The following is a 115,343-nucleotide window of genomic DNA, read 5'->3' on the forward strand; positions in this document are numbered from 1 at the left end:
CGGTAAAATCTTCTAGAAGTCCAATACTAGTCGGTGTTAGTGGATCCAACTTTAATGACCATACCTGATATGCATACCCATCTGGAGGTTCTGGGAGTCCTTGTGCATCAATAATGACATTTTCTTCTTCTTTGTTCCAATACGCTTTGGCATAAGACCTTGGGGATACGGTTTGCCCTCCTAAATCTATTACAGTAACATTTTTGTCGCGTAATGCTTGAAGTAGGGTTTCTTGACTTGTTACTTTGTTACGTACTCCAGATAGAATTTCTTCCAGACTTTGCTTTTCTTGATTGGTGATCTCTATTTCCGATTTTAGAGTATTGTTTTCCAGATAAACCCATATTAATCCTGCAGCAAACAACAGGGAAGCAGCCCAGCCTAAATAGCTGTTCCATGGAGTTTTCTTTTCGGAAGCGGTAGGCAAAAATGGAATTAGATCATCCAGTTCAGGTTTTAGTTTATTAAAACCATCTTCTGGAATTCCGGGAGAGACCGTTTTGGTCAGTTGCAACATTGCGGCTTCAATGGCCTCAATTTCTTTTTGAATTTTGGGATATTGTATGGCATAGTGCTGCACCTCCAAATTTTCTTCAGGGCTAAGTGATCCAGCAATGTAGAGTTCTAAAACTCCGGACGCTATGTATTTTTCAATATCCATTTATAACTGTGTGTTTTTCCGTAATTCGGAAATACAACTTCGCAAACGTGTTTTTATCGTGCCAATAGGCGTTTTTAGTTCTTTAGATACTTCTTTTTGTGTATACCCTTTAAAATAAAGCAAATCTATCAAAAGAATACATTTGTCTTTTAGCCCTTTTAATAAGGACTGCAAACCAATGGCATCAATTTTTCCCTCTAAATCCTCGCCATTTTCATAAGTATCTACGAAAGAATCCATGGAGAGGTTTTTCTTTTGGTTTTTATGGGATTTTGACCGCAGTTCATCGATGGCAGTATTGCGGGCTATGTTCAAAATCCAAGTAAAGAAACGTCCTTTTGAAGCGTCATAATTATCCGATTTATCCCATATTTTGATGAATACATCTTGACAAAGTTCTTGGGAGCGCTCCACATCTTTAATGATGGTATTGATGACCCCACAGATGTTTTCTGCATACATATTGTATAATTTCTCAAAAGCGGTTTTATCCTTTTTCTGAAATTGAAGTATGAGGTCGTCTAAATTCATAGCTGGTCCACCAAAGATATAAAAAGCTATGGTTCAAATTCGACTAAATGCTAGACATGTTGATCAATTAAGATAGCATTGCCATCTGGGTCCATAACGATAAAACTTGCAGGTCCGGTTGTAGTCTCATCGGCTTCAGAAGTAAGTGTTACACCACTTTTTTTAAGCTTTTTTTGAATATCCCGGACATCGTCAAAGGATTGCAATGGTTGTGCATTTTCATCCCACCCCGGATTAAAGGTTAGAATATTATTCTCGAACATTCCTTGAAAAAGGCCAACAAGGGCGTTGCCATTTTTCATGATAAGATAGTTCCGTTCCATTTCACCCGCAAAAACGGTAAACCCCATTTTTTCATAAAAGGTTTTGGAAACTTGCAGATCTTTCACTGCTAGACTAATAGAAAATGCACCTAATTTCATACAATTCTGTTTTAGATTATATAATGGAAATATTGCTCTTTATTGTATTTTCCCATCATGAAAACCGGCTCTTTTCCAAGCCTCTTCTTCATAAACCCAAATATTGGTCACCCTGTATTCACTTTCACTATGCTCCCCATTTTTGGTTGCAGCTGCGGCAACTCTAGCTGTGACAATTGCTGCAGCGTTATGAAATTCGATATTGAGCTGATCCATATCATAACTGTTGATGGTTAAAATACCAGTTTCAATTTCTTGATTTCTCTTTTTCAGATAGTTCAACCATTGTTTTTTACCAATTACTTTGGAAGTTCCATTAGTATGCTTGTAATTATCAGTAATCATAGATTCCAATACAGACAATTTGCCATCAGCAAAAGCAGTGTTGAATGTATCTATTGCCAAAATCAATTCATTTTTTTGTGCCTCGGTAAGTTGTCGGGATTGATTATCGCATGCTACCAAAAACGATAAGAAAATGAAAATATAGAGAAATGATAATTTGTAAGAGTTCATTTTATAATAGCTATCAATACATGATAAACTTAAGAAATTAAATCCGTGTAAGACATTCTGAATTTTGAAGGATTTTATTGGGGATTATTCGCCTTTAAACTTCCGAGGACCAGAAACATTAAAAAAGCCAGGCCTAAATATCCCACCAAACTATACGAATTAAAAGTTGAGAAGCAAAGGCTAAAAATGGACGGTGCAAGAGCGCTTGCCAAAATTAGAAAACTCATTATTTTACCTGTGATGGCACCTAAATGATCCCTTCCAAAGAAGCGGGGCCAGGCTAGAGCATTCAAAACTGCAAAAAAACCGCCCATAATGCCAAAACCAACTATTAAAAATGGTTTCCCTATTGGAGTGGTCAAAAATAGAAAGCCTATGGAAGCCAAAATGCCTCCAAGTAACATTAAATAAAGGTAAAGTTTTAATGGTAAGCGATTGCTCAACCAATTAAATACAGTAGATACTGTAACCGCTACCACCGAACCGGGCAGAAAAATAGAAATGGCGTCTGATTTGGGGAATCCTTCACTTGCAAAAATGGATACCACATGAAATGTAAGTCCAGTAATGAAAAAACTATTAAATGCTAGCATAAGGCCATACATCCAGAAAGAACGGGTGTTCATTGCTTCTTTTAGGGTGAATTGTTTATGGGCTAACACCTTGTTTTCTTCTTTGGGATTTGTCCTGTTACTATCCCCATCTGGTAGGAGTCCATGTTCTTCAGGCTTATTTTTATAGAATAGAAAAACGAGAACACTAAAAATCAATAATCCTATTGCAAAGTAACGCCAGGTAATCTCCCAGCCATTATTGTCTATGAGTGTATTTATCCAAATGGGAGACGAGGAAAAACCAAATGATAGTGCCACGCTACTAAACATATTTACCTTGCCACGATTTTTATCGAACCAAATCATGATCATATTCCTAGAGGCCATTGTTAATACCCCTTGTCCTGCAAATCGCAATAAAAAGAAAAGGCATGTCATCAGTGAAAAAGGAATCCACCAAGTATGATTGTTCAATGTATTTTTGATGAATTCGCTCATTTGTACTGACCATGAGCAAAGAAAAAGTGTAGTCACCAAAGTAAGTGTCGCAAAAAAGGCAACATATCGTGCACCATATCTATCGAACCAGACACCCGCACGCCCAATAACCAAAGAACTTATGATGGTTCCAATCATATAGGCATTGCTAAACTGGTTGCGACTAAGACCCAAAGCATCCTTTACTGGGTCTGTAAAAACAGATACGCCTATGGTTTGCCCGGGTATACTACAATAGACCCCAATGGCACCAATGACCAGAATAATGTAACCGTAAAAAAAAGGACTTTTTGTAGGGTTAATAAAATGGTTTTTTTTGGATTGGGCCATGATTGGTTTTCGGCCACTAAAGTAGTTGTTTGCCCTTAAGAATAAATCAAAAGAAAAAGAAAATACGGGATCAAGCTATATTGATTCCCTTTAACACCAAGGTTTTCCACTCAGGGTGTCTTTTAATATACATAGCAACAAAGGGGCACAAAGGAATTAGTGTTAAATCACGGACCTTGATATATTCCAGTGCTTGTTTAATAAGTTCGGAGCCAATACCCTTGCCCTCATAATCTCTAGGCACTTCTGTATGGGTGAGGTAAATTTTTTCTTTGGCCTTTATATACTCTATCTTAGCAATGGATTCTCCTATACTAAATTGAAATTCCTTTGCTTCAGCATTGTCAATAAGTAGGTAATCAGAGTCCATTTTTTAAGTATTAGGGTGACGGTAACTTAAAGCACCTGAGGGGCATTTGGCAATTTGATTCTTCAACTCATCTGTAGTCGCATTTTCGGCCTTTATCCACGGCTTTTCTTTAGGATTATAGACATTAGGCAACATTTTCACACAGATTCCTGCATGTTCACATAATTTTGGTTTCCAGACCACAAAGATCTCCCCATTAGAATATTCTTTTGTTATGTCCATTTTGAGACAGGGATTAAGTTATTATCGTTTGCTTTAAATTATATTAAAAAGAGCTGCTTTTAAGCAGCTCTTTTACCATTTATTATTGAATAATTCCCGTACAGGCAACACGAGCACCAGCGGCACCGCTGGGCTGGGAAGTGAAATCATCCACTCCTTGGTGAACAATGACCGCTTTGCCAACTATATTCTTGGTTTCGTCATCACAGCCTATGCACCATTCACTGGTGGCAAAATCAACGGTAGCATTGCCTTCTGCGTCAGCTACAAAATTACCGATATCGCCTTTGTGATACCCATCTGCAGCACCCCACTTGGCATGTGGTTGAAAGGTAGGATTCCAATGTCCACCAGTAGATTTTCCATCGGCAGAGGAGCAGTCCGCCTTCTCATGGATGTGGATTGCATGCTCGCCTTCGGTAAGGCCAGACAATGTAGCTTTCATGATTACAGTTCCGTTTTCCTCTGTAAAAGTAACTTCTCCACTAACACCGCTATCACTCTTTGGTTCCATGGAAAATTTGATTGACTTCACTTCTACTACCTCTTCTATAATTTCTTCGACAACATCTTCGGAAGTTGCTTCTGCCTCTTTTTTAGCTTGTTTACAGCTGAACGCTGTGATTAATACTAGTGCCAAGGGAAGCGCAATTATTTTTTTCATCGTAAGTATTTTTAGGTTTTGTCTAAGGTACAGATTATTTAAGGAGGTGTCAATAGTTTTGTTTGTTCGTCATTAGCACTCTTTTTTTATTGGATTTAAATAGAAAATGAAAGTGCTTAAAATCATTGAACCCATTAAATTAAAATACTAATTTTTTCTTTCAACCGTTAACAACATATAGCTTGAAGCTATTAAACAGGCTTTAAAAAAGATAGATATGTTGGTTCATCAACCTTCAAATTATATTAATTTCCTTAAGTATTGCAAAAAGAGAAAGTCTTTTTGCAAAGGGTATCATCATTTAAAAGAAGCTTGGTTCAATGGGCATATTGACTATAGTGACTATGTGAGGTCTCTTTCTAAAATCCAAAAGTCTGCAATAGAGTTGGAACTGCATTATTTTGATATTCTACATATGCGCCTTTAGTCAGTCAACACTTCCTTATTGACTACGAAACAAGATTGGTAATAATCTGCGTCTCACTGTGTAGTGTTTTGTGCACCGGACATTTATCAGCAATTTGCATTATTCTTGCCCTTTGTTTATCATCCAGATTCCCATTTAGTTTTATTTCACGGTGAAATGTATCAATCTTCGCTTGATCATTCTCACAATTCTCACAATCTTCCGCATGTGATTTACTGTAAGATGTGTGCACTTCAACATTATCCACTGGCCACCCTTTTCTTCTGGCATACATTTGAATGGTCATCACTGTACATGCAGAAAGGCCTGCAGAAACGAGTTCATATGGCGAAGGCCCAAAATCATTGCCCCCATAAGAAGTAGGCTCATCCGCAATCATATAATGATTGCCCACTTTCATTTGTGTTGTAAAACCATCTTCACCGTCTAAACTTGCTGCAACTTGATGTTTTGTTCTTAATCTGGAATCTACTTTTTCTGAAACATCCAAATAACGCTTGGCCCAACCAGAAATTACTTCTCCTACATAAATGGAATCTTCTTTTCTTGATAGCAAGTGGTCCGCGCCATCCAAGGAAACAAAGCTTTTGGGGTGATGGGCAGAAATGTAGATTTCCTCAGCATTCTTAATCCCAACAGTGTCATCTTGAGGAGAATGTAAAATCAAAAGCGGTTTACGAAGTGCTTTTGCAGTTTCTGGTAGCGATTTGGTTTCCAAATCGTCCAAAAATTGCTTTTTGATTGTAAAATCCCTTCCACTTAAATTGATTACCGCCTTTCCTGTGGATTGAATCTCTTCAACTCCACTTTTTAATAAATGTTTTACATGCACTGGGTTTGAAGGTGCACCAACAGTGGCAACAGCTTTTATGGATGGAATTTCACTAGCGGCGAAGATTGAAGCAGCTCCACCGAGGGAATGTCCGATAATCAGGGTAGGAGCTTCGTAGTTTTCTTCAAGATATTTTGCTGCCGCTACCAAATCCTCAACATTGCCTGAAAAATTAGTGTCCGCAAAATCACCTTCGCTTTCTCCAAGACCAGTAAAATCAAAACGTAAAACACCAAATCCATTAGAAGTTAACGCCTTGCCTATGTTCTTCACGGCCAGCAAGTTTTTATTGCACGTAAAACAATGCGCAAACACAGCATAGTTATGTGGATGTCTATCAACAGGAAGTTCTAAGCGCCCTACCAGCGTTTGCCCTTCCGCATTTTTGAATGTTACTTTTTGAAGCCCCATATGGTTATCCTAATTAGAGATGTTTTTTTTCTTTTTAAATACACCTCTTAAGTCGGGATTATAGAAGAATCCTATCTGCAAGCGGTCAAAAACAGCATTGCTGAACTGGTTTCGTAAATATCCAAATTGAACACTGCTGTTTTCTGTAATATGAATTCCTAAAGCTCCATAAAGACGATTTTGCCCAAAAAGGTCATCTTGTAAATTGATGAACAACTCATCATAAAAATTCAGAAAAAATGTATCCGTCAAGGGCAATGTTACCTGAATACGATAACGGGCTCTATGTTGGGTTTCAGTTCTAGTACCAAAGTCTAAAAAGCGTTGTTCCAATCGGTAACGGTGTTCAAAAAGCAATTCCCAAACCTTATTTTTAAGAATGAATTGCTCAAAGATTCGATGCTCTTTGCTGTTCCGTTCTCCTGGAAATTCTAAAAAAGTACCATCGGTAGATATATAACCGTAACCTGCAGTTGCTATGGCGCTCGGATTGATGTGATAATTCAAGCCCGTGCGAAGCAATAACTGATTAAAATTTCTTGTGGTTTCATAGAATCGAAACTGCGCCTCAGTATGAATGCTAAAGCGTTCTGCAATCTTATTGGTGCCAAAATACATATACCATGCACCCAGCTCGTTTTCACCAGCTTGTTGGGCGTTCATCTGAATTATTGCGGTCAACAAGACCAATAAACTAAATACCTTTCTCATTAATCTATGCTAAAAGTTTGTGTTTTTTTAAAAGGAGATAAATCCAACCCTTCAACTGCATCGCGGTAAGGTTTCCATTTTTCATCAAAGAAACTGTTGGTTTTTTCCAAAGCAGATTTTAACTCATCTTCTGCAAATTTGACAAGGTTTTTCTCTGTTTCGGTAACTCCCGACTTTCTGGTTTGTGTATAAAAGTCAGCAGTATTCAAACGTTGCATCACATTAATTTCTGGATTGCGGGTAATTCCTTGTCTCTTATCTTCCTTGCCTAAATACAAGGCCACTATAGAATCAATTTGCTTAACAATGTTTGTGGATTCCTTTATTTGGTCTTTGTATTTTTCCTTATCCAATGCTTTCATTTCTTTCTGAAATTTATTGGCCAAGTCTTTACTTTTTACTAATTGCTTTACAGCATCAGCAGCTGTTTGGGTGTAGTCCTGTAATTTTTTGCCCATTTCATACACCTCATTTATTGAAGCTAATGATGTTTGAAGCCTTGGGTCCGTTTTTACAGTAACCGAAGTAGAATCTGAAAGCTCACCATAATGCACTTTTACTTTATACGAACCGGGTTTTACATTAATTCCACCTTCTTCTGCCTTGCTTTTACTGATTTTTCTTGCTGGTCTATCCGGACCTTTCTCATCAAGTTCCCAATAGATTCTGTGGAAACCAGCCTTTTTGGGAGTCTTGTATTTAAGAGTACGAATTAATCGTTCCCCATCATAAAACTTGAAGAAAATAGAATCTTTTGTTTTTTCTTTCTTCGTATCATCTTTTTCTTCAGGTGCTTCCTCTTCATCATCCTTTTTTTCTTTGTCATCTTTTGCCTTGTTACCTTCTTTCAGATAATAGGTAATCATGGCTCCGGATTTTCTATTTTCTCCATTATAAAGGGCATCCCCGCCAAAACGACTTCCCGTGGCTTGTTGGTAAGCAGCATGATAGGCATCTGGACTTTGGAAAAGGCTTATTTCTTTCTGAAGCACTGAGGGATTGCTTGCTAATGTCCTCAACGGACGAATATCATCAAGAACCCAAGCAGCACGTCCAAATGTACCAATTACCAAATCATGTTCCCTTGGTTGAATAGCCAAATCTTTGGTAGATACCGTTGGGAAACCTTCAGTCCATTTTTGCCATGAACTTCCAGCATTAAAGGATATATACAGACCATCATCAGTTCCTAAAAATAGCAGATTCGGATTTTCGATATCCTCAACAATGGAAAGAGTGTAGCTTTCCACATCGTTTCCATCTACGATTCGAGTCCATGTTTTTCCATAATCTTTAGTACGATATGCATAAGGGATGTAATTGAATCTTCTATAATCGTTTGCAATGAGCAAGGCTTCCCCTTTGTTCTTTTTTGAAGCTTTTATTTGGGGAATCCAACTGCCTGAAGGAAGTCCTTTAATATTGGATGTCACTTCTGTCCAACTTGCTCCTCCATTTTGTGTGTAGTGCACGCGACCGTCATCTGTACCTACCCACAGCATATCTTTTTCTACAGCAGATGGCTCGATGACCAAAATGGTACAGTGGTTTTCAGCTCCGGTAGCATCCATGGTAAGGCCACCACTTTCACTTTGCTTCTGTTTTTCCTTGTCGTTGGTGGTCAAATCTGGCGAAATTACTTCCCATGTCAACCCTTTATTGGATGATTTGTGTACAAACTGACTTCCAAAATAAACCGTACTATTATCAAAAGGGTCTTGCCCAATTCCCGCATTCCAGTTAAACCTAAGCTTGGTTGTTGCGTCAGGTGGGGTAGGGCGTACAATATAATTGTTCCCGGTTTTCCAATCATAACGCGAAACAAAACCTTGTTGACTCATGGCGTAACCATATTGGTTATCATCCAAATCTGGAACTACATCAAAACCATCGCCAAAGGCGATTTCCTGCCAGTAACTGTTTCGAATACCTTGTGCTCTCCAGACATAAGCGGGTCCTCTCCAAGAACCATTGTCTTGCATGCCGCCATAAACATTATAGGGATATTCGTTGTCAACACTGATGTGATAGAATTGCGCAACGGGCAAATTGCCAATAAAACGCCATGTTTTCCCACCATCTTTGGTTATGTTCATACCGCCATCATTACCATCAATCATAAATTGTCCATTCTCTGGATGAATCCACCAGGCATGGTGATCAGGGTGTACACCATTGTCTACCTGGTAGGCAGGCATCAACTGTTTGAAATTTTTACCTCCGTCTTCTGAAACATTTACATAGGTAAACACAGAATACACCCTATTTTCATTTTCGGGGTCAACAAAAATATCGGAGTAGTAAAAAGGTCTGTTGCCAATATCATTTTTGTCATTTACTTTTTCCCATTTAAATCCGCCATCAACAGATTTATAAAGCGCATTTTTTTTTGCCTCTACGAGAGCGTAGATGATGTTGGGCTTGTTTTTGGCAATAGTAATTCCTATTCTGCCCAATTCGCCTTTAGGAAAACCTTCTTCTTCAGTTACTTTTTTCCAAGTTGACCCTCCGTCATGGGTAATGTACAATCCACTTCCTTCGCCCCCAGATTTGAAAAACCAAGGGTCACGTTTATGATCCCACATGGCTGCAATCAATTTATTTGGATTGGATGGGTCCATGACCAAATCGGCTGCTCCAGTTTTGTTGTTGACAAATAGAATTTTATTCCATGTTTTTCCACCATCCGTGGTTTTGTAAACACCTCGCTCAGGATGAATTCCCCAAGGAGAACCTATGGCGCCAACATAGACCACATCTGGATTGTTAGGGTCAATGATTACTCTATGAATATGCCTGGTTTTTTCAAGGCCCATGGATTTCCATGTTTTTCCACCATCAAGGGATTTGTAGATGCCATAACCACCGTTAAGGCTATTTCGTGGGTTCCCTTCTCCGGTTCCCACCCAAATTACGGATGGATTGGATTGTTGAATGGAAACTGCTCCAATGGATGCGGTAACTTCTTTGTCAAAAATAGGTGCCCATTTAATACCGCCAGAAGTAGATTTCCATAAACCACCTGAAGCCGTTCCAACGTACATGACATCTGGGTTGGAATGAACGACATCTATGGAGGTTACTCTTCCGCTCATACCAGCGGGACCAATGTTACGGGGTTTCATGTCCTGGACCAAGTCCATGGAAAATTCTTGTGCAAAAAAAGGGATGGATGCCAAGAGCATCAATAGCGTGTAAAGGTGTTTCATTTTAGGAATTAATTAGTCGCCTAAAGATACCAAAAACACCTAGTGGATTTCTTAAGGAGTTGTTAAGGCTACCTTTTTTAGAATCCATGCAATTTTGTAAACCTCTGATTTTCAGTTTTTTTTGTATTTTTATTTTATTGTGAAACTTTAGGTGTCACATTGAATACTGTTCCCTCTATTTTTTTAACCTTAATAAGATTATGAAAATGAAAACTTTGATTTTTACAATCTCATTGTTTTGTTGTTTCAGTATTTGTGGTCAAGACAATGGAAGCACGTTCCTACGAGTTTTTGATTTGGAAGGAAAAAAAATTGCCAAGGGAAAAGTACATTCAATTTCTGATACAGTGCTTACATTGAAGCTAAGACAAATATTCAGAGAGGTAGAGGTGAAAAACATAGGAACAATCAAAACCAAAAGATCTGTTGGGAATAGTGTTGGGGTTGGTGCAATTGGCGGGGCATCATTGGGGATACTTATTGGTGCAGTTGCTAGTGACGAATACGACTTTTTATCTTCAACTGCCCAAACAGCTGGTCTAGGTATTTTTGGAACCATTTTAGGAGCTGTTGGTGGAGGAGTAACGGGGTTATCAAAAAAATCAATAACCTATCCAATTAATGGAGATATTTTGAAATGGCAGGAATTTACAAAGGCAATTGGGAATTAATCCAATTTCTATAAATCTTTAATCTTTATATACTACCCCATCTTTCATTACGAAAGTAACCCCACGCATTTTTTTAATGTCTTTTACTGGATTGCCTTCCACAGCAATGATATCAGCAAGAAAATTCTCTTGAATTCGTCCCAGTTCATTTAAATGAAAGATACGGGCATTGACAGAAGTAGCAGACCGCAATACATTTAAAGGTTGCATACCATATTCAACCATAAGTTCCAGTTCCCTGTAATTTTCTCCATGGGAATACACCCCCACATCACCACCAAAAACAATATCTACTCCAGATTCCAATGCCATTTTAAATGACTTTTTCTTCTTAACAATTCGGTCAGTATCTGGTTCTTTTCCCTTTTTCCAGCCTTTATAACGCTCAATAGCATCGCCAGCGGCAAGGGTAGGGCATAGGCCAACTCCTTTTTCCTTCATCATTTTAAAGATTTCCATTGTGCCCCCATCACCATGTTCTATGGTTTCTACTCCGCCTAAAATGGCACGGCGCATCCCTTCTGGTGTACCGGCATGGGCTACAACATAGCGTCCTGCACTTGTGGCGGTGGCTACCATTGCATCTATTTCTTCCTGTAAAAAGGTAGGTTGAGAGGGCTCATCTTTTCCCCAACGATAATCTGCATATATTTTTATGAAGTTTGCACCATGTCCCAACTGTGTCCGAACTTCTTTAATAGCTTCCGCTTTGCCACTTACTGGTTCTGCTCCCAATGGAACGGTTATCCCATCATGAAATCCTTTTGGTCCATAAGCTCCTGTGGCTACAATAGCAGGACCAGCGACTAACAAACGCGGCCCGGGAATTATACCATCTTCAATGGTCTTTTTTAAATAAACATCTGTATAACCTGCACCCTCAGCACCTAAATCTCGCATGGTAGTAATACCAGCCATCAATGACTTTTTTGCATGGACCACTCCTCTTACGGCTCTTTCTACTGGCGATTCCTTCAAAACTTGGTCGTTCCATTCGGTTTCGTTATAAGGATGTAATAATAAATGGGAATGTCCTTCAATGATTCCGGGCATTAGGGTCATTCCCTTAAATTCCTTTTTTTTGTATGAACCGGAATTTTTTAAATCGGCTGCTGGGCCAGCAAAGGTGATACGATTCTCGGTTACCAGTACTACCCAATTTGAATGTAGTGTCTCTCCATCAAAAACTTGATCAGGAACTAATAACATTTGGGATTTGGCAGATGCCAATACAAGGAAAAAAAGAATAAGAAAGGTAGTTCTCATAGAATTTAATTTTTAGCTGCATTCTCAGCTATTTCTTTTAGTCGTTCTTCAATATCTGTTTTAGACAACCATGTTCCGCGAACCATGACCCCAGAAATATCTGTATAGTTTTTAAGGGCATCCATTGGATTTTTGGAGAGAAGCACCAGATCAGCATCAACCCCCTCTTTTATTTCTCCAAAAGTGCTTTCCATGTCGAAAAAAGTAGCTGGATTGATGGTCGCTGACTGTAGAATTTCCAAAGGTTTCATACCAGCTGCTACCATTCCTTGCATTTCATGTTGTATGGAAAATCCAGGTACGTTAAAGAGTTGAGGTGCATCGGAACCCATGAGAATCCCATGACCATTGTCTTGAAGTTTTTTAATAAGATTTTTTCGGATGGCATCAAATTGTTCCCATTGCGCGGTTTTGAAATCCGAGTTTTCCAAAGACTGTATTTTAACCCGCTTCCAATTTTCCAAAGTAGACTTGGGCATATATTTCATTTCTGGTTCTGCCAATAGGGAATCTACGTCTACTGGTGAAAACCATCGTTCAAACAAACTTTGCGTAGGAACTATCCACACCTTATTGTCTTTTGATAGTTGTACCAATTCGTCAATTTTTGAGATGTCTGCCAAGGGAGTAAAGTTGTAGCCAAAAAAGCCATTGGCGGTTGGATCCACATTTTCGGATTCTGGCACAAGCCCTTCCAAAAAACCATCAACATGATCAATAGTTGCATATTTGCTCTTCAGCGCATGACGGATACCAACATCCACTGGAACATGCCCTGCAAATGGAATTCCTACTTCATTCGCTGTTTTTACAACTTGATCAAATACGTTGCGTTGAATACCAGGATGTATTTTTAGAAAATCATAGCCTTCCTTTTTGTAAGCCGTTATTTTTTCAGTGGCTTCTTCTACCGTTTTCACCGAATTTCCATTGAGGGAAGGGCTCGATGTAAAGATTCGCGGCCCTAAAACCTCTCCACGCTGTACTTGCTCCCTAAGAACCAAATGGTCTGGGTGCCCAAGCATTCCTCGTATTGTAGTGACACCATTGGCCAAATACAAGAACAGTACATCTTCCAAGCGTTCTTTGGAGGTAGGCGGTTGGGGAATGTGTGCATGCATTTCTGTCATCCCCGGAATGATATATTTACCTTCTGCATTGATGACCGTTTTGTATTTTGATATGTCTTCTATTTCTGTTGTATTGATTTGCTTTATCCTTCCTGAGTCTATAAAGATGTTTTGACCAGTTTTGACTTCACCAGTTCTAACATCAACAATATTCGCTTTAGAAATAAGAATACGGGTAGGGCTTATCTCTTCCAGTTTTTGTTTTTCTTGGCATGAACTGACTAGTGTACATACAACTAAGAAAAGAGTGATTTTTTTAAACATAGTTCTGATTTTTAATTGATTTCTGATGTATTCAAAAGCGCTGTAAGCTGATCTTTGGTGAAAAGCATATTTCCTTTAAGCACGGCAGATATTTCTTTGGTGTTTTTAATTTCTTCCAATGGATTAGCATCTAAAATAACAAGATCAGCCACTTTGCCTTCGGCGATGCTTCCAGAATTGGCACTCTTTCCTAAGAATTTTGCTCCATTTGGGGCAGATGTTCGCAGTGCTTCCAAGGGTGAAATTCCATTATCAACCATCACTTGAAGTTCTCCATGCAATGAAATTCCGGGATAAGTATACGAATTGTAGGCTCCACTATCTGACCCAGCCAAAAGGCTTACTCCTGCATCATTTAAAGATTTAGACAGTTGCCCAAAAAAGATGTCCAACTTTTTTCGGTCCGCTCTTGTTTTTTCTGATGCATTTAATGCCCGGTCTATTCGTTCTTTATAGGTTTTGATGATTCCTTCCCCCATATATTTTAAATAGACATCATTACTATGATCAACTTCATCCAAATAGCTTAAAGTCTTGCCAATGTGAAGTGTAGGTACCACAAAGACATTTTGTTCTTTAAGTTTTTGAAACGTGTTTTGAGCTGTACTATCGGCATAATTGTCCATAAGAGCAGGCATTGCTTGCCAAAACCCAATTTCTTTATTTTTTAGTTTCTGGGTAATTTCCACTTCATTACTAGCACATCCTTTCATGATATAGTACAGATGTTCTATGGCATCTATTCCTGCATCTACAGTTTCATCGAGTGTCACGGTAAAAGGCATATGTCCAGATGTAATCAATTTTCTAACTTCAGCTTCTTTTATGGTTTGTAAATAGTCTTCTCCTGAAATTCTACTGTCATACAACTTCACAAAATCCACATTTAGTTTTTCTAAGGAATCCAAGGCTGTAACAATATCACTTTCATTTTCTACTTTCAAAGAACCGGCCCAAGTGGCACTGGGCCCATCTATTTTTGGCCCAGAAGTAAATATTGTAGGACCAACGAGATTTCCATCAGCGATTTCTTGTTTCCACTCCATGACAGAAGAGGTAAGGTCACCTCCCGCATCCCTAATGGTAGTAATGCCATTGGCAATAAAAAGGTTTAAAAAGTTCTTGTTATTTGCAATAAGAGAATCCCCGCCACGTAAATGGGTGTGATTATCCCAAAAACCGGGCAACACATATTTTCCAGTGGCATCCACAGTGGTTTCTACATTATAATTTGTTTCAGAACCAGCGGTTGCAAGTGCGCTTATTCGTCCGTCGTTAACGTAAATATCTTGAATTTCTATTTTGCCTGTTTCCAGATGTATTACGTTGGCATTGACAATGGCCATATCTACCAGTTGCTTTGGTTTTTGGTTTTGACACGCAGTCAATAACAGCAGGGTGAGTAGGGTGTAGGTGCCTATTTTTATGCTATTTCTCATCTGCTTCCGGGGTTTCTGGTTTTAATGTTATTGTTGCAAAGCGTTACAATTTCCGTTATTCTTTTTTGTCTCGTTTCTTCTCTTTTTGCTTGATTCAACCAGTATAGATAGCTTTTTCGCTGTCCACGCGTAAAATTTTGGAAGTTTTCAAAGGCTGTCGGATTTTTATCAAAAGAAGCTTTTAAATCCTCAGGAACTATTTCGTTTTCCACATCATCCAAAGCGCTCCAAGAACCATTTTTTTTGGCTATTTCGATAACTTTAAGTCCACTTTCATGCATTAAATCAGAAGCTATTAATTCTTCCAAATGATTTTTGTTTACCCTACTCCAGACACTTTTGGGTTTTCTTGGACAGAAATACTGTCTGCGCTTACCATCACCTAAACTTTTCACCGTGCTGTCTATCCAGCCGTAACAGAGGGCTACTCTTACCGCTTCTTCCCAACGCATACTTGGCATCTCATGTTCAATCTTGTACATGATTACATGTATACCGCTTGAGGCTTGATGGTTTTCATGTAACCAAACCCGCCATTCTTTATCGTTTTTAAAGTATATCTCTATGGCTTCCTTCATGCCCTAGTTAAAGGAATTGATAATAGTCATTCCTTTGTTTGTAAACTGATTCATCTCGGTTAAAACCTTAGCTGCTTGTGCTAAAGGGATTGTTTGCTCTACTAACTTTTGAGGTTTTAATTTCCCTTCTTTGATCAGTGCCATCATTTCTGGGTATTTGTGCGCTTGCATTCCATGGCTTCCAATAATTTCAAGTTCATTGGCAAGTACTTTATCCATAGGTATTTTTGGATATTGGTGGTGGCCGGTCATTAATCCCACCTGAATGTGTTTTCCTCGTTTTCTAAGACTACCTATTGAATTTTGACAGGTGATTCCGCTACCTAAGGCATCTAAAGATACGTTAACCCCGCCATTTGTTAGTGAAAGTATTTCTTCAATAACGTTAGATGATATAGAAGCATTTATGGTTTTTAAAGCACCTAATTTTCTAGCTAGTTTTAAAGTATCTTCATTGATATCTATAGCAATGGCCTTTGCACCAAAGGCTTTGGCTATCATAATGGCAGAAAGTCCTACGCCGCCACAGCCATGAATTGCGATGGATTGCCCTTCAGTTATTTTCCCTTGGGCCACTACAGCTCTATATGCTGTAATAAAACGACACCCCAGTGAAGCAGCAGTTATGTCATCAATTTCTTCTGGAAGCCTAACTAAATTAGTGTCCGCTTGATCTATACGAACATACTCTGCAAAAGAACCCCAATGTGTAAAACCTGGTTGTGATTGGCGATCACAGACTTGATGGTTACCTGAATTGCACTGTTCACATGAACCACAACCACAAACAAAGGGAACTGTTACTCTATCCCCAATGTTGAAGTTTTTTACATCTTTACCAAGAGCGGCAATGATACCTGAAAGTTCATGGCCAGGAACATGCGGCAAAATAATATCAGGGTCGTGTCCCATCCATCCATGCCAATCGCTACGGCAAATCCCCGTTGCGGCTGTTTTTAGTATAACACTATGATTTAAAGGAGTAGGGTCTTCAACATTTTTAAGTCCCAAATTCCCTTGAAAAGTTTCATAAACCAATGCCTTCATGACTATTCCTTTCCTTTTTCTGTTATCATTTCTGGTTGTCCAGTTACGTTTAGATTAAAAATGTCATTTCTTGCATAGTGTCCAATAACATCAAAATCTAATTTACTCACTGTTATGTCTTTAAGATTTAACTCTGCCACCAGTGCACCTGCTTTACCAAAGAGAGGTCCAGCAATAATTTTTCCTAAAGGGGACACGATAATACTTCCTCCAGGGCATATATCCTCTTTTTCATTTTCTACTAAATGTTGGTATTCAGTAGGATACATAGATTTGGTGTAGAATTGATTGCATCCCAATACAAAACACCTACCTTCTAAAGCAATGTGTTGCATGGTTGATATCCATTCCTCTCTTGAGTCAGCCGTTGGGGCAATATAGATTTCCACTCCTTTTTGGTACATGGCCATTCTTGCCATGGGCATATAGTTTTCCCAACAAATTAGGCCTCCCATTTTTCCAATCTTAGTATCAAAACTCACTAAAGATTCTCCTGAAGCTTCTGCCCAAACAATTCGTTCCGTACCTGTAGGTTTAATTTTTCGATGTACACCCAATAATCCGGTAGAAGGTGAAATGTATGCCATGGAACAATATAGACTTCCACTGACTTTTAGTCTTTCGGTTATTCCAACTACCAGATATACATTTTGTGACTTAGAAAGTTCTTCTAAAAATTCAAGATCATCCCCATCCAAACAAACACTGTTTTCATAATACTTGGCGTACAATTGTTTTCCCTCCATAGAACGACTTCCTACGGTTGCTCCAAAAGTGAAGCCTCTTGGATACCCTGGGACAAAAGATTCTGGAAAGACAATTAAATTACAGCCTTGCGTCGCATGTGTTTTAGTTAAATCAGCTAGTTTTTCAAAGGTTTTCTGTTTATCAAAGAAAACAGGACTTTCCTGTATGAGCGCTACTTTTACCTTCATAAGTATTTGTATTAAGGTATTAAAAGTTCTATTATCTTATTTTTTGATTATTCTTTTTCAATGGCCTTTAGAAAAGGTTCCATTTTTATAAGGTCGATATCATCTCTTTTTCTCAACTCCCGTATAAACCAACTCTTGTGTCCGGCACCATAGGTGATTAAAAAGCGTTTACCAGAATAGCGATGTTTTTCCAATGCTTTTTCAATATTCCAGTAATGCGCAATATTGATGTTGTCCCAGCCGCCAAGACCCAATTCTACATTAAAAAGCTTATTGTAGACCTGCAGCGAAATATCTTGAATACTATCATAAGTGTCCGTATGTATGAAATGGGGGTCGTTTACTTTTCCGGTCGCTTTATAGACAGAATCTGAACGGTTATTGGCTTCGGTATAGGCATCCCAATCTGATGTTCTTGTGGAATCTTGACTAATGGCAAGCAGTTTTGCACTTCTTTCATCGGCCATGGGCTTTGTCCAACCAGCAGTTGGGATAATCTCAAAATCCATTTCCTTTGTCAATGGAAAAATGACATCCACATATTCTGGAAAACGCATCACTCTTGGTTCTGAAATACTATCATCCCTTTTAAAGCCTTCAACAGCAGCTTGAAACCTATCTGGCGGAATTTCAGCTAAAATAAAATCGGGATTAATTTCTTTAATTAACTTCCTTAAGTACGGAAGATTATAAACGCTATCGGTCAAATGTCCACTATGAATGGTACCAAGTATTAATACCTCATTTTTTAACGGTTTCTGGGCTTGTTCTTCACAACTTAGCAAAAGAAGCAATGCGATGCTGAAAGTTATAAATGTCTTCATTTCATCAATAAGTTTATGATTTTTTCAATGGGACGTAATTCTTCAAGGTTTGCAGTGATAGATTCCAAAACACTTGTTCCAACCACATTAAAATTTCTTTTTAATTCTGAAATGCATTCTTCTGCATCTTTTATCATTAGACCATTAGGAACTTGATAATAGGTCTTATCATAATCTGTGGGTTCCAAGCAATCAAAATCAAAATGCAAATAGAGATTCTCAATGTTTTTGGATTGCAAGGTCGAAATTAGCTCCGGAATATTCAGTTTTTTTGGGTGATAGATACTTCCACTATCCAATCTTATTTTTTCCGCATCATCAATGTCCCGCAACCCAACATAATGAATTTGGGAGCTATTTATGGTACTAAACATTAAATTGTCCATATTGGATTCTCCTTCCCCCAAAAGTGTTCTCAATGGCATACCATGAAAATTGCAACTTGCCGAATCACATGGTTTATTGATATCTGCATGGGCATCAAACCATATAACACCCAGATTAGGGTATTGCTCATTTAAGTAGGATATGGGTACAATTTCAAGACCGCAATCTCCACCAATAGTAGCAGTGGTTCTGGGTTTTTTTGTCTCTAGAAACTGTTTGAATCGCTGCAACTGTTCATGGATGGCATCGTAATTATTTATTTGGAACTTTTGTACTCCATTTTCTCCTGCCGAAATGTGGGATAGGGGTATTTGAATAAAATCTAGATCTTTCAAATATTCCCACACAGCGAAAGCACCTGATTCTATGTTCTTACCTAATCCAGCGCCTTGCCATTGTGGAAAGTAGATTTTCATACTAGCATTGAAATTAAATTTTCTGATGCAGGATGTAAAAATTATTGTCAAAAACCAGTTCACTGCTTTGCAATGTCTCAGTTTTCCATTCTTTACTGGGAAACAGCCACTGTTCCTTACCATCCGTAAAAACCCTGATGGGCATGTCAAAATCTTCTACGGTGTCCACATAGCGGTGTGTAATGGACTTTCCTTCCAGTTTGTATTCCAATTTTGGAATCATGGTTGTTCTCAAATACTGATTGAAGAAGGCGGACAAGTCTTTTTTTGTTTTTTCGCTGATATAGTTTTCAATCTGCTCGGTGGTTACTGTTTGGTGATAGAATTCAGCATTTAACCCCCTTAGAATTTCCCGCCACAATGTATCGTCTTCAATGAGTTGCCGTAAAGTGTGCAACATATTCGCTCCTTTGTAATACATATCGCCAGAGCCTTTTTTGTTGACATTGTAAGTGCCTATGATAGGGATGTCATTTTGAATGTTGGCTCTTGTTCCTATAACGTATTCGGATGCCGCTTTGGTCCCGTAATGATAATCTAAATACAGATTTTCAGAATAGGCAGTAAACCCTTCATGAATCCACATATCCGCAACATCTTTGTATGTTATATTGTTGGCAAACCACTCATGACCTCCTTCATGGATAATGATGAAATCAAACTTTAATCCCCAACCCGTGTTGGACAAATCCCTACCTAAATATCCATTTTGATATTGGTTTCCATACGTGACAGAACTTTGGTGTTCCATTCCTAAATATGGAACTTCTACCAATTTAAAACTGTCTTCATAAAAGGGGTAGGGGCCAAACCAATGCTCAAAGGCCTTTAGCATCATTGGGGTTTGTTTAAATTGCTCTTTGGCCTTATCCAAATTATCACGTAAAACATAATAATCTACATCCAATGTGCCTTTTTCCCCTTCATACTTCTCACCAAAGTGAACGTAGTCCCCAATGTTCACATTTACGCCGTAATTATTTATCGGATTGGATACAAACCAATCGTACAGCTTGTAACCACCAAAGTCATAAAGATATTCTTCCCTTAACCTTCCGTTAGCCACTGCTACTAAATCCTTAGGAACATCAATGGCTATGCGCATACTATCCACTTCATCGTACATATGATCCTTGTTGGGCCACCATGCACTTGCTCCCAAACCTTGACAAGATGTAGCCACAAAAGGATTTCCGTTGTTGTCCTTTTCCCACGAGAAGCCTCCGTCCCATGGTGCTCTTTTTGCCTTTCTTGGGTTTCCTGAGTATTGCACATACAATTCGTTGAACTCTCCCGGGACTTGTTTTTTCTTTAAATGGATAAAATGTGCCGGACCATAAGAAGTATAATTTAGGTCTTCATTGTCTTGCGATACGGCATCTATTTTCAGAGGTTTTTGTAAATCGATTTGAATGACATCTGACTCTTCCAAAACTTTATACCTAATGATGTTGTAACCCGCGATGGATTCATTTTCTGGTTGAACTTTGATGTTCAAATTGTAATAGTTTAGGTCCCACCAGGCGCGTTCTGGGGTAATGCTCCCCCTTAACGTATCTTGTTTAGTAAAGTTTTGGCCATTTATGTTGAAAGACAAACCTAAAGCAAGCAGAATAAGTAGCGTGTTTTGTTTCATGAATATAGAGATATGATTTATCTAAAAACCTTATTAGGAAATACTACCAAACTTTCATGACCATCCTTTCCAACAGCTGCAACACCAAAAAAGAAATTATCGATAACAATACCTTCCAGGGTGTGTTCGGTAACATCACCAACATATTTATAACTATCCCAAGTGGGTGAGGTGGTATCTCTCCAATAAATTTTATACCCTACAGCTCCATTAACCTTATTCCATTTTAGTTTGGCTGAGGGTTCTACAATGCCACCAATTTCAACTGTAGTTGGAGCAGGGGGAGCCCAAGCAATTGAAGCTAAGTTAATGGCATTAACAGCAGTCAATTTTTTAGCATATCCAAAATTTACGTGCTCCAACACATCGCCATAAGCAATTCCATTTTCCACCCTAATATCTTGATGCTGCTGAGTATAGTTTTCATGGGCTTCCATAATTCTAACCCCTGCAAAACCAGCATCGTTAAAAGGTCTATGATGACCTCCTCTTCCAAAGCGATCTAGACGGTAGATCATCATCGGATTCATTTCTGGCATATAAGTCTTGGTAGTTTTATGGATATACCTAGCCAACTGACGAGAGATTCCATCCACTTCACCACCATAAAATCGGCGTGCCCTTCTTTGATCTTCAGTTTCTGTTGGCGGTACGGGTTCCGAAAAAATTCTAAAATCCCTATTGCTGACAACACCGTCAACTCCAGTTATGTTGCCAATCATATCATTATTGATGATTCCAACAATATCCCAACCTTGCTCTTTGGCATAGGCGGCCAATCCTTTTCCTCCAAATAGGCCTTGTTCTTCTCCAGATAGCCCTACATAAATGATGCTACTTTCAAATTGATATTTGGATAACACCCTAGCAGCTTCAATGGTTCCAGCCATGCCGCTGGCATTATCATTGGCCCCAGGAGATTTTGAAGTAAAATTATTTGGATCACTCACCCTAGAATCAATATCCCCGCTCATAATAATAAAGCGGTTTGGATATTTTGTTCCCTTTTGAACGGCAACTACATTTACTACCCAGACATCTTTTACAATACGCTGGCCGTCTCCTTTTTTTACCAAATCTTTTTGATAAAAGACATCTAGACATCCATTACAATCAGTTGAAGTTTTTTCGAATTCGGATTTTATCCAGCGTCTGGCCGCTCCAATACCTGCTGTTTGGGAAATGGTATCGCTCAGGGTATGTCTAGTACCAAAATTGACCAATGTGGTTACATCTTCTTCAATGCGTTCAGCTGAAACGGCATTGACAATATCATACAAGCGAGTGTCCGTTTGGGCAAGAAGAGCTGAAATGCTAAACAGTGCTACTAGAAATGCGTAAAGTTTCCTCATTTTTAAAATTTATACTTTAATTAATCCCATGAAAGTAAGAAAAACAACCAACAAGAATTCTTAAAAATTAGAAAAGAAATTGCACGAAAATTTAAATGGAGAATCATTGTAAAAAAGTAACCTTAATTATCCTGCCATTTTCCACTTCATAGATGGCGACAGCGCTAAAGTTTGCTCCGTTGGCAGTAATGAGCTCTTCATCTATTACCTTGTTACCCATTATTATTCTGTTTTTTACTTCGCAATGAAGGTCTGGGGTACTTTCAAAATAAGTGTTATAGCTTTCCTTCATTTTTTCTTGCCCTTCCATGAATAGTTCGTTAGGGTAGTCAAAAAGCTTAACATCTTTTGAATATGTATCCATGAAGGCCTCAATATCCCGAGCATTGTAGGCCTCAAGTTGTCTTTGAACTACATGTGCAGGAGATTCTTCGGCAACAAAAGCTAGGCGGTTACCTGATTTGTTTATAGCAATTCGGGTAATATTATTTATCTCTTCTTGTCCAAAAAGCATCACTGGTTCCCATTCTATTCCAGATTTGGTATCGAACTTGATAAGGGATTTTCCAACTCCGGCGATAATTATAGTATCATTTAACCAACAGATGTCTTCAGATTTTCTAAACGTATTGGTGATTTTTTTGGTAGCCCCAGAAATTGGGTTCAGCGATTTAATCTCCCACTTTTTGTTCTCTTTGCTGATATAGCTTATCAAATCCGAATTGGGAATTTTGGAAAGGCTTCGACCTACATTTTTCTGTAGCGTACGATTTGATTTATCATTGAGGTTGCTCACTACGAGATCCATTCTATCACCTACCAAAACGGTTGTAACCAAAATATGATCGTTATACCAAACATGATAACCAACTTTTAAATCTTTGAGAATTAGCTCCGATGTTCCTGTATTAACATCATATGCATACAAGCGTTGCAATCCATCCAAATCTAACCGAATAGCAGAAATAGCCTCTTTACCAGGAATTTTCAATGGAGAGTATTCGCTGCCTGCAGGAGTATTGGAAATCCAAGATGTTGTGCTTCCTTGCAAGATATTAAAACGCAAAATATCGGTTTGATCTGCCCTATTTGAGGAAAACAGTACCGTGTTGTCATTTAAAAATGAAGGTTGATTATCATACCCTTCGTTATTTGAGATATTCTTTGGGTTTGACAAAACCGGATTACCATTTGTTACCTGTAAATCAAAAAGATACACATCTGTATTTACCTGACCATTTAAGGACATACAGATAAGCAGCAAGCTTATGATTAATAATCTATTCATTGTTATTTTATAAATCTTTTGAGCAGTTCCCTTACTCGTTTGGTGTTTTCCACATAATATTTGGCTTGTGTTTTTTTAAGCCCAACTTTTACCGTCACAGCTGAATCCGGAAGTTCTTGAAACATAAACTCGTCTGTCCAGTCATCACCAATGGCAAAAACAAAATCATAGTCATCTTCACCCAAAATTCTAACCGAAGCCCGTCCTTTGTTCACATTACTGCTTTTTACCTCCATGACTTTATTCCCGTTCAACACACTAATATCATCGTTACCGATAAGACTTGTTAGCACAGTATTCAATTCCGTAGCTCTTTTTTGACCAAAATCGGGATCCGTATTTCTATAATGCCAAGCCATGGAATAGTTCTTTTCTTCAATAAACGAGCCAGGTGTACGATCAACAAAGGATTCTAAAACGGGTTTGATTTTACCCATCCATTCGTCTTTCACCTTTTCCAAGAGTTTAAATTCCTCGCCATCGCGTGATATCCACACACCATGCTCCACAATCATATTATATTTTTTTGGCAAAAACCACTTAGTGAAGGTTTGTTTATCTCTTCCACTAATTAAGAATAATGTGGTGTTTTCTTGATGATGTAATTTATCTAAAAGGGTGTATAACTCTTCATCTGGGGATGCTTTTTGAGGGTCTTTGTGGAACCCCGCAAGTGTTCCATCATAATCCAAAAACAACAGACGTTTTTTAGCTTTGGAATAGTCAGTGCTTAGTTGATTAAGAATGACGTCCGAAACTTTTTGGGAAACAAAGGGCTCGCTACCTTCTTTTTTTCGATTTAAGGCACCCATAAATTCATTGGCCCAGACCTCTACATTATAACGCTCCAATCTATTTTGCAGGAACATGTTTCGGGCAATTTGCTCTTCCCGCGGCATTGTTATAGCATTCTTTAGCGTATCTGCCTGCTGTTCAAAATTATTGGGATTGATTAAGAGGGCCTCATTCATTTCATAGGCTGAACCTGCCATTTCACTTAAAATTAAAACCCCAGTTTTATCTGTACGGGTAGCGATGTATTCTTTTGCAACCAAATTCATACCATCTCGTAACGGGGTCAACCATGCAATATCGCTGGAAGTATACAGATCAATCAGGTTTTCAAAAGGTAAAGAGCGATAAAAATACCAGATAGGCGTCCAGTTGACCGTGGAAAGCTCTCCATTTATTCTCCCCACCAACTCATCAATCTCTTTTTTAAGCAATTGATATTGTGGAACGTTGGAACGTGAAGGGACCGCCAAAATGATCAGCCTGACCTTTTCCTTATATTCTGGATACTTATTTAAAAAATACTCAAAGGCATTGAGCCGCTTGGCAATGCCCTTGCTATAATCCAATCTATCTATCGATAAAATGAGTTTGGTATCTGGAGCAGATGCTTTGTGGTCATCCAATTTTATTTGAAAATCGCTGCGTTTTTCTTTTGTACTTTGTTGATGGGCAATAGCGGCATCCTTAAACTTTTTATAGTCGATTCCCATAGGGAACGAATCTACCTTGATTACCCGATGATCTAAATAAATATCATTGAAACTAACATCCAATCCCAACAATCTTCTTACAGAACTTAAGAAATGACGCTCATAATCATAGGTATGAAAACCAATGAGGTCCGAACCTAAAAGGCCTTCCAAAATTTCTTCCCGCCAAGGAAGGGTTCTAAAAATTTCATAGGAGGGAAAGGGAATGTGTAAAAAGAAACCGATTGAAGTGTTTGGGCGTTTTTCCCGGACCATTTGAGGCACTAACATTAACTGATAATCATGAACCCATATGGTATCACCTTCATCAGATTGTGCTATAATGGCGTCTGCAAATTTTTGGTTGACGGCTTTATAGGTATTCCAAAAATCCAATTCAAACTCCGAATATTCCAAAAAATAATGGAATAATGGCCAAACTGTTCTATTGCTAAAGCCAAAATAAAACCCTTCAATATCCTTTTCAGTGAGTTTTACCTTAGCACATCCATGTTTTTTTAAAGCATTATCTATTTCAGTCTCCAAGGCTTCTGGCGTTTCCTCATCTGTCAATCCAGACCAACCAATCCAGAGGCTTTCTCCACCGCTATGAACAGATTTCATACCTGTTGCCAATCCACCCACACTGGGAATTGCGGTAAGGCCACCATCACTTATTTGTAATTGTACTGGCAGTCTATTGGAAATAATTATAGTTTTACTCATGAAAAGTGATTTTAGGACGAAAATGTAATAAAATTCCTATTTTTTCGATTTATACTTAAGTAAAAACCTACAATAACCAACAGAAATACAAATCCTTATTATGGATAACCTAAATTACGGAATAATTGGAAACTGCAGAAGCGCTGCATTAATTTCTGATACTGGCTCTTTGGATTGGTGCTGTTTACCTCAATTTGATTCCACCTCAGTATTTGCAAAGCTATTGGATGATAAAAATGGTGGAAGCTTTGAAATCAATGCCAGATATAACTATGAAATCAGTCAAGAATATCATAGAAATACGGCAATATTGGTTACGAGGTACTCTGATGGAGAGAATACTTTTGAAGTGCATGATTTTATGCCTCGATATCATAAATTAACAGGAAAATACAACGCACCTCCCGAAATTGTGCGTTATGTGAAGCATATTTCCGGAACCCCAAAATTTAGCGTTCATTATGATCCTAAATTGGAATATGCCCAAGGACAGACTACCAATCATGCAAAGACAAATTTTATAGTCAGTCTTACAAGCAAGAAAAAATTTGACACCCTCTTTTTGTACACATCTTTTAATAAAGAGGAGGTTTTGGATGGAAGTGAGATAACCTTGAAGGAAGATGGATACTTCTTGATTTGTTACAATGAGAAAATATTAAAACCCACTACGGAGAAAATGTCTTTGGAGTTGGAACGGACCAAAATTTATTGGTTGGATTGGGTGGACAGAACTCCAACGTATAAAAAATTCTACAAGCAAATCATACGAAGTGCAATTACGCTTAAGATGTTGACCTATGATAAAACGGGAGCAGTTCTAGCTGCGGCTACAACTTCATTGCCAGAGACAATTGGCGAGGTTCGTAATTGGGATTATCGTTTTTGCTGGATACGTGATGCATCAATGGTTATTAAGGTTGTTTCAGAACTTGGACATCAAAAATCAGCCAAAAGATACTTACAGTTTATTATTGATTTGATGCCAGATAAGGACGAGAAACTCCAAATTATGTATGGCATTAATAAGGAAAAGAACCTAACGGAGAAAACCCTTGAACATTTGGAGGGATATCGGGGTTCTAAACCTGTACGAATTGGAAATGCTGCCTACAAACAGAAACAGAACGACATCTATGGTATTTTAATGGATGTGATTTATGAGCAATTGGTGAAGTTTAGCAACGACATTGAAAATGGTGAAGAGCTATGGAGCATTACCAAAGGTATTGTCTGGATTGTGAGCAAGCACTGGAGAGAACCCGACAAAGGAATTTGGGAGTTTAGGGGAGAAGATAGGCATTTTACATTCTCAAAAGTATTATGTTGGGTGGCAATGGACAGGGCAATAAAAGTTGCTAAGATTTTTGGAAAGGACCGCAAAATTGAAAAATGGACGGCCTTGGAACAAGAAATGAAGGAAGACATTCACGAGCATGCCTGGAACAGTGATGTAAATGCTTTTGTTCAATCCTACGGATCTAACCATTTAGATGCCTCTGTATTATTAATGGAGTCTTATGGATTTATTCATGCGAAAGACCCAAAGTTTGTAAGTACGGTAAAAGCTATTGAGCAGGACTTAAGTAATGATGGACTATTGTATCGTTATAAAAATGAAGATGATTTTGGATTGCCGTCCTCCTCATTTACCATCTGTACATTCTGGTTTATAAACAGCCTTTTTAAGATAGGCGAAGAGGAAAAAGCTTTAGCTCATTTTGAACGTTTGCTCAGTTATAGCAATCATTTAGGGCTGTTTAGTGAGGATATTGATTTTAAAACAAAACGACTGCTGGGCAATTTCCCTCAAGCGTATTCCCATTTGGCGCTAATTGAATGTGCCATTAATTTTTCACGCAAAAAGAGCGAAGAAAAGATTTTAGAGTCTATTAGTTAGATTTTCTTATAAGTAGCTTTTCTGCCTTGCTTTTAATGTTTGTTAAAAGCAGTTTTAAATGCTCTAGTGTAGTAAAAGGATTCATTAAGGTAGTCCGCAAGTAGTGTTTTCCATTCAATTTGGTCTGCACCACATAAAATTCCCCTTCTTCAAGTAATTGTTGCCTTATCGATTGATTAAGCATATTCAGTTCTTGTAAAGTGAGCTTATCGTCTATATATCTAAAACACAGAATATTCGACATTGGTTCAGTGGCTAACTCAAAATTGGGTTCATGGGATATGGTTTCTGCAAAATCTTTTGCCAAATCATATTGGCGGGTGATAAATTCATCAAACACCTCTTCTCCATATAACTTTAATACAATGTACCAATGAATGGCCATCATGTTTTTGGTGCACTCAAAGGTTTTTTTGCCGCTGTTAAACCATTCATCCTCCTCCGGAGCATCCATTAGATAGTCCGCTCTAAGACTAAAAGTATGCCTAGAATTATTATTTTCTTTAAATAGTAGCGCAGTTGTAATGGCCGGCATAAACAACATTTTGTGCCCATCAATGACTACTGAATCGGCATCTTCAATACCTTTCAACAATCTTTTATATTTTTTAGAAAATATAGCAGCGCCTCCATGAGCGCCATCAACATGGAACCACAGGTTGTTTTTGTGAGCGAATTTTTGAATATCTTCCAAATTATCATGAGCACCAGTAGCTGTAGAGGGAGCACTCCCAACAATAGCAAAAATGTTGATTCCCTGTGATTGGGCCTTTTTGTAACAAGCTTCCATTTTGTCCGTGTCCATTGCAAAATTTTCATCGGAAGGGACTTTGATAATGCCTTTTTCGCCCAAGCCCATAATTTTAGCGGCTCTATCTACACAGTAATGAGCTTCTTCACAAACCATTATACCCAAAGATTCAGTAGAGCCTTCATTCCATACATCATGCTCAACTTTTGCTTTTCTAGCTGATAGTAGGGCAGTAAGGTTAGCCAAGGTTCCACCAGAGGTTAAAAAACCACTTGCGTGCTGGTCATAACCTATTTTCTCGCATAGTTTTTCGGTAACAATACGTTCTATGGCATTGGAAGACATGCCCATTTCGTAAACGGCCATACCGTTGTTAAGTATTGAGCTTAGCATTCCGGTTAAAGCCGTTAGGGGTGCTGTGGGAGCCACCTGATGTCCCATATATTTTGGATGATGAATATGGGTGGTTCTATTTAGAATTTCTTTAAAAAAGTCTTTTTCATCCCCATTTTCAAGAAAGTTTTTCCAGAAATTCAGTTCTTTTTCCGGCTCGTTCCAGCGAATGGTACTCTCATTTTTACCTGTGGTTGTGTTTTGAATATGGTCAGACAACAAATCAATTAGTTTGTATCCGGTATCTTTAAAATCTTCAGCCGAGTATAATGAATTAAGTAAGCTTTTATTCATTGAATAAAGGTATGTCGAAAGCCTAAATCGTCAAAATTAAGCAAGAAAAAACCGCTCCAAAAGGAGCGGTTCCAAATCAGCTTTGTTTCAGCATCATTTGAATTAGTCAAAGGTATACCCATTATCCGCAGCTACTTTGTCCGCAATTTGCGTACGGAGTGCCACGACATTGGGTTGATTTGTATATTTCGTAAAACGTTTTAGTCCCATAAGCATCATTCGTTGTTCATCTCCTTCTACGAAAGAAACAATGGCTTCTTTACCTTTTTGGTTGATGATATCAACAGCTCTAAACAAATAAAGTTTAGACATTGCAATTTGCGTACTTTGAGATTCTTCTCCAAATCTTTTTGCATTTTTCTCAGTCCGTAAGATAGCGGATTCTGACAAATAAATCTGAATTAAAATATCTGAGGCAGACATTAGCAACATTTGATGTTCCTCTAAACTTGGTCCAAACTTTTGAACTGCACTTCCGGCAACCATCAAGAACACCTTTTTCAACCTAGCAACCAAATCTTTTTCCTCTGCGAAAAGCTCAGAAAAGTCTGGAGTGTCAAAAGAAGGGATTCCCATCAATTCCTCTCCAACCGCTGTTGCTGGCCCTAGTAAATCTACATGACCCTTCATGGCCTTCTTTACCAACATCCCTACTGCCAACATTCTGTTTATTTCATTGGTTCCTTCATAAATTCTGGATATACGGGCATCTCTCCATGCCGATTCCATGGGAGTATCTGCGCTAAAGCCCATTCCACCAAAAATTTGAATGCCTTCATCCGTAGTGTGTTGAACATGCTCCGAGACTGCCACTTTTAGAATAGAACATTCAATGGCATATTCTTCTACACCCTTAAGTTCAGCATCCTGATGTGAATTTCCTTCAGCCTCCCTGATTGCAATTCTATCTTCAATATTTTTAGCAGCACGGTAACAAGCAGCTTCGTCTACATATGCGTTGGTTGCCATATCTGCAATTTTTGCTTTTATGGCACCAAAATTTATTATGGGCGTTTTAAACTGGATGCGTTCGTTGGCATATTTCGTTGCTTCATTAATTACGCGTCTTTGTGCTTCCAAACATGCGGCAGCCAACTTGATTCTACCTACATTTAATGCATTCATGGCTATTTTAAACCCATTTCCTCTTTCAGACAACATGTTTTCCACAGGAACTTTGGTTTCGCTAAAAAACACTTGACGGGTAGAGGAGGAGTGGATACCCAATTTTTTTTCTTCATCCCCCAATGTAATTCCATTGTCTGGGTCATTTTCTACAATGAAGCCAGTAATATTTTTATCATCTTCAATTCGTGCAAAAACGATAAAGAGATTACAGAACCCTGCGTTTGAAATCCACATTTTTTGCCCAGAAATGCTATAATGTTTTCCATCTTTAGAGAGCACTGCCTTGGTTTTGCCTGAATTTGCATCAGAACCTGCTCCAGGTTCGGTTAGACAATAGGCTCCAAACCATTCTCCCGAAGCTAGCTTGGGTACATATTTCTGTTTTTGTTCTTCTGTTCCATATAGCGTGATAGGCATAGTGCCAATACCGGTATGAGCTCCAAAAGCAGTACTGAAAGAACCAGTGGCACCGGAAATATAGTCGCATACCAACATGGTAGAAACAAAACCCATTCCCATACCACCATAAGATTCGGGGACGGCCACACTTAGCAGGCCTAATTCCCCAGCTTTACGCATGGTTTCTTCGGTATAGGCGTAATCTTTTTTCTCAAAACGTTCCCAATGCGCCCAAAGTTCTCTGTCTACAAATTCTTTGGTGCTTTCACGCATCATTTTTTGTTCTTCGCTCAGGTCTTCAAGGGTAAAAATGTCTTCACAGCTGGTTTCTTTTACCAGAAACTGGCCTCCTCGTAGGATGTCTTTATTTAGGGTGTCAGTACTCATAGCATTACTATTTATTCATTCTAATTCAAAAATTCATAGATACCCGCTGCGCCCTGTCCTGTACCAACGCACATGGTTACCATTCCATATTTTCCTTGCATATCTCGCTTCCGCATCTCATCGAACAGTTGCACCGAGAGTTTTGCTCCGGTGCAGCCCAGTGGGTGGCCCAATGCGATGGCTCCTCCATTAACATTTACAAGCTCTTGGTTTAAATCCAATTCGCGAATGACCGCCAAAGATTGCGATGCAAATGCTTCATTCAGTTCTATTAACTCAATGTCGCTTTGTTTCATTCCTGCCTGTTTCAAAGCTTTTGGAATAGCTTTTACAGGGCCTATACCCATAATTCTTGGTTCAACTCCTGCTGCAGCATAGTTTACTAAGCGTGCGATGGGTTCAAGGTTCAATTCTTTTACCATTTCTTCACTCATCACCATTACAAAGGCCGCACCATCACTCATTTGAGATGAATTTCCTGCGGTTACACTTCCACCTGCTGCAAAAACTGGACGAAGCTTGTTGAGTGTAGGGATGTTAGTGCCTTTTCTTGGGCCTTCATCCTTCTTTACAGTATATGTTTTGGTTTCTTTTTTTCCTGCTGCGTTCACAAAAGTGTGTTCTACCTCTATGGGAACAATTTGGTCTTGAAACCGATTTTCTTCTTGGGCCTTTAGTGCTTTCATATGAGAGCTATAGGCAAATACATCTTGATCCTCACGAGAAACTTTGAATTGTTTTGCTACGGCTTCCGCAGTTAAGCCCATTCCCCAGTAATAATCTTCATGACCATCTTTGGCAGTGGCATAATCTGGAGTTGGCTTATATCCCCCCATTGGAATATAGCTCATACTTTCCGCACCACCTGCAATGATGCAATCTGCCATACCTGATTGAATCTTAGCTGTGGCGATGCCGATGGTTTCTAATCCAGAGGCACAGTATCTATTGACGGTAACGCCTGGAACATCATCAATATTTAGACCCATTAAGGAAATTAAACGGGCCATATTAAGACCTTGCTCAGCTTCTGGCATTGCATTTCCTACAATGACATCGTCAATTCTTTTTTTATCGAGCTGAGGCAGCTCCTTCATCATGTGCTCAATAGTTTCAGCAGCCAATTCATCAGGTCTTTTGAATCTGAACAATCCTTTTGGTGCTTTACCTACTGCGGTTCTATATGCTTTTACGATATATGCTGTTTTCATTCTAATTTCTTAAAGGTTTACCTGTTTTCAACATATGCTGAATCCTTTCCAATGTTTTTCTCTCGGTACAAAGAGAAAGGAATGCCTCGCGTTCTATATCTAAAAGATATTGTTCGGAAACATAACTGGCTTCGGATAAATCACCACCAGCCATCACATAAGCTAATTTATCGGCTATTTTCTTATCATGCTCTGAAATGTAGTGTCCAGCTTCCATCGAATCTGTTCCAACCAAGAACATACCTAAAGCTTGTTTTCCTAGTACTTTTACATCTTTTCTTTTAGGTGGTTGGGTATACCCAGCTTCTGCCATTAGCTTGGCATGAGCCTTAGCTGTTGCAATTTGTCGGTCTTTGTTTACAACCACTACATCTTTTCCTTTTTGAAGAATTCCTAAATCGAAAGCTTCATATGCTGATGTGGACACTTTTGCCATACCAATGGTCAAGAAATATTCTTGAAGGACATTTAACTCCACATCATTTTTTCTAAAAGTGTCGGATGCTCTAAGTGCCATTTCCTTGGAACCACCACCGCCTGGGATAACCCCAACACCGAACTCTACTAACCCTATATAGGTCTCTGCTGCCGCAACTACTTTGTCAGCATGCATAGAAAGCTCACAACCACCGCCTAAACACATGCCATGTGGTGCGGAAATGGTAGGAATGGAGGAATATCGCATTCGCATCATGCTATCTTGGAACATTTTTATGGCCATATTCAGCTCATCGTATTCTTGTTCCACTGCCATCATGAAAATCATACCAATATTTGCGCCTACAGAAAAATTAGCAGCTTGATTACCAACAACCAAGCCTTGAAAATCTTTTTCGGCGATATCAATAGCTTTATTTAATCCAGCCAAAACATCACCTCCTATGGTGTTCATTTTAGACTGAAATTCCAGATTCAGTATTCCATCACCTAAATCTTCCACTACTACACCGCTATTTTTATAGACTTCGTTGGATTTTCTTATGTTATCAAGTATGATAAACGAATCTTGTCCTGGAATTTTCTCAACAGCCTTTTTAGGAATATCATAAAAATAAGTAGCACCATCCTTAACGGAATAGAAGGTGTCAATGCCAGACTCTTTCATTTCAGTAACCCAAGAAGCTGCCTCTAAACCTTCCGCCTTAATAAATTCCAGTCCTTTCTCCAATCCTACGGCATCCCAAATTTGGAAAGGTCCATGTTCCCATCCAAATCCAGCTTTCATCGCATCGTCTATCTTGTATAGCTCATCTGTTATTTCTGGAATTCTATGTGATACATATGCAAACAGTGCTCCAAAACTTTTTCTGTAAAATTCTCCGGCCTTATCTTTTCCTGAGGTTAATACTGGAAAACGGTCAACAACTTTGTCTATGGTTTTTGTAAGTTCCAAAGTGGCAAACTTTGCACTTTTTTTGGAACGATAATCCATAGTGTCCAAATCCAAAGTGAGAATTTCACTTTTGCCGTTGTCACCTTTCACTTTTTTGTAAAAACCTTGACCTGATTTGCTACCTAGCCATTTGTTCTTCATCAAGGTATTGACGAAACCTGGTAATTTGAACAGTTCAATGCGCTCGTCATTCTTGCAATTCTCGTGAATTCCATTTGCTACGTGCACCAAAGTGTCCAAGCCTACAACATCCACAGTACGGAACGTAGCAGATTTTGGTCTTCCAATCACCGGGCCGGTAAGTTTGTCCACTTCTTCCACCGTCATCCCTAAATCCTTGACCGCATGGAACAAGCTTTGAATACTGAAGATACCAATCCTATTTCCTATGAAGGCAGGTGTGTCCTTGGCAATAACAGATGTTTTTCCTAAGTATTGTTCCCCATAACTATTCAAAAAGTCTAATACTTCTAGAGACGTCTCAGGGCCAGGAATAATTTCAAAAAGTTTTAGATATCTGGCAGGATTGAAGAAATGTGTTCCACAGAAGTGTTCTTTAAAATCGTCACTTCTTCCTTCATTCATAAATTTTATGGGAATACCTGAAGTATTCGATGTAATCAACGTGCCGGGCTTGCGATATTTCTCCAAGTTCTCAAAAACCTGTTTTTTAATATCTAACCGTTCTACAACCACTTCAATGATCCAATCTACCTCTCCGACTTTTGAAATATCATCTTCAAGATTACCTATAGTAATTCTATTTGCAAATTTTTGATGATAGATAGGGGATGGTTTTGATTTTAAGGCTGCTGTCAAAGAATCATTGACCAAACGGTTTCTAACAACCTTATCATTCAAGGTCAGTTTTTTAGCCTTTTCTTTCTCGTTAAGTTCTCTTGGAACGATATCGAGCAATAAAACCTCAACTCCAATATTGGCAAAATGACAGGCTATGCCACTGCCCATAATACCAGAACCGATAACGGCAACTTTATTGATATGCCTTTTCATTTATATACTTAAATTAATTAGCAGTTGTTTTTATATATATTTTTTTGTCGGAAATAAGTTTGTTTATTATCTCCGTGGTCTTGAAGAATCCTACAAGGTCTTCATCGGTAACATGTTCCCTTACTACTTCATTAAACCGCAGTACTACATCTTTGGAGTCTTTTCGTTTCTCCAACCCTAAGGCAGTTAAATGGATCAACACGCCCCTTCCATCTTTTGGGTTTGGCTTCCGTTGAATGTAACCTTTCTCTTCAATACTCTTTAAAATTCTTGACAAACTTGTGGCCTCCATACCCATCTTAGGCCCTAAAGCAGTGCTTGGAGTGCCCTTTTTAGGATCAATACTAAGTAGCGTAAAACCGATAGCCATTGTAAGGCCATAATTTTTTGCTTCTTCGTTATACATTTTTATAACAGCCTGCCACGTGGCCCTCAATGCATAATCAATGGTCAAATCTTTCATAGAAGAGGTTTGGTGTGATCAAATATATGAAAATTTATTATGCATGCATAATAAATTTGAGAAATAAATAGGTTTAAAAAAAGAAAAGCCTACGGTTCTGTAGGCTTGGGTTTATAGCTTGGATTATTCTTTCTCTAATATTCGTAAATACTATTATAAAGACTTAAGTATTTTTCCTTAATTATTTTTCTGCGTAGCTTCATCGTGGGGGTCAAATGACCATCATCTACACTCCAGACATCCGGAGTTAATCTAAACTGTTTTACTTTTTCCCATTTAGCAAATTCTTCATTTGCCGAATCCACTTCTTCTTGTATTCGAGAGATGACTTTATCGTTTAGGATGATGTCTGAATTTTCACCGAAAGTAATCTTATGTCGTTCTGCCCATTCATATAAAAACTCAAAATTTGGTTGAATAAGTGCTGCAGGCATTTTTTCCCCTTCACCTACTACCATGATCTGTTCAATAAAACGAGATTGTTTAAATCGATTTTCAAGTAATTGTGGTGCGACATATTTACCACCAGAGGTTTTGAACATTTCCTTTTTACGATCTGTAATCTTTAGAAACCCATCTGCATCCACCTCGCCAATATCACCCGTGTGAAAATAACCGTCAATAATTACTTCGGCTGTTTTTTCTGGATCTTTGTAATAACCCATCATCACCTGGGGGCCTTTGATACAGATTTCACCATCTTCAGCAATTTTTACCTCGGTTCTGTCTATGGGGATTCCTACTGTACCAATTCTAAAACCATTAGCTCGCATATCATTTACAGAAATAACTGGTGAGGTTTCAGTTAAGCCGTAACCTTCCATAACACCCATTTCCGCTGCATTAAAAATACGGGCCAATCTTGGTTGCAAGGCTGCACTCCCTGACGCAATTAGAGCTAGATTTCCTCCTAGACCAGCTTTCCACTTGCTAAAAATAAGTTTTCGGGCCAAGGCCAATTTCCGCTCGTACCACCAACCATTTTTACCGTATGGTTCGTATTTTAGACCTACTTCTACTGCCCAAAAGAAAAGCTGCTTTTTTATACCACTAAGTTCCGTGCCCTTGGTAATTATTTTATCATAAACCTTTTCCAATAATCGGGGAACCGCAGTCATCACATGGGGTTCTGTTTCTTTCAGATTGTCACTTATTTTTTCAAGGGATTCTGCATAGTAGATAGTAACACCCCTAAATTGATATAAATAGATCAGCATGCGTTCGTAAACATGGCAAAGTGGAAGGAAACTTAGCGATTTGGTCTCTCCATCCACTATGGGGAATCGTTTTGAACTTTCTATGGCATTGCTCACCAAATTATCATGGGAAAGCATAACTCCCTTTGGTCTTCCTGTAGTACCTGAGGTATAGATTAAAGTAGCCAAATCTTCAGGTTGAACAGCAGCTTTTAACTTTTCTACTTCGTCTTGGCTGGAATTGTCCGCTCCGAGGTTCAAAACTTCTTTCCAGTTTTTACAATTTGCAAGTCCATCAAAAGAATACACATCTTTTAATTTCTTTAACCTTGGAGTAACTTCCAATACTTTTTCTAAAACCTCAGAGCAGGAAACAAAACAGTATTTAGCTTCTGAATGGTTTAATACATATTCATAATCGGATGCTGAAATGGTGGGGTAAATAGGAACATTTTGGGCACCTATCTGCAGAATTCCAATATCCATGATATTCCATTCCGTACGATTGGTCATGGAAATTACAGCAATTTTATCGTTGGGTTTCACCCCCATTTTTAAAAGCGCCCGACTAATGGCATTGGCCTGATCGATATAATCCCTTGTTGAGGTTGCAACCCATTTACCATCATATTTGGTAACAAGTGATTTTTCAAGGGGGAATTTTTCCAATTGATAATATGGAAAATCAAAAAGTCTGGTAACTGTTTGCATAGTAAGTTTCTGTAAAGTAATTGCAAAATAGGGAAAGGAAGCGGGATTTTAAAATCAGTTATTCAAAAAGCCCCCTAAATAATTGGTAATCTTATAGCAAATGCAATTTCATTCCTTCATGGGAAGCTACAAATCCGAGTGTTTTATAAAACTCCAAAGCGTCGGGTCTCTTTTTGTCGGTAGTCAGTTGTACTACATGAGCGCCTTTCAACTTAGATTGCTCAATGGCCCATTGAAATAAAATTTTACCAATTCCTTTTCCGCGATAGGCTTCATGTACACGAACAGCCTCAATTTGGGCTCTAATACCTCCTTGGTAGGTTAAATACTGAATAAAGCTTAGTTGTAATGTTCCAATGACCTTTCCAGACTCGTCTTCAATTACCACCAATTCCTGATTTGGATCATGGTCTATATTATCAAAAGCTTTAAGGTATTTTTCCGGTAGAGGCAATTTATAATCCTCACGAAGTTTGCCCAGTTTATCATTGGCAATCATTTGCACAATTACGGAAACATCTTCTTTTTGAGCTTTTCTAATGGTCATTATTTACATTTTCTATCCATTCCCTTGCATTCACAAAAGCCTCAAGCCATGGGGAAACAACATCATTTCTATCTTTTGGATAATGTGCCCAGTTCCACGGGAAAGTGGAACGCTCTATGTGTGGCATAGTCACCAAATGCCTACCAGTTTTATCACATAACATCGCCGTGTTGTAATCGCTGCCGTTTGGATTTGCGGGGTATCCTTCATATCCGTATTTGGCAACGATACTATAGTTTTCTTCTGAAAGGGGAAGATTAAATTTTCCTTCACCGTGGGAAATCCACACCCCTAGAGTGGTGCCCGCCAATGAAGAGAGCATAACAGAATTGTTTTCTTGAATTTTTACAGAAGTGAAATTACTCTCATGCTTTCCAGAAGCATTGTAAGTCATTTTTGAAAGTTGTTCATGTTCTGGATTGATCATATCCAACTCCAAAAACAATTGACACCCATTACAGATGCCTACGGATAAAGTGTCAGGTCTTGCAAAGAAGTCTTTTAGCGCTTTGTTGGCCTTTTCATTGTATTTGAAGGCACCTGCCCATCCTTTTGCACTCCCTAAAACATCCGAATTGGAAAAACCGCCTACAGCACCAATAAATTGAATGTCTTCCAGTGTTTCCCTACCCGAAATTAAATCGGTCATGTGAACATCCTTTACATCAAAACCGGCCAAATACATGGCATTTGCCATTTCACGTTCCGAATTACTTCCCTTTTCACGTAGAATAGCCGCTTTAGGTCGGTTGTTTTCTGATGGAACTCTAGATGATAATGTGCCGGTGAAACTTTCCGGAAAATTATAAGATAGAGGTTGATTTTTATAATTATCGTATCGGTCTTTGGCCAAACCATTTGCAGTTTGTTTATCATCCAGAAGATATGATGTCTTAAACCATGTATCACGAAGTGAAGTAACATTAAGCCCTATCTCTATTCCATTATTTTTGATGCTCAACATGTCCGTAGAAGCTACGGAACCTATATTTTCAAAGTCAATGCCTGCATCTGAAAGTGTTTTTTCAATGGAGGCGTCCTTGGATTGAAACACGATTCCAGCATTTTCCGAAAACAATAGTTTGATGGTATCTGTTTCTCCTAGACTTGACAAATCGAGCTCAGCTCCTAATTGTGTATCCGCAAAGCACATTTCCAAAAGGGTAGTAATTAATCCTCCAGAAGCCACATCATGTCCTGCAAGGATTTGACCTTTTTTGATTAGCTCTTGTACCGTATTGAAAACCAGTTTTAGGTAGCCTGAATCTAATACAGAAGGAGTTTCATTACCAATACCATTGAGGATTTGTCCAAATGAAGAACCACCTAATTTGTATTCGTCTTTTGATATATTGATGTAGTAGATATCCCCACCATCTTTTTGAAGAACGGGCTCAACAATTTTGGTAATATCGTTGCAGTTTCCGGCTGCAGAAATAATTACAGTTCCTGGGGAAATTACATCACCATCTTTGTATTTCTGTTTCATGGAAAGCGAATCCTTTCCTGTTGGGACATTGATGCCCAGTTCAATAGAAAATTCAGATACTGCTTTTACCGCTTCGTATAATCTGGCGTCTTCACCTTCATTTTTGCAAGGCCACATCCAGTTGGCGGATAAGGAAACGGAGTGCAGACCATCTTTTAACGGCGCCCAGACTATATTTGTCAACGCTTCCGCAATACTATTTTTACTTCCTGCAGAAGGGTTTATCAAACCTGAAATAGGGGAGTGTCCTATACTAGTGGCAACACCTTCCTTTCCTTTAAAATCCATGGCCATTACACCACAATTGTTCAATGGTAACTGTAATGGACCTGCGCATTGTTGTTTGGCTACGCGGCCACCTACACAGCGATCAACTTTGTTTGTTAGCCAATCCTTACAGGCAACAGCTTCCAATTGCAATACGTTTTCCAGATAATCATGAAAATTTTCTAAAGTATATGTAAGAGCATCATAATCTCTTTTAACCGTTTTATCATCCATTATGGTTTTAGGAGAACTTCCAAACATATCGGATAACTCCAAATCCATTGGTTTTTCACCAGATTTTTGCGACTCAAAAGTAAAACGATGGTCACCGGTTACCTCACCAACATTGTACATGGGTGAACGCTCCCTAGCGGCTATTCTATCCAATAGATCTAGGTCTTCCTCTCCAATCACCAATCCCATACGTTCTTGGGATTCATTTCCGATAAGCTCTTTTGCAGATAGTGTTGGATCTCCTACCGGAAGTTTATCCGTGTTGATTTTACCTCCGGTTTCCTCCACTAATTCTGATAAACAGTTGAGGTGGCCGCCTGCGCCATGATCATGAATGGAAACGATGGGGTTGTCATGGCTTTCCACCATTCCACGGATAGCGTTGGAAGCCCGTTTTTGCATTTCTGGGTTGGAACGTTGTACGGCATTTAACTCAATGGCAGAACTGAATTCACCTGTATCCGCACTGGACACTGCAGCACCGCCCATGCCAATTCGGTAATTATCACCCCCAAGAATCACAATTTTGTTTCCCTTTTGAGGTATATCTTTTAAGGCTTGCTCCGCTTTTCCATATCCAATACCTCCGGCAAGCATAATAACTTTGTCAAACCCTAGTCGGCGCGCTTCTTCTTTATACTCAAAAGTAAGTACTGAACCAGAAATGAGAGGTTGTCCGAATTTGTTTCCGAAATCAGAAGCTCCATTGGAAGCTTTGATTAAAATATCCATAGGAGTTTGGTACAACCATTCTCGTTCTGGCATTCCATATTCCCAAGGCCTGTTTTCTTCTAATCTGGAATAGGACGTCATATACACGGCAGTACCAGCAAGAGGTAATGAGCCCTTACCGCCAGCTAAACGATCTCTGATTTCACCACCGGAACCTGTGGCCGCGCCATTAAAAGGCTCCACTGTTGTCGGGAAGTTATGGGTCTCCGCTTTTAAAGACAATACGGACTCAAATTCTTCTTCTTCGTAAAAATCTGGCTTATCAGCACTTTTTGGTGCAAACTGAACCACTTTAGGGCCTTTTATGAAGGCTACGTTGTCCTTGTAGGCAGAAACAATATCATTTGGATGTTTTTCTGATGTTTTCTTGATTAATTTAAAGAGGGACGAAGGCATTTCCTGTCCATCAATAATAAAAGTGCCATTGAAAATTTTATGTCGACAATGTTCTGAATTCACCTGGCTAAAGCCAAAAACCTCAGAGTCTGTCAATTTTCGCCCCAACTTTTGGGAAAGGTTTTCCAAATAGCCTACTTCATCTTCATTTAGAGCCAAACCCTCTTGTACATTATATCCGGCAATATCCTCAATCTCCAAAATGGGTTCTGGAGTTACGCTAATGGTATAAATATCTTGACCAAGTCCATCATACTTTTGAAAGAGCATCGGATCGTAATCAGTATGGGTTTCGTTAACGGCATGGAATTCTTCAATTCTGATGATTCCTTCAATCCCCATGTTTTGGGTAATCTCTGTGGCATTGGTACTCCATGGTGTTACCATAGCGGCACGGGGACCAACAAAAAAGGCGTCAAGAGACGCCATATTTATCTTAGGTTGGTTGCCGAACAACCATGTTAGTTTTTCAATGTCTTTTGGTGCAATTTCTTGAGCGGTTTGGACTGCGAACACTTTTGTCGCCACATCTCCAAAGAAATGAATCATATCAGCCTAGTTGTTGAACGGATTAAGAAAATGCAAATTTACAAGTTTACCTTGGATTTTATGATATGGAATAGGGGAGTTGTTAACTATGGGTGTTGATAGATTTGCCAATCAAGCTGAAAGCCTTACTTGTCCATTTTTAAAGGTCATTCATGAATTTAGATGACTATCTGAATTGAGTACAAATTAACTTCAGGAAAACTTGTCATGTGATTAAGCGCAACAATAGTGAAAAACAGCCCCCTGATTTTAGAAGACTGCTTCGAAAAAGTTTGAGATTCCTAATTGTTGTGTGCTTGATGGCATTAATACTTTGTTTTTTGGGATTGGAAGAGGATAGAGAAATATTAAATGGCGTCAAGCATATTTTGCGTAGATTAATCGCTTCACTGCTGCGCTAAACGAACATTCCGCCAGAAGCTTCTATTCTTTGTCCGTTTACCCATTTGGCATCTTCAGTACACAGAAAGGCTATAACACTGCCAATATCTTCGCTTTCTCCCACACGACCAAGGGCAGTTAAGGAGGCAATCATATCCACTACTTGTGGAGCTTGCTCAAAACGTTCTTTGTTAAAATCGGTATTGATAGCACCAGGCGCAACGGTATTAGCTTTTATTTTTCGTTCCCCCAATTCTTTGGCCAAATAGCGTGTAAACACCTCAATGGCTCCTTTCATAACAGCGTAGGCTGCATAGCCAGGGAAAGAAAAACGTGCCAAACCAGTTGAGATGTTAATGATTCCTCCACCATCGTTCATAACATCGAATAAGATTTGGGTTAAAAAATAAACACCTTTCAAGTGTACATTTAACAGATTATCAAAGCCTTCTTCTGTTGTTTCCGCTATGGAGGCGTTGTATCCAAAACCAGCGTTGTTAATTAAGTAATCAATCTTATTGGTGTTCCATTGTTCATCAAGCTCTTGAACCAATCGTTCTTTGAAAATTGGAAAAGCACCCACCTTCCTAGTATCTAGTTTCAGTGCGATACCTTTACCTCCCAATGCGGCTATTTCCTTTAAGGTGTCCTGTGCTGCCGCTTCATTTGAATTGTAAGTAATCACAACATTCAATCCTTTTTTGGCAATGTTTAAGGCCATGTCTTTACCCAATCCTCGGCTGCCACCAGTTATCAATGCAATTTTTGTAGTATTCATGTGTTTTCAGTTTTAATTTTTGAACACCACAAAGTTCTTTGTTATGGCAATGATTTATTTGCGAAGACCAATCCAATATTTGTAAAAATCAAATAATTTCTGCTTTTCTGAACTTAAGAGGGGAATAGGAGGTATGTTTCTTGAAGAAATTTGAAAAATGCGCTGTTTCTTCGAACCCTAAGGAATGTCCAATTTCAGAAACGTTCCAATTCGTGTGTCGAATCAGAATCTTGGACTCTTTTACAACCCTTTCTGCAATAAGAATAGAAGTACTTTCTTGCATGGTTTCTTTTAAAGCCCTGTTCAAATGGTTGATATGAACTCCCAACTGTTTTGCAAAATCCGCAGGCGAACGTAATTGCATTCGTTGGGTTGGGCTTTCTATGGGGAATTGTCTTTCCAATAACTCTGTAAACAATGAGGAAATTCGCTCTGAGGCATTAGAATGCATGTTGGAAGCAAGATTGGCAGGTTGAAGTTTCATTGCGGAATGAATCAGCTCGAAAACCAGGTTTCGAAGAATATCATATTTGTAGGCGTAATCAGAATTGATTTCGGCAAACATTCGTTTAAAAACAGGCGTGAACGAGTCAACTTGATCATCCGTTAATTCAAAAACTGGATGACCACTAGGTTGAAAAACGGGGTAACCAAGTAAATTCCCATACTGATGGAAAAAGGCTTCTGTGAATACACAGAAATAGCCAGTAAGCTGCTCATCAATTTGCTCCCAGTTGTACGGTATTTGTGGATTGGAAAAGACAAAAACATGCTTGTCCACATTCACAATTTTATCAGCATAATGAACCCTGCTTTTACCAGTGACCAAACTTATCTTAAAATACTCCCTACGGTTAAAGGGCATAGGTTTTGCCTTGGGACCAGCAAATTCATCCAATTTGAATACATTAAAATGACCTATTCCAGATTTTAAGCTTTCAGGAACTTGGTTGCCCGATTCTGAATAAAAATTTTCTAAGGTCTTTTTCTTTGCCATAAATCAAATTTATGAAAATCAAACAAAGAGTTAAAATGTAATTTTTAAAACGATACTAGCTAAACTGCCTTTTTGAGGAAACATGAATAAAATAGGAATGATGATTCTGCTCATCCTAATATTTAGTATTTTAGAAGGATAGTTTGCTAATTCAAATCCAACTCTATGAAATCTAATTACCACGCTTTACGAGGCCTATTTTTTGTGTTGACCCTTACAATGGGAGTATCATTGGTTTATGGTCAAAAAACCTATTCAAAATCTAAAATTGCTAAACTGAAAACTGAGGTTGCTGCTTTGGTGGAAGCTGATAAAAAGCAGGCCCAAGTGATGGTAGATAAAATTTTCAGCTTTGCCGAACTTGGTTTTCAAGAGGTTGAAAGCTCTAAATACCTTACCGGTATTCTAGAAGACAATGGATTTGCCATTGAAAATTCTATTTCGGGTATTCCCACTGCTTGGTTTGCAAAATGGAGTAATGGTGACGGCCCAGTAATTGCCATTGGCAGTGATGTTGATTGTATTCCTAAAGCATCACAATACCCCGGAGTGGCCTATCATAAACCTATGGTAGATGGAGCACCAGGTCATGGGGAAGGACATAATTCCGGTATTCCTTTAAATATTTCAGCTGTTTTGGCAGTTAAGAAAATCATGGAGCGTGAGCAAATTGGTGGTACGCTAATTGTTTGGCCGGGAATTGCGGAAGAATTGGTAGCGGCTAAAGCATGGTACGTACGTGATGGCCTATTTGATGATATTGATATGTGCATTTTTACACATGTAAGCAATAATTTGAGTGTGAGTTACGGTCCTGCACGGGGCACTGGGCTCATCTCAGTAGAGTATTCTTTTGAAGGAGAAGCTGCGCACTCTGCTGGTTCTCCATGGCGGGGGCGTAGTGCCTTGGATGCGGCAGAACTTATGAACATCGGTTGGAATTATAAACGAGAGCATTTGCATCCGCTACGTCGTTCGCACTCTATTTTCACAGATGCTGGTGACCAACCAAATGTGGTGCCTTCAAAAGCATCCATCTGGTTTTACTTTAGAGATATTAAATATGAAGGTATTATGGATATGTACGCTACCGCCAATGATATGGCAAAAGGGGCTGCGCTAATGACAGGTACCACCATGAAATCTAAAGTTTTGGGCGCTGCATGGCCAAGACATTTTAATAAAGTGATTGCCGAGACCATGTATTCGAATATTAAAAAGGTAGGACTGCCCAATTGGTCAGAGGCTGACCAAACTTTGGCAAAAGCCGTACAAACGGATGTGAGCTCTAAGAAAATTGAAGGATTGGCTATAAAATTAGATACTATTGGCTTGCCGGTGGTGGACCCCATTAGCGGTGGATCTGATGACATTGGTGATATCTCTTGGAAAGTGCCAACAGTGACCATGCGTTTTCCTTCAAATATTCCTGGCTTGCAAGGACATCATTGGAGCAATGCCATAGCCATGGCGACACCCATAGCACATAAAGGGGTAGTAGCAGGTGCAAAAGTAGAGGCAATGACCCTTATTGACTTTCTGCTTAAGCCAGAACTTTTAAAACAAGCCTGGGATTATTTTAATAACGAACAAACCAAAGAGACCAAGTTTGAGCCTATGATTTCTGAGAACGATATGCCGCCCATATATTTAAACAAGGATAAACAAGACCAGTTCAGAACTGCCCTTGAAAAGTTTTATTATGATGAAACTAAATATGATTCATATTTGGAACAGCTAGGAGTAGAATATCCTACTTTGAAAGAGTAGGAGGGTTACTTTTTCTTTTTTATGATAACCATGTGTCGATAATATGGTCTCTTCATTTTTGGATTGCTTATAATATCAATATCCTAATATGAAAAAGGCTTACAAATCCCCATCTGTCAATTCAAAAGGGAAGTGTATCAATCTTTAAGGTTTTTCTTAGTATTTCGGATTATTTTTCGGCAAAGAATTTAATTTGAAAGGCTATGAAAATTGTTTTTGAGAAAAATCACCAATCCGTAAGGCAATCTATCCATTCGAATTTGATGCTTATTATTTTAATAATAGTTGCACTTCTTTTACTCTTCTTTAAGGATGGCGTCAATCAGGATGTATTGTTAATACTCTAAAGTACTTCCGCTTAAAAAATCCTTGATAATTGTGTTGTTGATGAGATTTAAAGGCTTGACGTTTCACGATTTTTTTAAGAGCGCCATGTAAAAACCATCATAACCTCTTTCAGAGGCATAAATGTTTTGTTCTTTGACCAATTCAAATCCTTCTCCGGATTCAGAATTTAAGAAGGTTGAAACTTGTTCTGTGTTTTCTTGCGGAAGAATGGAACAGGTGGCGTATACCATTTGCCCGCCTTTTTTGACCATTTTGCTATAATTCTGAAGAATTTCTTGCTGCACACCCATGATTCGTTCTATGAATTGGGGCTCCAATTTCCACTTGGAATCAGGGTTTCTTCTTAACACGCCCAAACCAGAACAAGGAGCGTCCAGTAAAACTCTGTCTGCACTATTGTGTAGTTTTTTAATCACTTTTGTAGAGTCTATAGCTCTGGTCTCTACATTGTGGACACCATTACGTCTTGTACGTATTTTCAGCTTTTTCAGCTTACTTTCATAAATATCCAAAGCGATGAGCTGTCCTTTATTTTCCATTTGAGAAGCAAGGTGCAAGGTCTTGCCGCCTGCTCCAGCACAAGCATCAATAACACGTTGACCGGGTTGCGCTTCTAAAAATGGAGCGACCAATTGTGAAGAGGCATCTTGTACTTCAAAGAGGCCATTTGCAAAAGCTTCTGTGGTAAAAACATTTTTGCGCTCTTTTAGTTTCAATGCATCTGGGTATCCATCAATGGCACTGGTTTCAATTTCATTTTCGGCAAGCAAAGCCTGAAGTTGTGTTTTCTGGATTTTAAGGGTATTGGTTCTTAGGATGACTTCAGCTTGTTTATTTAGAGCTGCAATTTCCTTGGTCCATAGATTGTTTCCAAGGGCTTGCTCTCCAAGTTCATCTAGCCAATCTGGAACTGATTCCCTGAACTTTCTTATTTTGGATAGTTCATCAAACTTACCTTTTATACGTCTTTCTGGAGTTTCTTCCAACTGTTTCCAATCTGGTAAGCGAATACCTTTTAAAACACACCAAACTGTAAATAATCGAAACAGATTTGGTCTTGAATACGGTTCATGTACTTCTGCAATTTCAGTGTACAAACGTTTCCAGCGTACAATGTCATAAGTAGTTTCAGCAATAAAACCTCTATCACGGGCTCCCCAGCGTTTATCGTATCGCAATACTTTTTCAATAACCTTGTCTGCATATTCTTTCTCATTGAAGATTAGGTTCAAGGCATCTATAACGGCAAAGACGAGGTTTCTGTGTAAACGCATCCTGAAAATTTTAGGAATGCAAAGGTATGGTTTCTTATATGATTCCGATTACATTTGAAAAAACCTTATAAAATGGCAAAAAAGCTAATATTTAGTATTGCATTGGTAGTAATTGGGTGTTCCCAAAAAGAGAAATCGCAAAACTTTTCAACAGTTGAAATAGAGACGATTTTCAGTGATTCGGTAAGTATCAGGGCTATTGAATTTTTGGATGATAAAACATTGGCGTTTGCAGGAAGCAATGGAGTTTATGGTTCTGTTGATGTTAGAACAAATAAGGTTCGAACCAATATTCAAAAATTTGATACAATACTTCCAGAATTTAGAGCTGTAGCACATACAAAAGTTGACTTTTTTATGCTTTCGGTGGCTAATCCTGCATTGTTATACAAAACAGGTGAAAATGGTAAGATGGAATTGGTTTATAAGGAAGAAGGCGAAGGTGTCTTCTATGATGCCATGAAGTTTTGGAACGATAGAGAAGGTATTGCTATTGGGGATAGTATGGAAGGTTGTTTATCTATCATTATAACAAGAAATGGAGGGAATAATTGGACCAAACTTTCTTGCAATGTTTTGCCAAAAGCAAAAGAAGGAGAAGGGGCATTTGCAGCCAGTAATACCAATATTGAAATTGTTGGTAATAAGGTGTGGATAGCTTCTACTTCCGGTACTGTTTATTATTCTTCAGATAAGGGGCAATCATGGGAAATACAACAAACACCAATATTGAGCGGAGAGCCAACGGAAGGCATTTATTCTGTTGATTTTTATGATGAAAACTTGGGATTTGGAACAGGAGGAGACTATTTAAAACCCACCGCCAACGCTAAAAATAAAATTTTGACAAAAGATGGCGGAAAAACATGGAAGCTTGTTGCAGATGGGCAAGAACCTGGTTATAAAAGTTGTGTGCAATTTGTTCCCAATTCTAATGGGAGAGGTATAGTGACAGTTGGATTCACCGGGGTTTCATATTCAAACGATCAAGGTGAAACTTGGAGACTATTAAGTGAAGAAGGTTTTTACACTATTCGTTTTTTGAATGAATCTGTCGCCTATGCCGCTGGAAAAAACAGGATTGCAAAATTGGTTTTTAAATAAAAAAAGCGACGATAAAATCGCCGCCTTTTAACTAACCTCTAACCAAACCAACTAAACGTTCAGGACTACATAGTGTCGTCCTGATTTCTTGTACCAAATTCCTTTATATTTATAGAGCTTTCTTCCATTGACTACAACAACCCTACGCGCTCTTGGTAGTCTACGTACTTTAATTCCGGTAGGAGCTGCACAAACTACATATTTCTTCCCCCTAGTTTTATACCAAACCCCATCTGAGAAATAGAAGTTTGTTTTTTTATGAACCACAACCTTAGGTTTATTAACTGTTGTAACCACTGTTCCATGTTTTGGATAAACCCGTACAACTGTTTTTTGAGCGCTGGTTGCGGCGCTGGTCCCTAAAAAGGCTATAATAACCAATATTGTTTTTAAAGCTTTCATACTATTTTATTTTAATGGTTTTCTGGAAGTATGACTATGGTATTGGGAAATGGTTTAATTAAAAAAGGAGCCATTTGGCTCCTTTTAATGATTTTTGTCGATTTCCTGGCTTCACCTTTCGCCCATTTTACGCTTTCTGATTTGTTGGAGTAACCGTTTTTTAAAATCTTCTTCTGCTTTAAGGAGCAACAGTGTTTTTTTTGCAGGAATCACTTTCCTGATTTTTGCTATAAAATCTTGTTCGGCATTGTATTTGGCTTCATGCAATGCAACATATTCATCTAACAATGCAGAGGACTCACTACTGGACATATTTTCGAGCAATACAGCTTTGGATTTTAACTCTAGACGTTCTTTTCTTCTTATGCCTTCCAAGATTTTTTCATGTTCATTATATACGGGCCAAAACAATTGGGCCTCTTCACTGGTTAGGCTGAGTCGTTCTGTTATAAAGGCTACTTTTAAGGTTTTTATGCGTTCCCTCGCAGGCCCCTGTGCATAGAACCATGTAACATTCATCATAAGAATGCATAGTGCAAGAAGTCTTTTATTCATAGTCATTGTAATCTAAATTTAAGTCCTCAATATCTTCTACATTTTCATCCAAATATTCTAGGATATTTTCATCTTCCAGGGTGTTATCAAACACCTCATTTATTTCCAAGTCACTTAAAGACACTACCTCAGCTATTTCATAAGTACTCATATTAAGTTCTGTGCTTTCAAAATAGGCATCTAATTCTGCATTGGCCAAATCTTCAAAAGTTATAGGGGAATCTGCTTTCCAAGTTAGCCCAAAAAACAAAATGAATAGTGCGGCAATCGATGCAGCTGCATAGTAGAATTTTTTGTATGATTTAAGTTGAACGACTTTAACCTGTTCGGACTCAACCTTAAATGTATCAAAGTATTTATCCGGAACAGCAAAACCATCTGATTTTGGAATAAGAGATGTTTCTTGGGCAGTTTCTTCTTCATTTATCTTGTCCATGAGGCGCTCATGGAAAGTATCGAAGTACCCTTCAGGAGTTTTGAATTTATTTTTGTGGTTCTCTTTCATTCTACGACTTTGACTTTTAATTGCTTAAAAGGTTTAATCTGCCTTAAGATACGTTTCAATTTTCTTTACTGCCAAATGATATGAGGTTTTTAAGGCTCCTACCGAGGTTTCTAATACTTCTGAAATCTCTTCATATTTCATTTCCTGAAAATACTTCATGGTAAAGACCAGTTTTTGTTTATCTGGTAGTGTGGCCAATGCCTTTTGTAACTTTAGTTGAATTTCATCTCCCTCGAAATAAACATCAGACTGTAAATTTTCTACCAATGACATTTTAAGTTCTTCATTACTGATTCCTGCTTTTTTTGATTTTTGTTTTAAAAAAGTCAGGGATTCGTTGGTCGCTATACGGTACATCCATGAATACAATTTACTGTCTCCTTTGAATCCTTCTATATTCCTGTACACTTTTATAAAAGTATTCTGTAATACATCATCCGCATCATCATGATTCAGGACAATTCTACGAATGTGCCAATAGAGACGCTCTTTGTAAGTGTTCACCAACACCTCAAAGGCCTTTGCCTGACTTTCTTTTTGTTTTAGTTCTTGAACTAAGGTTTCCTCAGCAATCAATTGTTTTTACAATTTGGTGCTATGACTAAGGTAATTGAAAAAGGTTTAATAAGAAATCGCGAAATGGTGTATAATAAAAATTAGGATCATACTCCGACAGGCTCAGGATGACGATTCAATCACTTTTTGATACGCTATTGGGCAAATGATTGCATTTCAACCAATTTTTTATAGCCTTTTTTAGATTTCATGAGTTCATCATGAGTGCCTTGCTCTATAATTTTTCCCTTACTCAGTACAACAATGGAATCTGCGTTCTGAATGGTAGAAAGTCTATGTGCAATGACCAAGGAGGTTCTGTTCTGCATCATTTTTTCCAAGGCATCCTGTACCAAGCGTTCACTTTCTGTATCCAAAGCGGAGGTAGCTTCATCCAAAATCATGATTGGTGGATTTTTCAATACTGCCCTCGCAATGGATAGTCGTTGTTTTTGCCCCCCACTCAATTTGTTTCCACTATCACCAATGTTGGTGTCATATCCGTTAGGCAATTCCATAATAAAATCATGCGCATTGGCTACTTTGGCGGCTGCAATGACTTCATCATCGGTAGCTCCTTCTTTTCCTAAACCGATGTTGTTTTTTACCGTATCATTGAACAAAATGGAATCTTGTGTCACCAATCCCATTAGACCTCGAAGGGATTTTTTGGTAATTTCTTTGATGTTGACATTGTCTATTGAAATTTCACCTGCATTTACATCGTAGAAGCGGGTTACTAAATTGGCAATGGTACTTTTCCCACTTCCTGACTGTCCCACAAGCGCCACCGTTTGTCCTTTTTGGACCTTCAGATTAAAATCCTCCAAAACATAATCATCTTCATATTTGAATGAAATGTCTTTGATAGCAATATCATCTGTAAAATCTGTTTTCTCAATGGGATCTATACTATCAGCAATTGGGTTTTCAGATTCTAATATTTCTAAAACGCGTTCCGCGGCAGCATTCCCTTTCCGTACCCCATAGGAAGCTTTGCTTATTGCTTTGGCTGGAGTAAGGATGTTATAGGCTAATCCCATGTAGGCAATGAAAGAAGAAGCATCTAGGGTCTTGTCCACCAAAACCATTTTACCTCCAAACCAGAGTAATACGCCAATCACTAAAATTCCCAGAAACTCGCCTGTAGGTGAAGCTAAGTTTTGTCTGTTTAGCAAAGAATTAGAGAACCTAAAAAAACGATTTGTAGAAGCTTTAAAAGTGTTAAAAAACTTGGATTCAGCATTAAACGCTTTAATTACTCTCAAACCTCCAAGCGTTTCTTCTACTATGGAAAGGAATTCTCCTTGCTCTTTTTGGACTTTATCTGATTGTTTTTTTAGAGATTTTCCAATTCTGGAAATAATCATTCCAGCAATGGGAATAAAGACAAAAACAAAAATGGTGAGCTTGGCACTAATACCAAACATGATTAAAATAGTAAAAACAATGGTCAGGGGTTCCCGCACTATCAACTCAAGTATAGAAAGAAAAGAATGTTGAATTTCCAATACATCTGAAGTTATCCTTGCGATAACATCTCCTTTTCTTTTTTCAGAGAAAAAAGATATTGGCAGGTCTACTATTTTCTGATACATCTTGTTACGGACATCCTTTAAAACCCCATTTCTTAGAAAAGTAATAAAGTACATGGCCAAATAGTTGAATACGTTTTTAAGAAGGAATAGGACCAAGACCAAACCAATAACCAAGACCAAACCTTTCATTTCATCATCACCGGAGTATTCATTTACGTGATAGTTTATATAGTCCTGTAAATAGTCTTTTGACTTAGAAAAGCCTTTATATACTGGTTCTACCAAAACTTTTTGTTCAGGTTTAAACAATACATCCAACATTGGGATCAATGCTGCAAAAGAAAGCGCACTAAAAAGGGCATAAAGAATATTAAAAAATATATTCAAAAAGCCGTATTTGCGATAGGGTCTCGCAAACTGGATAATCTTTTTAAAGTAATTCATGCACCTATAAATTCAGTTCTGAGAGAATACCCTCAATTTTGGCGTCCAGCCGCGAATTTACGACTTTATAATCCTCCGCTCTCTCCAATTTGGCATTTGTACTGATGTAAAATTTGACTTTAGGCTCAGTACCACTTGGTCTTGCAGCTATTCTGGTGCCGTCCTCGGTTTCGTAAATTAAAACATTGGATTTTGGTAAATCAATGATTTTCTCTTCACCGGTTTGCACATTTTTAGCAATTGAGGTGTTATAATCCTCAATCCAAATTACTTTAGATCCCTGCACGGATTCTACGGGGTTATCCTTAAAATCAATCAACATTTGTTTGATTTCTTCGGCACCACTAATCCCTTTTTTGGTTAAAGAGATTAATTTTTCTTTATAAAAACCAAAGTTTACATAGGCATCGATAAGCGCTTCGTAAAAAGAACTGCCATTTGCCTTTGCATCTGCTGCAATTTCACAAGCCAATAGGGTAGAGGTTACGGCATCTTTATCTCGGACAAAATCGCCCACCATATAACCAAAACTCTCTTCTCCACCTCCTATAAACCTAGAATCTGGAAAATCTTTGATCATTTTGCCAATCCATTTAAATCCCGTTAAGGAAGTTTTGCATTCCACGCCATAGGCTTTGGCCATTTGAGCCATCATTGGGGTAGAGACAATGGTTGTGGCTACAAATTCATTGCCTTTGAGTTCTTTTTGCTTGTATTGGTCCAAAAGGAATTTGGTCATCAGGACCATCGTTTGATTTCCGTTGAGTAATTCAATCTTACCTTCTAGGTTTCTTACAGCAATTCCTAATCGGTCACTATCTGGATCTGTGCCCACTACCATATCAGCTCCAACCGCTTCTGCTTTTTGAATAGCCATTTTTAAGGCCTCTGGCTCTTCTGGATTTGGAGACTTCACTGTTGGGAAAGCGCCATCTGGTTTTGCTTGTTCCTCAATAATGGTTACGTTGCTGTACCCTGCTCTTTTTAATACCTCGGGAATGGCCGTTATGGACGTACCGTGCAATGAAGTGAATACAATTTTAAAATCATCTTTACCCTTGGCATCAAAACTTCCTTTGCTTACGGAAGCTTCAAAAAAAGCTTCGTCCACATCCTGATCAATAAGTTGAATAAGATTTTGATTGGCATTAAAATTAATATCCTCAAAAGACAAAGCGTCTATTTCTGCAATGATGGCATCATCTTGTGGAGGTACAATTTGACCTCCATCTGTCCAATATACTTTGTATCCGTTATATTCTGGGGGGTTGTGCGAAGCTGTCAAAACAATACCGGCATGGCAATTTAAGTGCTTTACCGCAAACGAAAGCTCTGGTGTTGTGCGTAATTCAGAAAATAGAAAAACCTTGATGCCATTTGCTGAGAACACTTCAGAAACCAATCTTGCTAGGGTGTCAGAATTATGCCTACAATCATAGGCAATAACTACCTTGATTTCTTGATTAGCATATATTTTTTTAAGATAATTGCTAAGTCCCTGGGTGTTTTTTCCTAGGGTATATTTGTTGATTCTATTGGTGCCCACACCCATTACGCCCCGCATACCTCCAGTGCCAAATTCCAAGTCTTTGTAGAAGCGTTCTTTTAATTCTTCTGGATCATTTTGGATAAGATGTTGAATTTCTTTTTTGGTTTCGTCATCAAAAAAATCGGATAGCCAAGTTTGTGCGGTTGAAGTAATAGAATCCATGCTAATGGTGCTTGTTTATGGGGGCAAAATTACGAAGAATCTGTGTTTGCAGCCTTCCTAAATATTAATTTTATTGGAGATGGTGTAGCGGGTGTCATTTTTTCTGGAACGGACCATGATTTCCCCTAAAAAGCCCGCTAAAAATAGTTGGGTTCCTATAATCATGGATGCCAGGGCGATATAAAATTGGGGACGTTCTGTGATTAATCTCCCTACTGGATTTACATATAATTTATCCACGCCCAAATAAATGGAGAAGCCCAGCCCTACAATAAACATGAGGACGCCCAAAGCGCCAAACAGATGCATAGGTTGACGTCCAAACTTGGAAACGAACCAAATGGTAATCAAATCCAGAAACCCATTAACAAAGCGTTCCGCACCAAATTTGGTGCTTCCATATTTTCTAGCTTGATGTTGCACTATTTTTTCAGTTATTTTGGAAAACCCTGCGTTTTTGGCCAAAACAGGAATATACCGATGCATATCACCCGAAACCTCAATGTTTTTGATCACATCGCTTTGGTATGCTTTCAACCCGCAATTGAAATCGTTAAGTTTTAAACCTGATGTACGCCTAGCGGCCCAGTTAAAAAGTTTAGATGGGATATTTTTGGTAATGATAGAATCATACCGTTTCTTTTTCCAACCAGAAACCACATGGTTCCCATCTTCTTTAATCAAGTTGTACAACTCCGGAATTTCCTCGGGATTGTCCTGCAGGTCAGCATCCATGGTAATGACCACATCGCCTTGAGCCGCCTTAAAACCAGCGTGTAAGGCCTGCGACTTCCCAAAGTTTTTTAAGAATTGAATTCCCTTTACGGCATTATTTTTTGTAGAGAGTTCCTGAATGATTTGCCATGAACCATCGGTGCTGCCGTCATCAATAAAAATGATTTCATATAAAAAATGATTGGATTGCATAACATTTGCAATCCAATCATGAAGTTCTTTTATGGATTCTTGCTCGTTGAGCAAAGGAATTACAATAGAAATCTGCATTGTTTATTTCTGGAATTCCTTCCAAAAGTAGCATTTTTTGATGTATTATGCTGGTTCTTCCTTTTTAATTATGAGCCCAGTTATGAGTCCCACGATCAAACCAAAAAGTGCACTAATAACTAGTCCAAAGGCTAGAAATACAGGGAAAAGCTTCTTTTGGAACGCTACTCCTTGATCCCATTGTTCTTGTGTAATGCCAGGATTTTCCTCAAAAGTTTTAATGCGTTGAATTTCAGTGGCATTTTCAAGATAATCCGGCTCAATTACATTTGAAAGAACAAGAAAATATAAGGTACCCAGAAGTGCAGCGATTAATCCTACCCCAGCTCCAATTTTAATTGCTTGACCAAGTTTTATGTAGCCATTGTTGGCTTTTTTAAATTGAATCGCAGCAATGACAACAAAAACACCAAGAATGGCGAATTGTATGGATTGAATTGCAAAGCTTCTGTCATAATGTAAATCAGCAAAATATAGCATCACGCCAAACACGATGCCAACCAATCCGGCAATTACGCCGAATCTTGCCGTAAGATTTTTTGTTTTAAGTTTGTTTTCCTCCATTTTTGTCTAAATTTTTGTGTTGATTGTTGCTTGTTAGTGAGTAACTTAAAAGTTTTGTTACACCCAAAATTAGATTTTTTCTTTTTTAGCGTTTTTAGGTTGGCTTTTTGAAAGAAATCATTAAATTTGCACCTCGAAAATTCTGAGAATAAGTTTTAAGACGATGAGAAAAGGTATACACCCAGAAAATTATAGATTGGTAGCATTCAAAGATATGTCCAACGATGATGTATTTATTACCAAGTCTACTGCTGATGCAAAAGAAACTATCACTGTTGATGGTGTAGAGTATCCATTGGTAAAATTGGAAATATCTAGAACTTCTCACCCATACTATACTGGTAAAACCAAATTGGTTGATACTGCAGGTAGAATTGATAAGTTCAAAAACAAATACAAAAAATTCAGTAAAGAGGAAAAGAAAGCTGAATAAGCGATTTTTTCTTAATAATATTGGACGCCTCTGATGATTATCAGGGGCGTTTTTTATTTTTACACCTATCAAACTACCACCATGAACTATATTCTTTCTGATGGACCACAAAGAACATCTCTATTACCATTCACTTTTACACGACCTGTTGCGGAGATTCGAATAGGGATTTTGACCATAAAAGAAAAATGGGAAAAGTATCTGGATACGTCTGTAAGTTATCTTACGGAGAAGTATTTGAGTGAAAAATATCCAATGGTCGATGTTGAAGATAACATCATTATAATTGCCTCTTTTTTACCTAGCCAACAACTTTTGAAGGCCATACAGGACTTAAAACAGGGGGAAGCCATTTTTCTTGAAGACAAGGCGGTGGCTTATCGAACAAAAAATGCTAAAGAGGAATTTGATTCTTCTATGTATACTGTAGTTAATTATACGGAGGATATATTTTCTGTAGACTTTACTTGGGATATCTTTTCAAAAAATGGAGAAGCTCTTCAAGCAGATTTCGATTTAATTACAAAGGGGCGGAAAAGTGCTCCAATTTCAGATACCAATAGATTAATTGCTCCTGAAAATATTTTTTTAGAAGAAGGTGCAAAAGTGGAGCATAGTATCCTTAACGCCTCCAAAGGACCAATATATATTGGTAGGAACGCAGAGATTTGGGAAGGGTGCCTTGTCCGGGGTGCCCTGGCATTATGTGAAAACGCTGTGGTAAAGATGGGCGCTAAAATGTACGGCCCAACTACTATAGGGCCTTATGGAAAAGTCTGTGGCGAAGTGAATAACTCAGTCATATTTGGCTATTCCAGTAAGGGACACGATGGTTATTTGGGAAATGCGGTATTGGGTGAATGGTGTAATATCGGAGCGGATTCCAACAACTCCAACCTAAAAAACAACTATGCTAAAGTGCGGTTGTGGAACTATGCCACAGAAAAATTTGACCATACAGGGCTACAGTTTTGTGGATTGATGATGGGTGATCATAGTAAAACGGCCATTAACACCATGCTCAACACCGGAACGGTCATTGGGGTAAATTCCAATATCTATGTCCCAGGATTCCCCAGAAATTTTGTACCTAGTTTTAGTTGGGGAGGGGCTTCAGGTTTTACTACCTATATGCCCAAAAAAGCTTTTGAAGCTGCTGAAGTGATGATGGCACGCCGTGGAGTCGCATTTGATGAAAAAGAAGCTCGTATTTTGGAACATGTATTTGAGCTGACCAAAAAGTGGCGGAATTACTAAAGAAGTTTTAAGTAAACTTTTAATCTAATTTTCAGAAATAGCTTCGTACTCCTTTAAAAGGGCTGCACTCATTTTATCCTGTAAATCTTTACCTCCTTTTACAAGTTCTGAGACATGTGCTCTATCTTTTTCAGAAACTTTTCTATGATTTAAGCTCCATAACGACATTGCTATCATAATAGGCATTAAGTCAACACCTGTTTTGGTTAACGTGTAAATGTTTTTTTGTTTGTGCTTAGCGTCTTTTGTTTTAATAACAATTCCTGATTCTTCCAGTTTATTAAGTCTGTCCGTTAAAATATTACTGGCAATTTTTTCATCAGATTCTCGTATTTCATTAAAGTATCGTTTCCCATCAAACATAATATCTCTTATTATCAGCAAGGTCCATTTATCCCCAAACACTTCTAGGTATTGATTTATAGGGCATGATGATTTTAACTCTTTCATAGCAAGTTTTATATTAAAACTAGTTGCAAAATGAAATTAGTTTAATATATTTGATAAGTTGTTTTTTGCAACTGGTCAAATATACGTGAAAATACACACTAATGAATAGAGGCTATACTATACCGTAACGGATAAGAGGAATTACATTCCTCCTGTAAAATCAATAGACGAAATACTGGAAAAGTTTAATGGAAAATTTTTAGTGGCAACACCAAAAGCTAAAACTTTATCTGGTGCTCCCTCAGAAGTAGTGCTAGTTATAGAGTTCAAGTCTGTGGATAACGCGTATGAATTTTATAATTCTAAGGAGTATGAGAACTATAAAAAACTGTATGAAAATACCACACAGGGCTGGATATGTCTAGCGCCAGAATATTCTAAAAAAAATTGACACTATTGGATATGGATTTTAAAAAAACAATTGACATTAAAACATCAAAAGAAAATGCCTTTAAGGCAATAACAACTGAAGTGAACAAATGGTGGGGAAATGTAGATAATGAGATGGCAAATGAAATTGGGAGCGAGTTTTCTATTTTTTTTGAAGAGAATACGGAATGGAGGTTTGTGATTTCTGAACTGAAGGAGTTTAATTATGTTGCGTGGAAGTGCATTCATGCAAATCATTCATTTTCAGGGCTCAAAGGCATAAAAGAAGAATGGTTGAATAGTGAGATACAATTTGTTTTTAAACAATTAAAAGACAATATGACACAACTTTCATTTGTACATAAAGGACTAACTCCAGATCTCAATTGTTATGAAATTTGTGATGCCGGTTGGACCCATTTTATAACCAATAGCCTTAAACAGTATTTGGAAACAGGAACTGGAAACCCGAATCTAGTTAATACTCAAAATTAAAATTTCATTATATGAATAATCAATTGCTAGTAAATAAGAATGCACTCGTTTTTGGGGCAAAAGGAGCTTTAGGGGTTCAAGTATCAAAAGCATTAAAAATGCAAGGAGCCACCGTTTTCATGTCAGATATTAATGTAGACGGTATTGTGGAAGAATCAGCATTAGGCCAAATACGAAAGTTAGATACGCTAAACGAGGCAGCTATTAAAGAGTACTTTAATTGGTTTAAAAAAGAGGATGTAAGTGTTGATATTGTGATTAATTTAAGTGCATCAAATCCGGCAGAGTACAATCATGGGAAACCAGCAATGGAAGTGTCCTTAGAGCAATTTATGATGCCTTTGAAATCAACAACCGCTTGCCAGTTTCTCACTGCTAAAGCCGCTTACCCAATTATGTCTAAACAAGGACAAGGAGTTATTGTTTTTATCACATCTACCTTAGCTAAGGTGGGCTCACCTTGGAGTCCTGCTTTAACAGCATCTCATGCAGCTACCGAAGGTTTGTTGAAAAGTTTGGCAAACGAATGGGGACCAGAAGGTGTTAGGGTAATCGGGGTACGAACTGAGGCAATGCCAGACTCCCCAACAATTGATTATACGTTTACCACCATGGGGTTAAACATGGGAATAGGCAGAGATGAAATGCAACAATTTATAGTAGAAAACAAAACTGCTATGAAAAAACTTCCTTCCACAGAAAATACAGCAAACGTCGTGGTTTTAGCAGCATCTGAATTGGCAAGTTACATGACTGGCACCATTGTAAACCAATCTGTGGGGCACATTTTAGAGTAGTTGAATGCTAAGCATGTTTCTTATTTATAAGTTTTGCCAACAACTAAAACTCAAATCAATTTAGTAACTTTGCAGCCCTTAAAATCAGGGGTTTACCATGAGCAAAAAAGTTGCTTTTTATACATTAGGTTGCAAGCTTAACTTCTCTGAGACATCTACAATTGCCAGAAGTTTTACTGGAGAGGGATTTGAACGCGTGGACTTTTCCGAGCATGCGGATATTTATGTTATCAATACCTGTTCGGTAACGGAAAATGCGGATAAACGCTTTAAAACCATTGTAAAACAGGCGCAAAAGAGTAATCCAGAAGCATTCGTAGCTGCTGTAGGATGCTATGCACAGCTAAAGCCAGAGGAGCTGGCTGCAGTGGATGGTGTGGATTTAGTATTGGGAGCAACGGAAAAGTTTAAAATCACCGACTACCTTAATGACCTTACCAAAAATGATAGGGGCGAGGTACACTCCTGTGAAATTGAAGATGCCGATTTTTATGTAGGGAGTTATGCGATAGGTGATAGGACAAGAGCCTTTTTAAAAGTACAAGATGGATGTGATTATAAATGTACTTATTGCACTATCCCTTTGGCGCGAGGTATATCACGAAGTGATACTTTAGAAAATGTGCTCAAGAATGCCGCAGAAATTTCTGCTCAAGGTATCAAAGAAATTGTTTTAACAGGTGTTAATATTGGGGACTATGGTAAAGGGGAGTTCGGAAATAAAAGGCACGAACATACTTTCTTAGATTTGGTGAGAGCCCTAGATGAAGTAGAAGGCATACACCGGTTAAGAATATCGTCAATTGAGCCCAATTTATTAAAGAACGAGACTATTGATTTTGTAGCCAAAAGCAATGCCTTTGTTCCTCATTTTCATATTCCCTTGCAGAGTGGGAGCGATGAGATTTTAAAGTTGATGCGACGTAGATACCTATCCAATCTTTATGTGGATAGGGTAAACCGAATTAAGCAAACCATGCCGCATGCCTGCGTTGGAGTTGATGTTATTGTTGGTTTTCCTGGAGAGACCGATGAGCACTTTTTAGAAACCTATCACTTTCTTAATGAATTGGATATTTCCTATTTGCATGTGTTTACCTACTCAGAAAGAGATAATACCGTAGCTGCGAATATGGAAAACGTAGTGCCTAAAAATATACGCAATAAGCGGAGTAAAATGTTGCGTGGACTTTCGGCCAAAAAGCGAAGGGCTTTTTATGAAAGTCAAATAGGCAGTGAGCGTACTGTTCTTTTTGAAGGGGAGAATAAGTCTGGCTATATTCATGGGTTTACGGAAAATTACGTGAAGGTAAAAGCTCCGTGGAATCCAGAATTAGTAAATACCTTACACCAAGTGGAGCTTACAGATATTGATGAGGATGGTTTGGTGCGTTTTGAATTTATCTCCAGTAAAATTTTGGCATAAAAAAACCTCTCGATGGAGAGGTTTTTTAAAATCTAACTTTTTTGGTTAGATGCGTATCCCTACGGGAAGCATCTCTTTGTACTGTCTGTTCTTTCTTAAAAAACCTGCTATATGAGGGCTAGTAGGAACAACTCGTAGGTTTTTTTCTTGGATTTCATGCAAAACGGCTTTAATAAATGTTTCTTTAAAACCATCTTGGGTAATTTCTTCAGGTATTACTAGTTTGGTTAAAAATACCTTGCGCTCTTGTGAGGAGTACTCAATTTTAGCTAAATGCCCATCAACCTTAGTTTCAAATTGGCGCAAGAAACTATTGTCATTAATTTCCATTTCTGTCATATAGTATTGTTTTAAAATTGACACAGTTCAATTACCAAAATGATAATTCCACTGCTACCCTAACTCTTGCATGTATGCAAATACGTGAGGCTTATTGCAAAAGGGACACAAAATTAGTCAAAAATTCCCTAATTTCCTAGCCAAATCGTTATTCGGTGAGATATGCCCGACAATAGAATACATATATACCTTATGCCGGGAATGGCTGCAAATCCATCAATTTTTGATGGCCTAAAACTACCCGAAGAACATTTCGCATTGCACACCTTGGAATGGTTTGTACCATTAAAAGGAATGAGCTTTGAAGCCTATGCAGTGGAAATGTGCAAAAAAATCACACATAAAAACCCGGTGCTGTTAGGTGTTTCCTTTGGGGGACTTTTAGTCCAAGAAATGGCGAAACATATGGGCACTTCAAAAATAATTGCAGTCTCTTGTGTAAAACAGCATTCTGAACTGCCAAAAAAAATGCTCTTTGCAAAATATACCAAAGCACACAAGTTGTTGCCCACAGGGTTAGTCAATAATGTGGAGCTTTTGGCCAAATATGCCTTTGGTGAAACAGTGACCAAGCGACTCGAACTCTATGAAAAATACCTCTCCATACGAGATAAACGCTATATAGATTGGGCAATTGACAACATTGTAGGTTGGGAGCAAACAGCACCACCTACCAATCTTGTGCACATTCATGGGGTTAAGGACAATGTATTTCCCATTGCCAATATAAAAGATTGCATTCCTGTTAAAAATGGAACGCATACCATGATAATCCATCGGGCAAAATGGTTTAATGAGAACCTGCCTGCAATTATTTTAGAAGAAGGCAGTTCTATATAGTATCTTTATATAACATTAATGAATGAATAGCATGAAGCACATAAAAAACATTTTGGCGGGTATAGGATTGGTTGTAGTTGTGGGTAGTCTTGTTTTTGCGGTACAATCAGACAAAGTGGAAAAACCTGCGGAAGTAGAGGTTTCTGATAAGAATGTGGCCGAAGGCTATAAAATAAGTGCTATTGAAATCCCCAGTGATTTAAATTTTGCTGGAGAACAAGTGCCGTTGGAAGACCCTGAAATTATGGAGCGTGTTGACCGTGAATTTTTGGTGAATACTTATTGGCAGTCTAACGCTTTATTGTTGATGAAACGTGCCAATAAATATTTTCCCATTATAGAACCCATTTTGGCTAAAAATGGGATTCCAGATGATTTTAAATACTTGGCAGTAGCCGAAAGTGGTTTACAGAATGCTGTATCCCATGCCGGTGCCACAGGATTTTGGCAGATAATGAAGGCAACCGGCAAAGAATATGGTCTTGAAGTGAACTCCAATGTGGATGAACGCTATCATATTGAAAAATCTACTCAAGTAGCTTGTGACTATATAAAAAAATGGAAAAAACGATTTGGAAGTTGGACCTTGACTGCTGCAGCCTACAATGCCGGCCCCGGAGGCATACGTAAATACATGAACATTCAAAAAGCAGATGACTACTACGATTTGTTGCTTGGTGAAGAGACAGGTCGATATGTGTTCCGCATTATGGCTATAAAAGAGATTATCTCCAACCCTGATAAATACGGATTTGCGGTTGAAAAAGCAGATTTTTACAACGCAGTACCCACTTTTTCTGTTGAGGTTGATTCTGCGGTAGCCAGTTGGGCCGATTTTGCCAAGCTTTACGAAATCAACTACAAAGTTTTAAAAAGACATAACCCTTGGTTACGTGAACCACATTTGAATAATACTTCTGGTAAAAAGTATGTGGTGGAAATTCCTAATAAGGGGTATTATAGAAACTCGGGTACAGGGCAATAATTTTGCAGACCTTAAATCTCTGTGGTGGGAATATAACAAATGTGTGAGGCGATTATTTATTTTTAGATTTATTGCGTAGACTTATCAATACCTGTTCCGTATCTTTATTTTCAAATGACAACAGTGATTTTGAGTTTATGATCAAGTATTTTTCTACTGTATTATCCTCATTTTTCATTTCGACAGCAATGTATTTTGTTCTCTTTAATTGATATGAATAGGGACAACCTATTTTATCAAAAGAATATGTTTTTTCAGGTCTAAATAACTTCTTCAAAACAATTTTGTCATCAATTATTCGTGCATCACAGACGTGCGTAAATTGATAAACAAGGAATCCAATAAGGTTGAGAAATATTAACACAGCTATCATCATTCCCATATAAAATTCTTGTTTTTTAGCTGCAAAAATTATCACAGGGCTTATTAGTAATAGAAGAATACTTCCCACATATAACCCAGCACTGGTCCAGTTTGAAGATAATTTGATTTCTTGCTCTTTATAGCTCATTTTTAATTTGGGCTGAATTTGAAACAAGGTAAGTTTTTTGACTTCTCCCACGAAAGTCAAATTGATAGATAGGACTTATTATTTGATGGCTTCGCAAACCGCATTTGAACAATGATTCTGGAAAAAATATGTGGTGGAAATTCCTAATAAGGGGTATTATAGAAAATCTGGCACAGGGAAATAGATTTAACAATCCGAGAAATAAATCATTTTGAGTCTTTAGAAGAAATGTAGAAATGCAAATTGAATTGGATAGTATGTATGGTAGACATTATCTGGTTTTATTTGTGAAGTTTTTAAATCTAATCTATTGGCTGGGACAGTCATTATAAGTTAATTCGACAATAAATTCCTTGCTATTTACTTTCGTTATTTCTGAATAACTGTTGTCAGGGGTGTAAATGGCTCCATTTCCAAGATCAACAACTACTCCTATAGCAGTAAAATTGAAAAATATAAACCCAACGCTTAATTTTTTGTCGAAATTTTTTACATAATCAGGACATCCATCCTGTTTTAATTGAACGGTCATATCTTTTGATCTCCGCAGAATTTTAGTAACCTCTCCTTCGCCTAAATATTCTCCGTTTACGTAAATTTTGGCTGTTGGATTGTCTTTTACTTTTATATTGGCACTATAACTATCTGTTCTAAACATTGTGGCACAAGAACTTAAAAAAAATAGGATTCCTAAAACACACAAAAATTTGTAGTTTTTCATAATTCGCTTCAGATTAATATTTAATGTTATACCCCGATGATTTGTTATAAAGCAAATTCAAGGTATTACACTAAATAATTATGAACTGAATTGATGAATAGGGCTTAAGACTTGACCATTGCGTTGGTCGCTTCTAATTAAATTGAAAAAAAAGATGTAATGAGATAATAAAATAAAACAACTTAGATTTTCTTCATCTGCTGTTGCATCATCTTGATCTGCTCTGTGAGCATGTTATTCTTGTCTAGTTTCTTGGCTTCCTGCAACAATTGGGTAGCTTCTCGCTTTCTGCGTTTTTGCATGGAGATGCCTGCAAGACTTAACTTTGCCATGGCTACATCATAATCCATGGTCAATCCAAATTTCAAGGCTTTTTTAAAGTATTTTTCGGCCTGGGTCAGGTTTTTTTGGGAATAAATAATCCCGTGTAGGTAATTGTAATACCCCTGCTGCTTTTTAATTAAGGAAGCCTCGGGATTCTTAATTTTGCTCAACCATTTCTGGGTGCCGTCCATATCCTGCTTACGCATTCTAAGAAAGGCCAAAAGAATAAATTCATTTCTAAAATAGAGGAAGATAAATACCAACGACAGAAAAATCAAGGAAATGCCATTGCCAATATACCCTTCTATAAATTGATATACCGCATACGCAATGATAAGGCCGGCAATAACTAGTTTTATATTTTTGTTGAACATATGCTGTCTGAGATTTTACCTGAATTTAAGAGGCAGCAAAAGTACTAAAAACTATTTTAAATATTTTCTTTTTGCACTTGCCAAAGTAAAAACTCTTCGTATATTTGCGCCCAGAATTTTAGAAGAAGATTTAATTTTCTTACTGGAAAAATCCAATAAAGAGCTCAGAAATGAAAAGAACATATCAGCCATCAAAAAGGAAGAGAAGAAATAAACATGGTTTTAGAGAGCGCATGGCGACTGCCAATGGTAGAAAGGTTCTTGCGAGAAGGAGAGCGAAAGGAAGGAAAAAACTAACTGTTTCATCAGAACCACGTCATAAAAAATAATGACTGTAAATAACTTTTTAATAAAGGTGCTACTTTTTCAAGTTTAGCACCTTTTTTTTGACCTAATTTTGAAAAATTTGTAAACGAGTAACCCTATTTAGAATGCCAAAAAGAGACGATCTTAAATCCATTTTGATTATTGGTTCTGGACCTATTATTATTGGCCAGGCATGTGAGTTTGATTATTCCGGTTCCCAAGCGCTTCGCTCGCTTCGTGAAGATGGAATAGAGACTATTTTGATCAACAGTAACCCTGCCACTATTATGACGGACCCCGTTATGGCAGATCACATCTATTTAAAACCGTTGACAACAAAATCAATTATTGAGATTTTAAAGAATCATCCCAATATCGATGCCGTACTGCCAACAATGGGTGGGCAAACTGCCTTGAACCTTTGTATAGAAGCTGATGAAAAAGGGATTTGGGAAGACTTTGGTGTAGAGATCATTGGAGTGGATATTGATGCCATCAATATCACCGAGGATAGGGAGAAATTTAGGGAATTAATGCTCAAAATAGGTGTTGGGATGGCACCACAAGCCACGGCCACATCTTTTTTGAAAGGAAAGGAAATAGCACAAGAATTTGGCTTTCCTCTGGTAATCAGAGCTTCGTTTACTTTGGGTGGCGCAGGAGCGTCAATTGTTTACGACCCAGAAGATTTTGATGGGTTACTGAGTCATGGACTGGAGGTTTCTCCCATTCACGAAGTAATGATTGATAAAGCTCTTATGGGATGGAAGGAATACGAATTGGAATTGCTTCGTGACAAGAATGACAACGTAGTGATTATTTGTGCCATTGAAAACATGGACCCTATGGGTATCCACACAGGGGATTCCATAACCGTTGCGCCAACAATGACACTTTCAGACCGTACCTATCAACGGATGAGAGATATGGCGATTCATATGATGCGAAGCATTGGGGATTTTGCCGGAGGATGTAATGTGCAGTTTGCGGTAAGCCCAGATGAAAAAGAAGATATCATTGCCATCGAAATTAACCCAAGGGTTTCTAGATCATCTGCCCTAGCATCAAAAGCTACCGGATATCCTATTGCAAAAATTGCAGCAAAATTGGCCATCGGATATAGTTTGGATGAATTAGACAATCAAATCACCAAGTCTACATCAGCCTTGTTTGAACCTACCTTGGATTATGTGATCGTAAAGATCCCACGATGGAACTTTGATAAGTTTGAAGGCTCTGATAGAACCTTAGGGCTTCAAATGAAATCTGTAGGAGAAGTGATGGGGATAGGACGTTCCTTTCAAGAAGCGCTACACAAGGCCACCCAGTCTTTGGAAATAAAAAGAAATGGTCTTGGTGCAGATGGAAAGGGATACAAGGATTACGATACGATTATCCAAAAACTGAAAGTACCAAGTTGGGATAGGGTGTTCGTAATTTATGATGCCATTCAATTGGGGATTCCGTTAAGCCGAATCCACGAGATTACCAAAATCGACATGTGGTTTCTTAAGCAATATGAAGAACTACATTATTTGGAGGTTGAGATTTCAAAACATACCATTGAAAGCTTACCTAAAGCACTTTTACTTGAGGCAAAACAGAAAGGCTTTGCGGACCGCCAAATAGCACATATGCTGGATTGTTACGAAAGTGAAGTGCACAAAAAACGTACAAGCCTCAGCATCAATAGAGTGTATAAGCTAGTAGATACCTGTGCAGCGGAATTTAAAGCCATGACTCCTTATTACTATTCTACATTTGAGGAGGAAATTGAAACGGCAGATGGAAAACGCTATGTTGCCAATGACAGTGAAGTAACCGATAAAAAGAAGATTGTAGTACTTGGTTCAGGCCCAAATAGAATAGGGCAGGGGATTGAGTTTGATTATTGCTGCGTACATGGGGTTCTTGCTGCTGCAGAATGTGGGTACGAAACCATCATGATCAATTGTAACCCCGAAACGGTTTCAACCGATTTTGATACCGCAGATAAACTGTATTTTGAACCTGTTTTCTGGGAGCATATCTACGATATCATTTTACATGAAAAACCAGAAGGCGTTATCGTCCAATTAGGTGGGCAAACCGCTTTGAAATTGGCAGAGAAACTCGAAAAAAATGGGATCAAAATTATAGGGACCAGTTTTGAATCTCTGGATTTGGCGGAAGATAGAGGAAGTTTTTCTACACTATTAAAAGAAAACAATATTCCATATCCAAAATTTGGCGTGGCGGAAACGGCAGATGAAGCCCTAGATCTTTCAGATGAACTTGGTTTCCCGCTTTTGGTAAGACCTTCTTATGTGTTGGGTGGACAAGGAATGAAGATTGTAATCAACAGAGAAGAACTTGAAGCCCATGTTGTTGATTTATTGGCAAAAATTCCTAATAACAAATTGCTTTTGGATCATTATTTAGATGGAGCTATTGAGGCTGAAGCTGATGCCATCTGTGATGGTGAGGATATCTATATCATTGGGATTATGGAGCATATTGAACCTTGTGGAATACACTCGGGGGACTCCAATGCTACCTTACCTCCGTTTAACTTAGGGGAATTTGTAATGCAGCAGATAAAAGACCATACGCATAAGATAGCAATGGCTTTGAACACGGTGGGATTAATCAATATTCAGTTTGCCATTAAAGACGATATTGTATATATCATTGAGGCTAACCCAAGAGCATCACGTACAGTACCCTTTATAGCCAAAGCATACAAAGAACCTTATGTAAACTTTGCTACCAAAGTAATGTTGGGCGAAAAGAAAATCAAGGATTTTGATTTTAAACCTCAACTTGATGGTTATGCCATAAAGCAACCGGTATTCTCATTTAACAAGTTTCCCAATGTCAACAAGAATTTGGGGCCAGAAATGAAGAGTACTGGAGAAAGTATTTTGTTTATAGATGGCTTAAAAGACGATGAGTTTTACAATTTGTACTCCCGCAGAAAAATGTATTTGAGCAAATAGAATTTGCTAATCGGATATTTGGATTGCATCGCAGGTGCCAACAAATGGGACACCATTGGTGCCAAACGCATAGGTTATAAGACCTACATAAACGTTAGCTCCAAAGGCTGGTGCTGTGCCAGGTAAACTTCCTGTTTCGTTATAGGCTGTCCAGTTGTCATCCTCGGTTTCAAAAGTTAGGTTTGGTGTTTGCCAATACACGGTAATAGTTTGGTTTTCACTACCAACAATTCTAATATCCGCTTTCCCATTTGGGGCGGTGTTTGCTCCAATATCATTTACCGAGGAGTTACCATCTACAGTATTTTTTCCTTCGATGGTAAAATGCGTGTTGCCTCTATGTCCAACGACAACATGTGCCGAGTTGAATGAGTCCAATGTTTCAACATGGATCTGAACTCCTGAGAATATGTAAAGCGAGTTCACCGGATTTGGTGCTATTTGGGAATCTCCAATGGAACCAATACCAATATTTCTGGCTATAAATTCAAATGGAAACGACAACAGCTTGGCATCCAACCTCCCTTGGTCATCATTAAAATGTAAGGTGATGTCATCTGTATTATCTGTAAGTTCTGCTCTATACCTACCATCTACTCGCCCTACCTCTGGTAGTGCAGCTTCGTTATTGATGACAAAATCCATTAAAGGCCCAGTTCCCTCAAAATTATCGGTGATAAACGATGTTTCTGGAGTTTCATCAGGGTTTGGGGTTTCATCAGGGTTTGGCGTATCATCATTGTTTGAATCGGAATCATCATTCATCTCTTCTGAAGATTCATCACCAGAAGTAATAGGTTCAATAGCATCGGAGGAACATCCGTTAAAAATCAATACCAATAATAGATACAATACATATAGCTTCTTCATAACCAACTAGTTTTCTGATACATAACGGAATACAGGAAAAGAAAGTATACCGTTTATCGAAAAGAAGAAAAGCTTTAAGGCTGATTTAAAATCAACTAATTCTCGGTAACCACATACCCATTGTTGCCGCAAAAACACCAATGGCTGTTACAATGGTTACAAACACCAATCCAAATGACATTACATATTGGATTGCCGTGCTTTTCTTCTTTTGAGCAATAAAATAAAGCTCCAATAATATTAATGGAATAAGATATTGGCCAAATCCAAGAAAAGTTAAGAAGGGACCTCTAAAGGTTTCAGGATCAAAACCCACAGGGCCTTTATTTATAAATAACCAAAACATTAGCCCAATTCTAAAGAACCATACACCGGCCATAACAAGAAACAATCTCAGTGCCCAGCGTCTATGCACATCAAACTTACGCCCTATGGCATTTCGAATTGTTAAATAAGCAAAAATTAGAATTAATAGACCGTTAAGACTTACGCTGATATCGCCAACTATGCCAGAAATGGTTCCTTTTGTAATTACCATATAAACCCCACTTAAACTGATAAGAAAGGCTGCTGTAATATAAAACCGTCCGTTCCACCTATGAAACTTTGGAGCATAGTTTCTAAGCTGAGGAATAAATTGAATGGGACCTCCAACCATAACAATTACTGCAAACAAAAGATGAATGCCCACAGCAACATTTCCCATGGTTTCACCTTCTACATAGCCATGAGGCAATACTCTATTCCATCGCATAAAGTCGGAATCCATTGCTGCACCGCCATAAAAGGCCGCAACATAAAATGCAAAAAGCCATTGGCCCAAAACTGCTGTAATAAACCAAAGTTGGGCTGAGATTGTAAGCATTTTAAAAGGCCATGGTGTTATAGAGCTTACAACACCTGTTGTGTTCGTTTTAGAAATCATGATTGTTCGTTTTTTGATTGATGATTGATGATGTTGGTGTGTTGACTATGTTGGCACAACAGCTGTTTTATTGGAATTGAAACCTTTGGCGATTAACCAACCTGTCAAGACAATAATATGTAGTCCATTTTGAGAGAAAAAGTAGAAACTAACGCGTTGGTCGAAAATATTTAACCAACAGGCAACAAAAACCAAAGAAATAGCCAACATGCCCCATCCAGATAAAAACCTAGGAACAAGCCTTGTTTGGAATAAAAAATAGTAGAATGAGAACGTAGCTGCTGCAAAAAGCATGAGACCCATAAAATGTGCCCAGAAATACTCCTCAATTTTTAATAACCCAAGGGTGGTGAAGTATTCATTGTCGGTTGCTTCAGTGTTTACAAACGCTTCGCTTAATGATATTAGGGAAAGGTGTGTAACATCACTTGTTATGATGATGGTAAATTGAACTAACCAAATACCAAAAAACCATAGCGCAAAACTGTTTTTGTATTGTTTTATCATGGGAAAGAGCATTATTGCCATAATAATCCATGATACGCTTGCCAACATATCCAACAGTACAGAGGCCCGCATCTGCATTGAATTTTGAAATATTTCGTTTAAAAAATCTGGAGATACTACCATCGACGTTGATAATCCCCTTAGTACTACAGAGGGAATGCCCAATGCCATGATTAATAGCAATAAAAAGCCTACGATTCGACCCGTTCTTTGATTTGATTTCATGATTGTTCGTTTTTTGATTGATGAGATTTTTGATTTGCTTAGATGGGGTATTCCCTAAACTGAAAGAATTTTTTGATGTAGTTATTGAACACATATCCCCATGGAATTACAATAATGTCAATGATTACAGCGGTGATGCATATCCAATAAAATGATTCGGCCTCTGGGGTAATACGCTCCGAAGATTTCATGGGAAGATATACGCTCAATGCCCATGTAGCCTTATAGGCTAATTGTAAAAAAAGCAAGGGTAACATCTTTATGGGGTATCGTACCCCCAATACCATTAAGGTAGCATAAGATGCCCAAAAACTAAAGGCAACTCCTGTAATGTAATCCACTGGCTCGCTAGGGAATAACAAATACTCCCATGCCTCAAATGCAAGCCCAACAAAGGTTAATAAATAAAGGCCGCGCATGAGCACCAACCTAAATTTAGGCGGCTTTTCTATTGGTTTACTTGTTTTTGTGATTGTGGTTGATTTCATGATTGTTCGTTTTTTGATTGATGATTAATGATTGATTATGATTGTCGTTTTTTGATGCGTTTATTGTTAGTCTTGTTTTTTGTTTTGGGTTAAATCAATTTCTTGTATGTCACCTTGTATAGTAAAAGTTCCACTAGAGGTATTATTTTGTCTCACAGCGTCATATGACAACTCAAGTATTCCTGAGCTTTTATCAGAAAATACCAGCTTCAATGTTTTACCTGATACTTTTTCAACTGTCTCAAAATGGGAGCTACCACCAAGCTTTAAAGAATTCAAAAAAGGATTATTTATACGGATGGTAATACTATCATTATTTCTGAGTTTTTGGGAGACACTTATAGTCAGTTCTTCGTTGTGGACCACGGTGCTAATGGAATCTATGAGATAGTTGGGTGCTTCAATCCGTAATTGTGTTAAGTCCGTTTGCTGAAAAATAATCTTAATATTATCCTTAGTTGAAATTCCCGAAAAAGAAGGTAAATTTCTGGTTGCCTTAACCATTTCAACGGTAATCATATCAGCTTTTCCCTTTCTAACATAGCTGTGCACAGACAATTGAAAGGTCAAAGAAAAAAAGATGATAGCACCCAGTGCGCCTAAAAGAATAAGATTACTTTTTTTCATTTTCTTGTTGGTTGTATGCATTTTTCAATTCGTCAAAAGTGATTCCCAAGAGACTCATTTTTTTCACAACCTCTGGTAGTAGCTGCTCCATGAACTCTTTTCGTTTTATTTCCAACACCTTGGTATATCCGTTGCTGGAAACAAAATATCCTATTCCTCTTTTATTATAGATCACCTCTAAATCCTGCAAATGGTTAAAAGCACGAATCGCTGTATTCGGATTTACCTCAACCATCATGGCTACCTCCCGCACGGAAGGGATTCGTTCTTCTTCCTGCCAGCGTTTTACCAAGATATTTTCATAGAAAAAGTCCACAATCTGAAGGTAAATAGGTTTGCTATTGTCAAAATCCATGCTTATACCTCCTTTTCAGTCATTTTAAAATAGGCCACTACAAGCATCAAGGGACCAAAAAGCAAACCATAAAACCAACTGCCAATTGTTGAAAAATCAGTTCCAGCTTTACTAATGGCTTCTGAACCCAAGCTGTTCTCAGAAAATACACCGTAACTATGATTAAAAATTCCAAAAAGGATAAAATTGAATAGCATAAAGCCCAATACCAATAGCCCTAAAACCAAAATGGTTTTTCCTATTCTGTTTTTTGCAAAGGTTATGGCGCCTACTAAAAATAGGGGCTGGATGATGAAATACACTTTTACGACCTTCCAATATTCCTCTGAAAAAAAAGATAATAGCGTAAAGTCTGCATTAAAGACTATGGTTCCCATGGTTACAGCAAAGGTCCCCACAATTATAGCCAAAAAGGTAAATACTAAAGTATAGACTACGGAAGTCAACAGCCATTTGGCTGCAAGCCGTTCTGGTATGGATATAGGAAGTGCTAGGTACAAATGATTTGATTTGGGATTATTGAACTCTCTAAAGACTGAGAAAGTGAATAACACCCCAACTGGAATATAAAACAGGCCAAAAATTCCAAAGAACTCTCCCAAATCCAACTGTTGATCCCAAACCATATTAAGTATGGAAAAAAGGAAAATTAAGACGATGGCAACCAATAATCCTGTAGAAAAAGTGCCTTTGTAAATTGCAAGGTCCCTACGCATAAAAAGCCCAATTCTAGAAAGATTAAACTCCTGTTTCATCATGGGTGTTTTTTAGAATTGTATTTATTTTGTGGGGCTCGCTTAATACACCATTAAATAGAAGCTCAAGGTCTACTTCCGTTTCATTATTTCCCATACGAGGTAAAATGGCTTTACCGCCAAATGATGATTCTGAATACAGGATGGAGGGCTCATCAGAATTGGAGGGTTTTCCAAACCATAGCCTTTCTGAGACGATTCCTAGAGCATAATCAAAAACGACTCGGGCATTATCCAAAATAACCACATGGTTGATTAAACTATGTAAATCCCGTACTTGATGGGTGGAAATCACAACACATTTAGTTTCATCCACAGTAGAGGCCATAACTTTTCTAAACTGACTTTTAGATGGAATATCCAATCCATTTGTGGGCTCATCCATGAGCAATACTTTAGTATTGGTGGCAATACCAAAGGCGATGAGGACTTTTTTCTTTTGTCCAAAGGATAATTTAGAGATGACCTCAGTAGGGTAGAGTTTAAATTCTTCTATTAGGGTGTAAAATTGCTCTTTAGAAAATTCAGGATAAAAAGGGGATTGTGTTTTTTCAAAAGTGGCAATAGACAGTGATGGCAATTCAAAATCCTCTGGAACTAGAAAAATATGCTGTAAACCAAGTACACTTCTCTTTTTTGCACTCACTTGGTCCAAGGTACAGTCACCTGTTTTAGGAAATAGCAAGCCTGTCATAATTTTCATTAAGGTGCTTTTACCTTCTCCATTTTTACCAAAAAGCCCATAAATGTTGCCTGGTCTGAAATCCAAATTGATGGATTTAAGTACTGGTCGACTACTAGGATAGTTAAAATTTAGGTGTCTAACGGTTAACATTTATAGTGTATTAGATAACTAGAACACTGCAAATGTATTTAAAATTTTGAAATCACCAAATATTTTTTGTTGAAGTGCTATAAAACGATAGGGTTGTATGGAAAGAATTATGAATACAAATAAAACGACAAGGGCCCAAATTTGGGCCCTTGTCGTTTTAAGATTAACTGAGTTAAGCTATTTTTCAAGGAATTCTCCAAGCCTATCAAAGAATGATCCCCATCCATTATAGAAGCCCATTTCCTCTTGTTGCTTGCAATATTCTTCCGTTTCATGCACACAATTAAAGGTAAAATGGGTTTTGTTTCCATCAGCATCAAAGATGGCTTGAATCTCTACACCCTCCGTCATGGGTTTAAAATTTGCAGTGGACACTATTTTTTTGTGTTGCACTATTTCTGTGTAGACCCCATCTGCAATAAATACATTGCCATCTGGCATTTGCACAGAATATTTCCAATTCCCTCCGACAATAAAATTATGTTCAACAACTGTGACTTCCAATCCCTTGGGTCCCCACCATTGTGCAATATGCTCGGATTGGGTCCAAGCTTCCCATACTAGGGCTAACGGTGCGTTAAAAGTTCTTTTCAGGGTTAGTGTTCTGTTTTTAGCATCATTAATTGTGCTCATTGTTTTTCTTTTTTGTTTGTAATTGGGTTAGGTAATTCTCAAAAGAGTCAAGTTTTTCTTCCCATAGGCTTTTGTATTGGTCAATCCAAAGAAAAGCAGGAATAAGGTTCTTGGGTTGTATAATGCAATAGCGTTCGCGCCCTTGTTGACTGAAATTTACAATCCCACATTCCTCTAGAATCTTTAGGTGTTTGGAAATTGCAGGCCTGCTCACATCAAACTTTTCAGCTACTGCATTTACGGTAAGTGCGTCTTTAGATAAAAGTTGAATAATATCTCGACGGACTGGATCTGCTATGGCTTGAAAAACATCTCTCCTCATATTTATGTAACTAATCGGTTACAAATATATATGTAATCATTTGGTTACACAAATTTCCAACACATATTTTTGATAGAGTTTAATTTTTTCGAATCAATCTTGATGTTGCTTTTCGTAGAACTTTAGGTTTTTCGTTAACCTATCCATCATTTTTACAATTCGACTCGCTTTTGTCCCTTCGGTCTTGGCTGCATAAACCCAATCCAAGTAAGCTTTCTGTTGTCCTTCTGTAAAAGAACTAAAGGTCTCTAGTAGTTCTGGTGGCTCATTTTTAAAACATGCGATTATGTCTTCAGGAATTTCAATAGAAGAGTTATCCGGAAAAAGGACCACATGCACATAATCACCTGCTTCTTTTTTAATCTTTTTTCGAATCTCAGCTTTAACGGGAAGAAATAGTTTTCCATTTCCCATGGGCATAAGCTTGTATTGGTTCAGCGGATGCCCATCAATAGAACCTTTTACCTTCACCCAGCCAAAAGGAGTATTTTTACTTTGGAGAATTTCTGGGATTGAAGCATACATCCAACCCCCTTTACCTGGAAATTTTTGCAACAAATATTCTTTATCCAAAAGTGGTTTTTCTTTGTTCATTTTTTAAATTGATTTCGATGTGCAAGCTTTCTTTACAAACAACAACGTATATCGTAAAACTAATAAAAACGGTTCGAATTTACATCCAAACCGTTTTACCGATATGTGTTGGAGAATGGCTTAGCTGAACCTTAATGGTTTGTGGGTGCTTATTGCAATTCGGTTCCAAGCATTTATAGTAACAACAGCCATGATTATTTGAGAAAAATAATGGGCATCAAAGGTCTCCATGGCTTTTTTATAGGTCTCGGAAGTCAGTCCTTTCCGATGAATCATGGTAACTTCTTCGGTAATCTGAAGCAGTACTTTTTCTTCCTCAGAAAATACATCTGTTCCTTGCCATGCATCCAATAGAAAAATACGGTTTTGGTCCTCTCCAATTTTCAAAGCTTCTTTTGTGTGCATATCAATGCAAAAGGCACATTTGTTTAATTGCGAAGCTCTAATTTTTATCAATTCATAATGGGGTTTACTTAGCTGCGCATTTCCCAAATAATGCTCCAGGGCAAAGATTCCTTTATAGGCTTCAGGTTCCGTGACATCAATTTGAATTCTTTCTTCCATTTTTCGATTTGTTTTTAGATTGTGACACGAAGGTATTCCAGTAAAAAAGAAAAAAACTTAAACCTGTTTAAGAACGTTTTTTTGCCCGGATTTCGCTCACGTATTCAGGTGTCAATCCAAGAAAGGAAGCTATAAGATATTGTGGCACTCGTTGCGCAAACTCTGGAAATTGTTCTGTAAAATGAAAGTACATTTCTTCTTTGGAGAAATCCAACAGATATCTCATTTTAACCAAACTTGCACCATAGGAAATCTGATAAATGGATCTCAAATATTTTTCCAATTGCGGAAATTCTTGTAATAGCTGTTCTTGTTTTTCATAGGAGATAGAAAGCAGTTTTGTGGGCTCTACTGCTTGAATAGAAAAATCAGTAATAGTTTGATTATGAAAGGCTAAATTATCTGTCATCCACCAGTTTTCTATGGCAAACTGTACCGTACGTTCAACACCCTTATCCGTGATGAAATACAAATGCAGACAACCTTCCAAAACAAAATGATGGTGCGTGCACAACGAACCAGCAGAAACGAGTATTTCTTTTTTCTTTAAACATACTTGCTCAAAATAGGGCAACATGTTGTAAAATTCATCTTCACTGACTGAGATAAATTTATTAAGATGGTGAAACAGCTGTTTGGGCATTTTATTTTCAATATTGAATATGGATGGATTGTTATTCTAATTCTAGCTCATAAATCCTGGATTCCTCTCCCCAAGGATGATAGCCTTGGGCGATATACTGAAAACCATATTTCTCATAGTATCCAATATGTTCTGTGCATAAGTACAAATACTTAAATCCTGCTTGTTTAGTATCACTTTTTGCTTTTTCCAATAACAATGCTCCGTAAGCATTACCACGATGCTTTTCATCAATATATACTGCACAAACCCATGGATATAAATCCCCTCTACTTATAAAATCATTGGTAATAAGACCAGCACAACCAATTATTTGCCCTTCTTTCTCCAACAAATACCATTGCGGTAAAGGATTCCTTGATTCGGTACTATGACTTATGCAATCTTCATAAATTATGGGCAAAACGCTTTTCCAACTATCCTGAAAGTATGCTATAGCTTTGGTTTTGTAGCTAGGGTCTTCTCTTACAGAAATAATCTTCATATCACTCATCCCACTCGGTATGGAAAATACCTTTCTTATCCAATCGTTCATAGGTATGGGAACCAAAATAGTCGCGTTGGGCTTGAATTAAATTCAAAGGCAATCGGCTGCTGGTATAGGCATCAAAATACGTAAGTGCGTTGGAAAGCCCTGGTAATGGAATGCCATTTGTGGCACCATACGCTACCAATTCACGGGCTGCTCCTACAGTTTCCTGTACCTTATCTACAAAGGAAGGGGAGAGCAATAGGTTTTGCAATCCGACATTTGCTTTAAAAGCTTCTGTGATGTCAGCTAACAAAGCCGCACGGATGATACATCCCGCACGCCAGATTTTAGCAATTTCTCCTAATTCCAATTCATAACCGTATTCCTTAGAGGCATCTGCCAGTTGGTGCATTCCCTGTGCATAGGTGATAATAAAAGCAAAATAGAGCGCTTGTTCCGCCTTGGCAGTTAGGGAACCCTTTACTACAGTTTCCGGTGTTGGACGGTCATAGATTTCATCAGCTTTTACACGTTCCTCTTTTAATGCGGAAATTTCACGCATGCTTACCGCAACATCTATGGTGGGAACGGGAATACCTAAATCCATTGCATTTTGCGAGGTCCATTTACCAGTTCCTTTTTGTTTTGCCTTATCCAAAATTTTATCCACCAAGTGTCCATCACCCAAATCGTCTTTCTGCTCAAAGATTTCCGAGGTAATTTCAACTAAAAAAGATTGTAATCGACCAGCATTCCAAGAAGCGTAGGTCTCGTGCAGTTCTTCATTGGTTAGACCACCTGCTTTTTTCAAAAGATCATAAATTTCTGAAGTCAATTGCATTAATCCATACTCAATACCGTTGTGGACCATTTTTACATAATTCCCTGCAGATTTAGGGCCTAAATAGGCCACACAGGGCTCTCCCTTGTATTTGGCAGAAACAGCTTCAAAAATGGGTTTTACATGCTGATACGCATCACGTGAGCCCCCTGGCATAATGCTTGGTCCCTTACGTGCTCCTTTGGCTCCGCCAGAAACTCCAGCTCCAAAGAAATTAATGCCTTTCTCTTGCAAATAAGCCTCTCTTCGGTCCGTATCGGTAAAAAAGGAGTTTCCACCATCAATGATAATATCTCCCTTGTCTAAATGGGGAAGTAGTCCATCTATAACAATATCTACTACTTTCCCTGCCGGAACCAACAGCATAATTTTTCTAGGAGTGCTCAGCCCTTGCACAAAAGTAGCAACATCCGATGTGGCATTTACTTTGTTGGCATCGCCACCTTCTTCAATGAGCGCATTTACCTTTTCCTCATCCAAATCGTTTCCATAGGCAGTAAAGCCATTGTCTGCAACATTAAGAATGAAGTTACGCCCCATCACCCCTAGGCCTACGAGACCAAAATCATATGTATTTGCCATATTCTTTGTTTTTAATGTAGTATTGTCATCACAACACTGAGTAAGCTGTTAGTTGAATTTCGAACCTAAAATAAACGTTATATTCGTTATGCTCAAAAATAATGGCAGTGTTAAATTGTTTTTTGGAAAATAGTATTTTAAACATGCTATTTTTGAAGTATCCAAACCAACAGTACAATTATCTCTATGAAAAAGACCAACAACCAAATGCTCATCATTTTTGGTGCTTCCGGTGATTTAACCGCCAGAAAGTTGATTCCAGCCTTATTTAACCTGTATGTCGCAAAGCAGCTACCCAAAAATTTTGTGGTTTTAGGAGCGAGCAGAAGCGATTTGACGGATGAAGAGTTTCGGGATAAAGTGGTCTATAAAAGCCCCTATCTCGAGGCAAAACTGGAGGATTTAAAGGAAAATTACATTAAAGGATTTGCGGATAGCCTTTTTTATGAGGATTTAGGTAGTGATTATACCGCAGAATACTCAGGGCTGGCGAACCGTATTGCTGGTTTGAACGACAAGAAAGGGACAGGGAACAATTATATGTTTTACTTTTCTACACCGCCCAGCTTGTATGAGCCCATTGCCAAAAACCTAGCGGATGTTGGTTTAAATAGTCAAGAGGAAGGATGGAAAAGATTGATTGTTGAAAAACCTTTTGGGTATAGTTTAAAAACCGCTCAGAACTTGAATAAGGGATTACAGCAGTATTTTAACGAATCACAGATATATCGAATAGATCATTATTTAGGGAAGGAAACCGTGCAGAACCTCTTGGTGACACGATTCTCCAATAGCATTTTTGAGCCTCTTTGGAACAGAAATTATATCCATCATGTAGAAATAACGAATGCAGAGAGCGTTGGGGTGGAAAAAAGAGGAGGGTATTACGATAAATCTGGGGCACTGCGTGATATGTTTCAAAATCACCTCATGCAGATTGTTTCTTTGGTAGTGATGGAACCTCCGATTGGGGATCAACCCGAAGAAATCCGGAATGAAAAAGTAAAGGCGCTGAAGTCACTCCGCATTATGAAGGATGAGAAAACGCTTTTTGATAATACCATCCGAGCACAATATGTCGCTTCGGAAATTAATGGTGAAAAAGTAAAGGGGTATCGAGAAGAAAATGGAGTAGACCCGAATTCAACCACGGAGACCTATGCTGCCGTGAAATTCTTTGTGGATAATTGGCGCTGGCATGGCGTTCCTTTTTATGTACGCACCGCAAAGCGAATGCCAACCAAGGTTACAGAGGTCATCATTCATTTTAAAACCCCGCATCACCAAATTTTTAAAGATTCTGGGGTCAGTAGTAAGGACAATAAATTGATTATTAGAATTCAACCAGACGAAGGAGTATTGATCAAGTTTGGCGTGAAAGTGCCGGGGCAGGGCTTTAAAGTAGAGCGGGCCAATTTGGACTTTTACTATTCCAGTTTGGCACAAACGTATGTAATGGAGGCTTATGAACGACTTTTATTGGATGCCATGCAAGGAGATGCCACCTTATATGCCAGGGCTGATGAAGTGGAAGCGGCCTGGGAGTTTGTGGATCCCATTCTGGACTATTGGAAAAATGGAAAAGATGTTCGCATGTATGGTTATGCTGCTGGAGTTTGGGGCCCTGAAAATTCGGATGAATTGATCGATGAGTTGGGCTATTGGCGCAACCCGGGTTCAAATTTAGCCGATGACCCTGGCTATTGTGTTATTTGCTAGGTTTAGTCAGTAGATAGTCTCAGTTCGAGCACAGTCGAGAACGATACCAAGATCAAAATGAATCATGGAGATTAAAATTTATAAAGACAAACAAGAAGTTGCAGCGCAATTCTCAGCTTATTTTGCTGAATTGGTTAAGGATAAATCAGCCTTTCATGTTGCCTTATCAGGGGGAAGTACACCCAAAATAGTTTTTGATGTGCTAGCTTCAAACTATGGGGATAAAATGGATTGGAGTAAAATTCATTTTTATTGGGGAGATGAACGTTGTGTGCCTCCCACAGATGAGCAAAGCAATTACAAAATGACGGTGGAGCACTTATTTTCTAAAATCGATGCTCCCGAAGGGAATATTCATAGGGTTTTGGGGGAAGCAGAACCAGTCAGGGAAGCCATGCGATATGCCAATTTGTTAGAAATTAATTTGGATAGGGTGAAGGGTGTTCCGCAATTTGATTTAGTCATTTTAGGCATGGGGGATGACGGACATACCGCATCTATTTTCCCACATGAAATTGAGCTTTGGGATGCAACAGATTATTGTGTAGTGGCCACTCATCCTGATTCAGGCCAAAAAAGGGTTTCCATTAATGGAAAAGTGATTAATACGGCCAAAGAAGTGACCTTTTTGGTAACAGGAGCAAGCAAAGCAGAAAAAGTAAAAGTCATTTTGGAAAAAACCGAAGGTTTTGAAACATACCCAGCCTCTTTGGTCAACCCAGCTTCCGGAAAATTGGTTTGGTTTATGGATAAAGATGCTGCCGTAACCTTGGATTAATCCAAGTCCATTTTTGCATTTTCATTCTTAAAAAATTCCAAATAATCGTCTACTTTAAAATTTGAAGATTCATATTTATTGTCTCTGGAGCTTGCAGACGCTTTGCGTTCCAAACTTCTTGCAAAACGGCGTATTCCTTGTTTATCCTTTAGGATAAGACCTGGAATGGGAATGTTCTTTCCGTTTTTAGCCTTTGCTACCATGGTAAAATAAGAAGAGTTGCAGTGCTTTTTTTCTCCTGTGGTAATATTTTCAGATTCCACACGAACTCCCACAACCATAGAAGTTCTTCCCGTATAATTAATGGAGGCCTTTAACGTGACCAATTCTCCAACTTCAATAGGGTTTAAAAAGTCAACACGATTTACCGAAGCAGTCACACAATAGGCTTGCGAGTGTTTTGAAGCACAGGCAAATGCAATTTGGTCCATTAAATTTAAAATGTGCCCTCCATGCACCTTTCCGCCAAAGTTAGAATGGGAGGGGAGCATAAGTTCAGTAATGGCAACTTTTGATTCTTTGGATGTCTTGAATTTTTTCATTCTAATTTTTGAAATGTGGGGACGCTTCGGGTTGTACGTTTGTAATAAAATATTTGGTGTCGCCCAACCAAAAGAATGTGGAATACCGCTCCTTATAGGTAACTTTTACGTATCGACCTTGATATTCCTTCATACTTTCAATGACTTCTTCTTGGCTATCTTCAACCGAAAAGGAAAAAATATTTGTTCCGGACACTCCCTGGCTTATTTGGCCTTCCCAAGTTTTTACCAATACGCCTTTTCTACTGAATTTGATTAACTCACCGGAACGGTACCCCTCACTAAACGGTACATAATAGATAAAGGCAAAATAAGCGGCAATTCCCATAAGGATAAAAGAAATACCAATAAATAGAATTTTTCTCATGATTTACAGTTCAAGGGTTGGTTCTTCATAATCATCTTCTTCAGCACGTTTTAAAATGGGTTCTGGAATTGACTTCTTTGCTTTCGCCCCCATTTTTTTCAGTTTTTCAATGCTAGTAACAATATTCCCACGGCCTTCCACCAATTTGTTCATGGCACCGCGGTATTCTGTTTTGGCCTCGTCCATTTTCTTGCCCACTCTGGTCAAATCGGTTACAAAGCCTTCAAATTTGTCGTATAAAGCTCCGGCCTGCCGTGCAATTTCAATAGCATTTTTTTGCTGTTTTTCATTGTTCCACATCGTATCAATAGTTCGCAAGGTCGCTAATAGGGTAGACGGGGTAACTATAACAATATTTTGTTCAAAAGCCCTGTTGTAAAGCGAATTATCATTGTTGATGGCCACCGCAAACGCGGGTTCTATGGGCACAAATAGCAACACAAAATCTGGGCTTTCCATTTCGTACAGATCCTCATACTTTTTAGCGGAAAGCTGTTCCACATGTTTTTTAAGGGAGTTGATATGATCTTTCAGGTGTTTTTCCTTCAGTTCTTCATCGGCATTGATGTAGCGTTCATAATCTGTGAGTGAAACCTTGGAATCTACTACCATTTTTTTTCCATCTGGTAGATGAATGATGACATCCGGCAAAACTCTAGTGCCATCTTCAAGGGTAAAACTTTGTTGTACACTATATTCACGATCTTTCTCCAATCCCGATTTTTCTAGGACGCGTTCCAAGACCAATTCCCCCCAATTTCCTTGCATTTTGCTATCACCTTTTAAGGCTTTGGTAAGGTTTTCTGCTTCTTGTGTGATTTTTAAGTTTTGTTCTTGAAGAAGTCGTAGTTGCTCTTTTAGTGCGGCATTGATACCAAAACTCTGTTTTTGGTTTTCATCTACTTTCTTTTCAAACTCTTTAATTTTTTTATCAAGAGGTGTTAAAAGACTCTCTATGTTTACTTTGTTTTGCTCCGTGAATTTGGTGCTTTTCTCATCAAGAATTTTATTGGCGAGATTTTCAAATTCCTTAGTAAATTTTTCTTGTAACTTTTCTACTTCCTCCTTTTGCTCCGTATTGATGCGTTGTAGGTTCTCTAAATCAGCTTGGTACCGAACCAATTGATTGCTTTGTTGCTCCTTTTCAGCTTGTAATTGCTTTTTTTCCTCATCATTGGAAAGCAATTTGTCATTTAAGGAGTTCACTGAACTGTTCAATTGTTGTTCTCGTTCATTCCAGACACTCTCATTGGATTTGGTCTTTAGTTTTTGAATGTACATACCCAAAAACAGCCCAATGGCAACAGCAACAATTATGTATATCAATTCGATACTCATGAAATTTAATTCTTGGATAAAGATAACGGATTCCTGTCTACACAGAAATGGGAAATATACTTACTTATTCACTTTAAAAGATCCCGTTTTGGCATCAAACAGTACCATTTCAGCTGGAAATAGGCGTTCAAAATGCTTTTGTTCAATCAATTCACATGGCGCTCCAAATGGATTTTCAGCTCCATCCAAAATTAAAATCTTATCGCATAACTGAATAGCCAAATCAATTTCATGGGTGGTGAACATTATGGTTTTCTGTTTCCTATGGGCTAACTCTTGCAGCAATTTTAAAATCTGGACTTTATGGTATAGATCGAGATGCGTAGTGGGCTCATCCAACAAAATTAATGGGGTGTTCTGTGCCATGGCTCGCGCAATGAGCACACGCTGCAGTTGTCCGTCACTAAGTTCGTGGCATCTGCTGTACTGTAAATCTTCTAATAAAAAGGAAGTCAGACTTTCTTGCACTTGTTTTTTGTCCTCCTCGTTCAAAGTACCTATCCAGTTTGTGTAGGGCTGTCTTCCTAGTGCAATTAATTCTTGAACAGTAAGGTTTTTGGAAGCAGGTTGTTCTGTCAAAACTACACTAAGTTCCTTGGCCAGTTTTGATGAAGCATAGCTTTCTAGGTTAGAATCGTTGATTTGAATGCTTCCGGATAATTTTGGCTGCAACCCCGCCAGCGTTCGCAGGAGTGTAGATTTTCCAACGCCATTTACACCAACTATAGCACATAAATCCCCCTGGTTCAGTTGAAAATCGATTTTCTCTGAAACCACCTTCGGTGTATACCCTACGGTTAGGTTTTCAGCTAGGACGATATGTTTTTCTGTGCTGGACATCAAAATAGCATTTTACGTTTTCTTACTAACAACCAAATAACAACGGGTGCTCCTACCAATGAAGTTATTGCATTGATAGGCAATACATTGGCCGAGTTGGGCAATTGGGCAATGGTATCACACAATAACATTAAAATGGCGCCATATAAAAATACTGAGGGTATTAAAATTCGATGTTCCATAGTGTCAAAAATTTGCCTTGTCAGATGTGGTACGGCCAGACCTATGAAGGCAATGGGGCCTGCAAAGGCCGTAATGCCTCCAGCTAACAATCCTGTTGCAATAATGATGATGAGTCTTGATTTCTTTAATGAAACCCCAAGACTTTGTGCATAATTTTCTCCCAATAAAAAGGCATTCAATCTCTTAATGGAGATAATGCTTAATAGGACGCCTACACATACGATGATGCTCAATAAAATAACCTGTTGGGTAGATAAATTCCCAACACTTCCAAATGACCAAAAAATAAAACGTTGGAGATTTTCCGCAGAAGAGAAATAGGCCAAAACACTTACAATAGCAGCGGTAATACTACCGAACATGAGACCAATAATCAATAGGGCCATGGTATCTTTTACACGATTAGCCACTATCATAACCACCAGCAATACCAAAAAACTTCCTATGCTTGCCGCAAGTGCGAGGGAAAAATCATTTAAAAAAGAGAAGGAAGCAAAACCGGTAATCAGTGACGCCCCCATAAGCAATAAAGCTGCACCTAAACTGGCTCCAGAACTTATTCCCAATACAAAGGGACCTGCCAATGGGTTACGAAATAAAGTTTGCATGAGTAAGCCACTCAGCGAGAGACCACCGCCAACCAATACTGCGGTAAAAGCTTTTGGAATTCTATAGTTCCAGATAATGTAGTTCCATGATTCTATATCAACCTGTCCTCCAAACAGAATAGAGAAAGTAGCTTTGAATGGAATTGCTACTGACCCTAAACTAATGTTTAAAAGCCAAGCCAGGCCTAATACCAAAAAAATCAATATAAAGGAAAAACGATATGGTTTTAGATTACCCATTTAATTCAATGGCATAAAGAAATGAGGTTGATAATCAGTTAAAAGCTCTGGATGCAGAATGGAAATAAGGTCGTGCAATACCAAATCAGGGCGTTGTGGTGCCAGCTCATAAAACAGTAGTCCGCCAGTAACTCCCTTTTTTACCGCATTTGAAAATACTTTTCGATTTGAAAAAGCAGAAAACTGCTCATAGTGCGAATTCGCTTGCAAGAGCTCTTCATACGAAGTATGTAGTGAAGGATTAAACCAAAAATCGGCTTTTTCGCCTTTTTCCAAAACAGCTTCCAAGCTGAGTCCAATACTTCCTTTTTCATCAGTATCTGCCCATAAATAGTCGGCTTGGGCATCTTCTAAAAACTGGGACATCCAACTCTTTCCACCCGCCACATACCAGACGTCTTTGTACAAACCGCCTGTCAACACTGTTGGTTTTTCTTTTGCATTTTGGGCCAATGCTTTGGCTTGTTTGTATGATTTTTCAATATCCTTAAAAATACTATCTGCTTCAGCTTCCTTTTGAAAAAAGGGTGCGAAAAATTTAATCCATTCAGCTTTTCCCAAAGGTGTTTGTTCTGTCCATTCTCCATTATAAACAATTGGGATTCCAGAGCGCTTGAGCGTTTCGTAGGCTTTGTTGGTGCCATTAATTCCAAATCCTATTACCATTTCTGGGTTTAGTTCCAGGGCAATTTCAGTATTGATATTTTCATTGGTTCCCAATTCTTTAATCAATCCCTTGTCAATTTGATTTCTGGCAGCTGATGACGAGATTAGGTCAGTATCAGGAAAACCGACCACAGCATCCAACATGCCCAACAGCTCCAATGAAGGAATATGTGTTGTGGATGTAATCACCATTTTTTCAACAGGGATAGCTATTATGGCATTATAAGCATCCCTCGGTAAGGTGATTGTCGCCAATTTTTCTCTGGGGACCAGTGCATATGTAAAATGCGTTTCTGCTCCTGGCCAAGCTGATGTGACTTCGATAACGGTAAAATCCGAATTTGGCTTGATGGAAAAACCAGTGGCATGTTCTATTTGGATTTTCGATTCACTTTGTTGAATGGGCAATGGTTTCTTTTTTTCTCTACAACTAAAAATGAAGAGCATACAAAATGCGCAAATAAGGCTTAAGTGGAACTGTTTTTTTGACATAGCCCAAAAGTAAGATTATTTAACTTTTGCGAAAAAAGATTAAACAGAATGATTACTTTCGCCGTGAATTTTGGTTCATGCATGATTTTTTTGCATGATTAAAAGGGAATCCGGTGTAAATCCGGAGCTGTTCCCGCAACTGTAAGCTTTGCCGATTAGGTGCTTGCCACAACTTCAAAACCACTGCCCATTGGGTGGGAAGGTAGTGCGCAAGACGCAAGTCAGGAGACCTGCCAAATTCAAACAAAACATGTTAAACTTTCGGGATAGAAGTTTACGTATGGGTACAGACATACTATACTCCCGTTTATTCCATTAAACGAAATGAAAAAAAGTTATTTAGTATTAGGAGCTGCCATTTTGGTGGGCAAAGCACTTGCTGCACAAGATTCGCAACAAGATGCTGTTCAAACGCAACAATTGGATGAAGTTATTGTGAGCGATTCACGTTTTGAATTGAAACGTGAGAATTCGGGTAAAACCGTTATTAAAATTTCAACCGAAGAACTGGAAAGAAATCAAGGTAAAACAGTTGCCGAATTAATCAACACAAAAAGCGGAATTGAGATTACCGGAAGCAGAGGCCGAGATGGTTCGGTTTTTGGTGTTTTTGCCAGAGGTGGTAGGGGCAGACAGGCCTTAGTAATTGTGGATGGAGTTCGTGTTTCTGATCCGTCCTCTTTTTCGCAAGAATATGATTTGCGTTTGCTTTCAACCGCTAACATTGAATCCATAGAGATCATTAAAGGAGCAGCAAGTACCTTGTATGGAACCAATGCAGCAACGGCAGTAATCAATATTACCACAAAGAAAAGCGCAAAGGAAAAAGTAACAGGGAACTTTCAGTCTACCATTGGAACAAATCAAACTGCGGAGGACCAAAATTATAATCTAGGTAGTTTTACCAACAGTGCAGGGGTAAATGGAACTTTGAAAAAGTTCTCGTATAGTGCAGACTTCTCCAACAGATATTCAAGTGGGATCTCAGCAGCGGTGACCCCAGAAAATGAAGAGGATACTTTTTCACACTTTAGCGCTAATGTTAAGCTGGGGTATCAATTTTCAGATAATTTTGAAGTATCCATTTATGGGAATCAAACAAAATTCAATAATGAGTTTGATGCGGCACTGGCAGAAGCTCCCAATCGTTCCAAAACGAGTCAGGATAGAGTAGGTCTTTCATCATCTTTTAAATATAATAAAGGGTCAATTCATATCAACACCGCCTATTCAGATTATGAAACGGACTCTCGAAGCACCTTTGGAGAGAGTATTTTAGATGGTAAAAACCTCGTTGTTGATTTTTACAATAAATATGTTTTTGATGGTAAATGGCATACCATTTTAGGTGTGAATTATATTAAAGATGAAGCCATTTTTACCAATGAAGCAGACTTTACAATTGTGGACCCCTATGCAAACTTGGTTTATATTTCGGACTTTGGATTTAATTTGAATACTGGCATAAGGCTCAACAACCATTCGGAGTATGGCAATCATTTTGTGTATAACTTAAACCCTTCTTATACTTTTACCACGACCAACGGATATGTAAAGTTGTTGGGATCCTACGCGACTTCATACATTACGCCTAATTTGATTCAATTATTTGGGGATTTTGGTTCTAATCCAGATTTGGAGCCTGAGGAGAACAGAACCATTGAAGGAGGGGTAGAGTATTTTGTAAATGATAAGCTGCGGGTTAGTGCCATTTATTTTGACCGAAATGAAAAGAACACCATTGGTTTTGACCAAAACTTTACCAGCATAAATCTGGCCAGTGAAATTGATGCGAATGGAGTGGAGCTTGAAGTTTCTTGGGCACCTATTGATGCGTTTACGTTGGATGCCAATTACACCTTTACAGAGCGTAAAGGCGACAATGCCATTAGAATACCAAAGCACAAAGTGAATTTAGCCTTGGGATACCAAGTGTGTGAAACTACCAGTCTGTCACTTAATTATGCATATACCGGACAACGATTTGATACTGATTTCAGCACGTTTACCGATGTATCCTTGGAGTCTTTTTCTTTAGTTAACTTCTATGTGCAACATGAACTTATGCCCAATAAGCTTAGAGTATTCTTGAATGCTAATAATCTGTTGAACGAAGAGTTTGTAGAGGTAATTGGCTTTACAACCAGAGGTAGAAATATCAGTGCTGGGTTCAATCTTACGCTTTAATTAGCTAACTTTCTAGTATGATCAAGGTTTGTTCTTTTATGCCCGCTGTTACCCAAATGATTTATGACATGGGTCTGGACAATTATTTATATGGAGTCACTTTTGAGTGCCCGGAACAGACCTTAAAGGAAAAAGAACCGGTTGTACGCTGTATTTTGGAAGGAAAAAACCTTTCCAGCATAGAGATTGATACTCTTTTTTCTGCGAGCAAACATCAAGGTAAGGATTTGTATTATGTGGATGAGCCTATTTTAGAAAGGATTTCGCCCGATATCATTTTTACGCAGGATATGTGCGATATCTGTCAGATTGATACCGCATGTACGGCAGCGGCAGTTGCAAATTTGGAGAAACAACCTGAGTTGATTTCCATAAGCCCGGAATCTTTAGAAGATGTTTTTGAATCAGCCGTTACTATTGCTAAGGCAATGGGGAAAGAAGAAGTGGCCTATTCGTATTTGAATGGACTTCACAAGCGCATAGATACCGTTGTTGATTTGCTGAGGGCTGTTAAAGCATTGCCCAAAAGGGTAATGCTTATGGAATGGTTGGATCCCATTTTTAACTGTGGACACTGGATTCCCCATCAAATTGCCTATGCCGGAGGAGTGGATATGCTTTCCAATCCATCTGGGGATAGTATTGTGACCCAATGGGATAAGATTGTAAAATACAACCCTGAAGTTTTGGTGATAGCACCTTGTGGTTTCACTGTTGACCGAACTTTGGAAGAGATGCATATTTTGACAGAGAAAGAAGGATGGGATGGTTTAAAAGCGGTTCAAGAAAATGCTGTTTTTATTGCTGATTTTGATATGTTCACTCAATCCTCGGCGAATACTTTGGTTGATGGGATAGAATTATTAGCGGGTCTTTTTCATCCTGATGTATTAAAAATTCCTGAAGGCTTATCTAAAAAATATAAACCTTTCAATGTTAAAGCACTTCAACAATAGATTGATGAATAAAAAAGAGCGGCCTTAAGGCCGCTCTTTTATTTCTAGTTTCTGTTAAGGGGTTTATCCAAAAACATATTGTCTTTTCCAGGTTTAGCCATTTCCGACCCCATAAGTACTTTTCCAGTCATTTGAGGATCAAAGCTAGCTTTGCTAATAAGTCCAGTAATTTCTTGAATTGCTCTGGCTAACAGAGGTTCGGCTTGGTCTCCTAAAACGCCTAGATTAGCAAAATCTTCTTCAAGAACGATATTAGGTGCTAAACCATCAGTATAGTCTGAAAATCCATCTGCGTTCTCATTTCTACCAACCAAAGGCTGTATGGCCCAGCTATTTTCAGGATTAATGGAATTTTCTCTGGTGGAACTATAGATATAATCGTTTCCTGGGTCATCAACCATAGTAATGGAAAACTCATTTTTCCCCCGTGTTCTTTCCCCGATATGGATAACATTTATATAGGGAGCAAGCCCATTCATGACCAATTCGCTTGCAGAAGCTGAACTATTGGTGGCTATTACGTAAACCCTATTTAGGTTTAGTGTGTTTATGGCACTTCCGTCATTAGTGGTAGAAGCAAAGTAATCCTCTAATTGTGAAGCACTGAACTGTGATTGTATTTTATCGTTCCAACGTTGTCTTATATATAGGTCGTTGGTATTTGTACCGTAGATCATACTCGCCAAAAGCCTTGAAGAATTCACAGAACCTCCAGGGTTATAGCGCATGTCCAAAACTAAATCACTAACACCATCAGCAACAAATTGGCCGAAGGCATCATTCAACTCTTCATCAAAACCACGAGTGAAGCCGTTATACATGATATAACCAATTTTTTGTCCACCTATATCCAATGTATTGGCAACGAGCACCGGGTTTTCAGTCAATCCTTCAAATTTGGTCAAACTAACCTCTTCATCAGAATCGGTGATTGTGGAGCCATTTATTGTGGCAAGTCCTAATGTATAGGTATCATTATCACCAAATAATAAATCTCCAAAGTTGGCTCCAGTCAATTGCTGGCCATCAACTCTGGTAAAAATATCTCCTCGCTGAATGTCTTTACCAGCGGCATCTGAATTTGGTATAATGTACCTAACATATCCAAAAAGATCATCACCACTGCCAAAGCGGACCAATCCGAATTCTAAACCATTACTTTTTGATATTCCATTGAGCCCATTTACAAGGGTGGTATAATCTTCGTTGGAAAAACTAAATCGATCTTCTGCGAATTGAATACTATTGTAGAAATTCAATGGATCAGATGTAGCCGCTAAAAATTCTGTGTATTCGGCATCAGAAGCAAAACGATTGTCCGCTAAATTGGGAACTTCACCTTGCCAAAAATACCATAGATTCATGGCGCGCCACATAAAATTCTGAACTACAATGTCAGTAGGGACATTGGCATCATCGTCATTATTACAGGCTGTGAGGCTAAGGCCTAGCGCAACAAACAGGAGCAAATATTTTTTCATAGCTAATTTTTAGTAAGATTCATCAACTATCATTCCATATAATTCATGAATAATAATTAATATGTAGGATATTTTTTGAATTCTTACAATATGGGATTACAAAATAGATACATATGGGGAGAATACAAACTTTTTGTAACAAAATTCGATATGTGTCGTCGTGATAATGTAAGCGATAAATAAAACTTACAACAACTAGTACAACCAAATGAAACAGGCCGAATTTTTAAATGTGGTAATGCCCTTTAAGGATAAGCTCTATAGACTGGCAAAACGGTTATTGGTTTCTAGGGAGGAAGCAGAAGATGCCACCCAAGAGATTCTTTTAAAACTATGGTCTAAGAATGAGTCCATGGAGCAGTATAAAAATGTGGAAGCCTTTGCCATGACCATGACCAAAAATTTCTGTTTGGACAGATTAAAATCCAAACAAGCAAGTAATTTGAAGCTGGTGCATAGCAATTACAGTGATGAGAGCAACTCGTTACAAAAACAGTTGGAAGCTGAGGATAGCGTGCAGTGGATGGAACGGATTATGGAAGAGCTACCCGAACAACAGAAAATGGTATTGCAGCTTAGAGATGTAGAACAATATGAATTTGAAGAAATCTGTGAGTTATTAGACATGAAACCAACAGCAGTGCGAGTAGCATTATCACGAGCAAGAAAAACAGTACGACAAGAATTAGTAAAAAAACATAGCTATGGAATTGGATAACATAGAAAAATTATTGGAAAAGTATTTTGAAGCAACCTCAACGGTCGCCGAGGAAAAGACATTGCAAGCCTATTTTTCCCAAGAAAGTGTTGCAACACATCTGGAACAATACAGACCAATGTTCAATTATTTTTCCAGCGCCAAGGAAGAACGGTATACTAAGCAGGTTCCATTAAAACCTAGAAGAAACTATTACAAATGGATTTCCGTTGCAGCCGTTGCAGTTTTAACCTTTGGCCTCTATTTTGGTAATGCGTACCAAGAAAGAAAAGAGGCAGAATATGCCTATCAAGAAACCAAAAAAGCTTTTGAACTCTTAGCACAGAATTTTGGTCGAGGCACAGAAAAAGTAGCCTATTTACAAGAGTTCGAAGTCGCAAAACAAAAAATTTATAATAATAATTAAATCGTAAAAAATGAAAAGGAATATTTTAATCTTTTTAATAGCAGTACTGCCACTTTCAGGTTTCTCGCAATCCCTGTTCGACAAGTTTGAGGACTTGGATGATGTTACCTCTGTGGTGGTAAATAAGAGCATGTTCAATTTGTTGGCAAAGATAGATGTTGAGGTGGACGATGCCGAAGCCCAAGATTTTATGGATGTTGCCAGCAGTCTTAAAAGCCTAAAGGTGTTTACTACGGATAACAAACAAATTGGAGATGATATGAAGTCCTCTGTAGACAAATACTTAAGGTCTTCAAGTATGGAAGAATTAATGCGTGTTAAGGATAAAGACGCAAACGTAAAGTTCTATATTAAGGAAGGTAAAGACTCTGATCATGTTAGTGAGTTGTTGATGTTTGTTACTGGCCTAAAGGAAGTTGAAGCAGATGGAAGAAAATTTGAAACGGTACTTCTTTCTTTAACTGGTGATATTGATTTGAACAAAATCAATTCATTGACCAACAAGATGAATTTGCCAAAAGAGTTGAACAAAGCTGGTAAAAAAGGAAACTAAGTGTCATGAAAAAGATAATCATTGCAATAGTTTGTGTTTGCCTTCCCTTTTTTGGGATGTCACAATCCGTACTCGATAAGTTCGAAGATTCGGACAGGATAGGCTCTGTAACCATCAATAAAGGAATGTTGGATATTGTTGCCAGTATGATGGAAGATGATAATGATGAGGACAGCAAAGAGTTTGTTGAAATTGCCAAGGGCATCAATAATATTAAAATTTTTATTTCAGAAGATGCGGGGGCCTCGGCAGATATGGCGGCAACCCTGAAACAATATGTTAAATCATCAAAGTTGGAGGAGTTGATGAAGGTAAAAGACGGAGATACCAACCTTAGATTTTATATCAAGAATGGGAAAAATGAAGACAGAGTTGAAGAGTTATTGATGTTCGTAACGGGAATAGATGACAAAAAACATGGAAGTAATCATCATAATTTTGAAACCGTATTGTTGACCATGACCGGAGATATTGACCTTACCAAAGTAGGTTCATTGACGAGAAAGATGAAACTTCACAAAGGTTTGGAGAAATTGGATAAAGAATAATATCAATCAAAAAAGAACAGATGAAAAATATATTTAAAAGTTTAACGATAGCAGGAGCCATACTTTTGGCTTCCTGTTCATCGCATCAAAGTTTACAGGAGTATTATGTAGACAATTCGGAGAATCCTAATTTTATTGTGGTAGATGTTCCTGCAAGCATTCTAAAAATGGATGGGATTGACCTTACCGAAACACAACAGGAAGCAGTTGAATCGCTTAGAAAGTTCAATCTTTTGGCCTTCAAAAAGAATGCGGACAATGCAGCAGAGTATAAAGTTGAAAAAACCAAGGTAAAAGAGATTCTTAAGGATGATGAGTTTGTGGAATTGATGAAGATTAATTCTTCTTACGGAAAAGGTGTTATCAAATATCTTGGAGATGAAGATGCCATTGATGAGGTCATCATTTATGGTGACAGCAAGGACAAAGGCTTTGCTTTGGTAAGGGTTTTAGGAAAGGATATGAACCCAGCTCATATAGTACAGCTTATGCAGGCCATTCAAAAATCAGATTACAAGGGAGAAGGACTTGGTGAAATTGGAGAATTTTTGAAAGGATAACCAATACAAACATCAAAAAGCGGAATCTGGGTAACTTTTAGTTACCCTTTTTTTATGCGTAAAACTTATACACATCAATTAAAGTCGAATATCCATCAATTAAAGTCGGATTTTTAATCTAAAAACTTGTAAATTAAAATTGTATTTGTTAATCTAAACCTAAATTTAGTTTTATCAAAAGTAAATACCAAAATTAGGTGATGCTTTAAAGTATATTTTATGCGCATTACAAAAACTCCTGGTTATAAATAAAATTTCTTGGCATAGGACCATTTTAGTAGGACTGTTATTTGGGTTACTAATATCGATTCAAATTTCGGCCCAAGAAATTCGCGGTAGATTAGTGGCATTCAAACCTAATCACTTTGAACCATCTGCATTGAACATTATTAATTTAGATACCTGCTTACAGCAAAAATCTGCCTTCTGGTATGCCAAATCAAAAGTTGAAGTATTTCTAACTAACCATAAAGATTCTTTGTTTTCTGAGACCATAACAGATTCTCTAGGATATTTTAAAGCTAAAATTCCAAGTAATAAAAGTTGTTATATAAAAATAGAAGGAAGCAGTGGGCAATGGGGTGAAAAGCAGTTACCGCTCTTTATTAGAAATATTAAACAAGATTACTCATTGGAGATTCCATTTATTCCTTTTTTAAGAATTTATTCCTCATTAGGGGAGTATGTAATTGTTAAACAAAAAAGAAGGTTCCCTTTTCTAAAGAAACGAATGAAACTAGAGCATCATCCGCCAACAATGTATGATTACTACAAGCCTGGAAATTATACTTTTCGATATAAAACTTTCCAATACATACTAACAAAAAACCAAAATGAGTTTGAAATAAACTTCCCTGAACTGGCACATAACGTGGTTAGTTCTAATGTGCAAAATATTAAAATGCGTTATTCTTCTCTAGGGGTTCTTTTGCAAGAGGAAGAGACTTTTGAAGAACTTGTTGAGGGAGGAATGAGATTTTTTCAATCATTTATTAATAGAAATAGAAAGTTGCCCCAAGAGATTTTAAAAGAAACGGCTAACCATACGGTTAAAATTGCTTGTATTTATTACGTAAATGGTACGGTAAGTTATCCCATTATAGTAAACTCAGATGATTCTTGGCATGACAAGGAAGCTTTACGACTGATAGGAATTTTGCCAAGATTCACACTTAAACTTGGGCGTGCCCGTGGCCCTTTTTCAAGACATATTGTGAACATTGATATCAACTTTAATTATCCTAAATGATTTCTGTGTAAAATGTACCCTTCATAGATTTTGTGTGACCTTCTTTTTATCTTAGTGTCTCACACACAGTAAGAACACTAACAAAACAAGCAAACAACTATGGAAAAAGCACAAGAGTGGATGAATTATGGGTTGGAATTGGCCAAAGAGTTTGGTCCCAAGCTCATTACGGCTATTCTCATTTACATTATAGGTTCTTGGATCATCAAGAAGATTGTAAAAGCTACGGGAAAAGTAATGTCCAAAAGCAAGTACGATGAATCTTTGCGACGATTTTTATTAAACTTGATCTCCTGGGTGTTTAAAGTATTCCTTATCATCATTGTCATATCAAGGTTGGGCGTAGATGTTACCACTTTTGCCGCGGTTATTGCTGCTGCCGGTTTGGCCATTGGCTTGGCCTTGCAAGGGTCCCTATCCAATTTTGCAGGAGGTGTATTGCTTATGATTTTCAAACCCTATCGCATTGGAGATTTAATAGAAGCACAGGGCGTTTTGGGTGTGGTGAAGGAAGTCGAGATTTTTACCACCAAACTAACCACTCCCGAAAACAAACTCGCTATTGTACCCAATGGGGCCATGGCCAACGGAAACATCGTTAATTATACTGCCGAAGGCAAGATTCGTGTAGACACCGTTATTGGGGTAGGCTATGGAGAGGACATTAAGAAAACAAAAGAGGTTTTGATGAACGTGCTAACCTCAAATTCGCAAGTATTGCAAGACCCTACACCATCTGTAAATGTGATGGAATTAGCGGATAGCTCGGTAAATTTTGCTGTGCGCCCTTTTTGCAAGCCAGAAGATTATTGGGATGTGTACTTTGCTACCTACGAAAATTGCAAACTGGCGTTGGATGATGCTGGAATTGAAATTCCATATCCGCATCAAGTGGAAATCCACAAGAAGGGATAGCTAAAATAATTTGTCACATCGAGTGGCAGTTGAGATACAAAAACGTTCTCGACAGGAGTTCGAACCAAAATATTTACATAAAAAAGCACCTTAAAGGTGCTTTTTTTTATGATGCCAAGTTTTGATTTGAGCAGTCGTTTTTATAAACACCCCATCTATCCATTTCATCTAGATTTTTTCAATAAAATTTCCGAACTTCACCTATCGTCGGATATAAATCATTAAAACGGATTGTATCCTTAAAGTTGTGCGTCACTAAGAAAAAAACGAGCATGGATTATCAGACATTTCAGCCACACCCTGATTTAAGTGCTTTGGTTAAATTTTATTGGACTTTGGAAGTTCCCTTTGACCCAAAAAACCAGAAACAAAAAATTATTCCTGATGGATGTATTGAGATGACATTTAATCTTGAAGATAAGATTAAACGATATGTATCTGAAAGTGAATTTGTAGTACACCCTAATGCTATGGTGATGGGGCAAAGAACGAAGTCCTATTATATAGAACCTTTGGGAAATGTTAACTCATTTGCAATATGCTTTTATCCTCATGGATTCGCAAATTTTGTTTGTACTCCACTTGAAAATTTGGTGGATGTTGAAACCCCAATCGAAAGTCTGTTTGGTGAGATTCCTTCAAAAGAGTTAAAACAAAAAATTAGCCAGGCAACTAGTACTCAAGAACGTATTGAGATTATTGAAATATTTCTGTTAAACAAACTCAATCAGAATACGACCATCGAAAACTTGGTAAAAACAACTGTAGACACCCTTATTTCTACCAATGGAAGTACGCCAATAAATCAAATTTTGAAAAATGATTTATCAAAAAGAAGACAACTCGAGAGAAAATTTAGAAAGCAGATTGGTATTAGCCCAAAGCAGTTAGGTAAGGTACTACGTTTGCAAACAGCTTTAAAAATGTTGCTTAACGGTAATGAAAACCTAACGAGCATTGCTTATGAAAGTGAATATTTCGACCAAGCACATTTTATTAAAGACTTTAAAGAATTTATCGGAAATACTCCAAAAGAGTTTTTAGGAAATGAAAATATGGCTCTTTCCACCCTTTTTTACAAATAGACAAGGTGTCGCATTTTTACAATTTCAACCTTCACAAATAATCTAATTTCATATCATTAATTTAAACAGAGAAAATGAATAGAATTGTACTTAGCACTGCTGTACTACTTGCCCTTAGCCTTATGGCTTGTAACAATCAAAATAAATCTAACTCAGAAGTACAAAAAGTAGATGCTAGCCAAGAGCAAATAACTAATGACATGAAAAGTTTTATTTCCCTTTTTGAAATTCCAGCAACGGATATTTCACGAGCAGTCAGTTTTTATGAAGCGATTTTGGACATTAACATTGAGAAAATGGAAATGCCTGGGATGGAAATGGGAATATTTCCATACGAAGGACAAATGGTTACAGGAGTTATAATGAAAGGTGAAGGATACGAGCCTAAGGCAGATGGAGTAACCATATATCTAAATGGCGGAGATAATCTTCAGCACATTCTTGATATGGTCGAAAAAAATGGAGGAACAATCATCGTCCCAAAAACCGCTCATGCAGATGAAAATGGATTTTTTGCTTTGTTTTTAGATACCGAAGGAAATAAACTCGGTCTAAACTCTCCAAATTAGACGAAGGAAAAGCGACGAACGACATGATAAGTTGAATCCTAAGTTCATCTCTGACGATTCAAAAATGTATGCTAAACCCCAGTATAATTTGCCGGAGTTATTTGCTTAAGTTCACCCTTTATGGATACAGAAACATCAAGTGTATCTATGAAATCTGAAATAGAGTTTTGAGTGATTTTTTCGTTGGTGCGGGTCAAGCCCTTAAGGGCTTCGTATGGGTTTGGATATCCCTCTCTTCTTAAAATGGTTTGAATGGCTTCTGCCACAACTGCCCAATTATCTTCCAAATCTTGCTCGAACTTAGCAGCATTCAACACCAGTTTGTTCAAGCCCTTTAAAGTTGATAAGAATGCGACTTGTGTATGCGCAAAAGGAATCCCCACATTTCTAAGTACAGTGCTGTCCGTTAAATCACGTTGTAATCTGGAAACCGGTAATTTTGCTGATAAATGCTCAAAAATAGCATTTGCTAGCCCAAGATTTCCTTCGGAATTTTCAAAATCGATAGGGTTCACCTTATGTGGCATAGCGGATGAGCCTACTTCTCCTTTTTTAATTTTTTGCTTGAAATAGTCCATGGCGATATAAGTCCAAATGTCTCGATTCAAATCAATATAAATCGTGTTGATTCGCTTTAAACAGTCGAACAAAGCAGCCATATGGTCATAATGCTCAATTTGCGTTGTTGGGAAAGAATGGTATAAACCCAGTTTTTCTTGCACAAATTGTTGTCCAAAAGCTCTCCAGTCAATGTCTGGGTAGGCTACTTTATGGGCATTGTAATTTCCGGTAGCTCCGCCAAATTTAGAAGCACTGGGGATATCGTTCAATAAATTGAATTGTTCTTTTAGGCGTTCTACAAAAACATCGATTTCTTTTCCCAATCGGGTAGGAGAGGCTGGTTGGCCATGGGTTCTTGCCAGCATCGGAATATCCTTCCATTCATTTGCCAAAGCTTTTAACTTTTCAAAAACCTCAAAATAAAGCGGAACGTAAACATCATTCATGGCTTCCTTAATGGAAAGCGGAATAGCTGTATTGTTAATGTCTTGCGAAGTCAGTCCAAAATGAATGAATTCCTTATATTTCTCAAGACCTAAAGCGTCGAATTTTTGTTTGATGAAATACTCAACGGCTTTTACATCGTGGTTGGTGGTCTTTTCAATCTCCTTAATGGCCTTAGCGTCATCCAAGGAAAAATCAAGATAGATTTTTTGAAGTGCTGAAAAGGTCGCACTATTAAAATCAGCTAGTTGAGGAAGGGGAATTTCACAAAGGGCAATGAAATATTCAATCTCTACCTGTACACGATATCGTATAAGGGCTTCCTCAGAAAAATAACCCCCTAAGGCTTCAGTTTTATTGCGATACCTGCCGTCAATTGGTGAAATGGCATTGAGTTGGTTTAAAGACATTACCTGTTTTTTTGAAAGGAGCAAAGATACTTATAAGTTAAGGAGTTTAAAAACCAAGTTTTTTCAAATCCATCAGCGTCTTTTTGGCTCTGGCCTTATACCCTGCACTGTCGTTATGATTGTTTTGTTCCAACACCATTTTTAGTTCAGGGTGTACCCAATCGTATTTCATGCCAAGATAATACAGACTACTCATTGCGAACACTTTAGCAGCCACTTTGTGAGAACCAATAAGCCAGTCAAAACAAACGGTCATGATTCGTTCCAACTGCTCTGGGGTAAGGTTTTGCACAAAAACAGGGTCTTTTGTTTTAAAATAGGCTTCCATAGTTAGCTCGCAGGTATGCGCCATGGGCCTGATAATGGATTCTGAGGTCAAATCCGCCAACCCCTTGGTGAAGTTCTCCAGATGGGGCAGGAGGTAATCAAGCTTTTTTCGCATCAAGTGATCAAACACCCAACTAGCATTAAAAGAGTCAGTTTTGTCCTGGTCAAAAACCTCTTGTAGCAAAGGACCGGTCAATTCTGGGTGAACTGTCAATACACATACCAAATCGTTGATTTTTTCCTTAGAAAGTCTTTCAGAATTCAGTGCTATATGCAATTGCTTTTCCGTCACAAAACCTTAATTTTATAAAAATGCCCAGAGCGATGAAATTAGCAAAAAAAATAGGAATTGCCTTGCTTGTTATTCTAATAGCCATGCAATTTTATAGACCTGAAAAAAACGTTTCGGAATGGGAATATGTTACTGCTTTTGAACTGGAAACACAGCCTTCTGATGAAGTAAAAGTATTGTTGGCAACTACGTGCTATGACTGCCATAGTGACAATACCAATTATCCATGGTATAATGCCATCGCCCCAATTTCGTATTGGCTAGATTATCATATTGAGGAAGGTAAGGAGCATCTTGACTTTTCTGATTGGGAAAATTACTCTGCAAAGAAAAAGGACCATAAGTTGGAAGAACTTATAGAGGAAGTTGAAGAAGGGGAGATGCCACTAAAGGAATATACCTGGACCCATGCTGAAGCCAGATTAGACCCAGAACAGAAAAAAGCATTGATGGATTGGGCAAAAAAAGCTAGGTCTCAGTACCACATAGCTGAGCAACCAAAGTAGGGACACCTTCCGCGGCTGTTTTGGACAATATCGTAAGATTATCAAATTCTGATGAGCGCACGCTCGGGTTGGGATCTATAAAATAGATGGGAGTGCTTCTGGCTGCATAGTTAATTAAGCTTGCCGCTGGATAAACTTGCATTGAGGTTCCTATAATAATCAAAATGTCCGCTTTTTGGGTAATGGAAATCGCAGGTGTTAACATAGGCACCATTTCACCAAACCAAACAATATGTGGACGCAATTGATGGCCATTTTCGTCCAAATCCCCTAAAACTAAATCCTTTTTCCAATCCAGGATGTGGTTTTCATTTACCGTACTTCTCACTTTAAAGAGTTCCCCATGCAAATGCAAAACATTGGAACTTCCAGCTTGTTCATGAAGGTTGTCTACATTTTGGGTTACAATATGCACATGGTGTGATTCTTCCAAGGTAGCAAGAGCGAGATGCCCTGCATTGGGAGACACTTTTAAAAGTTGCCTACGCCGCTGATTATAGAAATCAAAGACTAGTTCGGGGTTTCTTTTAAAACCTTGGGGTGAGGCCACCTCCATAACATCATGTCCTTCCCAAAGACCATTGGCATCCCTAAAGGTTTTTAAGCCACTTTCGGCACTCATTCCAGCCCCGGTAAGGACTACGATATTTTGTTTTTTGCTCATTTCTTTCTAAAAATAAGAAATTCAGATTTCGTTATCTTGTCTTTATGTTTAATACTGATTTGTTGACGTATCTGGAAGATTTCCTCACAGAAGGAAGAAAACAGAGATTCCTTGAAGTCCTTCAGAATCGAACAAAATACATCACCGTTGCCATTGAAGATGTATTTCAATTGCACAATACCAGTGCCGTAATCCGGAGTTGTGATGCATTTGGGATTCAAGAAGTGCATGTGGTGGAAGATCGTTTTGGACAGCGTTTGGACAAAAACATAGCTATGGGGGCAGAGCAATGGGTGGATGTAAATCGGTATGGAACTACTTCTGATTGTATTACAACTTTAAAGGACAGAGGATATCAAATTATTGCCACCACACCTCATAATGATTCTGGAATGCTTTCAGAGTTTAAACTCCACACTAAGACTGCACTATTTTTTGGGACAGAAAAGGAGGGGTTAAGTGAAGAGGTAATGCAAAAAGCGGATGGGTATCTAAAGATACCGATGGTTGGTTTTTCCGAAAGCTTGAACATTTCCGTTTCAGCAGCAATTATTATCCAACATTTGACCCAAAAAATGAGAATATCAAACGTATCGTGGCAATTATCTGACATTGAAATCTTGGAAAAAAGATTGGATTGGACCAAAAAATCTATCAAAGAAGTGGAAGGTATTATCGAAAGATACCTTGACGAATGAAGATTTTTGTAATTTAGGGCATAACCAATTTAAACACAAAATGAGTATACTACTTTACATTTTAGTGGGGATTGTTGTGCTAATTTTAGTTTTGGCACTTATTGCCCCAAAATCCTACAATGTTTCTAGATCTATTGAAATTGCCCAACCCAAGGCAAAAGTCTTTGAAAATCTTAGGTTCTTAAAAAATCAAGATGCGTGGTCTCCTTGGAACAAAAAAGACCCTAATATGGAAAAAAAGTTCACCGGGACTGATGGTGAAGTTGGTGCAACAAGCTACTGGAACGGTAACAAAGATGTTGGCGAAGGGGAGCAAGAATTGACTAAAATTGTGGATGGAGAACGTATAGAATCGGAGCTTCGGTTTTTAAAACCGTGGAAATCCACATCAGATGCCTACTTCATTACAGAAGAGGTAGAGGGTGAAAATACGAAAGTTACTTGGGGTTTTTCTGGAAAGAATAAGTTTCCTACCAGTATTTTTATGCTGTTTATGAACATGGATAAGGCCGTTGGCGGAGATTTTGAGGAAGGACTAGCTAGTTTAAAATCAGTTTTGGAAGAATAGTATGGAACAGAACATGGTGGGTTGGTTTGAGATTCCTGTTGTGGATATGAAAAGAGCCAAAACGTTTTACGACAAAGTTTTTCAAATAGAAATCCAAATACAGGATTTTAGCGGAACATTAATGGGATGGTTCCCATGGGCAGAGGGAAAACCTGGAGCCAATGGATCTCTTATTCAACATGAGGGTTATAAACCCAGCAATACAGATGGTGTACTTATTTATTTCGCCAGCGAAGATGTTCAGAAAGAGCTAGACCGAATTGAAGCTGCTGGTGGAAAGGTTTTGAAACCAAAAACCCAAATAAGCCCTGAAATTGGGTTTATGGCGGTATTTCTGGATTCGGAAGGAAACAGGATTGCGTTGCATTCCAGAAAATAATTATTCCACCAGTTCCAATAGTGCAATATCAAACTCGTTTTCAAGAAGCACTTTTCCGTTGGTTACCATGACCTCCGTTTCAGAATAGGTGTCATATAATTTTGTGCCATCGCCAAAGAATCCCTTTACCCATAGGGATTTTTTACCTTTTGGAAGGTTCAATCCAACTACTACTTTATCTTTAAATTCGCCATTTACATAGGTTCTGGAGAAGACATAAGGTGATTTGGCCAATCTTTTATGTTTACCAGCTCCAATTGCTGGGTGATTTCTACGAAATTGCCCCAACTTCTGCCAGTGCTTATGAATTTTTTGCGTCTGTGGTAAGCTGTCCAGTTCTTCCCAATTCATAAAAGAACGTAGTGTGGCATCACCTTCAGTACCTTCTATTATTAAGCTTCTCGCTGTTTCATCACCATAATACACTTGTGATGCCCCAGGCGTCAATAATAGCACGTTGGCCGCATAAATGGGCTTTTTTCTTTCTTTGTCAAAAGGGTTGCCATCATCATGGGAGGTCAGGTAATTCAGGACACTTTTTCCTTTTAGTTTGGTATTTAAGAGCTTATTATATTTTCTAAAAATGGTTTCATAGTCCTTAGTGGCATCTACTTTTAAATCAAAGTTGATAAGGCTTTTGAAGCCAAAATCGAAGAAATCAACCTTTTTATCACCAAAATCAAATTTTCGCCCGCCTGAAATCCCATAGTTGTACACTTCGCCAACCATGTAGAAGGGATTATCATCCAATACATGCTCTGGATTTTTTTTCTTCCAAGTTTCAAAAGCGTAGGTAGCTTCTTTATATAGGTCGGACCAAGCATTTTCATTGACATGCTTTACAGTGTCTACCCTAAAACCATCTACCCCAAAATCGTTGATGTAATCGGTCAACCATTTAATAATGTAAAATCGAGGTGCTCTTGGGTATCCTGTGCGTTCAAAAAATAATTGTAGTTCATCTAATTCTTGGCTTAGGCGCCCTTCGTCCTTCCATTTGGCAAGCAATGCATCTGGCAACTCCACAGGTTCATCAGATTCTGTAAGAATGTCTGGGAGATTATCAACTAAAGTGCATGCGGTGGTATTTTCGTAGGTAGTAAATTCGCATGTGGGATCAGTTCTAACCCATTCTGCTGGCCAAACAGGGTCTTTTTCCGTAACTGGCCCCGTATGGTTTAACACTACATCTAAAAGCACTCTTATACCTTTGGAATGTGCAGTTTTCACCAATTTCTCTAAATCTTTTCGGGTTCCAAAATTTGGGTCTATAACTGTCCAATCTTTTGCCCAATATCCATGATAACCGTAAGTATTTCCGGTTCCTTCGTTAGTAGCTCCATGAATTTGCTCAACTACCGGAGTAAACCATATCGCATTGATTCCTAAATCTGTAAAGTAACCTTCTTCAATTTTCTGTGTTATGCCTTGAATATCCCCTCCTTCAAAACCTCTTAGAACAGCAGTATCTTCAGTTCTTTCAAAATTGACATCATTTTCAGGATTGCCATTGTTGAATCTATCGGTTAAAAGAAAATAGATGTTAGCGCCTTCCCAAACAAAAGGGGGTTCTTTTTTTTGTACTACTTCCTCAACTTCCATCGAATCTATTTCCGCGGTTTTTTTGACTTCTTTGCAACCAAAAAGCAAAGATAGTACGGACATGGCGGTAAGTAGTTTTTTCATTTTTTGGGATTTTAGCTAAAACTATAAAATGCATGTGGAAATATAAAATTTATTTACATGCCATTTAAAAGGATAAATCAAAAGAAAATAAGCAAAACCTATCGCCTGTTCAGTACTTTATATTCCTCATAGCAGCTTGAAACGGCATCCAATATCTGAAGGTCGTTGGCCGTATTGATAAAGGATTTGGAATAACTGCAATTGTTAAGGATGTCTTCTATATCGACTTTTTCCAGCTGCAGCAATTCGGTAAGAGTTTCTCTATCGAACTTTGATGCCAATAAATTACGGATGTCCTCATCTTCTTTCATTTGACGGAGTTTACGCATTTGCTTGGGTTTTTTTCCAAAAAGATTTCGCAGAAGATCCGCTGGATTTAGAATTGCACCCAATACCTTGGTTACAGCACTTGGACTTTTACTTCCACCTTCATAACTTTTTTGAAGCCCCGAAATGCTGTACTGGTACGCTGTATTAATGGGGAGGTTTTTTACATCAATCTCTAGATAGCCTGTTAGTTGGTAGGGCCTAACAATAACTTCTTCCAAGGCATAGGCTAGTTCCGTCAATGCAATTTCTGTCCCTTCAAATTTGAACATGTCATTGGTTACCCTAACTTTTTGAGACTTAAAACCCAAAAAAGAGAGGTACAGGGTATCGTTAACTGCAGCAGGGATGGTGAATTGACCTTTTTGGTCTGTTATGGTACCCACGACCTTGTTAAGGTTAATAACATGCACACTTTCCATTGAGAAACTGGTCTGCGCATTGATAACGGTAGCTTTTAACTCCCCTTCAACTATCGTATCGCTCTCATTTTGAGCAAAACAAAAAAATGAAATGAAGAAAAATAATGTAAGTAGAATTCTTTTCATGCAATCTTTGTAGTCATAAAAGTACTAAACAAACAAAAATAAACACGAGTCTACCATCATTTAATATAGAATTAACTAATAGAACCCTGGACGTTTTTTACCACTTCTTTTGCTGGAGTTCCCTTTTCTACCTCCTTTAAAAGATTTGTTGTCGCCTCCTTTTCGGTAACCACCGTCTCCTCCTTTTCTATGGCCTCGTTTTCTATCACGTTTTCTTCCTCCACCTTTTCCAGATCCACCAGGGTTTTTAGAAACCTCTACATTAATAAAACGCCCATCCACTTTAAATTCAGTAAAGGTCTGAAGTACTAGTTCCGTATGCTGAGCGTCTGTATTAAAGAATGAAAAACTGTCTTTGGTATCAACATTAAAGACATCTTCTTTTTCAAGATTCAGGGTATCTCTTAGGAAATCTTTAAGCGACATCCAGTCGTAACCATCGCGTTCTCCTACGTTGATAAAGTATCGCACAGAGCCACTTGAGGGACCACTTCCTTTGGAACCTTCACCTCTCTCACCTCTTTCTCTACCACCTTCAGCAGAGTTTAGGTCTCTTGTTTTGCTGTAATAATTGTAAAAACGAGTAAATTCTACGGAAATAATTTTTTTAACCAGTTCTTCGCGATCAACACCTTCTAAAACATCATTAATGGCTGGAAGGTAATTGTCTATCTCTGGATTTATTTCAGTTTCCTTAATTCTGTTGGCCAAATGGTATAACTGTATTTCACAGATTTCGATACCCGTTGGAATTTTCTTTGATAGAAAAGACTGTTGTATTTTGCTCTCGATGGATTTAATTTTTCGCAACTCGGAACGGGTTACAATTACCATTGAAATCCCAGATTTTCCTGCTCGGCCCGTACGTCCACTTCTGTGGGTATAGGTTTCAATCTCATCAGGAAGTTGGTAGTTGATTACGTGGGTGATGTCATCCACATCAATTCCTCTAGCTGCAACATCAGTTGCAACAAGCATCTGCACTTGTTTTTTACGGAAGGAATTCATGACTAAATCCCTTTGATTTTGACTTAGGTCGCCATGCAAGGCTCCCGCATTGTAACCATCTTCAATAAGCTTTTCAGCTACTTTTTGTGTATCTCTTTTTGTTCTGCAGAATATTACAGAGAAAATACCAGGATTAGCATCAGCCAAACGCTTAAGTGCAGGATAACGGTCACGTCCACTTACTTGATAGTATTCATGCTGTACTGTTGAAGTTCCTGCATTTTTAGTCCCAATAGTAATTTCTTGGGGTTTGTGCATGAATTTTTTGGCGATTACCGATACTTCTTTTGGCATGGTTGCAGAAAACAACCACGTGAGCTTTTCTTTTGGTGTGTTGGATAAAATATCCTTAATGTCTTCAAAGAAGCCCATGTTCAGCATTTCATCCGCTTCATCAAGCACGCAATAATCGATTTTTGAAATGTCAACCATTTTGCGACCGATCATATCCTTCATCCTTCCAGGAGTAGCAACAATAATCTGAGCTCCGCGTTTTATTTGCCTTGCCTGATCAGATATGCTTGCTCCACCGTAAATGGCTACCGTACTAAGGCCTTTAACGTATTTGGAATACAGTTTAAGCTCGTTGGTAATTTGCAAGCAAAGCTCACGAGTAGGGGAAAGGATAAGACCTTGAGTGGTTCTACTTTCAGATTGTATTTTTTGAATCATGGGAAAACCAAAAGCTGCGGTTTTTCCAGTTCCTGTTTGAGCTAGGGCGACCAAATCGGTTTCCTGCTCCAATAAAATAGGGATTGCTTTTTCTTGTACTTCTGATGGAGTCTCAAATCCAAGATCGGAAATAGCATCCAATAGGGGTTTGTCCAACCCCAGACTTTCAAATTTTGTCATTTTTGGTATATACCTTAAATCGCAAATATGTTGTGTTGCATAGAGCGATTTTGTATTACCCACTGGAGCCCCTCGCAACACCATGCCCATACCGGCGGCGTTAATAAAGGCGCAAAGGTACACCAATTTGTTAAGTTGGTGACTATAAGTCCTGTTTTTTGAGAAATGCCACAAGCTTTTGCATGGCACGCCCTCTGTGACTTATAGCGTTTTTGATTTCTGAACTCAGTTCTCCGAAAGTTTTATCATGCCCTTCGGGCTTAAAAATGGGGTCATACCCAAATCCGTTTGTTCCAAATTCTTGATGCGGAATGCTTCCGTTAACGATTCCTTCAAAAGTGTAAGCTTCTCCATTTAGATTCAAATGCATTACCGTCTTAAAATATGCTGATCTATCCTGCTGATTTTTCAGTTCAACCAATAATTTGGCCATGTTGTCCTTGGCACTTTTTTGTTCTCCAGCATAGCGGGCTGAATATACCCCAGGTGCCCCCTTTAAAGCGTTAACCAATAATCCAGTATCGTCTGAGAAACAATCAAAACCATAGTTTTGGGTAATATGGTCAGCTTTTATCTTGGCATTTTCTTCTAATGTTGCTCCTGTTTCTGGAATCTCTTCAAAACAACCAATATCATCTAAAGACAGTAATTTGATCTTGGGTGGTAAAAGCTCCTGAACTTCTTTTAGTTTATATAGATTGTGCGTTGCAAAAACAAGTTTCAAGGTAGCGTATGATTCGTTAAAGGTTAAAAATAGTAATTTCGACCTAATAACTTTAGTATCATATGAAGTTGAAATTACCACCTCCCTTGGTCATGGCAGGTTTTGGAGTACTAATGTACCTTCTAGACAGGTTCTTACCTTTTGGGGACTTTGACTTTTTTGGAAGAAGTGAGCTTGCTTTGTTTCTGTTTGGAACCGCATTTTTGGTTATGCTCTTGGCCATTGTCCAGTTTTTACGTGCAAAAACCACAACTGACCCTATAAATTTGAATAAAACAAGCAGTTTGGTCACAACGGGTATTTTTAAATTTACGCGCAACCCAATGTATTTGGGAATGCTATTGTTGTTATTAGGGTTTGGTTTAAAGCTTGGCAATGCATTCAATACGCTATTGGCCGTGGGATTTGTTTATTTTATGAATCATTTTCAAATTAAAAATGAGGAAAAAGCTCTAAATGCAAAGTTTGGGAAGGAATATAGTTTTTATTGCAAAATGACCAGACGTTGGTTTTAAATCAGAAAATTTTGAAGAAGTATTATTTCATATGGTTTTTGTTTTTTGGGTTGGGATTACAAGCACAAACCCAGTTTTTTTCTTCATTTGATGGTACTCAAGTTGCGTATAGTGATGAAGGTAGTGGAAAGGCCGTTATACTTGTTCATGGATTTATCAATACCGGAGGTATGTGGGAAAGATCCATTTTAAAAAAGCAACTTTTAGAATCGGGTTATCGCGTGATTGTCCCAGATTTAAGGGGCAATGGACAATCTGACCAATCGGAAAATCCGGAGGCATACAAAGATGACGCTGAAGTAAAAGACTTGGACCATTTTATAAACCATCTGAATTTGGAGGAATTGGACGTGATTGGATATTCCAGGGGCAGCATTGTGTTGGCCAAATTTTTGGTGAATGAAAAGCGCATAAAACGTGCTGTATTAGGTGGTATGGGGGTTGATTTCACAAATCCAGAATGGGACAGAAGAATTCTTTTTATGAATGCTTTTGATGGAAAAATAACTGAGGAAACAAAAGGAGCCGTAGATTATGCAACCTCCATAGGAGCTAACCTTAAAATTCTTCATTTGCTTCAAAAGTACCAACCAGTAACAAGTCTAGAAGAACTAAAGGAAATTTCTGCTGAGGTGCTCATAATTGCCGGAGACCAGGATTTGGATAATGGAAATCCCGAGGCACTCAAAAATGAGATTCCGAATAGCCAATTGCGTATTGTACCTGGAGATCATAATGGTACGTATAAAACAATACAGTTTTCAAATGAAATAATTCAATTTTTGGACTAAAAATCAACATTTTGGAACATTTTTATCCAGATTTTTGATATATCCATATTTGTAAACTGTTTTTGATAACTTCCAAATTCAGGGATAGAATTAATGTTTATTTTTAAACCCTAATTTTTTGGAGAAATTCATGGTAGAAGTGGGACGCAAGTACGTTTTTGATTTTGATAGTACCCTAACCAGGGTAGAAGCATTGGATGTTTTGGCAGAGATGACCCTTCAGGGAAAATCAAACAAGGAAGAAGTAATACAGGAGATTCAGCATATCACTAATCTTGGAATTGATGGCGATATTTCTTTTACAGAATCCTTGGAACGCAGAATACAACTTTTAAATGCTCATAAGAACGATTTGGAAGGTTTGGTAGAGGAGCTGCGCCAGAAAATTTCAAAATCCATTGCATCCAACAAAGAGTTCTTTGAAAAATTTTCGGATGATATCTATGTGATTTCATGTGGTTTTAAAGAGTTTATTGATCCTATTGTTGAAGAATATAACATCCCATCCGATAGGGTATATGCCAATACGTTCAAGTGTGATGATGAGGGAAATATCATAGGATTTGATGAGACCAATGTCTTGGCTTCCCACAATGGAAAGATAGAATGTCTTAAAAATTTGGATTTAGATGGGGAGGTTCAAGTTATTGGCGATGGCTATAGCGATTATGTAATGCGTGAGGCAGGGATTGCAGATAAGTTTTTCGCATACACAGAAAATGTACATCGTGAAAAAGCTGCTAACAACGCGGATCATGTAACCCCTAACTTGGATGAGTTTCTTTTTGTGAACGATTTGCCCAGAAACATATCGTACCCTAAAAACAGGATTAAAATCTTGCTTTTAGAGAATGTGCATCCAGATGCCTTTGAAAATCTATCAGAAGATGGTTTCTCCGTAGAATTGGTCAAACATAGCCTACCAGAAGAGGAACTTATTGAAAAAATCAAAGGAGTTCATGTGTTGGGAATTAGGTCTAAAACCCAGGTTACCCAAAAAGTATTGGATGCCGCTAACAAATTGTTGGTAGTGGGAGCCTTTTGCATAGGTACTACGCAAATAGATTTGGAATACAGCAAAAAGAAAGGCGTAGTAGTTTTCAATGCGCCTTATAGCAATACCAGATCGGTTGTGGAACTGGCCATTGGACAAATCATTATGCTTATGCGTAATGTTTTTACCAGAAGTATGGAAATCCACAAAGGCAAATGGAACAAAACAGCTGCAAACTCTAGAGAAGTAAGAGGAAAAAACCTTGGTATAATAGGATATGGAAATATAGGGAAGCAGCTATCCGTTTTGGCAGAGGCCATTGGTATGCGAGTTTATTATTATGATGTTGCAGATAAATTAGCCTTGGGGAACGCCACTAAATGTAATACCCTTGAAGATTTACTTTCTGTTTCTGATGTTGTCACCCTTCATATTGATGATAACAAAGCCAATAAGGATTTTATAGGAGAGCGAGAAATCAACCAAATGCGGGATGGGGCATTGTTTATAAATCTTTCAAGAGGTTTTGTGGTTGATATCGATGCACTCGCATCAGCATTAAAAAGTGGAAAGTTGGCAGGAGCCGCAGTGGATGTTTATCCTGAAGAACCTAGAAGTAATGGAAGTTTTGGTACAGCACTGCAAGGATTGCCAAACGTTATTCTTACTCCGCATGTGGGGGGAAGCACGGAGGAAGCTCAACGTGATATAGCCGATTTTGTTCCCAATAAGATAATGGATTACGTAAACTCTGGTAATTCAGTGGATGCGGTCAATTTCCCCAATATTAGATTGCCCAAGCAGACGAATGCGCATCGTTTTCTTCATATTCATAAGAATGTTCCCGGAATTATGGCAAAAATCAATGAGGTATTGGCCAAATATGAGATGAATATTACAGGACAATATCTTTCCACAGATAGCGAGGTTGGTTATGTAATAACCGATTTGGATAAGGAGTATAATAAGGAGGTGATGAAAGCACTTAAGAATGTGGAGAACACCATAAAGTTCAGGGTGCTATATTAATTCTTCTTTAGAATCCTTTTTACTTCGTTTCACCCTATCAAATAACCGTTTCACAACATTTTCCAATGCAGCCGTTTTATTTAAGGTAAATTGTAATCAAATTCTTACTAAAAATGATTACCTGAATGAAGATTGGGAAGTTGCAACTATTTAAAAAAGGTTTTAGGGCGTATTATCTGTTGGTGATTTCCATTGTGTTATTGACCATAACGATTCAATCCATGACCCAATATTCGTTAAATCAGCAAAGGTCAACCGCATTGATTGTAAACCTAGCAGGAAGACAGCGGATGTTAAGCCAAAAGCTTCTTAATGAACTATATTCATGTAGATACCATAACTGTGATTATGCTGAAATGAAGTTGGCATTAACCAAGTTGTACCAAATGAACAGGTTTTTGCAAGAAGGGAACATGGGCTTAAAATTAGAACCTTTGGATGACGAAGAAATTCTTAAGGAATTTAGAAGATTGGAGCCTCATTTGGAATGGATGTATAGTGAATTGAAGGACTTTCAAAATTTTAAAAATGTTTCCTTTAACGATATAAGATATCGTGTAGATCGGTTTTTGGTAATTATGGATGGTATAGTTAATCAGTTTCAGAAAAAAGCTGAAAAAGATATTAAAACCATGATGATTATAGAATTGGAGCTTGCCATATTTTCAATAGTCATTATATTCTTTGAAATCTTTTTCATAGTAAACCCTATTATCAATAGAATTGTGGATCAAAAAAAGAGATTGGCCGAGATTGCATGGCACCAATCCCATGTTTTTAATTCGCATATGAAAAACATTACGGATCTTCAATATGTATTGACCGTTGAAAAGAACCCCGAACGCAAAAACGAAATTTATGGATTTATAGGGGAAGAATTGAACCATTTGAAAATGGTATCCCAAAACATGGTTAAATCCTTAGAGGAAACAACAGAGGATCCCAAAGCACATCATTTGGTCATTAGAAAAGTTGAAGGATTTTTAGAAAAGTATAACCTTATGGGAGAAGAAAAAGAGCTTATTGATGATGATACGGCTCATTCTTAAGAATAGTAAACCCTCTGTATAACTGTTCTACAGCAAATAGTCGTACCATTTGATGCGAAAAAGTCATCTTTGACATGCTAAGTTTATCATTGCACTTTTGGTATACATCATCGCTAAAACCATAAGGACCTCCAATAACCAAAACTAACCTCTTAAGGCCACTGTTCATTTTTTTTTGTAAGAATTGCGAAAATTCCATTGATGAATAATGCTTTCCTTTTTCATCCAAAAGAACTAATGCATCTCCTGGTTGTAGCTGAGCTAAAATCAATTCCCCCTCCTTCTGTTTTTGCTGTGCCTCTGAAAGATTTTTACTGTTTTTAATGTCAGGAAGAATGAGAAAATCAAATTTTATATAATGCTTTAAGCGCTTCTCGTAAATAGCTATGAGTTGGGATAGCTCTGTATTATCAGTCTTGCCAATGGCCAGTAGTGTAATTTGCATAACCAAAATTAATTTTTTCAATCGAAACAAAGACAAATGTAAATTGATGGGAGTAATGTTTTTATTATTTTCGTTAAAACCCCATTTGAATGATTACCCAGGAGCAATTCCAAAAAGAGATACAGTTGATAATTAAAAATGCCATCCGGGAAGATGTTGGAGATGGTGACCACAGTTCTTTGGCCTGTATTCCTGATTCAGCTGAGGGTAAAGCCAAATTGTTGGTAAAAGACCAAGGCATTATCGCAGGAGTGGAATTTGCGGAGCAAGTATTTAAATGCGTTGACCCAAATATGAAAGTGGAACGGTTACTTTCTGATGGCGATGAGGTAAAATACGGAGATATTGTATTTACGGTAGCGGGAGGTTCTCAAAGCATTCTAAAAGCAGAACGTTTGGTACTCAATGCAATGCAGCGAATGAGTGCCATCGCTACAAAGACAAAAAGTTTTGTGAGGCTACTAGAAGGTACCCAAACCAAAATCTTGGATACTAGAAAGACCACTCCGGGTATCAGAGCTTTAGAAAAATGGGCGGTAAAGATTGGGGGAGGGGAAAACCATAGATTTGCACTCTATGATATGATTATGCTGAAAGACAATCACATCGATTTTGCAGGTGGCATCAAGAAAGCAATCCAAAAAACCCAACAATACCTGTTGGATACGGATAGGGATTTAAAAATTATTGTGGAAGCGCGTGATTTAGAAGAAGTGGAAAAAATTCTTGAAGCTGGAGGAACATATAGGATTCTCTTGGATAATTTTGATTATAAAACCACGAGAGAAGCGGTGCAGATGATTGGAGACAAATGTCTTACAGAGTCTTCTGGAGGTATTAATGAAAACACCATTAGGGATTATGCCGAATGCGGTGTGGACTATATCTCTTCTGGAGCGTTGACCCATTCTGTGCACAATATGGATTTAAGCTTAAAAGCAATGTAATGTCTGTAGCCATAGAAGAAGAATTAGAAAAGATTCCGGTGGTCAACTGGTTGGTGAGGCTACTAAAAAAGATAAAACTGAAAGCCTTTGAAGGGCTCTCGTTTTATGACCTATTGGAAATGTATGTGTTGGGAATTGTAAAAGGCACACTATCCTCAAGAGCGAGTTCCATTGCATTCAGTCTTTTTATGGCGTTGTTCCCATTGTTAATCTTTTTAGTTACTCTTTTACCTTTCATTATTCCATATGCAAGCGTAGGAAATGAAAATTTTGATGGTCAGTTCCTCATTTTTTTAGAGTCATTTCTACCCTCGGCAACAAGTGATTACTTTGGTGATATTTACCAACAAATCAAAGATCAAAAACGTGGAGGCTTGCTTTCTTCAACCTTCTTAGTTTCTATTTTTTTAGTGGCGAATGGGGTAAATGCGATTTTTGGAGGATTTGAAAATTCCTACCATGTAGAATTGACCAGAAACTTTTTACGACAATATGCCTACGCACTAATGGTGGGATTAATTCTTTCCATATTGTTGGTCATAGGTGCAGTGGCCTTTGTATATTTTGAGTTTTATATTGTGGAATATACCAGCGAATATCTGGGCAAGACATTGGGATATGATGTAGAAAAAGGAGACGTAATAGGAATACAAATAACCAAGATTGTCTTTTTTATGTTGCTCTCCTACCTTACTACTGCCATTCTATACTATTTTGGTACTGCGGAAGGAAGAAAAGCCAGATTCTTTTCAGCGGGCGCTTTAATGACCACCTTATTGTTTGTACTTACTTCCTATTTGTTTGGGGTCTATGTGGAAAAGTTTGCCCGGTACAACGAATTTTATGGAGCATTAGGAGGATTACTGATTTTAATGGTGTTTATTTGGCTGAATTCGAATATTTTGTTATTGGGGTTTGAGCTAAACGCAACCCTTAATTCTTTAAAGAAGAAACATGAAAAAAGGCAAAAAGCGTAATCATATTGTAGTTCTTATTTTTTTGTTCATGCTTCAGGTTTCTTGGTCCCAAACGGTATTTGGTAAATGGAAAACCATTGATGATCGTAATGGTATAACCAAAGCCATTGTAGAGGTATATGAAGAAAATGGTCTTTTACAGGCTAGAATTCTAAAGATTCTTGAAAAAGGAAAGGAAAATGCCCTATGTATCAAGTGCAAAGGAGACCTAAAAGATAAGCCGGTCACTGGAATGAAGATTATGGATGATTATAAACGGAACAATAAGGGAGAATATAAGGGAAGTAGACTTTTTGATCCAGAACAGGCCATGACATTTAGAGGAAAGGTATGGTTAGATCCAAAAGACAGTAATAGGCTAAAGGTGAGGGGGTATTTGGCATTTTTGTACAGAACCCAAACTTGGCATAGAGTGCTAGATGAATAACCGTTATGCATTATTTTTTAGATATAGTCCTGCCCATTCCATTAGAGCGGCTTTTCACGTATAAAATTTCTGAACAAGAGGCGGATTTTTTAAAAGTAGGTATGCGGGTTGCGGTCCCTTTTGGGAAATCCAAAATCTATACTGCATTGGCCTACAACGTCCATCAAGTGGCGCCGGAATTATACGAGGCAAAGGAAATCTATCAAATCTTAGATGAAAAACCCCTTATCAACACATTTCAATTAAAACATTGGGAATGGATTGCTCAATATTATATGTGCACTTTGGGAGAAGTGTTTCGAAGTGCCTTACCCAGTGCTTTTTTGTTGGAGAGCGAAACCTTGGTGCTGCCTAATAAGGATACTATCATTGATGAATTGGATTTAAACGACAATGAATTTTTGATTTATGAGGCGCTCCAACATCAAACTGCTTTAAAAATAGGAGAGATAAGCGGAATTGTAGATAAAAAAAATGTGCTTCCACTGGTAAACAGGCTGGTTCAAAAAGGAGTGGTGCTTCAAAAAGAAGAACTTTATGAACAGTATAAGCCGAAGCTGGTACGGTATGTAAAACTTGGCGAAGTTTACCAAAATGAAGAAAAACTGGAAGAATTGCTCATCAATCTTTCTAGGGCTCCCAAGCAAAGTCAGGTGGTACTATCACTTTTCCAACTTCAAGCAAAGACCAAGAAACCCATTCCCGTTACAGATTTAGAAAAGGAGAGTGGAAGTTCCCGAGCCGTTATAAAAGCCCTCATCGATAAGTCGGTACTTGAAGAATATCATATTAGAACAGACAGGGTTCAGCATGATGAAAATTCAAAAAACACTGAGAGTATTGAACTGAATTCATATCAACAAGATGCCTTTAAGGCCATAAACGAAAGTTTTGCACAGAAAAAAACAGCCTTACTGCATGGAGTTACTTCTTCAGGCAAGACCGAGGTATATATCAAGCTAATTGAACAGTGTTTAGAAGAAGGGAAACAAGCACTATATCTGCTACCAGAAATTGCACTGACTTCTCAACTCATAGGAAGGTTGCGCGAATATTTTGGCGATAAGGTTTCCGTATATCACTCAAAATATAGCATTCATGAGCGCGTGGAGGTGTGGAACAATGTAGTGGCCAATGCCGATAAGG

Annotated in this window: 115 protein-coding genes, 1 pseudogene and 1 riboswitch (2 of these 117 cut by a window edge); of the genes and pseudogenes, 39 read left to right on the top strand and 77 right to left on the bottom strand. The window is 38.1% G+C overall.

Features of this window, described 5'->3' with window-relative positions; all coding sequences use genetic code 11:
* The 11 genes from FVB32_RS11960 to FVB32_RS12010 form a co-directional block, all read right to left on the bottom strand.
* Window positions 1-661 carry the 5' portion of an anti-sigma factor gene (locus FVB32_RS11960; protein WP_147744029.1) on the bottom strand. Its footprint begins 137 nt before the window's first position, so only the first 661 of its 798 coding nucleotides appear in the window; its start codon is at window positions 659-661; its stop codon lies off the left edge, out of view.
* Window positions 662-1,192, bottom strand: coding sequence for an RNA polymerase sigma factor (locus FVB32_RS11965; protein ID WP_147744030.1), 531 nt, complete (start codon window positions 1,190-1,192; stop codon window positions 662-664).
* Window positions 1,193-1,242: 50 nt separating this feature from the next.
* Window positions 1,243-1,614 (bottom strand): VOC family protein, encoded by a 372-nt coding sequence (locus tag FVB32_RS11970; RefSeq protein WP_147744031.1) that lies wholly within the window; start codon window positions 1,612-1,614, stop codon window positions 1,243-1,245.
* A 39-nt stretch (window positions 1,615-1,653) separates the two neighbouring features.
* Entirely contained in the window at window positions 1,654-2,130 is a 477-nt protein-coding gene (locus FVB32_RS11975) for a nuclear transport factor 2 family protein (protein ID WP_147744032.1), read from the bottom strand.
* Between the two features lie 74 nt (window positions 2,131-2,204).
* Window positions 2,205-3,512 carry an MFS transporter gene (locus FVB32_RS11980; RefSeq protein ID WP_147744033.1) on the bottom strand — a complete coding sequence of 436 codons (1,308 nt, stop codon included), beginning with the start codon at window positions 3,510-3,512 and terminating at the stop codon, window positions 2,205-2,207.
* A gap of 70 nt (window positions 3,513-3,582) precedes the next feature.
* Window positions 3,583-3,882 carry a GNAT family N-acetyltransferase gene (locus FVB32_RS11985; protein WP_147744034.1) on the bottom strand — a complete coding sequence of 100 codons (300 nt, stop codon included), beginning with the start codon at window positions 3,880-3,882 and terminating at the stop codon, window positions 3,583-3,585.
* 3 nt (window positions 3,883-3,885) lie between these two features.
* Window positions 3,886-4,104: a (4Fe-4S)-binding protein gene (locus FVB32_RS11990; protein ID WP_147744035.1), complete on the bottom strand. Its 219-nt coding sequence runs from the start codon at window positions 4,102-4,104 to the stop codon at window positions 3,886-3,888.
* Window positions 4,105-4,186: 82 nt separating this feature from the next.
* On the bottom strand, window positions 4,187-4,768 hold the full coding sequence (locus FVB32_RS11995) for a superoxide dismutase family protein (protein ID WP_147744036.1): 582 nt from the start codon (window positions 4,766-4,768) through the stop codon (window positions 4,187-4,189).
* A 449-nt stretch (window positions 4,769-5,217) separates the two neighbouring features.
* Window positions 5,218-6,438 carry a bifunctional alpha/beta hydrolase/OsmC family protein gene (locus tag FVB32_RS12000; RefSeq protein ID WP_147744037.1) on the bottom strand — a complete coding sequence of 407 codons (1,221 nt, stop codon included), beginning with the start codon at window positions 6,436-6,438 and terminating at the stop codon, window positions 5,218-5,220.
* A 9-nt stretch (window positions 6,439-6,447) separates the two neighbouring features.
* Window positions 6,448-7,149: a DUF2490 domain-containing protein gene (locus tag FVB32_RS12005; protein ID WP_147744038.1), complete on the bottom strand. Its 702-nt coding sequence runs from the start codon at window positions 7,147-7,149 to the stop codon at window positions 6,448-6,450.
* Window positions 7,149-10,358, bottom strand: coding sequence for a WD40/YVTN/BNR-like repeat-containing protein (locus tag FVB32_RS12010; RefSeq protein ID WP_147744039.1), 3,210 nt, complete (start codon window positions 10,356-10,358; stop codon window positions 7,149-7,151). The genes FVB32_RS12005 and FVB32_RS12010 overlap by 1 nt, the downstream gene beginning before the upstream one ends.
* Before the next feature lie 206 nt (window positions 10,359-10,564).
* Between FVB32_RS12010 and FVB32_RS12015 the strand changes: the two genes are divergently transcribed.
* On the top strand, window positions 10,565-11,029 hold the full coding sequence (locus FVB32_RS12015; protein ID WP_147744040.1) for a hypothetical protein: 465 nt from the start codon (window positions 10,565-10,567) through the stop codon (window positions 11,027-11,029).
* Window positions 11,030-11,047: 18 nt separating this feature from the next.
* Here the strand turns inward: FVB32_RS12015 and FVB32_RS12020 are convergent, their stop codons facing one another.
* The 12 genes from FVB32_RS12020 to FVB32_RS12075 form a co-directional block, all read right to left on the bottom strand.
* On the bottom strand, window positions 11,048-12,295 hold the full coding sequence (locus FVB32_RS12020) for a metal-dependent hydrolase family protein (protein WP_147744041.1): 1,248 nt from the start codon (window positions 12,293-12,295) through the stop codon (window positions 11,048-11,050).
* 5 nt (window positions 12,296-12,300) lie between these two features.
* Window positions 12,301-13,689 carry an amidohydrolase family protein gene (locus FVB32_RS12025; RefSeq protein WP_147744042.1) on the bottom strand — a complete coding sequence of 463 codons (1,389 nt, stop codon included), beginning with the start codon at window positions 13,687-13,689 and terminating at the stop codon, window positions 12,301-12,303.
* An 11-nt stretch (window positions 13,690-13,700) separates the two neighbouring features.
* Complete coding sequence (locus FVB32_RS12030) at window positions 13,701-15,128, bottom strand: amidohydrolase family protein (protein ID WP_147744043.1); 1,428 nt, start codon at window positions 15,126-15,128, stop codon at window positions 13,701-13,703.
* A complete protein-coding gene (locus FVB32_RS12035) occupies window positions 15,125-15,706 on the bottom strand; it encodes a YdeI/OmpD-associated family protein (protein WP_147744044.1) in 582 nt (193 codons plus the stop codon). The genes FVB32_RS12030 and FVB32_RS12035 overlap by 4 nt, the downstream gene beginning before the upstream one ends.
* 3 nt (window positions 15,707-15,709) lie before the next feature.
* Window positions 15,710-16,753 (bottom strand): zinc-dependent alcohol dehydrogenase family protein, encoded by a 1,044-nt coding sequence (locus tag FVB32_RS12040; protein ID WP_147744045.1) that lies wholly within the window; start codon window positions 16,751-16,753, stop codon window positions 15,710-15,712.
* A 2-nt stretch (window positions 16,754-16,755) separates the two neighbouring features.
* Window positions 16,756-17,688 carry a carbon-nitrogen hydrolase family protein gene (locus tag FVB32_RS12045; protein ID WP_147744046.1) on the bottom strand — a complete coding sequence of 311 codons (933 nt, stop codon included), beginning with the start codon at window positions 17,686-17,688 and terminating at the stop codon, window positions 16,756-16,758.
* A gap of 47 nt (window positions 17,689-17,735) precedes the next feature.
* Window positions 17,736-18,512 carry a hypothetical protein gene (locus FVB32_RS12050; protein WP_147744047.1) on the bottom strand — a complete coding sequence of 259 codons (777 nt, stop codon included), beginning with the start codon at window positions 18,510-18,512 and terminating at the stop codon, window positions 17,736-17,738.
* Window positions 18,509-19,315, bottom strand: coding sequence for an arginase family protein (locus FVB32_RS12055; protein ID WP_187269566.1), 807 nt, complete (start codon window positions 19,313-19,315; stop codon window positions 18,509-18,511). Before FVB32_RS12055 ends, FVB32_RS12050 begins: the two co-directional genes overlap by 4 nt.
* Before the next feature lie 13 nt (window positions 19,316-19,328).
* On the bottom strand, window positions 19,329-20,951 hold the full coding sequence (locus FVB32_RS12060; RefSeq protein ID WP_147744049.1) for a M1 family metallopeptidase: 1,623 nt from the start codon (window positions 20,949-20,951) through the stop codon (window positions 19,329-19,331).
* A 17-nt stretch (window positions 20,952-20,968) separates the two neighbouring features.
* Window positions 20,969-22,303, bottom strand: a complete 1,335-nt coding sequence (locus FVB32_RS12065; protein WP_147744050.1) for a M28 family peptidase — start codon at window positions 22,301-22,303, stop codon at window positions 20,969-20,971.
* 103 nt (window positions 22,304-22,406) lie between these two features.
* Window positions 22,407-23,591 (bottom strand): nuclear transport factor 2 family protein, encoded by a 1,185-nt coding sequence (locus FVB32_RS12070; protein ID WP_147744051.1) that lies wholly within the window; start codon window positions 23,589-23,591, stop codon window positions 22,407-22,409.
* A gap of 2 nt (window positions 23,592-23,593) precedes the next feature.
* Window positions 23,594-25,801, bottom strand: a complete 2,208-nt coding sequence (locus FVB32_RS12075; RefSeq protein WP_147744052.1) for a bifunctional alpha,alpha-trehalose-phosphate synthase (UDP-forming)/trehalose-phosphatase — start codon at window positions 25,799-25,801, stop codon at window positions 23,594-23,596.
* A 100-nt stretch (window positions 25,802-25,901) separates the two neighbouring features.
* Between FVB32_RS12075 and FVB32_RS12080 the strand changes: the two genes are divergently transcribed.
* The gene (locus FVB32_RS12080; protein WP_147744053.1) at window positions 25,902-27,701 is read left to right on the top strand and encodes a glycoside hydrolase family 15 protein; all 1,800 of its coding nucleotides are present in this window, start codon (window positions 25,902-25,904) and stop codon (window positions 27,699-27,701) included.
* Here FVB32_RS12080 and FVB32_RS12085 read toward each other — a convergent pair.
* The 10 genes from FVB32_RS12085 to FVB32_RS12130 all read right to left on the bottom strand — a co-directional run bounded on the left by FVB32_RS12085 (window position 27,694) and on the right by FVB32_RS12130 (window position 43,411).
* Window positions 27,694-29,139 carry a pyridoxal phosphate-dependent decarboxylase family protein gene (locus FVB32_RS12085; RefSeq protein WP_147744054.1) on the bottom strand — a complete coding sequence of 482 codons (1,446 nt, stop codon included), beginning with the start codon at window positions 29,137-29,139 and terminating at the stop codon, window positions 27,694-27,696. The genes FVB32_RS12080 and FVB32_RS12085 overlap by 8 nt on opposite strands.
* Before the next feature lie 102 nt (window positions 29,140-29,241).
* Window positions 29,242-31,053 carry an acyl-CoA dehydrogenase family protein gene (locus tag FVB32_RS12090; RefSeq protein WP_147744055.1) on the bottom strand — a complete coding sequence of 604 codons (1,812 nt, stop codon included), beginning with the start codon at window positions 31,051-31,053 and terminating at the stop codon, window positions 29,242-29,244.
* 20 nt (window positions 31,054-31,073) lie between these two features.
* Window positions 31,074-32,264, bottom strand: coding sequence for an acetyl-CoA C-acyltransferase (locus FVB32_RS12095; protein WP_147744056.1), 1,191 nt, complete (start codon window positions 32,262-32,264; stop codon window positions 31,074-31,076).
* A 1-nt stretch (window position 32,265) separates the two neighbouring features.
* Window positions 32,266-34,671 carry a 3-hydroxyacyl-CoA dehydrogenase/enoyl-CoA hydratase family protein gene (locus tag FVB32_RS12100; protein WP_147744057.1) on the bottom strand — a complete coding sequence of 802 codons (2,406 nt, stop codon included), beginning with the start codon at window positions 34,669-34,671 and terminating at the stop codon, window positions 32,266-32,268.
* A 13-nt stretch (window positions 34,672-34,684) separates the two neighbouring features.
* Window positions 34,685-35,134, bottom strand: a complete 450-nt coding sequence (locus tag FVB32_RS12105; protein ID WP_147744058.1) for a MarR family winged helix-turn-helix transcriptional regulator — start codon at window positions 35,132-35,134, stop codon at window positions 34,685-34,687.
* A gap of 134 nt (window positions 35,135-35,268) precedes the next feature.
* A complete protein-coding gene (locus FVB32_RS12110) occupies window positions 35,269-37,041 on the bottom strand; it encodes an AMP-dependent synthetase/ligase (RefSeq protein ID WP_147744059.1) in 1,773 nt (590 codons plus the stop codon).
* Between the two features lie 91 nt (window positions 37,042-37,132).
* A complete protein-coding gene (locus FVB32_RS12115; RefSeq protein ID WP_147744060.1) occupies window positions 37,133-37,588 on the bottom strand; it encodes a GNAT family N-acetyltransferase in 456 nt (151 codons plus the stop codon).
* A complete protein-coding gene (purL, locus tag FVB32_RS12120) occupies window positions 37,578-41,255 on the bottom strand; it encodes a phosphoribosylformylglycinamidine synthase (protein ID WP_147744061.1) in 3,678 nt (1,225 codons plus the stop codon). Before purL ends, FVB32_RS12115 begins: the two co-directional genes overlap by 11 nt.
* A 397-nt stretch (window positions 41,256-41,652) precedes the next feature.
* Window positions 41,653-42,414: an SDR family NAD(P)-dependent oxidoreductase gene (locus FVB32_RS12125; protein WP_147744062.1), complete on the bottom strand. Its 762-nt coding sequence runs from the start codon at window positions 42,412-42,414 to the stop codon at window positions 41,653-41,655.
* Window positions 42,415-42,502: 88 nt separating this feature from the next.
* Window positions 42,503-43,411 carry a helix-turn-helix domain-containing protein gene (locus FVB32_RS12130; RefSeq protein ID WP_147744063.1) on the bottom strand — a complete coding sequence of 303 codons (909 nt, stop codon included), beginning with the start codon at window positions 43,409-43,411 and terminating at the stop codon, window positions 42,503-42,505.
* A gap of 165 nt (window positions 43,412-43,576) precedes the next feature.
* On the opposite strand from FVB32_RS12130, the gene FVB32_RS12135 reads away from it, so the two are divergent.
* On the top strand, window positions 43,577-45,181 hold the full coding sequence (locus FVB32_RS12135; RefSeq protein WP_246139882.1) for a zinc-binding metallopeptidase family protein: 1,605 nt from the start codon (window positions 43,577-43,579) through the stop codon (window positions 45,179-45,181).
* Window positions 45,182-45,591: 410 nt separating this feature from the next.
* Here FVB32_RS12135 and FVB32_RS12140 read toward each other — a convergent pair whose 3' ends face one another.
* Entirely contained in the window at window positions 45,592-46,803 is a 1,212-nt protein-coding gene (locus tag FVB32_RS12140; RefSeq protein WP_147744064.1) for an RsmB/NOP family class I SAM-dependent RNA methyltransferase, read from the bottom strand.
* A gap of 72 nt (window positions 46,804-46,875) precedes the next feature.
* Here FVB32_RS12140 and FVB32_RS12145 point away from each other — a divergent pair, with 72 nt between their 5' ends.
* On the top strand, window positions 46,876-47,907 hold the full coding sequence (locus FVB32_RS12145; protein WP_147744065.1) for a WD40/YVTN/BNR-like repeat-containing protein: 1,032 nt from the start codon (window positions 46,876-46,878) through the stop codon (window positions 47,905-47,907).
* A 51-nt stretch (window positions 47,908-47,958) separates the two neighbouring features.
* Here the strand turns inward: FVB32_RS12145 and FVB32_RS12150 are convergent, their stop codons facing one another.
* The 8 genes from FVB32_RS12150 to FVB32_RS12185 form a co-directional block, all read right to left on the bottom strand.
* Entirely contained in the window at window positions 47,959-48,309 is a 351-nt protein-coding gene (locus FVB32_RS12150; RefSeq protein ID WP_147744066.1) for a DUF6515 family protein, read from the bottom strand.
* Window positions 48,310-48,420: 111 nt separating this feature from the next.
* Complete coding sequence (locus tag FVB32_RS12155) at window positions 48,421-48,864, bottom strand: hypothetical protein (protein ID WP_147744067.1); 444 nt, start codon at window positions 48,862-48,864, stop codon at window positions 48,421-48,423.
* Complete coding sequence (locus tag FVB32_RS12160; RefSeq protein WP_147744068.1) at window positions 48,857-49,369, bottom strand: hypothetical protein; 513 nt, start codon at window positions 49,367-49,369, stop codon at window positions 48,857-48,859. Before FVB32_RS12160 ends, FVB32_RS12155 begins: the two co-directional genes overlap by 8 nt.
* Before the next feature lie 33 nt (window positions 49,370-49,402).
* Window positions 49,403-49,945 (bottom strand): RNA polymerase sigma factor, encoded by a 543-nt coding sequence (locus FVB32_RS12165; protein ID WP_147744069.1) that lies wholly within the window; start codon window positions 49,943-49,945, stop codon window positions 49,403-49,405.
* A gap of 134 nt (window positions 49,946-50,079) precedes the next feature.
* Window positions 50,080-51,906, bottom strand: a complete 1,827-nt coding sequence (locus tag FVB32_RS12170; RefSeq protein ID WP_147744070.1) for an ABC transporter ATP-binding protein — start codon at window positions 51,904-51,906, stop codon at window positions 50,080-50,082.
* 4 nt (window positions 51,907-51,910) lie between these two features.
* Entirely contained in the window at window positions 51,911-53,617 is a 1,707-nt protein-coding gene (locus tag FVB32_RS12175; RefSeq protein WP_147744071.1) for a phospho-sugar mutase, read from the bottom strand.
* Window positions 53,618-53,674: 57 nt separating this feature from the next.
* The gene (locus tag FVB32_RS12180; RefSeq protein ID WP_147744072.1) at window positions 53,675-54,622 is read right to left on the bottom strand and encodes a glycosyltransferase family 2 protein; all 948 of its coding nucleotides are present in this window, start codon (window positions 54,620-54,622) and stop codon (window positions 53,675-53,677) included.
* A 45-nt stretch (window positions 54,623-54,667) separates the two neighbouring features.
* A complete protein-coding gene (locus FVB32_RS12185) occupies window positions 54,668-55,186 on the bottom strand; it encodes a DUF4199 domain-containing protein (RefSeq protein WP_147744073.1) in 519 nt (172 codons plus the stop codon).
* 163 nt (window positions 55,187-55,349) lie between these two features.
* Between FVB32_RS12185 and FVB32_RS12190 the strand changes: the two genes are divergently transcribed.
* Together FVB32_RS12190 and FVB32_RS12195 are read left to right on the top strand one after the other, a co-directional pair.
* Window positions 55,350-55,619, top strand: a complete 270-nt coding sequence (locus FVB32_RS12190) for a type B 50S ribosomal protein L31 (RefSeq protein WP_147744074.1) — start codon at window positions 55,350-55,352, stop codon at window positions 55,617-55,619.
* An 81-nt stretch (window positions 55,620-55,700) separates the two neighbouring features.
* The gene (locus FVB32_RS12195) at window positions 55,701-56,876 is read left to right on the top strand and encodes a GlmU family protein (RefSeq protein WP_147744075.1); all 1,176 of its coding nucleotides are present in this window, start codon (window positions 55,701-55,703) and stop codon (window positions 56,874-56,876) included.
* Window positions 56,877-56,900: 24 nt separating this feature from the next.
* Here FVB32_RS12195 and FVB32_RS12200 read toward each other — a convergent pair whose 3' ends face one another.
* On the bottom strand, window positions 56,901-57,326 hold the full coding sequence (locus FVB32_RS12200; protein ID WP_147744076.1) for a winged helix-turn-helix transcriptional regulator: 426 nt from the start codon (window positions 57,324-57,326) through the stop codon (window positions 56,901-56,903).
* Between the two features lie 130 nt (window positions 57,327-57,456).
* On the opposite strand from FVB32_RS12200, the pseudogene FVB32_RS18055 reads away from it, so the two are divergent.
* The 4 genes and pseudogenes from FVB32_RS18055 to mtaB all read left to right on the top strand — a co-directional run.
* Window positions 57,457-57,717: pseudogene (locus tag FVB32_RS18055) on the top strand (DUF1330 domain-containing protein); the annotation flags it as partial.
* Between the two features lie 11 nt (window positions 57,718-57,728).
* Window positions 57,729-58,190: an SRPBCC family protein gene (locus FVB32_RS12210; RefSeq protein WP_147744077.1), complete on the top strand. Its 462-nt coding sequence runs from the start codon at window positions 57,729-57,731 to the stop codon at window positions 58,188-58,190.
* Window positions 58,191-58,201: 11 nt separating this feature from the next.
* A complete protein-coding gene (locus FVB32_RS12215) occupies window positions 58,202-58,987 on the top strand; it encodes an SDR family NAD(P)-dependent oxidoreductase (protein ID WP_147744078.1) in 786 nt (261 codons plus the stop codon).
* 97 nt (window positions 58,988-59,084) lie between these two features.
* The gene (mtaB, locus tag FVB32_RS12220; RefSeq protein ID WP_147744079.1) at window positions 59,085-60,413 is read left to right on the top strand and encodes a tRNA (N(6)-L-threonylcarbamoyladenosine(37)-C(2))-methylthiotransferase MtaB; all 1,329 of its coding nucleotides are present in this window, start codon (window positions 59,085-59,087) and stop codon (window positions 60,411-60,413) included.
* Between the two features lie 45 nt (window positions 60,414-60,458).
* Here mtaB and FVB32_RS12225 read toward each other — a convergent pair whose 3' ends face one another.
* The gene (locus FVB32_RS12225; RefSeq protein WP_147744080.1) at window positions 60,459-60,752 is read right to left on the bottom strand and encodes a GNAT family N-acetyltransferase; all 294 of its coding nucleotides are present in this window, start codon (window positions 60,750-60,752) and stop codon (window positions 60,459-60,461) included.
* 162 nt (window positions 60,753-60,914) lie between these two features.
* Here FVB32_RS12225 and FVB32_RS12230 point away from each other — a divergent pair, with 162 nt between their 5' ends.
* Window positions 60,915-61,592, top strand: coding sequence for an alpha/beta hydrolase (locus tag FVB32_RS12230; protein ID WP_147744081.1), 678 nt, complete (start codon window positions 60,915-60,917; stop codon window positions 61,590-61,592).
* 31 nt (window positions 61,593-61,623) lie between these two features.
* The gene (locus FVB32_RS12235) at window positions 61,624-62,577 is read left to right on the top strand and encodes a lytic transglycosylase domain-containing protein (protein WP_147744082.1); all 954 of its coding nucleotides are present in this window, start codon (window positions 61,624-61,626) and stop codon (window positions 62,575-62,577) included.
* Window positions 62,578-62,629: 52 nt separating this feature from the next.
* On the opposite strand, the gene FVB32_RS12240 is transcribed toward FVB32_RS12235, so the two are convergent.
* From FVB32_RS12240 to FVB32_RS12250, 3 genes are all read right to left on the bottom strand, one after another.
* Window positions 62,630-63,139 (bottom strand): hypothetical protein, encoded by a 510-nt coding sequence (locus FVB32_RS12240; protein ID WP_147744083.1) that lies wholly within the window; start codon window positions 63,137-63,139, stop codon window positions 62,630-62,632.
* Between the two features lie 256 nt (window positions 63,140-63,395).
* Entirely contained in the window at window positions 63,396-63,809 is a 414-nt protein-coding gene (locus FVB32_RS12245) for a hypothetical protein (RefSeq protein WP_147744084.1), read from the bottom strand.
* Between the two features lie 182 nt (window positions 63,810-63,991).
* The gene (locus FVB32_RS12250; RefSeq protein WP_147744085.1) at window positions 63,992-64,507 is read right to left on the bottom strand and encodes a DUF2892 domain-containing protein; all 516 of its coding nucleotides are present in this window, start codon (window positions 64,505-64,507) and stop codon (window positions 63,992-63,994) included.
* Window positions 64,508-64,677: 170 nt separating this feature from the next.
* Between FVB32_RS12250 and rpmH the strand changes: the two genes are divergently transcribed.
* On the top strand, window positions 64,678-64,836 hold the full coding sequence (gene rpmH / locus FVB32_RS12255; RefSeq protein ID WP_082433296.1) for a 50S ribosomal protein L34: 159 nt from the start codon (window positions 64,678-64,680) through the stop codon (window positions 64,834-64,836).
* Window positions 64,837-64,938: 102 nt separating this feature from the next.
* Entirely contained in the window at window positions 64,939-67,791 is a 2,853-nt protein-coding gene (carB, locus tag FVB32_RS12260; protein WP_147744086.1) for a carbamoyl-phosphate synthase large subunit, read from the top strand.
* A gap of 6 nt (window positions 67,792-67,797) precedes the next feature.
* Here the strand turns inward: carB and FVB32_RS12265 are convergent, their stop codons facing one another.
* The 15 genes from FVB32_RS12265 to gndA form a co-directional block, all read right to left on the bottom strand.
* Window positions 67,798-68,661: a hypothetical protein gene (locus FVB32_RS12265; RefSeq protein ID WP_147744087.1), complete on the bottom strand. Its 864-nt coding sequence runs from the start codon at window positions 68,659-68,661 to the stop codon at window positions 67,798-67,800.
* Between the two features lie 91 nt (window positions 68,662-68,752).
* The gene (locus tag FVB32_RS12270) at window positions 68,753-69,586 is read right to left on the bottom strand and encodes a DUF2306 domain-containing protein (RefSeq protein WP_147744088.1); all 834 of its coding nucleotides are present in this window, start codon (window positions 69,584-69,586) and stop codon (window positions 68,753-68,755) included.
* Between the two features lie 45 nt (window positions 69,587-69,631).
* Window positions 69,632-70,318, bottom strand: a complete 687-nt coding sequence (locus FVB32_RS12275; protein WP_147744089.1) for a DUF4386 domain-containing protein — start codon at window positions 70,316-70,318, stop codon at window positions 69,632-69,634.
* 38 nt (window positions 70,319-70,356) lie between these two features.
* Window positions 70,357-70,806 (bottom strand): hypothetical protein, encoded by a 450-nt coding sequence (locus FVB32_RS12280; protein ID WP_147744090.1) that lies wholly within the window; start codon window positions 70,804-70,806, stop codon window positions 70,357-70,359.
* Window positions 70,807-70,872: 66 nt separating this feature from the next.
* Complete coding sequence (locus FVB32_RS12285; protein ID WP_187269567.1) at window positions 70,873-71,433, bottom strand: GIN domain-containing protein; 561 nt, start codon at window positions 71,431-71,433, stop codon at window positions 70,873-70,875.
* Window positions 71,420-71,788 carry a GntR family transcriptional regulator gene (locus tag FVB32_RS12290; protein WP_147744092.1) on the bottom strand — a complete coding sequence of 123 codons (369 nt, stop codon included), beginning with the start codon at window positions 71,786-71,788 and terminating at the stop codon, window positions 71,420-71,422. Before FVB32_RS12290 ends, FVB32_RS12285 begins: the two co-directional genes overlap by 14 nt.
* 2 nt (window positions 71,789-71,790) lie before the next feature.
* On the bottom strand, window positions 71,791-72,546 hold the full coding sequence (locus FVB32_RS12295) for a hypothetical protein (RefSeq protein WP_147744093.1): 756 nt from the start codon (window positions 72,544-72,546) through the stop codon (window positions 71,791-71,793).
* A complete protein-coding gene (locus tag FVB32_RS12300) occupies window positions 72,527-73,378 on the bottom strand; it encodes an ABC transporter ATP-binding protein (protein ID WP_147744094.1) in 852 nt (283 codons plus the stop codon). The genes FVB32_RS12295 and FVB32_RS12300 overlap by 20 nt, the downstream gene beginning before the upstream one ends.
* A gap of 177 nt (window positions 73,379-73,555) precedes the next feature.
* The gene (locus tag FVB32_RS12305) at window positions 73,556-74,011 is read right to left on the bottom strand and encodes an SRPBCC family protein (RefSeq protein WP_147744095.1); all 456 of its coding nucleotides are present in this window, start codon (window positions 74,009-74,011) and stop codon (window positions 73,556-73,558) included.
* Window positions 73,998-74,333 carry an ArsR/SmtB family transcription factor gene (locus FVB32_RS12310; RefSeq protein ID WP_147744096.1) on the bottom strand — a complete coding sequence of 112 codons (336 nt, stop codon included), beginning with the start codon at window positions 74,331-74,333 and terminating at the stop codon, window positions 73,998-74,000. Before FVB32_RS12310 ends, FVB32_RS12305 begins: the two co-directional genes overlap by 14 nt.
* 93 nt (window positions 74,334-74,426) lie before the next feature.
* Entirely contained in the window at window positions 74,427-74,927 is a 501-nt protein-coding gene (locus FVB32_RS12315) for a YdeI/OmpD-associated family protein (RefSeq protein ID WP_147744097.1), read from the bottom strand.
* 120 nt (window positions 74,928-75,047) lie between these two features.
* Complete coding sequence (locus FVB32_RS12320; RefSeq protein ID WP_147744098.1) at window positions 75,048-75,491, bottom strand: carboxymuconolactone decarboxylase family protein; 444 nt, start codon at window positions 75,489-75,491, stop codon at window positions 75,048-75,050.
* Window positions 75,492-75,558: 67 nt separating this feature from the next.
* Window positions 75,559-76,134: a Crp/Fnr family transcriptional regulator gene (locus FVB32_RS12325; RefSeq protein ID WP_147744099.1), complete on the bottom strand. Its 576-nt coding sequence runs from the start codon at window positions 76,132-76,134 to the stop codon at window positions 75,559-75,561.
* Between the two features lie 31 nt (window positions 76,135-76,165).
* The gene (locus tag FVB32_RS12330) at window positions 76,166-76,627 is read right to left on the bottom strand and encodes a GNAT family N-acetyltransferase (protein ID WP_246139883.1); all 462 of its coding nucleotides are present in this window, start codon (window positions 76,625-76,627) and stop codon (window positions 76,166-76,168) included.
* The gene (gene gndA, locus FVB32_RS12335; RefSeq protein WP_147744100.1) at window positions 76,620-78,029 is read right to left on the bottom strand and encodes an NADP-dependent phosphogluconate dehydrogenase; all 1,410 of its coding nucleotides are present in this window, start codon (window positions 78,027-78,029) and stop codon (window positions 76,620-76,622) included. Before gndA ends, FVB32_RS12330 begins: the two co-directional genes overlap by 8 nt.
* Before the next feature lie 186 nt (window positions 78,030-78,215).
* On the opposite strand from gndA, the gene zwf reads away from it, so the two are divergent.
* Together zwf and pgl are read left to right on the top strand one after the other, a co-directional pair.
* Window positions 78,216-79,748: a glucose-6-phosphate dehydrogenase gene (gene zwf, locus FVB32_RS12340; RefSeq protein ID WP_147744101.1), complete on the top strand. Its 1,533-nt coding sequence runs from the start codon at window positions 78,216-78,218 to the stop codon at window positions 79,746-79,748.
* A 64-nt stretch (window positions 79,749-79,812) separates the two neighbouring features.
* Window positions 79,813-80,526 carry a 6-phosphogluconolactonase gene (gene pgl, locus FVB32_RS12345; protein WP_147744102.1) on the top strand — a complete coding sequence of 238 codons (714 nt, stop codon included), beginning with the start codon at window positions 79,813-79,815 and terminating at the stop codon, window positions 80,524-80,526.
* Here pgl and FVB32_RS12350 read toward each other — a convergent pair.
* The 6 genes from FVB32_RS12350 to FVB32_RS12375 are packed head-to-tail and all read right to left on the bottom strand — an operon-like array spanning window position 80,523 to window position 85,802.
* Window positions 80,523-81,068 carry an acyl-CoA thioesterase gene (locus FVB32_RS12350; RefSeq protein ID WP_147744103.1) on the bottom strand — a complete coding sequence of 182 codons (546 nt, stop codon included), beginning with the start codon at window positions 81,066-81,068 and terminating at the stop codon, window positions 80,523-80,525. The genes pgl and FVB32_RS12350 overlap by 4 nt on opposite strands.
* Before the next feature lies 1 nt (window position 81,069).
* Window positions 81,070-81,435 (bottom strand): 6-phosphogluconate dehydrogenase, encoded by a 366-nt coding sequence (locus tag FVB32_RS12355; protein ID WP_147744104.1) that lies wholly within the window; start codon window positions 81,433-81,435, stop codon window positions 81,070-81,072.
* Between the two features lie 3 nt (window positions 81,436-81,438).
* Window positions 81,439-82,773: a DNA recombination protein RmuC gene (rmuC, locus tag FVB32_RS12360; RefSeq protein WP_147744105.1), complete on the bottom strand. Its 1,335-nt coding sequence runs from the start codon at window positions 82,771-82,773 to the stop codon at window positions 81,439-81,441.
* Between the two features lie 60 nt (window positions 82,774-82,833).
* Window positions 82,834-83,613 (bottom strand): ABC transporter ATP-binding protein, encoded by a 780-nt coding sequence (locus FVB32_RS12365; protein ID WP_147744106.1) that lies wholly within the window; start codon window positions 83,611-83,613, stop codon window positions 82,834-82,836.
* Window positions 83,613-84,644: a FecCD family ABC transporter permease gene (locus FVB32_RS12370; protein ID WP_147744107.1), complete on the bottom strand. Its 1,032-nt coding sequence runs from the start codon at window positions 84,642-84,644 to the stop codon at window positions 83,613-83,615. The genes FVB32_RS12365 and FVB32_RS12370 overlap by 1 nt, the downstream gene beginning before the upstream one ends.
* Window positions 84,645-85,802, bottom strand: a complete 1,158-nt coding sequence (locus FVB32_RS12375; protein ID WP_147744108.1) for an ABC transporter substrate-binding protein — start codon at window positions 85,800-85,802, stop codon at window positions 84,645-84,647.
* Between the two features lie 54 nt (window positions 85,803-85,856).
* A riboswitch (cobalamin riboswitch) is annotated at window positions 85,857-86,054 on the top strand.
* 72 nt (window positions 86,055-86,126) lie between these two features.
* On the opposite strand from FVB32_RS12375, the gene FVB32_RS12380 reads away from it, so the two are divergent.
* Together FVB32_RS12380 and FVB32_RS12385 are read left to right on the top strand one after the other, a co-directional pair.
* A complete protein-coding gene (locus tag FVB32_RS12380; protein ID WP_147744109.1) occupies window positions 86,127-87,989 on the top strand; it encodes a TonB-dependent receptor plug domain-containing protein in 1,863 nt (620 codons plus the stop codon).
* 17 nt (window positions 87,990-88,006) lie between these two features.
* Window positions 88,007-88,945, top strand: a complete 939-nt coding sequence (locus FVB32_RS12385) for an ABC transporter substrate-binding protein (protein ID WP_147744110.1) — start codon at window positions 88,007-88,009, stop codon at window positions 88,943-88,945.
* A gap of 44 nt (window positions 88,946-88,989) precedes the next feature.
* On the opposite strand, the gene FVB32_RS12390 is transcribed toward FVB32_RS12385, so the two are convergent.
* The gene (locus tag FVB32_RS12390) at window positions 88,990-90,426 is read right to left on the bottom strand and encodes a S41 family peptidase (protein WP_147744111.1); all 1,437 of its coding nucleotides are present in this window, start codon (window positions 90,424-90,426) and stop codon (window positions 88,990-88,992) included.
* Between the two features lie 208 nt (window positions 90,427-90,634).
* Here FVB32_RS12390 and FVB32_RS12395 point away from each other — a divergent pair, with 208 nt between their 5' ends.
* The 9 genes from FVB32_RS12395 to FVB32_RS12435 all read left to right on the top strand — a co-directional run bounded on the left by FVB32_RS12395 (window position 90,635) and on the right by FVB32_RS12435 (window position 97,029).
* Window positions 90,635-91,144 carry an RNA polymerase sigma factor gene (locus FVB32_RS12395; RefSeq protein WP_147744112.1) on the top strand — a complete coding sequence of 170 codons (510 nt, stop codon included), beginning with the start codon at window positions 90,635-90,637 and terminating at the stop codon, window positions 91,142-91,144.
* The gene (locus FVB32_RS12400; protein ID WP_147744113.1) at window positions 91,131-91,550 is read left to right on the top strand and encodes a hypothetical protein; all 420 of its coding nucleotides are present in this window, start codon (window positions 91,131-91,133) and stop codon (window positions 91,548-91,550) included. Before FVB32_RS12395 ends, FVB32_RS12400 begins: the two co-directional genes overlap by 14 nt.
* Window positions 91,551-91,560: 10 nt before the next feature.
* Window positions 91,561-92,103, top strand: coding sequence for a DUF4252 domain-containing protein (locus tag FVB32_RS12405; protein WP_147744114.1), 543 nt, complete (start codon window positions 91,561-91,563; stop codon window positions 92,101-92,103).
* A gap of 5 nt (window positions 92,104-92,108) precedes the next feature.
* Window positions 92,109-92,651: a DUF4252 domain-containing protein gene (locus FVB32_RS12410; RefSeq protein WP_147744115.1), complete on the top strand. Its 543-nt coding sequence runs from the start codon at window positions 92,109-92,111 to the stop codon at window positions 92,649-92,651.
* 20 nt (window positions 92,652-92,671) lie between these two features.
* A complete protein-coding gene (locus FVB32_RS12415; protein WP_147744116.1) occupies window positions 92,672-93,211 on the top strand; it encodes a DUF4252 domain-containing protein in 540 nt (179 codons plus the stop codon).
* Window positions 93,212-93,590: 379 nt separating this feature from the next.
* The gene (locus FVB32_RS12420) at window positions 93,591-94,460 is read left to right on the top strand and encodes a hypothetical protein (RefSeq protein WP_147744117.1); all 870 of its coding nucleotides are present in this window, start codon (window positions 93,591-93,593) and stop codon (window positions 94,458-94,460) included.
* Window positions 94,461-94,559: 99 nt separating this feature from the next.
* A complete protein-coding gene (locus FVB32_RS12425) occupies window positions 94,560-95,375 on the top strand; it encodes a mechanosensitive ion channel family protein (protein WP_147744118.1) in 816 nt (271 codons plus the stop codon).
* Window positions 95,376-95,647: 272 nt separating this feature from the next.
* Entirely contained in the window at window positions 95,648-96,460 is an 813-nt protein-coding gene (locus FVB32_RS12430) for a response regulator transcription factor (protein WP_147744119.1), read from the top strand.
* Window positions 96,461-96,534: 74 nt separating this feature from the next.
* A complete protein-coding gene (locus FVB32_RS12435) occupies window positions 96,535-97,029 on the top strand; it encodes a VOC family protein (RefSeq protein WP_147744120.1) in 495 nt (164 codons plus the stop codon).
* Between the two features lie 71 nt (window positions 97,030-97,100).
* Here FVB32_RS12435 and purB read toward each other — a convergent pair whose 3' ends face one another.
* Both purB and FVB32_RS12445 read right to left on the bottom strand, forming a co-directional pair.
* Window positions 97,101-98,444, bottom strand: a complete 1,344-nt coding sequence (gene purB, locus FVB32_RS12440; protein WP_147744121.1) for an adenylosuccinate lyase — start codon at window positions 98,442-98,444, stop codon at window positions 97,101-97,103.
* Between the two features lie 46 nt (window positions 98,445-98,490).
* Window positions 98,491-99,063 carry an adenylosuccinate lyase gene (locus FVB32_RS12445; RefSeq protein ID WP_147744122.1) on the bottom strand — a complete coding sequence of 191 codons (573 nt, stop codon included), beginning with the start codon at window positions 99,061-99,063 and terminating at the stop codon, window positions 98,491-98,493.
* Window positions 99,064-99,095: 32 nt separating this feature from the next.
* On the opposite strand from FVB32_RS12445, the gene FVB32_RS12450 reads away from it, so the two are divergent.
* The gene (locus tag FVB32_RS12450) at window positions 99,096-99,569 is read left to right on the top strand and encodes a heme-binding domain-containing protein (RefSeq protein ID WP_147744123.1); all 474 of its coding nucleotides are present in this window, start codon (window positions 99,096-99,098) and stop codon (window positions 99,567-99,569) included.
* Here FVB32_RS12450 and FVB32_RS12455 read toward each other — a convergent pair.
* A complete protein-coding gene (locus FVB32_RS12455) occupies window positions 99,532-100,233 on the bottom strand; it encodes an SIR2 family NAD-dependent protein deacylase (RefSeq protein ID WP_147744124.1) in 702 nt (233 codons plus the stop codon). The two genes, FVB32_RS12450 and FVB32_RS12455, sit on opposite strands and share 38 nt — an antisense overlap.
* 44 nt (window positions 100,234-100,277) lie before the next feature.
* On the opposite strand from FVB32_RS12455, the gene FVB32_RS12460 reads away from it, so the two are divergent.
* From FVB32_RS12460 to FVB32_RS12470, 3 genes are read left to right on the top strand one after another with little or no spacing between them, the layout of a single operon-like run.
* Window positions 100,278-100,931 (top strand): TrmH family RNA methyltransferase, encoded by a 654-nt coding sequence (locus FVB32_RS12460; protein WP_147744125.1) that lies wholly within the window; start codon window positions 100,278-100,280, stop codon window positions 100,929-100,931.
* A 40-nt stretch (window positions 100,932-100,971) separates the two neighbouring features.
* Window positions 100,972-101,499 (top strand): SRPBCC family protein, encoded by a 528-nt coding sequence (locus FVB32_RS12465; RefSeq protein WP_147744126.1) that lies wholly within the window; start codon window positions 100,972-100,974, stop codon window positions 101,497-101,499.
* 1 nt (window position 101,500) lies between these two features.
* Window positions 101,501-101,878: a VOC family protein gene (locus FVB32_RS12470; RefSeq protein WP_187269568.1), complete on the top strand. Its 378-nt coding sequence runs from the start codon at window positions 101,501-101,503 to the stop codon at window positions 101,876-101,878.
* Here FVB32_RS12470 and FVB32_RS12475 read toward each other — a convergent pair whose 3' ends face one another.
* The 4 genes from FVB32_RS12475 to FVB32_RS12490 all read right to left on the bottom strand — a co-directional run bounded on the left by FVB32_RS12475 (window position 101,879) and on the right by FVB32_RS12490 (window position 107,023).
* Entirely contained in the window at window positions 101,879-103,564 is a 1,686-nt protein-coding gene (locus FVB32_RS12475) for an alpha-amylase family glycosyl hydrolase (RefSeq protein WP_147744127.1), read from the bottom strand.
* A 98-nt stretch (window positions 103,565-103,662) separates the two neighbouring features.
* Window positions 103,663-104,439 carry a carboxypeptidase-like regulatory domain-containing protein gene (locus FVB32_RS12480; RefSeq protein WP_147744128.1) on the bottom strand — a complete coding sequence of 259 codons (777 nt, stop codon included), beginning with the start codon at window positions 104,437-104,439 and terminating at the stop codon, window positions 103,663-103,665.
* A gap of 75 nt (window positions 104,440-104,514) precedes the next feature.
* Complete coding sequence (locus FVB32_RS12485) at window positions 104,515-106,299, bottom strand: DEAD/DEAH box helicase (protein ID WP_147744129.1); 1,785 nt, start codon at window positions 106,297-106,299, stop codon at window positions 104,515-104,517.
* 142 nt (window positions 106,300-106,441) lie between these two features.
* Window positions 106,442-107,023, bottom strand: a complete 582-nt coding sequence (locus FVB32_RS12490; protein ID WP_147744130.1) for a non-canonical purine NTP diphosphatase — start codon at window positions 107,021-107,023, stop codon at window positions 106,442-106,444.
* A gap of 62 nt (window positions 107,024-107,085) precedes the next feature.
* On the opposite strand from FVB32_RS12490, the gene FVB32_RS12495 reads away from it, so the two are divergent.
* From FVB32_RS12495 to FVB32_RS12510, 4 genes are all read left to right on the top strand, one after another.
* Window positions 107,086-107,538 (top strand): methyltransferase family protein, encoded by a 453-nt coding sequence (locus FVB32_RS12495; protein ID WP_147744131.1) that lies wholly within the window; start codon window positions 107,086-107,088, stop codon window positions 107,536-107,538.
* An 11-nt stretch (window positions 107,539-107,549) separates the two neighbouring features.
* On the top strand, window positions 107,550-108,329 hold the full coding sequence (locus FVB32_RS12500; protein ID WP_147744132.1) for an alpha/beta fold hydrolase: 780 nt from the start codon (window positions 107,550-107,552) through the stop codon (window positions 108,327-108,329).
* A 130-nt stretch (window positions 108,330-108,459) separates the two neighbouring features.
* Window positions 108,460-110,352 carry a phosphoglycerate dehydrogenase gene (gene serA / locus FVB32_RS12505; RefSeq protein WP_147745061.1) on the top strand — a complete coding sequence of 631 codons (1,893 nt, stop codon included), beginning with the start codon at window positions 108,460-108,462 and terminating at the stop codon, window positions 110,350-110,352.
* 125 nt (window positions 110,353-110,477) lie between these two features.
* Window positions 110,478-111,401, top strand: coding sequence for a type IV pili methyl-accepting chemotaxis transducer N-terminal domain-containing protein (locus FVB32_RS12510; RefSeq protein ID WP_147744133.1), 924 nt, complete (start codon window positions 110,478-110,480; stop codon window positions 111,399-111,401).
* Here FVB32_RS12510 and rlmH read toward each other — a convergent pair.
* Window positions 111,373-111,846, bottom strand: coding sequence for a 23S rRNA (pseudouridine(1915)-N(3))-methyltransferase RlmH (gene rlmH, locus FVB32_RS12515; protein ID WP_147744134.1), 474 nt, complete (start codon window positions 111,844-111,846; stop codon window positions 111,373-111,375). The genes FVB32_RS12510 and rlmH overlap by 29 nt on opposite strands.
* Window positions 111,847-111,935: 89 nt before the next feature.
* Between rlmH and nadC the strand changes: the two genes are divergently transcribed.
* The 4 genes in view from nadC to priA are tightly spaced (at most 5 nt apart) and all read left to right on the top strand, a layout consistent with a single transcriptional unit that may run on beyond the window.
* Window positions 111,936-112,793 (top strand): carboxylating nicotinate-nucleotide diphosphorylase, encoded by an 858-nt coding sequence (gene nadC / locus FVB32_RS12520; protein ID WP_147744135.1) that lies wholly within the window; start codon window positions 111,936-111,938, stop codon window positions 112,791-112,793.
* On the top strand, window positions 112,793-113,770 hold the full coding sequence (locus tag FVB32_RS12525; protein ID WP_147744136.1) for a YihY/virulence factor BrkB family protein: 978 nt from the start codon (window positions 112,793-112,795) through the stop codon (window positions 113,768-113,770). The genes nadC and FVB32_RS12525 overlap by 1 nt, the downstream gene beginning before the upstream one ends.
* Complete coding sequence (locus tag FVB32_RS12530) at window positions 113,748-114,197, top strand: DUF2147 domain-containing protein (protein WP_147744137.1); 450 nt, start codon at window positions 113,748-113,750, stop codon at window positions 114,195-114,197. The genes FVB32_RS12525 and FVB32_RS12530 overlap by 23 nt, the downstream gene beginning before the upstream one ends.
* A 5-nt stretch (window positions 114,198-114,202) precedes the next feature.
* Window positions 114,203-115,343 carry the 5' end (the start) of a replication restart helicase PriA gene (gene priA, locus FVB32_RS12535; protein WP_147744138.1) on the top strand. The gene runs 1,316 nt beyond the window's last position, so 1,141 of the gene's 2,457 nt are visible here — the first part of the coding sequence; the start codon lies at window positions 114,203-114,205; the stop codon falls past the right edge of the window.

Origin of the sequence: Flagellimonas hymeniacidonis (assembly GCF_008040165.1) — a bacterium.
GTDB lineage: Bacteria > Bacteroidota > Bacteroidia > Flavobacteriales > Flavobacteriaceae > Flagellimonas > Flagellimonas hymeniacidonis.

Coding starts and splice junctions, on each gene's coding strand:
- FVB32_RS11965 (WP_147744030.1), bottom strand. CDS start 1,192: ATGAATTTAGACGACCTCATACTTCAATTTCAGAAAAAGGATAAAACC.
- FVB32_RS11970 (WP_147744031.1), bottom strand. CDS start 1,614: ATGAAATTAGGTGCATTTTCTATTAGTCTAGCAGTGAAAGATCTGCAA.
- FVB32_RS11975 (WP_147744032.1), bottom strand. CDS start 2,130: ATGAACTCTTACAAATTATCATTTCTCTATATTTTCATTTTCTTATCG.
- FVB32_RS11980 (WP_147744033.1), bottom strand. CDS start 3,512: ATGGCCCAATCCAAAAAAAACCATTTTATTAACCCTACAAAAAGTCCT.
- FVB32_RS11985 (WP_147744034.1), bottom strand. CDS start 3,882: ATGGACTCTGATTACCTACTTATTGACAATGCTGAAGCAAAGGAATTT.
- FVB32_RS11990 (WP_147744035.1), bottom strand. CDS start 4,104: ATGGACATAACAAAAGAATATTCTAATGGGGAGATCTTTGTGGTCTGG.
- FVB32_RS11995 (WP_147744036.1), bottom strand. CDS start 4,768: ATGAAAAAAATAATTGCGCTTCCCTTGGCACTAGTATTAATCACAGCG.
- FVB32_RS12000 (WP_147744037.1), bottom strand. CDS start 6,438: ATGGGGCTTCAAAAAGTAACATTCAAAAATGCGGAAGGGCAAACGCTG.
- FVB32_RS12005 (WP_147744038.1), bottom strand. CDS start 7,149: ATGAGAAAGGTATTTAGTTTATTGGTCTTGTTGACCGCAATAATTCAG.
- FVB32_RS12010 (WP_147744039.1), bottom strand. CDS start 10,358: ATGAAACACCTTTACACGCTATTGATGCTCTTGGCATCCATCCCTTTT.
- FVB32_RS12015 (WP_147744040.1), top strand. CDS start 10,565: ATGAAAACTTTGATTTTTACAATCTCATTGTTTTGTTGTTTCAGTATT.
- FVB32_RS12020 (WP_147744041.1), bottom strand. CDS start 12,295: ATGAGAACTACCTTTCTTATTCTTTTTTTCCTTGTATTGGCATCTGCC.
- FVB32_RS12025 (WP_147744042.1), bottom strand. CDS start 13,689: ATGTTTAAAAAAATCACTCTTTTCTTAGTTGTATGTACACTAGTCAGT.
- FVB32_RS12030 (WP_147744043.1), bottom strand. CDS start 15,128: ATGAGAAATAGCATAAAAATAGGCACCTACACCCTACTCACCCTGCTG.
- FVB32_RS12035 (WP_147744044.1), bottom strand. CDS start 15,706: ATGAAGGAAGCCATAGAGATATACTTTAAAAACGATAAAGAATGGCGG.
- FVB32_RS12040 (WP_147744045.1), bottom strand. CDS start 16,753: ATGAAGGCATTGGTTTATGAAACTTTTCAAGGGAATTTGGGACTTAAA.
- FVB32_RS12045 (WP_147744046.1), bottom strand. CDS start 17,688: ATGAAGGTAAAAGTAGCGCTCATACAGGAAAGTCCTGTTTTCTTTGAT.
- FVB32_RS12050 (WP_147744047.1), bottom strand. CDS start 18,512: ATGAAGACATTTATAACTTTCAGCATCGCATTGCTTCTTTTGCTAAGT.
- FVB32_RS12055 (WP_187269566.1), bottom strand. CDS start 19,315: ATGAAAATCTACTTTCCACAATGGCAAGGCGCTGGATTAGGTAAGAAC.
- FVB32_RS12060 (WP_147744049.1), bottom strand. CDS start 20,951: ATGAAACAAAACACGCTACTTATTCTGCTTGCTTTAGGTTTGTCTTTC.
- FVB32_RS12065 (WP_147744050.1), bottom strand. CDS start 22,303: ATGAGGAAACTTTACGCATTTCTAGTAGCACTGTTTAGCATTTCAGCT.
- FVB32_RS12070 (WP_147744051.1), bottom strand. CDS start 23,591: ATGAATAGATTATTAATCATAAGCTTGCTGCTTATCTGTATGTCCTTA.
- FVB32_RS12075 (WP_147744052.1), bottom strand. CDS start 25,801: ATGAGTAAAACTATAATTATTTCCAATAGACTGCCAGTACAATTACAA.
- FVB32_RS12080 (WP_147744053.1), top strand. CDS start 25,902: ATGGATAACCTAAATTACGGAATAATTGGAAACTGCAGAAGCGCTGCA.
- FVB32_RS12085 (WP_147744054.1), bottom strand. CDS start 29,139: ATGAATAAAAGCTTACTTAATTCATTATACTCGGCTGAAGATTTTAAA.
- FVB32_RS12090 (WP_147744055.1), bottom strand. CDS start 31,053: ATGAGTACTGACACCCTAAATAAAGACATCCTACGAGGAGGCCAGTTT.
- FVB32_RS12095 (WP_147744056.1), bottom strand. CDS start 32,264: ATGAAAACAGCATATATCGTAAAAGCATATAGAACCGCAGTAGGTAAA.
- FVB32_RS12100 (WP_147744057.1), bottom strand. CDS start 34,671: ATGAAAAGGCATATCAATAAAGTTGCCGTTATCGGTTCTGGTATTATG.
- FVB32_RS12105 (WP_147744058.1), bottom strand. CDS start 35,134: ATGAAAGATTTGACCATTGATTATGCATTGAGGGCCACGTGGCAGGCT.
- FVB32_RS12110 (WP_147744059.1), bottom strand. CDS start 37,041: ATGCAAACAGTTACCAGACTTTTTGATTTTCCATATTATCAATTGGAA.
- FVB32_RS12115 (WP_147744060.1), bottom strand. CDS start 37,588: ATGACCATTAGAAAAGCTCAAAAAGAAGATGTTTCCGTAATTGTGCAA.
- purL (WP_147744061.1), bottom strand. CDS start 41,255: ATGATTCATTTCTTTGGAGATGTGGCGACAAAAGTGTTCGCAGTCCAA.
- FVB32_RS12125 (WP_147744062.1), bottom strand. CDS start 42,414: ATGAATACTACAAAAATTGCATTGATAACTGGTGGCAGCCGAGGATTG.
- FVB32_RS12130 (WP_147744063.1), bottom strand. CDS start 43,411: ATGGCAAAGAAAAAGACCTTAGAAAATTTTTATTCAGAATCGGGCAAC.
- FVB32_RS12135 (WP_246139882.1), top strand. CDS start 43,577: ATGAAATCTAATTACCACGCTTTACGAGGCCTATTTTTTGTGTTGACC.
- FVB32_RS12140 (WP_147744064.1), bottom strand. CDS start 46,803: ATGCGTTTACACAGAAACCTCGTCTTTGCCGTTATAGATGCCTTGAAC.
- FVB32_RS12145 (WP_147744065.1), top strand. CDS start 46,876: ATGGCAAAAAAGCTAATATTTAGTATTGCATTGGTAGTAATTGGGTGT.
- FVB32_RS12150 (WP_147744066.1), bottom strand. CDS start 48,309: ATGAAAGCTTTAAAAACAATATTGGTTATTATAGCCTTTTTAGGGACC.
- FVB32_RS12155 (WP_147744067.1), bottom strand. CDS start 48,864: ATGAATAAAAGACTTCTTGCACTATGCATTCTTATGATGAATGTTACA.
- FVB32_RS12160 (WP_147744068.1), bottom strand. CDS start 49,369: ATGAAAGAGAACCACAAAAATAAATTCAAAACTCCTGAAGGGTACTTC.
- FVB32_RS12170 (WP_147744070.1), bottom strand. CDS start 51,906: ATGAATTACTTTAAAAAGATTATCCAGTTTGCGAGACCCTATCGCAAA.
- FVB32_RS12175 (WP_147744071.1), bottom strand. CDS start 53,617: ATGGATTCTATTACTTCAACCGCACAAACTTGGCTATCCGATTTTTTT.
- FVB32_RS12180 (WP_147744072.1), bottom strand. CDS start 54,622: ATGCAGATTTCTATTGTAATTCCTTTGCTCAACGAGCAAGAATCCATA.
- FVB32_RS12185 (WP_147744073.1), bottom strand. CDS start 55,186: ATGGAGGAAAACAAACTTAAAACAAAAAATCTTACGGCAAGATTCGGC.
- FVB32_RS12190 (WP_147744074.1), top strand. CDS start 55,350: ATGAGAAAAGGTATACACCCAGAAAATTATAGATTGGTAGCATTCAAA.
- FVB32_RS12195 (WP_147744075.1), top strand. CDS start 55,701: ATGAACTATATTCTTTCTGATGGACCACAAAGAACATCTCTATTACCA.
- FVB32_RS12200 (WP_147744076.1), bottom strand. CDS start 57,326: ATGAAAGAGTTAAAATCATCATGCCCTATAAATCAATACCTAGAAGTG.
- FVB32_RS12210 (WP_147744077.1), top strand. CDS start 57,729: ATGGATTTTAAAAAAACAATTGACATTAAAACATCAAAAGAAAATGCC.
- FVB32_RS12215 (WP_147744078.1), top strand. CDS start 58,202: ATGAATAATCAATTGCTAGTAAATAAGAATGCACTCGTTTTTGGGGCA.
- mtaB (WP_147744079.1), top strand. CDS start 59,085: ATGAGCAAAAAAGTTGCTTTTTATACATTAGGTTGCAAGCTTAACTTC.
- FVB32_RS12225 (WP_147744080.1), bottom strand. CDS start 60,752: ATGACAGAAATGGAAATTAATGACAATAGTTTCTTGCGCCAATTTGAA.
- FVB32_RS12230 (WP_147744081.1), top strand. CDS start 60,915: ATGCCCGACAATAGAATACATATATACCTTATGCCGGGAATGGCTGCA.
- FVB32_RS12235 (WP_147744082.1), top strand. CDS start 61,624: ATGAAGCACATAAAAAACATTTTGGCGGGTATAGGATTGGTTGTAGTT.
- FVB32_RS12245 (WP_147744084.1), bottom strand. CDS start 63,809: ATGAAAAACTACAAATTTTTGTGTGTTTTAGGAATCCTATTTTTTTTA.
- FVB32_RS12250 (WP_147744085.1), bottom strand. CDS start 64,507: ATGTTCAACAAAAATATAAAACTAGTTATTGCCGGCCTTATCATTGCG.
- rpmH (WP_082433296.1), top strand. CDS start 64,678: ATGAAAAGAACATATCAGCCATCAAAAAGGAAGAGAAGAAATAAACAT.
- carB (WP_147744086.1), top strand. CDS start 64,939: ATGCCAAAAAGAGACGATCTTAAATCCATTTTGATTATTGGTTCTGGA.
- FVB32_RS12265 (WP_147744087.1), bottom strand. CDS start 68,661: ATGAAGAAGCTATATGTATTGTATCTATTATTGGTATTGATTTTTAAC.
- FVB32_RS12270 (WP_147744088.1), bottom strand. CDS start 69,586: ATGATTTCTAAAACGAACACAACAGGTGTTGTAAGCTCTATAACACCA.
- FVB32_RS12275 (WP_147744089.1), bottom strand. CDS start 70,318: ATGAAATCAAATCAAAGAACGGGTCGAATCGTAGGCTTTTTATTGCTA.
- FVB32_RS12280 (WP_147744090.1), bottom strand. CDS start 70,806: ATGAAATCAACCACAATCACAAAAACAAGTAAACCAATAGAAAAGCCG.
- FVB32_RS12285 (WP_187269567.1), bottom strand. CDS start 71,433: ATGAAAAAAAGTAATCTTATTCTTTTAGGCGCACTGGGTGCTATCATC.
- FVB32_RS12290 (WP_147744092.1), bottom strand. CDS start 71,788: ATGGATTTTGACAATAGCAAACCTATTTACCTTCAGATTGTGGACTTT.
- FVB32_RS12295 (WP_147744093.1), bottom strand. CDS start 72,546: ATGATGAAACAGGAGTTTAATCTTTCTAGAATTGGGCTTTTTATGCGT.
- FVB32_RS12300 (WP_147744094.1), bottom strand. CDS start 73,378: ATGTTAACCGTTAGACACCTAAATTTTAACTATCCTAGTAGTCGACCA.
- FVB32_RS12305 (WP_147744095.1), bottom strand. CDS start 74,011: ATGAGCACAATTAATGATGCTAAAAACAGAACACTAACCCTGAAAAGA.
- FVB32_RS12310 (WP_147744096.1), bottom strand. CDS start 74,333: ATGAGGAGAGATGTTTTTCAAGCCATAGCAGATCCAGTCCGTCGAGAT.
- FVB32_RS12315 (WP_147744097.1), bottom strand. CDS start 74,927: ATGAACAAAGAAAAACCACTTTTGGATAAAGAATATTTGTTGCAAAAA.
- FVB32_RS12320 (WP_147744098.1), bottom strand. CDS start 75,491: ATGGAAGAAAGAATTCAAATTGATGTCACGGAACCTGAAGCCTATAAA.
- FVB32_RS12325 (WP_147744099.1), bottom strand. CDS start 76,134: ATGCCCAAACAGCTGTTTCACCATCTTAATAAATTTATCTCAGTCAGT.
- FVB32_RS12330 (WP_246139883.1), bottom strand. CDS start 76,627: ATGAGTGATATGAAGATTATTTCTGTAAGAGAAGACCCTAGCTACAAA.
- gndA (WP_147744100.1), bottom strand. CDS start 78,029: ATGGCAAATACATATGATTTTGGTCTCGTAGGCCTAGGGGTGATGGGG.
- zwf (WP_147744101.1), top strand. CDS start 78,216: ATGAAAAAGACCAACAACCAAATGCTCATCATTTTTGGTGCTTCCGGT.
- pgl (WP_147744102.1), top strand. CDS start 79,813: ATGGAGATTAAAATTTATAAAGACAAACAAGAAGTTGCAGCGCAATTC.
- FVB32_RS12350 (WP_147744103.1), bottom strand. CDS start 81,068: ATGAAAAAATTCAAGACATCCAAAGAATCAAAAGTTGCCATTACTGAA.
- FVB32_RS12355 (WP_147744104.1), bottom strand. CDS start 81,435: ATGAGAAAAATTCTATTTATTGGTATTTCTTTTATCCTTATGGGAATT.
- rmuC (WP_147744105.1), bottom strand. CDS start 82,773: ATGAGTATCGAATTGATATACATAATTGTTGCTGTTGCCATTGGGCTG.
- FVB32_RS12365 (WP_147744106.1), bottom strand. CDS start 83,613: ATGTCCAGCACAGAAAAACATATCGTCCTAGCTGAAAACCTAACCGTA.
- FVB32_RS12370 (WP_147744107.1), bottom strand. CDS start 84,644: ATGGGTAATCTAAAACCATATCGTTTTTCCTTTATATTGATTTTTTTG.
- FVB32_RS12375 (WP_147744108.1), bottom strand. CDS start 85,802: ATGTCAAAAAAACAGTTCCACTTAAGCCTTATTTGCGCATTTTGTATG.
- FVB32_RS12380 (WP_147744109.1), top strand. CDS start 86,127: ATGAAAAAAAGTTATTTAGTATTAGGAGCTGCCATTTTGGTGGGCAAA.
- FVB32_RS12385 (WP_147744110.1), top strand. CDS start 88,007: ATGATCAAGGTTTGTTCTTTTATGCCCGCTGTTACCCAAATGATTTAT.
- FVB32_RS12390 (WP_147744111.1), bottom strand. CDS start 90,426: ATGAAAAAATATTTGCTCCTGTTTGTTGCGCTAGGCCTTAGCCTCACA.
- FVB32_RS12395 (WP_147744112.1), top strand. CDS start 90,635: ATGAAACAGGCCGAATTTTTAAATGTGGTAATGCCCTTTAAGGATAAG.
- FVB32_RS12400 (WP_147744113.1), top strand. CDS start 91,131: ATGGAATTGGATAACATAGAAAAATTATTGGAAAAGTATTTTGAAGCA.
- FVB32_RS12405 (WP_147744114.1), top strand. CDS start 91,561: ATGAAAAGGAATATTTTAATCTTTTTAATAGCAGTACTGCCACTTTCA.
- FVB32_RS12410 (WP_147744115.1), top strand. CDS start 92,109: ATGAAAAAGATAATCATTGCAATAGTTTGTGTTTGCCTTCCCTTTTTT.
- FVB32_RS12415 (WP_147744116.1), top strand. CDS start 92,672: ATGAAAAATATATTTAAAAGTTTAACGATAGCAGGAGCCATACTTTTG.
- FVB32_RS12425 (WP_147744118.1), top strand. CDS start 94,560: ATGGAAAAAGCACAAGAGTGGATGAATTATGGGTTGGAATTGGCCAAA.
- FVB32_RS12430 (WP_147744119.1), top strand. CDS start 95,648: ATGGATTATCAGACATTTCAGCCACACCCTGATTTAAGTGCTTTGGTT.
- FVB32_RS12435 (WP_147744120.1), top strand. CDS start 96,535: ATGAATAGAATTGTACTTAGCACTGCTGTACTACTTGCCCTTAGCCTT.
- purB (WP_147744121.1), bottom strand. CDS start 98,444: ATGTCTTTAAACCAACTCAATGCCATTTCACCAATTGACGGCAGGTAT.
- FVB32_RS12450 (WP_147744123.1), top strand. CDS start 99,096: ATGAAATTAGCAAAAAAAATAGGAATTGCCTTGCTTGTTATTCTAATA.
- FVB32_RS12455 (WP_147744124.1), bottom strand. CDS start 100,233: ATGAGCAAAAAACAAAATATCGTAGTCCTTACCGGGGCTGGAATGAGT.
- FVB32_RS12460 (WP_147744125.1), top strand. CDS start 100,278: ATGTTTAATACTGATTTGTTGACGTATCTGGAAGATTTCCTCACAGAA.
- FVB32_RS12465 (WP_147744126.1), top strand. CDS start 100,972: ATGAGTATACTACTTTACATTTTAGTGGGGATTGTTGTGCTAATTTTA.
- FVB32_RS12470 (WP_187269568.1), top strand. CDS start 101,501: ATGGAACAGAACATGGTGGGTTGGTTTGAGATTCCTGTTGTGGATATG.
- FVB32_RS12475 (WP_147744127.1), bottom strand. CDS start 103,564: ATGAAAAAACTACTTACCGCCATGTCCGTACTATCTTTGCTTTTTGGT.
- FVB32_RS12480 (WP_147744128.1), bottom strand. CDS start 104,439: ATGAAAAGAATTCTACTTACATTATTTTTCTTCATTTCATTTTTTTGT.
- FVB32_RS12485 (WP_147744129.1), bottom strand. CDS start 106,299: ATGACAAAATTTGAAAGTCTGGGGTTGGACAAACCCCTATTGGATGCT.
- FVB32_RS12495 (WP_147744131.1), top strand. CDS start 107,086: ATGAAGTTGAAATTACCACCTCCCTTGGTCATGGCAGGTTTTGGAGTA.
- serA (WP_147745061.1), top strand. CDS start 108,460: ATGGTAGAAGTGGGACGCAAGTACGTTTTTGATTTTGATAGTACCCTA.
- FVB32_RS12510 (WP_147744133.1), top strand. CDS start 110,478: ATGAAGATTGGGAAGTTGCAACTATTTAAAAAAGGTTTTAGGGCGTAT.
- rlmH (WP_147744134.1), bottom strand. CDS start 111,846: ATGCAAATTACACTACTGGCCATTGGCAAGACTGATAATACAGAGCTA.
- nadC (WP_147744135.1), top strand. CDS start 111,936: ATGATTACCCAGGAGCAATTCCAAAAAGAGATACAGTTGATAATTAAA.
- FVB32_RS12525 (WP_147744136.1), top strand. CDS start 112,793: ATGTCTGTAGCCATAGAAGAAGAATTAGAAAAGATTCCGGTGGTCAAC.
- FVB32_RS12530 (WP_147744137.1), top strand. CDS start 113,748: ATGAAAAAAGGCAAAAAGCGTAATCATATTGTAGTTCTTATTTTTTTG.